Origin of the sequence: Streptomyces albiaxialis (assembly GCF_039530985.1) — a bacterium.
GTDB classification, from domain to species: Bacteria; Actinomycetota; Actinomycetes; order Streptomycetales; family Streptomycetaceae; genus Streptomyces; species Streptomyces albiaxialis.
Map to the genome: position 1 here is coordinate 1 of NZ_BAAAPE010000029.1, position 115,343 is coordinate 115,343.

Here is a 115,343-nt window from a genome sequence, read left to right on the forward strand (position 1 = left end):
AGGAACGGACGCTTCCTTCGAAACCATTTCACCGGTTTCTCCGGGCGCTTCCCTTCGGTGTTTCCAACCTTACCAGAATCTTTTCTCTGCTCTTTCCGAGCCGATTTCGGATTTCCGGCCTACGGTTCCCTCTGGAACGCAGCGCGTCCCGGGTTCCCGTTGCGGTGGAGATGTAAACGTACTGGAGCGGGGCGCCTGGAGGCAAATCGAGGCGCCCCGCTGTCCGTTCGCTCAGACCTCGACGACCACGGGGAGGATCATCGGGCGGCGGCGGTAGGTGTCGGAGACCCACTTGCCCACCGTGCGGCGGACCAACTGCTGGAGCTGGTGGGCCTCGGCGACGCCGTCCTGCGCGGACTTGGCCAGTGCCTCGTCGACCTTCGGCATGACGGCGGCGAACGCCTCGTCGTCGATGCCGGAGCCCCGGGACTGGATGTGGGGACCGCCCACGATCTTGCCGGTGGTGCTGTCGACCACGACGAAGATCGAGATGATGCCCTCGTCGCCGAGGATGCGGCGGTCCTTGAGGGAGGACTCGGTGACGTCGCCGACCGAGAGGCCGTCGACGTAGACGTATCCGGCCTGGACCTTGCCCACGATCTTGGCCTTGCCCTCGACCAGGTCGACGACGACGCCGTCCTCGGCGATGACGATGTTCCCGTGCGGAACGCCCGTCTTGGCGCCGAGTTCGGCGTTGGCGCGCAGATGGCGCCATTCGCCGTGGACCGGCATCAGGTTGCGGGGCTGGCAGATGTTGTAGAAGTACAGCAGCTCGCCGGCAGAGGCGTGTCCGGAGACGTGCACCTTGGCGTTGCCCTTGTGGACGACGTTGGCGCCCCAGCGGGTCAGGCCGTTGATGACGCGGTAGACCGCGTTCTCGTTGCCCGGGATCAGGGACGAGGCCAGGATCACCGTGTCGCCCTGGACGATCCGGATCTGGTGGTCCCTGTTGGCCATGCGGGAGAGGGCCGCCATCGGCTCGCCCTGGGAGCCCGTGCAGACCAGCACGATCTCGTCCTCGGGGAGATCGTCCAGGGTCTTGACGTCCACCACCAGGCCCGCGGGGACCTTGAGGTAGCCGAGGTCCCTGGCGATGCCCATGTTGCGGACCATGGAGCGGCCGACGAAGGCGACGCGGCGGCCGTGCTCGTGCGCGGCGTCCAGGATCTGCTGGATGCGGTGCACATGGCTGGCGAAGCTCGCGACGATGATGCGCTTCTGGGCGCTGGAGAAGACCTGGCGCAGGACGCCGGAGATCTCGCGCTCCGGCGGTACGAAGCCGGGGACCTCGGCGTTCGTCGAGTCGCTCAGCAGCAGGTCGATGCCCTCCTCGCCGAGGCGCGCGAAGGCGCGCAGGTCGGTGAGGCGGCCGTCGAGCGGGAGCTGGTCCATCTTGAAGTCGCCCGTGTGCACGGCCATGCCCGCGGGGGTGCGGATGGCGACGGCGAGGGCGTCGGGGATGGAGTGGTTGACCGAGACGAACTCGCAGTCGAAGGGACCGATGCGTTCGCTGTGGCCTTCCTCGACCTCCAGCGTGTACGGCCGGATGCGGTGCTCCTGGAGCTTGGCCTCGATCAGGGCGAGGGTCAGCTTGGAGCCGATCAGCGGGATGTCCGCCTTCTCGCGGAGAAGGTAGGGGACGCCGCCGATGTGGTCCTCGTGGCCGTGCGTCAGGACGATGCCGTCGATGTCGTCGAGGCGGTCCCTGAGCACGGTGAAGTCGGGCAGGATCAGGTCGATGCCGGGCTGCTCCTCCTCGGGGAAGAGGACGCCGCAGTCGACGATCAGCAGCCTGCCGTCGTACTCGAAGACGGTCATGTTGCGGCCGATCTCGCCGAGACCGCCCAGCGGGGTGACGCGGAGGCCACCCTCCGGGAGCGGCGGCGGAGGGCCGAGCTCGGGATGCGGATGACTCAAAAGACTCTCCTTCACCACGCGCGCCACGCACCCACCGGGGCACGTGGCGCGCGATATTCATGATGCGTACGTCAGGCGTACGTTCGTGCGTGTTGTGTGTGGTCGTGCACTTGCCGGTTCATCCGGCGATATGCAGTTGTGAAGTCTGTGATCTACAGATGTACCCCGCCGTGCGCGAGATCGTGCTTGAGCTGCTCCGTTTCCTCCGGAGAGAGCTCTACCAGCGGCAGCCTGAGCGGGCCGGCCGGGAGTCCCTGGAGGGCGAGGGCGGCCTTGGTCGTGATGACGCCCTGGGTGCGGAACATGCCGGTGAAGACCGGCAGCAGCTTCTGGTGGATCTCGGTCGCCTTCGCGACGTCGCCGCTCAGGTGCGCCTCCAGGAGGGAGCGCAGCTCGGGGGCGACGAGGTGGCCGACCACGGAGACGTAACCGACCGCGCCGACGGAGAGCAGCGGCAGGTTGAGCATGTCGTCGCCGCTGTACCAGGCGAGGCCGCTGGTGGCGATGGCCCAGCTCGCGCGGCCGAGGTCGCCCTTGGCGTCCTTGTTCGCGACGATGCGCGGGTGCTCGGCGAGGCGGACGATCGTCTCGGTGTTGATCGGGACGCCGCTGCGGCCCGGGATGTCGTAGAGCATCACCGGGAGGTCGGTGGCGTCGGCGATGGCGGTGAAGTGCCGGAAGAGGCCTTCCTGCGGGGGCTTGCTGTAGTACGGCGTGACGGCGAGGAGGCCGTGCGCGCCCGCGTCCGCCGCGGCGCGCGCCAGCTCCAGGCTGTGCGCCGTGTCGTTCGTGCCGGCTCCGGCGACGACGTGCGCCCTGTCGCCGACGGCCTCCACTACCGCCCGTACGAGCTGGGCTTTCTCCGCATCGCTCGTGGTCGGGGACTCTCCGGTGGTGCCGTTGACGACAAGGCCGTCGTTACCGGCGTCCACCAGATGGGCAGCGAGCTGCTGCGCGCCGTCGAGGTCGAGAGCGCCGTCCGCAGTGAACGGCGTGACCATCGCGGTCAGGACCCGCCCGAAGGGCGTCTGCGGTGTGGAGGTCGGAGCCATGGGGTCCACGCTACTCGCAGCGCCCCCCGCGACGCTCCCTCGGGGCGGGAAGGTGCCTGTCCGGGGCCGGAAACGGGGATGCCTCCGGGCCCGGCTGACGGGCGAGAGGCCCCGGCACTGCCTGCTCGGGGGTTCAGACAGTGCCGGGACCGTTCATTCAGCCTAGATGAAGTTCTTGAAACGGTGCAATACGGACACCTGCCGGGGAGTCGCCCGCTCGGCACCCCTCCACGCGTGGCCTGACGGGGCCGATGTCCGCTCTTAGCAGCACAAATTGGACTCCGTAGGGAGATACGCCACCCCAGTGTCATTCGTCGCGGCGCCAATTGATATTTTTCACATGGGATCGCCGAGATCGGGCACTCTCCCGCCACTTCGGGCGTTCTCCCTACTAACGACCCAGAACGATCACGACGAACACCCTTCACAGAGCCACTCAGGAGCGTCAGTCATGTTCCGCCGCGGAGAGACAGTTCCGTTCGCCTTCATAGCCGAGGCCGACCGGTTCCGCAGTAACGTCACCCCGCCGCCCAAGCCCCGACGGAGCTTCGGCGAGACGGCGGGGAGTGCCCTCGTGGGGCTGACCATCGTCGCGGGGCTCGTGGGCTCCCTGCTCATCGGCGTGCCCGCGCTCGACCCGGGCTCCCCGGACAACGGCCGGGGCCCCTCGGCCACCGCCGAGCACGGCCGCTGACGGCGGGCGCAACCGGGCCCCCGGGCCCCTGAGACGTCTCGGATGCCTCCCGGGACTGGCCCGGTCCCAGGCGTCTCGATAATCTCCTCGCTCACAGACCATGCCGCGAGCGAGGACGATCCGTGCCCCTGCCCTTTCTGACGGCCGACCGCGAGCCGGGCGCCCCGGCGGCAGCGGCGGCCCCGCTGCCGTACCCCGAGCCCGAGCACTGGCGACGCCCCTACCGGCCCGGCCCCTGGCGGGTCGGCGGAGGGGCGCTGCTGCTCCTGCTCGCCTCGTATCTGCTGTTCTCCGCCATGATCATCGCGCTGGCAGGGGCGCTGCCGAGCGCGGGCGGTGTCGCGGGCGCGGGGCTCCTGGTGATCGCCTTCGCGCTGCGGCTGCTGCGGGCCGGTGTCTGGGTCAGCCCGCGGGGGCTGCGCCACGCGGGGCTGTTCCGTACGACGACGCTGTCCTGGGGCGAGGTCGGCTCCGTGCGCACCACGCAGGGCCCCGTGAAGTGGCTGGGGCTGCCCCGTACGGTCCAGGGCGAGGCCCTGGTGCTCACGCGGGGGCGGGGGGAGGCTCAGGAGTCGGCGGCGCGCGTGCTGCTGACCGACCACAACGCGGACTTCCTCTCGCGCCATGAGGCCTTCGACCGCGCGGCCGACGTCATCGAGGGCTGGGCGGCCGAGTCGCGTCCGTAGTCCGGTCGGCATTCCCGTCCGGGGCCTTGCCGGCAGCCCCGTCCGTGGCCCCCGCCGGTCCGGACGTACGCCCGTCGTGCAGGGCGATGGCGTGCTGCATGGCCTTGCGGGCGCGGGGGGTGTCGCGCGCGTCGTGGTAGGCGACCGCGAGGCGGAACCAGACTCGCCAGTCCCCCGGCTCCGCCTCCGCCTCCTTCTGCCGCCGGGCGAAGACCTCGTCGGCCGAGTCGCGGTCCACGCGGCCCGAGGGCGTCCGCTTCAGCTCGTCCACGGGCAGCCCGCCCTCGGCCTCCAGCTCCCGGGCGAGGCGGCCGGCGCCGCGCGCGAAGCGCGTCGTGTGCCAGAGGAACCAGAGCCCGATGAAGGGCAGGACGAGCACCGCGGCGCCGAGCGCGACGGTGACCGCCGTGCCCTGCTGGATGAGCAGCACGCCCCGGCTGCCGACCATGACGAAGTAGACGACCAGGACGGCGGCCAGGACGAAATAGGTGATCTTTGCGCGCACGCGGTGCTCAGTCCCTCATCAGTCCAGGTCGAGGAAGTGTTCGAGCCCGAAGGTGAGGCCCGGCGTCGCCGGCACCTTGCGGACGCCCAGCAGCACGCCCGGCATGAACGACGAGCGGTGCAGCGAGTCGTGCCGGAGCGTGAAGGTCTCCCCTTCGTCCCCGAACAGCACCTCCTGGTGGGCGACCAGCCCGCGCAGCCGTACGGCGTGCACCGGCACCCCGTCGACGTCGGCTCCGCGCGCGCCCTCCAGCGCCGTGCTGGTCGCGTCGGGCTGGTCCGCGAGCCCGGCCTCCTTACGGGCACCGGCGATGAGCTGTGCCGTCCGTACGGCCGTGCCGCTGGGGGCGTCGGCCTTGTTGGGGTGGTGCAGCTCGACGACCTCGACGGACTCGAAGAAGCGTGCGGCCTTCTGGGCGAACTGCATGGTCAGGACCGCGCCGATGCCGAAGTTCGGGGCGATCAGCACGCCCGTTCCCGGCGAGGCGTCCAGCCAGCCGCGCAGCAGCGACAGCCGCTCCTCGGTCCAGCCGGTGGTGCCGACGACCGTGTGGATGCCGTTGGCGACGCAGAACTCCAGGTTGCCCATGACGGAGTCCGGGTGGGTGAGGTCGACGACGACCTCGGCGCCCGCCTCCGTGAGGGCGTTCCGGGACCCGTCGCGGCCCAGGGCCGCCACCAGCTCCATGTCGTCGGCCGCATCCACGGCCCGTACGGCCTCGGAGCCCATCCGGCCCTTCGCGCCGAGGACGGCTACGCGCTGCTTGCTCATCTCTTGCATTCCTTAGGCAGTGGCTAGGCGACGGCGTCGTCCAGGTGGGACGCCTGCTTGTCGGTCAGCGGGCCGATGACGGAGAGCGAGGGGCGGTGGGAGAGCACCTCGCGGGCGACCTCGCGCACGTCGTCCGGGGTGACGGCCGAGATCTTCGCCAGCATGTCGTCGACCGACATCTGCTCGCCCCAGCACAGCTCGCTCTTGCCGATGCGGTGCATCAGCGCGCCGGTGTCCTCCAGGCCGAGCACCGTCGAGCCGGAGAGCTGGCCGACCGCGCGCCGCACCTCGTCGTCGGTCAGACCGTCGCGGGCGACCTGGTCCAGCTCCTGGCGGCAGATCTTCAGCACGTCCGGCACCTGGCTCGGGCGGCAGCCCGCGTACACCCCGAAGAGGCCGCAGTCGGCGAAGCCCGAGGTGTAGGAGTACGTGCTGTAGGCCAGGCCGCGCTTCTCGCGGATCTCCTGGAAGAGGCGGGAGCTCATGCCGCCGCCGAGGGCCGCGCTGAGGACGCCGAGGGTCCAGCGCCGCTCGTCGTTGCGGGAGACGCCCGGCATGCCCAGCACGATGTGCGCCTGCTCCGTGGAGCGGTCCAGCAGTTCGACGCGTCCGGCCGTGCGTATCGTGCGCGTACCGCCGCGCGGCCCGACCGGCTCGGCGTCCTCCGTACGGGTGAGGGCGCCCGCGCGGTCGAAGGCGGCGCGGACCTGGCGCACGACCGTGGCATGGTCGACGTTGCCCGCGGCGGCGACGACCAGGTGCGTGGGGTCGTAGTGCTTGCGGTAGAAGCGCGCGATGCGGTCGCGGGTGAGGGCGTTGACCGTGTCGACGGTGCCCAGGACGGGGCGGCCGAGCGGGGAGTCGCCGAGCATCGTGCGCGCGAACAGGTCGTGCACGCAGTCGCCCGGGTCGTCCTCGGTCATCGCGATCTCTTCGAGGATCACGCCCCGCTCCGCGTCGACCTCGGACGGGTCGATGACGGAGCCGGTGAGCATGTCGCACACCACGTCGATGGCGAGCGGCAGGTCGGTGTCGAGGACGCGCGCGTAGTAGCAGGTGAACTCCTTCGCGGTGAAGGCGTTCATCTCGCCGCCCACGGCGTCCAGCGCCGCGGAGATGTCCAGGGCGCTGCGCCGCTCGGTGCCCTTGAAGAGCAGGTGTTCCAGGTAGTGGGTGGCGCCGTTGAGCGACGGGGTCTCGTCGCGCGAGCCGACGTGCGCCCAGATGCCGAACGTCGCGGAGCGGACCGTCGGCAGCGTCTCCGTGACGACGCGGAGCCCGCCGGGCAGCACGGTCTTGCGGACGGTGCCGACGCCGTTCTCGCCCTTCAGCAGGGTCTGCGTACGGGCCTTGGTACGGGCGACGGCCCGCCCTGCCGTGGTGGCGGGGCGGGCCGTCGGACGGGACGGGGGTGTCACTTGGCGGACTCGTCCTCGCTCTTGTCGGCGTCCTTGGACTCGGCGCCCCCCGCGGCGGAGCCGCTGTCGGATTCAGCCTCGTCCATGACGGGGATGAGGGAGAGCTTGCCGCGCTGGTCGATCTCGGCGATCTCGACCTGGACCTTCTGGCCGACACCGAGGACGTCCTCGACGTTCTCCACGCGCTTGCCGCCCGCGAGCTTGCGGATCTGCGAGATGTGCAGCAGACCGTCCTTGCCCGGGAGGAGCGAGACGAAGGCGCCGAAGGTGGTCGTCTTCACGACCGTGCCCAGGTAGCGCTCGCCGACCTCGGGCATCGTCGGGTTCGCGATGCCGTTGATCGTGTTGCGGGCGGCCTCGGCGGCCGGGCCGTCGGCGGCACCGATGTAGATGGTGCCGTCGTCCTCGATGGTGATGTCGGCGCCGGTGTCCTCCTGGATCTGGTTGATCATCTTGCCCTTCGGGCCGATGACCTCACCGATCTTGTCCACCGGGATCTTCACGGTGATGATCCGCGGCGCGTTCGGGGACATCTCGTCCGGAACGTCGATCGCCTCGTTCATCACGTCGAGGATGTGCAGGCGCGCGTCGCGGGCCTGCTTCAGCGCGGCGGCCAGCACCGAGGCGGGGATGCCGTCGAGCTTGGTGTCGAGCTGGAGCGCGGTCACGAACTGCTTGGTGCCCGCGACCTTGAAGTCCATGTCGCCGAACGCGTCCTCGGCGCCGAGGATGTCGGTCAGCGTCACATAGTGCGTCTCGCCCTCGATGTCCTGCGAGATCAGGCCCATGGCGATACCGGCGACCGGGGCCTTGAGCGGCACACCGGCGTTCAGCAGCGACATGGTGGAGGCGCAGACCGAGCCCATCGACGTCGAGCCGTTGGAGCCCAGCGCCTCGGAGACCTGGCGGATCGCGTACGGGAACTCCTCGCGCGTCGGCAGCACCGGCACGAGAGCGCGCTCGGCGAGCGCGCCGTGGCCGATCTCGCGGCGCTTCGGGGAGCCGACGCGGCCGGTCTCACCGGTGGAGTACGGCGGGAAGTTGTAGTTGTGCATGTACCGCTTGCGGGTGACCGGCGAGAGCGTGTCGAGCTGCTGCTCCATGCGGAGCATGTTCAGCGTGGTGACGCCCAGGATCTGGGTCTCGCCGCGCTCGAAGAGCGCCGAACCGTGCACCCGCGGGATGGCCTCGACCTCGGCGGCCAGCGTACGGATGTCCGTGACGCCGCGGCCGTCGATGCGCTTCTTCTCCTTGATGACGCGCTCACGGACCAGGGTCTTGGTCAGCGAGCGGTACGCCGCGGAGATCTCCTTCTCGCGGCCCTCGAACTGCGGGAGCAGCTTCTCGGCGGCCAGGCCCTTGACGCGGTCCAGCTCGGACTCGCGCTCCTGCTTGCCCGCGATGGTGAGGGCCTGCGCCAGCTCGTCCTTGACGGCGGCGGTGAGGGCCTCCAGGACGTCGTCCTGGTAGTCCAGGAAGACGGGGAACTCGCCGGTCGGCTTGGCGGCCTTCGCGGCGAGGTCGGCCTGGGCCTTGCACAGCACCTTGATGAAGGGCTTGGCCGCGTCGATACCGGCGGCGACGACCTCCTCGGTCGGCTGCTCGGCGCCGCCCTTGACCAGCTCGATGGTCTTCTCGGTGGCCTCGGCCTCGACCATCATGATCGCGACGTCGCCGTCCTCCAGGACACGGCCGGCGATGACCATGTCGAAGACGGCGTCCTCCAGCTCGGAGTGCGTCGGGAAGGCGACCCACTGGCCCTTGATCAGGGCGACACGGGTGCCGCCGATCGGGCCGGAGAAGGGCAGGCCCGCGAGCTGCGTGGAGCAGGAGGCGGCGTTGATCGCGACCACGTCGTACAGGTGGTCGGGGTTGAGCGCCATGATCGTCTCGACGATCTGGATCTCGTTCCGCAGGCCCTTCTTGAAGGAGGGGCGCAGCGGGCGGTCGATCAGGCGGCACGTGAGGATCGCGTCCTCGGACGGGCGGCCCTCGCGGCGGAAGAAGGAGCCGGGGATCTTACCGGCCGAGTACATCCGCTCCTCGACGTCGACCGTCAGGGGGAAGAAGTCGAGCTGGTCCTTGGGCGTCTTGGACGCCGTGGTGGCCGACAGCACCATCGTGTCGTCGTCCAGGTACGCCACCGCGGAACCGGCGGCCTGCTTGGCGAGGCGGCCGGTCTCGAAGCGGATGGTGCGGGTGCCGAAAGCGCCGTTGTCGATGACGGCCTCGGCGTAGTGGGTCTCGTTCTCCACCAGGAATATCTCCTCGTCCGTGTCCGCTGCCCGTGTGGCGGCGGACCGTCTCAGGCAGAGCGCTCCCAGTGCGGGCCGGTCTTCGATCGAAGCGCCCGGAACATTGATGTCCGGGGGCCACTACCGAGGACCGGCTTCGGGCGGGCACGCCCCTGCCTCGTACTGTTGATGTGTTTTTCCTCGCGGGACAAGCCTACAAAGGCTTGGCCGTCCGCGAGAGGTGTCGCAGCTCAGAAGGGCGCGACGCGCACCGCCGGGGTGACGGTACGTCGAAGGGAGCGGCCCCCGTCACGGGAACCGCTCCCTCCTGCACGTGTCAGCGGGCGCCGGCCGCGCCGCGGCGGATGCCGAGGCGCTCGACCAGGGCGCGGAAGCGCTGGATGTCCTTCTTCGCGAGGTACTGCAGCAGGCGGCGGCGCTGGCCGACCAGCAGCAGCAGACCACGGCGCGAGTGGTGGTCGTGCTTGTGGGTCTTCAGGTGCTCGGTCAGGTCCGAGATCCGACGCGAGAGCAGCGCCACCTGGACCTCGGGGGAGCCGGTGTCACCCTCCTTGGTGGCGAACTCGGTCATGATCTGCTTCTTCGTCGCGGCGTCGAGAGACGACACTCGTACTCCTAGGGTTCAGGCCGCCGAGCGCCCCTGGTCTGCATCACAGGGGATCCTTCGCATACTCGGGAGGCCGGTCCAGGGTAACAGGGCCCGACCGACCGGCTGGACGGTGGCCGGGACGGCGGCTAGCTGGTCAGGCCGCGGGCCGCGGAGTAGACGTCCATCACGGCCAGGCACAGCGGCACCAGCGTGAGCAGCACGAACGTCTCCATGATCTCGGCGAAGCGGCCCCAGAACGGGGTGACGCCCTTGCCGGGGACGGTCAGCCCGATGCCGATGACGAGGGCGGAGGCGAGCGCCAGCGCGGCGGTCAGCCAGACCGTACGGAGCGCGGTGTCGCCCTCGGGGAACCCGGCGGCGAGGCCCACTCCGAGCAGCACCAGGGCGCTGAGACCGGCGACGAGGGCGCAGCTCACCTGGGAGGTGTAGCGGAAGAGGCGGGCGCGCAGCAGCATGGCGATGCCGGTGGCGAGGGCGAGGAGCTGGCCCCAGCCGTTGCCGGAGAAGCCGAGGACGGCGGTCGAGGCGATGACGACGGCCGCGCAGCCGCCGACGAGGCCGACGAGCATCTCGTGGCCCCTGCGGGCCTGGGCCGCGATGCGCTCGGCGTCGATCGGGCCGTGGGTCTCGGGGGCCGCGTCGGGGTCGGCGTCGTAGTCCTCGGTGGCGCTGCGGGTGGTCTCGAAGCCGATGGGCAGCCGCGCGAAGCGGGTGGAGAGGCCGGGCAGGAAGGCGAGGATCCCGACCGCGACGGGCGCGCAGATGGCCGCCGTGTCCAGCGGGGGGATGTCGGACATGATCGCGATGAACGTGACGAGCGTGCCGACGGTGGCCGTGAAGGCGGCGGCGACGAACGGGCCGTCGCCGTGCGGGGTGAGCGCGATGAGCAGGGCCGAGGCGATGAGCACGGCCACGCAGCCGAGCAGGAACTGGAGCCTGCCGATGCCGTGCCCGTCCTCCAGGGGCAGCAGGCCGGAGCCCGCGATCATGATGTGCGGCAGCCCGCCGAGGCCGAGCGCGATGGCGCTGGGCCGGTCGTCGTAGACCCGGGCGCGGACGGCCGCGAGGGCGACGAGCAGCACGCCGGCCGTGGCGGCGAGGACGCCGGACAGGCCGTGCATGTCGTGGCGGACGGGGTCGGAGAACCACAGCACGCACGCCGTCAGCGCCAGCAGCGTGCCGCCGCCGATGAGCCCGGCCGCGCGCATCATGCCGTCGCTCCACAGCTTGCGGTCGCGGGTGACGGCGGTGGCGACGGCGTCGGAGACGTCGTCGAAGACGGCGGGCGGCAGCGACTCGGCGAACGGGCGGAGGCTGAGCACCTCGCCGTCGAGGATGCGCTGCGCGAGCAGGGGGCGCGAGCCGTCGAGGACGGTGCCGTCGCGGCGCACCAGGTGGTAGCCGACGGGGGCGCCCTCGGCGGGGCTCTGGCCCGACAGCCGCAGGATCTCCGGGTAGATGTCGGCGACGGGCACGTCCTCGGGGAGCGCGACGTCGATACGGCTGTCCGGCGCGACGATGGTGACCCGGCAGAAGCCGGTGTCGGCTGCCGCGCCCGACGCTCCGGCGGGGCCGGGGGCACCGCCGGGTCCCGGTCCCGTGCCCGGCCCAGCGGCCGCTGCGGAAGCCGTCGTACTCACCTGTGGGTCCCCCTCGTCCGCCGGTCCGTGACCGGCCGTCCTCGCGCGGTCCGTACGCCGGGCCGGTGCGCCGGGTCCGTACGCCGGTGGCGCGTACGCCGGTGGCGCGTACGCCGGTGGCGCGTACGCCGGTGGCGCGTACGCCGGTGGCCGAACGCCGGTGCCCCTGTACGCCGGTGGCCATACGCCATCGGCCCGCACGCCCGTACATCCGTACGCCCCGGGCGTACACCGCGCGACACCCTACCGCTCCCGGTCAACTCCCGGTGCCACTAGGATCACCAGCCGCGGAAGGGGGCCGCCGCTACGGGGTCGCCGGGGCGGAACATCCCGTTCCAGGGGCGAACTGTCCCGTTCCGCGCCGTACATCACGGGGTTCCGAAGGGCCGGGAGGCCGGGCCCCGCTGAACCGCGAGGGAACGTGAGAGAAAGGGTGCGCACGTGACCCAGATCGTCGTGAAGCGCCCGCCCCGGGCCCTGCCCCCCGAAGTGCCCGACGAGGAACTGCGGCTGGAGCCCCCGCCGGAGCTGCCGCGCAACCAGCAGGAGGGGATGCTGCTCCAGCTCCTGCCGATGCTCGGCATGGGCGGGTCCAGCGTCTACTTCCTGATGCCGGGCATGAACACGCACCCCATGATGAAGATCATGGGTGTGGTGATGCTGGCGTCCACGCTCGCCATGGTCATCGCGATGGCGATCCGCTTCCGCAGGGGCACCCAGGGCGATCTGGCGCAGACCCGCCGCGACTATCTCAAGTACCTCGCGCAGACCCGCCGCAAGGTGCGCAAGACGGCCCTCAAGCAGCGCGACGCGCAGTTCTATCTGCACCCCTCCCCCGACCAGCTCTGGTCGCTGGTCGCCGAGGGCAGCAGGGTGTGGGAACGGCGCCCCTCGGACGGCGACTTCGGGCAGGTGCGGGTGGGGCTGGGCACCCAGCAGCTCGCGACGCCGCTGGTGGCGCCGGAGACCGCGCCGGTGGACGAGCTGGAGCCGCTGACGGCGGGCGCGATGCACCAGTTCCTCAACACGCACGCCACGCTCGACGGCCTGCCGATGGCCCTGTCGCTGCGCGCCTTCTACCACGTGACCCTCAGCGGCGAGCCCGAGTCGGTGTACGCCTCGGCGCGCGCGATGCTCTGCGGGCTGGCCTCGCTCCACTCTCCCGAGGACCTGGTGATCGCCGTCGCCGCGGGCCGGGACGCGTACGCCCGCTGGGAGTGGGCGAAGTGGCTGCCGCACGCGCAGTCCCCCGAGGAGGCGGACGGCGCGGGCACGCGGCGCCTCATCACGCAGGACGCCTTCGAGCTGGAGGCGCTGCTCGCGGCGCGGCTGGAGGGCCGCCCCCGGTTCAACAACGCGGCCGAACCGCTGCTGGAGCAGCCGCACCTGGTGGTCGTCGTGGACGGCACGATGGTGCCGCCCGGCTCGCTGCTGGCCGCGCCCGAGGGGATCCAGGGCGTCACCGTCGTGGAGATCGTCCCCGGCGACATCGGCGCCGCAAGAGGCGGCCTCTCCGTCGTCGTACGGCCACGCGCGCTGCGCCTGGAGTCGGCCGAGGGCCTGGTCTACGACGGCGCGCCCGACCTGCTCTCGTACGAGGCGGCCGAGGCCCTTGCCCGGCAGCTCGCGCCGCTGCGCGCGGGGACCGGCGGGGACGACGACGAGCCGCTGCTCGCCAAGCTGGAGTTCACCGACCTGCTGAGCCTGGGCGACGCCGCCTCGGTCGACGTCGCGCACACCTGGCGTCCGCGCTCGCAGTCGGAGCGGCTGCGGGTGCCGATCGGCGTCGGCGAGGACGGCCAGCCGGTCATGCTGGACCTCAAGGAGGCGGCGCAGGACGGCATGGGCCCGCACGGGCTGTGCGTGGGCGCGACCGGTTCCGGCAAGTCGGAGCTGCTGCGGACGCTGGTGCTCGGCCTGTCGGTGACGCACTCCTCGGAGACGCTGAACTTCGTCCTCGCGGACTTCAAGGGCGGCGCGACGTTCGCGGGGATGGGCCAGATGCCGCACGTCTCCGCGGTGATCACCAACCTCGCGGACGACCTGACGCTGGTCGACCGTATGGGCGACTCGATCAGGGGCGAGCTGAACCGCCGCCAGGAGATGCTGCGCGACGCGGGCAACTACGCGAACATCCACGACTACGAGAAGGCCCGCGCCGCCGGTGCGCCGCTCGACCCGATCCCCTCGCTGGTCCTGGTCATCGACGAGTTCAGCGAACTCCTGACGGCCAAGCCGGACTTCATCGACATGTTCATCCAGATCGGGCGCATCGGCCGTTCGCTGGGCGTGCACCTGCTGCTGGCCTCGCAGCGCCTGGAGGAGGGGCGGTTGCGCGGCCTGGAGACCTATCTGTCGTACCGCGTGGGTCTGCGGACGTTCTCGGCCGGGGAGTCGCGGGCGGCACTGGGCGTGCCGGACGCGTACCACCTGCCCTCGGTGCCGGGATCGGGCTATCTGAAGTTCGGCACGGACGAGATGACGCGGTTCAAGGCCGCCTACGTCTCGGGCGTCTACCGCTCGCCCGACGGCGGCGACCTCCCTCTGACGGGCCCGCTGCCCGCCGACCGCCGCCCCGTGCTGTTCACCGCGGCGCCGGTGCCGGTGCAGCACACGGCGCCGGACCCGGACGGGGTCCCCGAGCCGCGCAGGAGCGCCGACGACGACGCGCTGGCCGACACCGTCCTCGACGTCGTCGTACGGCGGCTGGAGGGACAGGGCACGCCCGCGCACCAGGTGTGGCTGCCGCCGCTGGACAGCGCCTCGCCGCTGGACGAGCTGCTGCCGGGCCTCGCGCCGGTCGAGGGGCGCGGGCTGACCGTGCCGGACTACCCGCGGCTGGGGCAGCTCATGGTGCCGCTCGGCCTGGTCGACAAGCCGTTCGAGCAGCGGCGCGACCCGCTGTACCTCGACTTCTCGGGCGCGGCCGGTCACATGCTGGTCGTGGGCGGCCCGCAGTCGGGCAAGTCCACGCTGCTGCGCACCCTGATCGCCTCGTTCGCGCTCACCCACACCCCGTCCGAAGTGCAGTTCTACGGGCTGGACTTCGGCGGCGGCGGCCTGTCGGCCGTCTCCGGGCTGCCGCACGTGGGCGGCATCGCCTCCCGCCTCGACCCCGAGCGCGTACGGCGTACGGTCGCGGAGGTCTACGGGATCCTGAACCGCCGCGAGGAGTACTTCCGCTCGAACGGCATCGACTCGATCGCCACCTACCGGCGCCGCCGGGCCCGCGGCGAGATCACCGACCAGCCGTGGGGCGACGTCTTCCTCGTCGTCGACGGCTGGGGCAACTTCCGCAACGACTACGAGGCCCTCGACGGCGTCGTCAACGACATCGCGGGCCGCGGCCTGGGCTACGGCATCCACGTCGTCGTCTCCGCGACGCGCAACATGGAGGTGCGCGCCGCGCTCAAGGACCTCCTGATGAACCGCCTGGAGCTGCGGCTCGGCGACACCATGGACTCCGAGCTGAACCGCAAGGTCGCCGCCAACGTGCCCGCCGGGGTGCCCGGGCGCGGCCAGACGGGCGACGCGCTGCACTTCATGACCGGCGTGCCGCGCGTCGACGGCGTCGGCTCCGACCACGAACTCTCCGACGCGACCGCGGAGCTGTGCCGCACGGTCGAGGCGCACTGGCGGGGCGAACGCGCCCCCGAGGTGCGGCTGCTCCCCCGCGAGCTGCCCGCCGAGCGCCTTCCCGGCGGCGGCGACCGCCCGGACCTCGGTGTCGCCTTCGCCATCGACGAGAACAACCTGGAGCCGGTCTTCGTCGACTTCGAGACCGACCCGTTCTTCCTCGTCTTCGGCGAGAGCGAGTCCGGCAAGACGGCGCTGCTGCGGCTGCTCGTCAAGCAGATCACCGAGCGGTACTCGGGTGACGAGGCGAAGATCGTCGTCGGCGACTACCGCCGCTCGCTCCTCGGCGCCATCCCGGACTCCCATCTGCTGGAGTACGCGCCGATGTCCAACACCATGGAGACGCACATGAACGCGCTCCGCGACCTGATGGACCGGCGGACGCCCGCCGCGGACGTCACGCCCCAGCAGTTGCGCGACCGGAGCTGGTGGTCGGGGCCGCAGGTGTTCATCATCGTCGACGACTACGAGCTGGTGTCCACCTCCAGCGGGAACCCGCTGGCGGCGCTGACCGAGCATCTGCCGTTCGCGCGGGACGTCGGGATCCGCTTCGTCATCGCCCGCAGCTCGGCCGGTGCCTCGCGCTCGATGTTCGAGTCGTTCATGACCCGGGTGAAGGAGCTGGGCGCCCAGGGCGTGGTGCTCTCCGGCGACCCGAGCGAGGGCGACATCCTCGGCAACGTCCGTCCCCGCCCGATGCCGCCCGGCCGCGGCTTCTTCGTCTCCCGCAAGCGCGGAACGCCGTTGGTGCAGTTGGGCTGGCTTCCGGACCAGACGTAACGGATGCGAAGACGGCGCTGTGGCATTTCCCTTATGGAATCGCCATGGAGTTGACATGCTCTCAGTTGCTAGCCTCCCCTCGGAGGTGCGATCAGCGTGATGAAGTGCGGTAGAACCGGGCTAATTCCACTGAATCGCAGGAATCCGACGAACGGGACGGGGCCCGCACGGCGCACCCGCCTAGCTCTGCGCAACGAGGAGAAGTAGCGATGCGGAAGCAAAGCGCCGCCATGTGGACCGCCGGGGCGCTCACGGGGGCACTGCTCCTCGGGGCCTGCGGCGGTGGCGGGGGCGGCGAGGACAAGGGCGGCGGCGCGAAGGGCGAGATCGCCGGCGCCGACAAGGCGTCCAAGTCCGCGTCGCCTTCGGCCTCCTCGGACAAGATCAAGCGTCCGGAGATCAAGCTGGCCCCCGACGCGGAGAACGTCTTCGAGAAGACGGAGACGGGCGACCCGGCGAAGGACGCGGTGCTGGCGGACAACCAGCGCCGCATCAACTCCATCGACCAGGTCATCACGCGGCGCAAGAACCTTGAGGCGATGAAGTTCTACGCGAGGGGTTCGCTCCTGGTGGAGAACATGAAGTACGCCAAGGGCTACCTCGACGGGGGCATCAGTTGGGCGGGGAAGACCCGCTTCTACAACCAGAAGGTCGAACTGGACGGCAAGAGCACGGCGCAGGTCTCGTACTGCATCGACGAGAGCAAGTCGCGGACGAAGGTCACGAAGACCGGGAAGCTGAAGCCGAACAACGGCGGGGACAAGAACTACGTCCTCGACACCGTGCAGTTGAAGCGCAACAAGCAGGGCGTCTGGCAAGGCGTAAACGGGGAATCGGAGCCGGGAGGCAAGAAATGCCCACACTGAGAAGAGCTGTCTGTCTGGCAACACTCTGTTCACTGGCCCTGGCTCCAACGGTCGGCCCCGCCTTCGCGGGCCCGACGGATCCGCCCGGCGGCAGGGGCTCGGGATCCGGCAGGACCGCTACCGAGGGCGGCGGCGGGAACCAGCGGGTCGAAGCCGGTGCCTCGCGCGTCCAGAAGATCATCGTCGACGGCGCCAAGGGCGGTCAGACCGGGACTCCTGAAGCCGCCAACTTCGACCCGCCTCCCTGCTGGTACGAGCCGACCATGACGCCCAAGGAACTCAAGAAGTTCATGAAGGCGTTCGAGCCCAAGAAGCGCAAGAAGAAGAAGCCCACCCCGCTCCAACCGGTCGACGCGGGCGAGATGGCCACGGCTCTGGAAAAGCAGGCCCAGAACATCGTGGGCAACTACTACCAGACGGACAAGTACAAGAACTACAACTTGGACAAGCAGGGCGAGGGCATGTTCTGGGAAGGGGTGCAGAACCCCGACATGAAGGACGACCCCAAGTCCCTGGAATGCCAGGAGCACGCGATCTGGGTTCCCGAGGGCGAGAAGCCCGACGTGCCGAACCCCGTGACTCCGAAGGTGCTCGCGGAGTACGCGTACGGGTCGCTGCCCATCCCCGACACCGACATCGAGATCAACCCCAAGGGCAAGCAGACCGTCAACCTCAAGTCCTGGGTGTGGCTCGACAAGGCGAAGTTCAAGCCGGTGAAGGTCCGCGCCGAGCTGAACGTACCCGGCCTGGACATCTGGGCCGAGACCACCGCCGAGCCCAAGTCCCTGACGTTGGAGCCCGGTACGGACGACGCCGAGACGTTCCCGGCGTCCGGCAAGTGCGAGATCAAGAACGGCCGGATCGGTGAGCCGTACAAGAAGGGCTCGAAGGACGCCACGCCTCCGTGCGGCCTCAACTACCTGCGGTCCACCGACGGCCGGGGCCCGTTCCCGCTGAAGGCCACGCTCACCTGGGAGATCTCCTGGGAGGGCTCGGACGGCACCGGCGGCGACCTGCCCGACGGCTCCTACGGGGACACCCAGGACGTGACCGTCAAGGAGATCCAGGCGATCGTCCGCGACTGACCGTCCACGGCTGACGCGTTCCCTCCCAAGGCCACAGCCTGCGCCCCCTTCGGGGCGTAGGCTGACAGGCCGCACAGCACGAAGGGAGCGTCCGCCGATGGGAACGCAGCAGGAGAAGGAAGAGCTGTACGCGAGGGACATCTCCGACGCCGTCTGGGAGAGCGCTCCGGGCGGGCCCCAGGACGAGAAGGTCGAGATCGCCCACCTCGCGGACGGCGCCGTCGCGATGCGCAACTCCAAGGAGCCCGACGTCGTGCTGCGGTACACGGCGGCCGAGTGGGAGGCCTTCGTCCTCGGGGCGCGCGACGGCGAGTTCGACCTGGAGCCGATGCGGCACAACGGAGGGATCGCGGCCGAGCAGGAGTGACCCGTTCGGTCATTCCTGAGATCACGGTTGCCAGATCACGGTCCTCAGATCACGGGCATCGCCGTGAGGGTGCTTCCGTGCAGGACGAAGACCCGGTTCCCGGCGGCTGCCAGATGCCAGTCGCCGCCGGTCCCCTGGCTGTAGGGCCAGGCTTCCTGCCCCGCGCGGGCGTCGGCCGCCACGACGCCCTGCGTCCCGGCGTCCTTCTCCGCGTCCTTCGCGAACCACACCGTGTGCCCCTGTACGGCCGGGGCCGCGCCGCGCGGAAGCTCCCCCGAGATGCTCTGCCCCAGGGCCCACTTCTCCCCGCCGTCCGTGCGGGAGCGGGCCTTGAGGAAGGCGCCGTCCACGGCGTACAGGACGTTCCCGGCCACCGCCGGTGCGCCCCATCCGGTCTCCGCGTCAGCGCGGTGCCCCCACTTCCGCTTTCCTCCGGCCAGCGTGAGGGCGGTCAGCTCGCGGCCCCCGAGGTACACCGTCCCTCCGTGCACGGCGGGCGCGAGCGCCACGGCCCCCTTCTCGGGAGCGCCGCGCCGTACGGGCCCCCAGGCGGTGTCCCCCGTACGGGTGTCGATTCCGGCGACCCTGCCGTCCGTTCCGCACACGACGAGCCTGCCGCTGCCGACCGCCGCCCTGCCGGGCCGGTCGGCCGACATCCGTACGGGCGCGGGCACGGTCCAGCGGGGCTTACGGGACGAGGTGTCGACGGCGCTCAGTTCGCCGTCGGACGTCACGAGGTACACCGCCGTGGAGTCGGCGGCCAGCAGCGCGGCGGCGCGGGCTGACACGGCCCAACGGCGCTTCCCGTCCTTCACGTTCATCGCGAGGAGCTGCCCGTCGCCGGTGGCGGCGAAGAGGGCCTCGGCCCCGTTCCTGTCCCGTACGGGCGCGACAAGGCCGGCGTCGGCCTTGACCGCGGGCGACTTCCAGCGCCGTCTGCCGGTGCGTACGTCGTAAGCGTGCAGCCGGCCGTCCGGTCCGGCGACCACGACGAGGTCCCGTACGGGAAGCGGGGCCGGGGAGTTCTCGTCGGCCGCCTCGACCGGGCCCCACAGGGGGTCGGGCGCACTGCCCTGCTCGTACGCGGAGGCCGACAGCGCCTTGGCGTCCCACGGCGCGCGTCCGTCGTCCCCCCGGTCCCCGTCGCCCTTGCCGTCCGTGTCCTCCCCGGCCAGCAGCCAGGCGGCCGTGCCGCCGCCCACCGCGAGCACGGCCCCGCCCGCGACGAGGCCGGTGAGCAGCCGCCGCCGGGAGGGGCGTGCCGCTGCCGCGTCGCGGGACGGGTCGCTCTCCCGTTCGGGCAGCGCCGCCAGGCGCACGGCCTCGCGCTCCCGCGCGGCGATGTCCTCGGCCAGCGGGCCCGTGGTCCAGACCCGTTCGGCGCCGGGCTGCGGCGCGAGCGCGGTGGCGAGCTGAACGGGCGTGGGCCGCTCCGCCGGGTCCTTGGCGAGGCAGGGCGCGACGAAGGCACGCAGGTCGGGCGGCAGGCCCTCCAGCCGCGGTTCGCCGTGCACCACCTCGTACTGCACGGCGGCGACGTGGTCCCCCGTGAACGCCCGCTGCCCCGTCGCCGCGTACGCCAGCACGGCGCCGAACGCGAACACGTCGGCGGCCGGGCCGACGCGCCACCCGAGCACCTGTTCGGGCGGGCCGTAGCCCGGGGTGACGGGCACTTGTCCTGTGGTGGTGAGGGTCAGGCCGTGCTCGGGCCGGGCGATCCCGAAGTCGATCACGCGGGGGCCCGCCGAAGTGAGCACGATGTTCGGCGGCTTGAGGTCGCGGTGGACGAGCCCGGCGGCGTGCACGTCCTGGAGCGTGCGCGCGAGCGCCGCGCCGAGCGCCCGTACGCCCGCCGCGTCGAAGGGGCCGAACCGCGCGACGGCGTCGTCCAGCGTCGGCCCCGCGAGGAACTCCGTGGCGATCCAGGGCTGACCGCCCGCGTGCGGCCCGCCCGGCTCGGTCCTGGCGTCCAGGACCCGCGCCACGCCGGTGCCGCGCACGGCTCGCGCCGTGAGGGCCTCGCGGACGAACCGCTGGGCGAGGTTCGGGTCGTGGGCCAGCTCGGACCGCAGCACCTTCAGCGCCGCCGGACCGCCCGAACCGTCCCGCCCCAGATAGACCTTGCCCATGCCCCCGCTGCCCAGCACGCCGATGAGGCGGTAGGGGCCGAGGCGGAGGGGGTCGCCGGTGCCGAGCGGTTTCACGGTGGGGCTCCTCGGGAGGGGGTTCGTGGCTTTGTGAGAGGGCGGCTCGCAGGACTGCGGCGCTACTGGAGCGGCAGTCCGACCAGGTGTGACGTGCCGACCGCGATGAGGCGTCCACCGCGCTCATGGGCGCGCAGCACCACGCTGTCGCTGTCGCCCGGCCCCTGGTACGTCCACAGCTCGCGGCGCCGCTTCGGATCGAGGGCCCGTACCCACTGCGTTCCGGTGCCGGACACGTAGAGCAGTTCCCGTCCCATGACGACCTCCGCCGTCCCCGGGTCGACGCCGGTGATCCAGTCGGTCTTCATTTCCCAGCGCAGCTTCCCGCTGCGCCGGTCCAGTGCGACGAGCCCGGTGTCGCGCTCCAGGACGTACAGGAGGTCGCCGTCCACCGCGGGAGCGCCGTATCGCCACTTTCCTTCGCCCTCGCCAGAGTCCTTGCGGTCCTCGCCGAAGGTCCAGGCGACCTTTCCGTCCGCGACCCGGATGGCGACCAAGAGGCGGTCGCCGACGAAGAGGTACGGCCCGCTGTGGGCCCGTACCGCCGCCTCCACGTTCTTGAGTCCGGGCCGGTCGGGGAAGTGGAGCTTCCATTTTTTGCGTCCGGTACGTGCGTCCACGGCCAGCAGCGTCGTCTGGTCGCCGAAGACGAGCATGCCGCCCGCGCGGGTCGCGGTCGCGCCGAGAACGCCTTCCCTGCGCCATGTGACCTTCCCCGAACGGGAGTCCACGGCGAGCCATTCCTCCCGCTGCTCCTTCTTTCCCCTCCTGCCCTTCTTCCGGGCCTTCTCGCTCCTGCCGCTCAGGTAGAGCAGGCCGTCACCGGCCCCCACGAGTTCGGCGTCGCCGGTCAGGCCGAGCTTCGTGAAGTCCGTGATGGCGGGTTCGCGGAAGGAGCACGTCTTCGGGTCGACCTCGAACACCCGCCCGAGGTTGGCGGCATACAGCTTGCCGTCCTGTGTGAAGACCTCCCGGAACTCGTCCAGTTCCGAGGTGGTCCCGCTCCGCTTCCCGCTGCGCGCCTCGACCGTGCCGAGTCCGCTGTTCGCCGCGTACGTGACGTAACCGCCCAGGGTGACCACGTTGTTGCGCGTCAGGCCCGCGACCCTGAGCTTCCACTTCTCCTTCGGCGCGCCGCCCGGGGCCGTGGGGGCCGCCTTCGGGCCGTCGGGCTTCTTCGCGGGCGTACCGCCGTCGTCGTCGGGGCCCAGCGCGAGCCAGGCACCGCCACCGGCGGCGGCCAGGGCGACGGCACCGCCGCCGAGCAGCAGCGCGCGTCGGCGCGGCACCGTACGGGCCCCGGCTGTACCGGCGGTACCGGTGGGGCCGGGCTCGCCCGGGCCGGTCTCGGGGAGCGGCGGGGGCAACCGCTGGTACTCGATGTCCCAGACGGCCTCGCCCCGCCGCAGGATCTCCGCGTGCAGCGCGCCGGGGAGCCGGGCGGCGAACGGGGCGGCGCCGTCCCCGTCCAGCAGGCTCCGCAGCTCGCCCGTGCCGGGCCGCGCCGCGGGGTCCTTGTCCAGACACCGCAGCAGCACTCCCGCCAAGTCCGCCGGAACGCCGGACAGATCGGGTTCCGCGTACCGCACCCGGTACAGCAGATCGGCCGCCTGTCCGCCGCCGAACGGGCCGTGCCCCGAAGCGGCGAAGACCAGCACGCCCGCCAGCGCGAACACATCACCGGCGGGCGGATGTTCGGCCCCCGTCGCCTGTTCAGGCGACATGAACGCGGGCGTGCCCGCCGCGGCGCCCGTACGTGTCAGCCGGTCGTCCCCCTCCGCCCGTGCGATCCCGAAGTCGATCACCTTGGGGCCGGTGGCGGTCACCAGGATGTTCGACGGCTTGAGGTCCCGGTGCACCACGCCGGTGCCGTGCAACTGCGCCAGGGCCTCGCACAGCCCCGCCCCCAGCGCCCGTACCGCGTCCTCCGGGAGCGGCCCGCAGAGCCCCACCGCCTCGTCCAGCGGCGGCCCCAGCACGTACTCCGTCGCCAGCCACGGCACCTCCGCCAGCGGATCGGCGTCGAGCACACGCGCACCGTGCCGGTCGCCGATCACGCGTGCCGCGTCCGTCTCCAGCCGGAAGCGCGTACGGAAATCGGTCCGCTCCGCGAACTCCGCGTGCATCGTCTTCAGCGCCACGGTCCGCCCGCGCCGCGAACGCCCGAGATACACCGTGCCCATGCCGCCGCTGCCCAGCCGGGCCACCAGGACGAACGGTCCCAGGCGCTGCGGGTCGTCGTGTGTGAGAGGGAAGGCCATGACGTCTCAGTCCACCGGGAGTGCGTAGAGGGCGGTCGGGGTGGTGACGAAGACCATGCCGGGCGTCTGTCCCACAACGGCGCCGGGGGCCTGGCCGAAGGCCTCGTCGGAGGAGGGAGGCCCGACGCCCTCGACGGCGACGGCGGCGAAGCGCCACAGCAGCTCGCCGTCCCCGGTACCGAACGCGACGACGCCCTCCGAGGAGGAGAGCAGCAGGACCTTGCCGGAGGCGCTCACCTCCATCGCGGACCGCCTGGTCAGCCCGAGGCCGATGAGCATGGGCGCGCCGGGCCACCGTCGGCGCCACTTCGTACGGCCGTCGCGGAGGTCGACGGCGTACGTCGTCTCGTCCCGGTCGAGGAAGTAGAGCGTTCCGTCCCGTACGGCGCTGGGCGCGCTCGCGTAGCCCCGCACCTCGGTCTTCCAGCGGACGGCGCCGGTGCGGACGCTTCTCGCCTCCACATGCCCCTCCTCGTCACCGGAGAGCAGCAGGCCGCCGGGGGCGAGCCTGTTCAGCCGGTTGGAGTCCTGCCCGACGCCGCGGTACGTCCGTTGCCACTGCTTCTTGCCGTCGCGTACGCCGAGGGCGAGATAGGAGGGGGCATCCCCGGGCGATTCGAGACTGTCGTCGGGGATCAGCACGGACCCGCCCTCCACCACTGGGCCCGCGTCCCTGTTCTCCCGCTCGGTGAAGGAGGCGAACTCCTGAGGGATCTTCCGGCGCCACAGCTCCTCGCGGTCACGGAGCCGGTAGGCCACGACCTTGGTCGACCCCTCATCGGTCTCCAGGTCGTCCCAGCGCCGGACGAGGAAGTAGACCGTGCCGTCGTGGACGTCCAGGATCGAGTCGAGGGTGTGCCCGGCCCCGGCGCCGTACTTCTCCTCCGTCCACTTCACCTGTCCGGTACGGGCACTGACGAGCGAGAAGGCGCTCTCCTGCCGCATCAGCAGCCGGCCGCCGCCCAGATGGACCGGTGGATCGTCGAGGATCATGTCGTCCCTGGACCACAGCCGCTTGCCAGTGGCGAGGTCGAGCCCGACCGGGCCGCCGCCCTGCGTGGTGAGCACGGCCCGGCGCCGCCCGGCGGGGACGAAGGACTCCACCTGTTCGCCGCCCTCGGTCGCGTGGCGCCACAGCGGCGCGGGAGGCGCCCCGCGCACGGCCAGCGGATCGCGCGGCGGCGCGGGGTCGGGCCGGGTCGCCCGCCAGCCGGTGACGGCGCCCGCGCCGACCCCCACTCCGAGGGTGGCGTAGACGGCGCCCGCCAGCAGCGCGCGGCGGGCCGGGGAGCGCCGCCGCGGGGCCGGCCTGGTCTCCGTGCCGCCGGATGCGGGGTCCGACGGGGGCGGAGGGGACGGTGAGGCCGGTGCCGGTGCCGGTGCCTGCGCCGGTGCCTGCGCCGGTGCCGGTGCCTGCGCCGGTGCCGGTGCCGGAGGATGGCCCGGCTGTGCGGGAACGTACGCGGGCGAGGGCGCCGCCGAACCATGTCGGTCGGCCTGGGCTTCGAGCGCCCGTACGACGGCGGCGGGCAGCTCCATGCCGCCCGGCGGCGGCGTGCCCTGAGGCGCGAGCTCCGCGAGGAGCGCGTCCGCCTGGGGGCGCGCGGCCGGGTCCTGCGCGAGGCACGCGGTGAGCACCCGGCGCAGGCTCTCGGGGAGCCGGTGGGCGGCAGGGGCACGTACGCCCGTCGCGGCGTAGGCCAGCACGGAGCCGAACGCGTACACGTCGCCGAGGGGTTGCGGGCTGTCCCCCGCGCGCTGCTCCGGCGGCAGGCTCTCGGGCGCGACGCCGGGCACGGTGTGCCGTGCCGTGCCGCCGGGAGAGGCGGCGCGGACGAGCCCGAAGCCGGTGAGCACCGGTCCGGTCGGGGTCAGCAGCACGGTCTCGGGCGAGATCCCGGCGTGCGCCAGGCCGTTGCGGTGCGCGTCGAGGAGCGTCTCGGCGAGGGCCGCGCCCAACGCCCGTACCGTCTCCTCCGGCAGCGGGCCGCCGTGCGCGGCGAGCGCGGCGGGGAGGGGGAGCGCGGGCCCGCACGCGTACGCGACCCACGGGACGGGCGACTCCGGCGGCGCGACGTGCGCGACGGACGCCGCGCAACGGCCGTTCAGCCGCCGCGACTTCCCCGCCTCCGCCCAGAAGCGCAGCCGGTAGCCCTCGTCGTCCGCCTCCTGCCCCGTCGGCACGGCCATCAGCACCGCGGGCCGCCCGGTCGTGTGGTCGCGGGCGAGGAGATGGCGCACGCCGCCGGTCTCCCCGAGGTGCGGGTCCAGTGCCTCGGCGACGCCGTAACGGTCGAGCTGGCGTGGAAGTGCGCCCAGCGGGGCTCGCATGCTCTCCTCTTCTCGGGTCTGATCGGGCGTGTCCGTCCGGGCTTCCTCGGGCTACGTCGGGGCTTCCCTACGTCAGGGGCAGGAGGTACGCGTCCCTACCGCCCACGACGAGGGCCGACGCGTCCGTCATGGCGACCTCGTGACGAGGGAGCGCGCCGCGCTTGCCCGGCCCGACCTGGGTGAAGCGCCACAGCGCGGTGCCCTCTTTCGCCTCGTAGGCGGCGACCTCGGAGTTGCTGACGGCGAGCAGGGTGCGGCCGGAGGGGCTGACGACGGTGACCGGCGGGCCCGTCAACTGCGGGGTGTTGCCGTACGCGAAGCGGGGCTTGGCGGCCCATTTCTCCTTGCCGTTCCGCACATCCAGGGCACGCACGATGTACAGGCTGTCGCTGACGAACACGGTGTCCCCGTGCACGACGGGCCCGCCGAAGAACGGCCGGGTGGGCGGGCCTTCGTAGATCTCTTCCGACTCGGGCGCGCGCAAGTCCCACTGAGGCTCGCCGCCCGCGCGCTGCGACTCGTAGGCCTTCAGCCGGGTCTCGGCGGCGACGAGCAGCGTTCCGTCCTCGGACATCGTCGCCTGTGCCCGGGCGACGAACGCGTCGCCGTACGTGCGCGACCACTGCCGCTCGCCCGAGCGCCGGGAGTAGGCCGTCACCCTGATGCTCCGGCGGCCGGGGCCCGGCGAGCGTACGACCAGGGTGTCGGGGAGCAGGTGCCCCCCGGTGTCCTTGGACATCCCGTCGGGCGCGGGCTCGCTCCAGAGCCGACGGCGGTGCGCCGCGTCGTACGCGACGATCCGGCCCTCCCCGTCGAAGAACCACACCGTGCCGCCGTCCACCCCCAGCACCTGCGCCCGAGGGGCCTCCACCTTCCAACGTGTCTTCCCCGTACGGGCGTCGAGCGCCGACATCGCCGCGCCGGGGACGAGGACCAGGCCGCCCTCCGCGAGCCGGAGGGGCCCGGACGGGCGCAGGTCCTCGCGCCGCCAGGCCTCGTGGCCCGTGGCGAGGTCCAGGCCGATGACGGTGGATCCGCCCTGGACCACGGCCATGCGGCGGCCCCAGAGCAGGGGTTCGTGGCGGGGCGCCGAGGGGAGGTCCAGCCGGGTGTGCCAGCGCGGATTCGGAGGCGCTCCGGTGAGCCTCTTACGGGAGCGGCGCTTCACGGCGTAGCGCTGTGCCGCCGTCGGCTCGGGCGGGTCCTCGGCGGTCGCCGCCCACGCGGCCGTACCGCCGAGTGCGAGGCCCGCGGTCCCCGCCGCCAGTCCGGTGACCAGTGCCCGTCGGGAGGGGCGGTGCGCGCCGCTGCCCGACAGGGTCAGGGTGCCGTCCGTCACGGCGGCGGGCTCGGCCACCGGTACGACCGGGGCGACGGCCTCCTCTTCGGGGAGCTCGGCGTCCAGCACGTCGGCGGCTTGGACGGCCAGGGCCGCGCTCACCCCGTGCGGCAACCAGCCGGGCAGCAGGGCGGTCTCCGCCCTGCTCGTCTGCTGGTCGAGGACCGTGCCGTCCAGCACGGTCGCGACCGGGGAGGGCTCGGCCTTCGCCTGCCCGTCGAGCAGACGGTCCACGAGTGCGGAGGCGACGGGCCGTTCGGCCGGATCGGAGGCGAGGCAGGCGCGGAGCACGTCCCGCAGCCCTTCCGGCACTTCGTCGGGCGTCGCTCCCGTACGGCCGGTCGCGGCATAGGCGAGCACCGCGCCGAGGGCGTGGACGTCGCCGAGCGGGCGGGGGCGGCCCCCGGCGGCCTGTTCGGGCGGCAGGAACTCGGAGGCGAGTTCCGGGGACCCGGTGCGTGGCCGCCCTTCGGGCGCGGCGACACGTACGACCCCGAAGCCCGTCAGGCGCGGGCCGCTCGCGGTCAGCAGCACCGTACGCGGCGACAGCCCCGCGTGCGTCAGTCCGAGGGCGTGCAGTCGGGCGACGGCCTCGGCGAGGGCCGCACCGCACAGCCGTACGACCCGCTCGGGCAGCGGCCCCGAGTGGGCCGCCAGGGCGTCGGAAAGCGGCAGCGCTGGCGCGAAGCGCGTGGCGTACCAGGGAGTGCTCTCGGTGGGCCCCGCGATGTCGGAGACGGGGGCGAGCCACGGCACGCGGCTCTCGTGCGCCCTACGGGCCTGCTCGGCCTCCGCGAGAAAGGCGGCCGAGGCGGCCTGCCCGCGCAGCGGGGCGGTGACCACGACGGTACGGGCACCGTCCGTGGACTTGGCGAGGAAGCGCCGCTCGCCCCAGGGAAGCCCGTCGTTCTCGTCGTCCAGCCGGAACAGCGGCGCGTACGGGCCGAGGCGGCGGGGGTCGTCGTGGCGGAGGGGGTGCATGCTCTCTCTCAGGGAGCGAGGGACAGGACACACTCCGAAGAGGCGACAGGACAGCTCGCGCGCTGTCCCGCCGCCTCACGGTGTCCTTGGGCGGCGGACCGACGGATCTGGCCGTGCCGCTCCTACCGCCTGGCGAACATGTCGTCCAGGTCGAACAGGCCGGCGGCCTTCTTGTCGGTGGCCCGGTAATCGCCGCTCGCCATCCTGACCGCACCCGCGATACTCGTGAGGCGCTTCTCCAGGTCGTCGGCCTTGGCGTTCCACATTTTCTGGACCCGGAGGTAGTTCTCGTTCGACATACCGTCCCAGCCGTCGCAGATCTTCTTCACGACGCCCATGACCTTCTCCAGGTCCGCGCGGAGTTCCCGCGCCTCCCGGTCGAGGGCGTCCGCTGCGGCATCCAGGCTGGCGTATGTGACTTTGAGGTGATCGCCGTGATCTCCCGCCATCGAAACTCCTTCATCGTGACGTGCGTTTCCCGACTCCGCGCGCCGGGCGGAATCGGCACTGCGTGCTCCTGCCGACCGCCTGACTGCTACAGGCCGTAGAGCTTCGACTCCTGGATGCTTCCCGCCCGGCCTTCCGCCACGGACTGGCGCGTGGAATCGGTCACGAGATCATCGCCCTGGAGCCGCTTCAGCTCGTCGAAGATGCGCTGGTCGTTGCCCGAGCCGTACTTGCTCGTGCCCTGCACACCGTCCGTGAAAGCGGAAAGAATGCGGTTGAGGGCAGCCAGGTCGATCTTCAGGCCCTCCTGGACCTTGTCGAACGCGCCTCGGCCGATTCCCCGCCACTGACCCTCAAGGTTGTCGATCATGATGTCGAGCTTCTGCATACGGGACCTGACCGACCCCATCATCAGGTCCAGCTCGTCATCCAGCTTCAGAAGTGCTGAATGGCTTAGCTCCTGGCCCTGCCCACCGCCACCGCCTTCAGCCATGGCTACCTCCTCTACGAGTTGACGAGCACGAAGCGCTCGCCGTCCGGTTCATTCCCTACGCGCCCGCACCCAGGCGAACGCGCCCCCGCTGAGAACGATCACCAGCGCGACCGCTCCGAGCGAAATCCACAACACGTTGCTGTTGTCGCCATCCGAACTGGAGTCTGCCACCTTCACCTTGTCAGGGGCATCGTCTTTGTCGGACTCCTTGCCCGGTGAACCCTTGCTCTCCGACCGGGAATTGATGGTCTTTTCCCCCGTAAGCGGACTGATGTCCGGATCGCCGGGATCGCCTTTTCCTTCCAGGAGATTGATCCGGGGCCGCACCCCGCCGTACCCGAGGTACTTGCTGCGCCCCTTGCCCTTGTTGGTCCCACTGGCCGTCTTGATGAGCACCCTCAGCACTTGATTTGCCGTCCAGTCGGGGTGCTTGGACCAGAGGAGGGCGGCGGCGCCGGAGGCGATGGCAGTGGCGGCACTCGTTCCGCCATCTCCCTTGACGCAGTATTTCTTCTTCTTGCCGTCGCACCAGACGGGGACATCGAGGCCCGGTCCCGCAAGAGTCACGTCACGGCCGTGGGTCGAGAAGTCCGCGACCTTTCCGGACTCGCCCATCGCGGCGATGCCCGCGACCTCGGGGAAGGCGGCCGGGTATTCCCGGAAGTTCCCGCCCTTCCCCTCATTTCCGGTGCCCGCGAGAACCAGCTTCCCTTTGCTGACCGCGTAGTCGATTGCCCTTCGTGTCGGCGCGTCGGCCCCGCCCCCGAGGGACACGTTGATGATCTTGGCGTCGCTCTCGGCGGCAGCCCGGATGGTCTCGCCCATGAAGAACACCGCGTTGCTCCCGGAGCCCCCCACGCCCGTCTTGAAGGACACAATCTTCGCCTTCGGCGCGATCCCCTTGACCGAACCCTCCGCGCCGGTTCCGGCGATGAGTTGGGCCATCGACGTCCCGTGACCGCTGTCGTCCCTCATCTCGTCACCGGGGCCGCCCGACAGGTCCTTCCCCGGAAGCACCTGTCCGCGCAGAGAGGGGATCGAGGAGTCCACGCCGGAGTCGACGACGGCGACCTTGACGCCCTCGCCCTGGGTGACCTTCCACATCTCCTCGGCCTTCATCTGGTCGAGGTACCACTGCTGGGACTGGATGTCGTCGGCCGCCGCCACCGAGGGCGCCAGGCAGGCGGACCACACCCCGACAGCCGCCGTCGCCGCGAGGAGACGGCGCCATCGGGGGCGCGAGGTCCGTGAGTTCTGTGCCGTCATCGCTCTCATCCGGGCTACTCGATCACCGGCGGCACGCTGCCGCGCCGTCCGTTCGTCCAGGTCTCCTCGTCCTCCGTCAGGTAGTCGGGGCGAGGCGGCCCCTCCCTGCGGTCCCGTTCCCTCGGCTGCGCGCCGGAGACCAGACCGGAGCCGCCGGGCGTGAACTGCCGTGAGCCGCGCCCCTGTCCGGGCGTACCGCTCCGGGGCGTGCCCACGATGCCGCCCGGCGCCGAGGCGATCCTCCGGCCGGACGCGCCGCGCGTTCCGCCCGCGCCCATTCCGGCGGCTCCGGCTCCCATGGCCCCCATCGGCATCATGCCCATCGGGCCGCGCGCAGAGGTGCCGTTCTGGCCGCCCGGAGTGCCGCTGGGGGTGCCGCCGACGATGCCGCCCGGCTGCGAGGCACGCGTCGCGCCGCCGGGACCGCGACCGCCCGTGGTCCCCTGACCGGCGCCCGGACCCATCGGGGCGTACGGCATGCCCATCATCGGCGGACGGTTCGTGGGCCCGGTCCCGCCGCCGCCACCGGCGAGGCCCGGCCCCGTCGGCACGGAACGGCCAGGAGGGCCGACCGTCCTGCCCTGGGACGTCGTCGGCGGCGTCACCGGCATCGGCGCGATCGGGCCCCTGCCCAGTGGGCCTGGCTGCGAGATGGGCGGCCCGGACGGCACCACGGGCCCTGGCCCGTTCGGAGTCGGGCCGGGCATCGACGGGTTGGCTGTCGGCGGCGGACTGCTGGGCGTGACCGGGTCGATGGTGCTCGTCGGCGGCACGTTCACGCTGTCGATGTCCGTGCCGACCCGGGACGCGGGAGCCGAGGCTCCAATCTCTGAGGGATCCAGCCTGTTCAGCGGGTCCTGGACGGTCCCCGTCGGAGGAAGGTCGGTCACGTCCGGACGGCCGCCTCCGGCGACTCCACCCGACACCTCCTGCGGTCCCACTCGCCCGGCGGGCGTGACGCCACCATCGCCCCCCGGAGATCCTCCGGTGATGGCAGAGGGCGTGCCGCCCTGCCCGACGGGGGAACCACCGGACGTCGTCGCACTCGGCCCCCCACCCCCATCTGGAGCCCCTGGACGAATGTCCCCACCCGGCAACCCCGAGAACGTCGGCTTGTCCGCCTCCGCCTTGCGGATGTTGTCCAGCGAGATCGCGTAGTACGAGCCGAGCTTGTTCAGGTGCTGGATGGCTTCCTGGCGGTCCCGTTCCGCGGCGATGCCCTCCGGGGAGTCCGGATGCACGGCGCGAGGGGCGAACGTGCTCGGCGTGGTGCCGCCGCCGTTGTTCAGCAGCGGGGTGTCGCCGCTGCCCGTCAGCTTGCCGTTGCCGTCCAGCGAGGGCGCCTTGCCGCTGCCCGTCAGCAGCGGGGCGGGCATCTGGGGGTTTCCGGGGACGCGTGCGGGGGCGGGGATGTCGTTGACGGTGAGGACTTCGCTCCGCTTCGGCATGTAGGTCTGGACCATGAGCAGGCCGCAGCCCGCCGCGTTGAGTTCCGCGCCGACCGTCCCGGCGTACGTGCTCAGCTTCTCGGTGTCCGCACGCAGCTTCCGGCCCCAGCGGGCGAACGACCCCTTGCCGTCGCCGTCCCAGTCGACCTCCTCGAAGTAGGTCTTCAGCTCCTCCTCGGCCTTCTTGATGGCGCGGCCCGCTTCCCACAGGGCGTCGCCCACATCGATCAGGTCCGACGGGATCGAGCTCTGCACCAGGTCGACCATGTCGTTGAGCCGGGCGGTCTCGAAGTCCGTGCGCTCACCGGCGGAGCCGCGCGGGGCCTGGGGCGCCCGCTCCTTCGGGGGGTCGACGTAGCACTGCGTCGTGATGGTGCCGTACTGCTTCGGGATCCCGGGGGAATCGGGCCACTCTTCCGACGAGTACCCCTTGCCGGTGTACGGGTCGCCTTCGCTCTTCTTGCCCTTGTCGGCCATCGGTCCTCCCGCCTGCTCGCCCGTGCGGGCGGTCACAGTCCGCCCTTGTCGCCGTCGTTCTCGGCCTTGCCCTCGCCCTTCGGTTCGCCCTTGGGTTCACCCTTCGGAGCGTCCTCGGGACCGCCGACACCCCGCATCAGCTCGTCCGCGCGGGCCTGGATCCGCTCGTACCGCTCCTTCTCGTCCTGCTCCAGCGAGTCGTAGCCGTTATCCGCGATCTTCACCGCGATGGCGAGGCCGTCGATCTGTTCGCGGAGGGCCTTCGAGAGGGCGGTGAGGGTGTCGTGGACCTCGTTGTACTTCTGGAAGAGGGCGTCGGCCTCCAGGAACGGCAGGTTGTCGCCGCTCAGCGAGCGCCGGGTCATCCTGCGGGCGGCGGCCACCTTGTGCTGGGCTCCGGGCGACTCGTCGAGCTCCTTGAGCACACCGTCGATGTGCTTCTTGAGCCGTTTGAGCGCGCCGGCCCCGCGCTTGAGGTCCGCCGAGGAACCAGAAGGCACCCCGCCAGGCATGCCCGGCTCCGCCATGTAGATCTCCCCGTTCGCCGCTGCTGTCCCGTTCGGCCGATCCACTCTGTGTCGTGTCCGCGTCGCACGCGGTGCAACATCTCACTCTAGCCACACCATACGACTGTTCCAACTGCAAATCAGCGGGGTGGAATTGCTCACCCCTCCGTCGTCCGCCGACGGCGCCGGTCACGCAGCACGACCGTGCTGCCGATGACCGCGGCGACCGCCGTGCCGCCCCCCACAAGGACGTAGGTTCCGATTCTTTCGTTCCGTTCCTGCTCGGTCTCGCCCAACTGGAGCTTGGCGGGGGTCGGTTCCTCCCCCTTCGCGACACCCTCGCGGGCAACCGGCTTGTCGATGGCCCGCTCGTCCTCGGTGAGGGCGCGGACGGGGTCGACGACGCCCCAGCCGACGAGGCGGTCGTGGCCCGCGATCGAGCGTTCTGCGGTCTGCTCGATCTGGGCGACGACCTGGTGCTGCTTCCACTCGGGGTGCTTGGCGCGCAGCAGCGCCGCCACGCCCGCCACGTACGGGGCGGAGAAGCTCGTGCCGTTGTCGGCGCAGTGGCCGCCGCCGGGGACGGTCGAGATCATGTCGACGCCGGGCGCCGCGACGTCCACGAACTCGCCGGACTGGGAGAACGGCGCACGCTCGTTGTTGCGGTCCGAGGAGGCCACGGCGAGGACGCCCGGGTACGAGGCGGGGTAGGTCTTCTTCACGTTGCCGCCGAGGCCGTCGTTGCCCGCCGAGGCGACCACGACGACGTCCTTTTCGAGCGCCCGGTCGACTGCCTGCTTGAGCGCCGACTCGGGACGCAGGGCCTGGGCGGTGTCCTGGGAGATGTTGATCACGTCGGCCTTGGCCTCGACCGCGTAGTCGATGGAGCGGGCGAGGGTCTCGGCCGTGCCGCTGCCGTTCTCGTCGTTCTGCTGGATGGGGATCACCGTGGACTGGGGCGCCAGGCCGACGAAGCCCGTGCCGGAGGCGGGGCGGGCGGCGATGATCCCGGCGACCTTGGTGCCGTGGCCGACCCGGTCCGTCGTGCCCTTGGAGCTGCCCCGCGGCGTCTTGTTGCCGAACTTGTCCTTCTTCGGCTTCTCCGGAAGGAAGTTCCTGCCCATCTGGGCGTCTACGGCGTCCGTGAGCTGTCTGTTCTTGATGTCCACGCCCGTGTCTATGACGGCCACCCGCACGCCCCGCCCGTACCGCGTGCCCTGCCACAACTCGTCGAGCAGCACACGCTGGAGCGCCCAGGGCCGCCCCTTGTAGTCCTTGTTGGGAAAGCTGCACTGCGTGCTCGTGTCGGCGGCCGCGGGCGTTGCGGTCGTGACGGCCGTCGCGCCGAGGGTGGCGCCCATGACCAGGGCGGCGGCGCACAGGCGCGCGACACGGCACGGCGTACGCGTTCGCGCCCTCGCCCTCGCCCGCGCCCGTTCAGGAACCGTCGACGGCATCGGCATGCTCGTCCCCCCTGTCCTCAGGAGCCCTGCGGCTGCTTGGCGCTGCCCGTCGACAGGCGCGGGCCCGTCGGCAGGAACTCGGACCACGCGGCCGGTACGGGCGTGGGCTTGATGCCCTCGTAGCCGAGCCGCCGCTGGGCGTTCTGGCCCTCCTGCTCCTCCCGGCCGGACCGGGCCTTCCCGGAGCCGGGGTCGCCCTTCTCGGTGTCGTTCGTGCCCTGCGTCGCGTAGCGCAGGCCCGTGTCGGTCACCAGGAAGACACCGCCGTCCTTGGCGTTCTCGCCCTTCACCTGACGGAAGAGCTGGCCCGTGCCCGGGGTGACGTACGCGCTGGTGGCGCCGGAGGGGAGCTGCGCGGGGAAGGTCTCGCCCGCCCAGGTGCTGAGCGTCGTCTTCCCCGTACGGCCGTCGACGCCGCGCAGCACGTTGCAGACCGTGTCCCGGCCGCCCTTCGCGGCGGACGGCCGTGCCTCGTTGACCGGCTCTCCCTTGGCCGTCGGCCACTTGAGGTCCTCGCCGAAGCCGATGCCGGACGGGGTGAAGCTGCCCGCGCTGACCTCCATCGCCTTGCCGTTCTGCTTGAGGACGTCCCTTCCGGGCGGGTTGAGCAGCAGGTGGGCCATGAAGTCGGTCACCGGGTGCACCCCGGAACGCAGGACCACGTAGTGCTGGCTGCCGGCGCCGGACGAGGCACGCAGCACCGTGCCGACGCGGTTCGCCCCCGGCGCCAGGCCGTCCTGTCCGGCGGGCTCGCCGACCGTGCCGCGCAGGCGGGGGAAGTCGATCACGTCGGTGTCGCCGTCCAGGGTCGCGAGCCACTGCCGGGAGACGCGCTGGGGCTTGCGGTTCTCCACGATGAGGCGCAGCAGCAGCTCGTTCTCCGCGAGCCGGTACTTACGCCCCTTCTTGTCCACCACGTACAGCTTGTCGTCCGGCCCCTTTACGTAGAGGAGCTCGCCCCCACGCAGCCGGTTGCGGCCCTCGACCCGGTGCTCGTCGCGCTCTGCGAGGACGAACGCGGACTTCTGCACGGCACGCCCGCCCTGGCTGGGGCGTTCGCAGACGGCCCAGCGCTTCCTCTTGGCCGCCTCCTCGGGCGCGGGGAGGCGGTCGGGCGCGTAGGGGATGCCCAAGGTGGCGCCGTGCGGTATGTCGCCCTTGTCGAGCACCTTCTCGTCGACCTTGACGACCTCGCCCTGGCCCGGGTCCAGCAGCAGCTTGGCCGAGGCGAGGTTGAGCACGGGATGGAGCTGGACCTTCTTGCCCGTCTTCAGGACGACGTAACGGGTGGTCGACTCGCTGCCGATGATGACCTTCGCCTCCGGCTCGTCCCACCCCTCGGGCGCCTTGGGCTTGAACATCCCCCAGGCGCCGAAGCCCGCGAGGATCAGCACCCCGATGATGATTCCGGGCAGGATGCCGCGCAGCGGACGGGGCGCGCCCTCCTCGGTACCTGTGGGCGAAGGTTGGAGGAATGCCGCAACCAGACGTTTCTTCGCGAAGGTGTAGGCATTCAGCTCGTCCCGCCGTGACGCCATAAGTGACCGCTTCTCCCCTGCCTCGCCTCTGACGGCCCGTCGCGCGCTCCGTACGGTCCGCCGTCGCGCCTCCGGGCCGGCCCGCACCGCTCTCCCGTACGCGCGGCGGGCACGGGAGCCCCGCCGCCGCTGCCGGTTGTCGGACCGGGCCCCTACTATGCCGGTTGGGGATCGCGTCGCGCCGCTCAGGTATCGTGATCGCCCGCCCAACACCCCTGACAGGTGGGGTGATTTCGGACATGAGGGGGCCTGCGGGGATGGGATCTGCGACGCGCACCCAGGGTGCCGCGGGGCGGCGGGGCCCCGGTGGCGCCCCGCGCGGCGCCGGCGCTCCCGGGCGCCCCGGAAGCCCGCGCCGGGCAGGCCCCGCGGCGGGCCCCGGAGCGGGCGGCCGACCGTCCGCCAGGCCCCGGCCACCCGTCTCGGCGACGCTGCGCACGGCCTCGCGGGCGAGCGGCCTCGGACCGTTCCAGTTGCAACAACTCGTGCTGCTGGAGCTGGCGCTCGCCGTCCTCGTCGTCGCCGCGGCCATCGACGAGCTGCTCCTCGTGCCCGCCGTCGTGATCGCCGCGCCGCTGGCCGTCGCCGGGCTGATCCGCCGCCGTCAGCGGTCCGTCCGCGACTGGGCGGCGACACTCCTCGCGCTGCGCGCCCGCACGCGCGAGGCCGCCCGGCCGCTGTCCCCCGCGATGGTGGTGAACGCGGCGGGAGAGCGCCTCGACCCGGGGTTCCTCCCCCTGGTGGAGAGCGCCCCCGGGCTGCGTACGTACGGATATGTCGACAAGCACCAGCGCACCGTCGGCATGCTCGGCGACGGCACGTTCCTGACCGCGCTGGTCTCCGTGGACGCGACGGCGGCGGGACCGCTGCGGCCGGTGTCCGGCGCCCGCCCGCTGCCCCTGGACCTGGTGCACGGCGCGCTGGACGTGGACGGGATAGCCCTGGAGTCCGTGCAGGTGGTGCAGCAGACACAGCCCGCGCCCGCGCCGCACCTCCCGGAACAGTCGGTGGCCAGGCGGAGTTACGGGCCGCTGCAGGAGCAGACCGGGGCGCCCGCCCTGCGGCTGACCTGGGTCGCCCTGAAGCTGGACCCGGAGCTGTGCCCGGAGGCCGTCGAGGCGCGCGGCGGCGGCCTGGAGGGCGCCCAGCGCTGCCTGGTGCGCGCGGCCGACCACCTGGCGAGCCGCCTCACCGGGGCGGGCTTCCGCGCCCGGGTGCTCGACGAGGAGGGGGTGATCTCCGCCCTCGCGACCTCCGCGTGCCTCAATCCGGTGGCGACGGCCCGCGCGAGCAGGCCCGACGCGATGCCCGCCCGCCGCACCGCCGAGACGTCCCGCGTCTGGCGCTGCGACGACCGCTGGCACACAACGTACGCGGTGAGCCGCTGGCCCGAGCTGGGCGGCACCGCCGCGCCGCTGCCGCGCCTGGTGGCGCTGCTGACCTCGGCACCGGCCTTCACCAGCACATTCAGCCTCACCCTGGGCCGTTCGACCCGGCGCGGCGCGGCGACGGTCACCGGGCACGTCCGGCTCACCGGGCGTTCGGACACCGAGCTGATCGCCGCGCGCCGCCATCTGGAGCACGCGTCCCGCGCCGCCCGGCTCGGCCTGGTCCGCCTCGACCGCGAGCAACTGCCGGGCGCCCTGGCCTCGCTGCCGCTGGGAGGGGTGCGCTGATGGCGGGCGGAGTGCGCCGCATGGCGGGCCTGACGGGCCCGCGCCGGTCCGGGCACACCGTCGCGGCCGACCAGTTGGCCGCCATGGCGCTGCCGCTGGGCGACGACGGGGTGGTGCTCGGCTCCGACGCGGAGGGCCACCCCCGGCTGGCGGGCCTCGTGCGCCCCGAGCCGTACGAGGTTGTGCTCGTCGGCGGGCTCTGGACCGCGCAGGTGCTCGCCCTGCGGCTGGCCGGTACGGGCGCGCGGGTCGCGATCGAGACGGGCCGCGCCCAGGTCTGGACGCACCTGGTGCAGGCGGCAGGGGCCGGCCAGGAGTGCCTCGCGCTGTACGACGTGGGGCGCGTGCCCCGCCTCAACCCCAGCGTCAGCAGCCCCGTCGTCGTCGTGCGCGACTGCGGCATCCGTCCCCCGCGCGGCCGGGTCACCTCGGCACCCTGGCAGTCCGTCCTGACGCTGCTGCCGTACTTCGGCCCGACCACGCCCCGGCTGCTCCGCCAGGCCTCGCTGGTGGGGGTGCAGCGCATCTCGCCCGAGGAGGCCCAGCAGATAGGCCGCCTGATGCAGATCCCCGAGCGGGACGTGGCTGCGCTGCCCACACTCGGCGACGGCGTGACCCTGTGGTGCACGCGACGCGACCGGCAGTACGCGTTCACACAGCCGACGGACGCGGAGTCGGGACTGCTCGGCAGCGCGCGGCGGCTCGACTGACGACCGGAACGCCCCACCCCGTTCCGGGCCCGCCCACCGCCCCGCAACTTCATCCCGTACATCCGCTTGTGCGGACAGCGGGTGGGGATGGATGGTTCGGTCGGAGAGGGGTGGTTCCCTCCCATTGGCGGGACCGGACCGCCCTGCCGTAACGGGAGTTGCCTTGATTAGGCTGGGCTGACGCGCGAGGGCGGGCGCGGACGCAAACCGGGGTGTACGACCACGCAGGAGGCATTGTGAGCAGCGATCGGGACGAGATCCGCTTCGGGGGGAGCCTGCCCGGCACCGATCGGCTCGACGCGGACACCGACTCCGAGCAGGAAGTGGAGTCGACGGGCCAGTTCACCATCGACTACACCCCGCCGGCCTGGTACACGCAGGATGCGGGCAGCCAGCCCGAGGGCACGCCCGTCAGCGCCCCCTCGGGCGGCGCGGGTGCGATGCCGTCGATGCCGTCGTCGATGCCCCCGATGCCGGGCGCGCCCGCCGGTGACGCGGAACCGCCGGTCCCCGAGGACGACTTCGCGCTGGGCAACGGCGCCGCGCCGCGCGCATGGGACGCCGGGGCGGCAGCGCGCGGACCGCAGCCGGACGCCGCGCCTCCCGCGTTCCCGTCGCTGAAGCCGCTCACGGACCCGCCCGCGCCTGCGCCGACGACGACTCCGGTGCCGGAGCTGGAGCCGGAGGCCGAGGTCACGGTCGAGCCCGAGGTCGAGGTCGAGGTCGAACCTGAGCCCGAGCCCGAGGTCCAGCCCGAGCCCGAGGTCCAGCCCGAGCCCGAGGTCCAGGTCGTGCAGGAGACGGCCGCGCCGGAACCTTTCGCGCCCGAGGCCGAGAGGGAGATCGCGGACGAGCCCCTCGCCGAGGCCGCCGCAGAGGCCGCGCCTGAGACGCCCGTACGGGAGCCCGGGACGACCTCGTTCCCTCTGGCACCACCCCTTCCGCCGACGTTCGCGCCCGCGCAGCCCGCCATGGAGACCGAGGCCCCGGAGGAGGAGACGGCAGCGGAATCTCCGGCTCCGGTCGAGCCGCCCGAGGCCGAGGACGACGCGCGCCCGGATGAGGACGCGGAGGTGGAGGTGGCCGTGGCAACGGCCCCCGAGCCAGAGGTCGAGCCCGTGTCCGAGGTCGAGCCCGAGTCTGAGCCCGAGGCCGAGGCCGTACCCGAGTCCGAGGTCGAGGTCGAATCCGAGCCCGAGGAGGCGCCCGCCGCCCCCGTGGCCGAGCCCGTGGCGCCTGAAGTCCCCATCAACACCGGGGACATCGGGGACAGCGCCACCATGCGCTTCTCTGCCGCCGCGATGCGCCGCGAGCTGCGCGAACGCAGGGCCGCCGAGGCCGCGGCCGAGGAGTTGGAGCGCGGAGAGGAGCCCGAGGAGAGCGAGGAGTCCCCGGCCACCGCGGGCTCCGCGGCCGACGGTTCCGCGCCCGCCACCGAGGACGAGCCCTGGGACGCCCTTCCCCCGGCCGTCTGGCAGCCCGAGGCCGATACGGCCGAGCCGTCGTCGGCGCAGGATGCCGGAACGCCCGTCGAGGACGAGCCCCAGGACTCACCGCCCGAACTCGCCGAGCCCGCTGACGAACCTCGCGACGCCGTGCCGCCGCACCCCCTGACCCCGGCGCCGCCGCAGCAGGCCGGGCCGTGGCCCGGCTCCCCCGCCCCGGCCGCCGCCGACGCCACGAACGGCACGGACGGCAAGGGAACGGGCGGACTGCCGCCGCTTCCCCCGGACTTCCAGCCCGCGGCCACCCCGCCGCAGGGCACCCCGTGGCCCGCCTCGCCCCCGGCAGCGGAGACGGCGGGCGCCCCGGACACGACGCCCCCCGGCACTCTGCCGCCCGCCCAGTCGGCACCGCCCGTACCGCCGCAGCCGACACAACCGGCACAGTCGGCACAACCCACCCAGGCGGCACCGGCCCAGGACCAGCAAGTGCCCCCTCCCGCGCAGGCACCCGCGCCCGCGCCCGGGGGTGGTTACGGCTATCCGCAGCAGACCGGGCAGCCCTCCGCCGCCCCGTACGCGATGCCGCAGCAGGCCGCTCCCGGCCCCTACCCCGGCCGCCCCACAAGCCAGCCCAACCCCGCGCAGCCCCAGCAACAGCCCGCGCAGCCCCAGCCGCACCAGCCCCAGCAGCACCAGCAGCACCAGCCCCAACAGCCCGCGCTGCCGCAGCCCGTTCAGCAGCCGCTGCCCCAACCGCAGCCCCAGGCCCCGGCCCCGGCCCCGCAGCAGCAGCCCCAACCCCCGGCACAGCCTCAGGCCCAGCCTCACGCGCAGCCCCCGGTCCAGCCGCAACCGCAGGCCCAGGCCCAGCCCCCGGCGGCACAGCCCCCGGCGGCGCAGCCTCCGATGGCGCAGCCCCTGGACCCGCGGCGGCAGGACCAGGCCGGGTCTCCGCTCGGGTACACAGCCGCGGTCGAGCTGTCCTCCGACCGGCTGATCAACAGCAAGAAGAAGCCGCGCCCCCACGACCGCAACCGGAGCCCGCGCTTCCGGTTCGGCGGCAAGAAGGAGGAGGCCGAGCGCCAGCGCAAGCTCGACCTCATCCGTACACCCGTGCTGTCCTGCTACCGGATAGCGGTGATCAGCCTCAAGGGCGGCGTCGGCAAGACGACGACCACCACGGCACTCGGCTCCACGCTCGCCACCGAGCGCCAGGACAAGGTCATCGCCATCGACGCGAACCCGGACGCGGGCACGCTCGGCCGCCGCGTGCGCCGCGAGACCGGGGCGACCATCCGCGACCTGGTCACGGCGATCCCGTACCTCAACAGCTACATGGACATCCGGAGGTTCACCTCCCAGGCGTCCTCGGGGCTGGAGATCCTGGCGAACGACGTCGACCCCGCGATCTCGACCACGTTCAACGACGACGACTACCGGCGCGTGATCGACGTCCTCGGCAAGCAGTACCCGATCATCCTCACCGACTCGGGCACCGGCCTGCTCTACTCCGCGATGCGCGGAGTGCTGGACCTCGCCGACCAGTTGATCATCATCTCGACCCCGTCCGTGGACGGTGCGAGCAGCGCGAGCACGACGCTCGACTGGCTCGCGGCGCACGGGTACGGCGACCTCGTCCAGCGCAGCATCACCGTCATCTCCGGCGTCCGCGAGACGGGGAAGATGATCAAGGTCGAGGACATCGTGGCGCACTTCGAGACGCGCTGCCGCGGCGTGGTGACCATCCCCTTCGACGAGCACCTCTCGGCGGGCGCCGAGCTGGATCTCGGCCTGATGCGGCCCAAGACCCGCGAGGCCTATTTCGACCTGTCGGCGCTCATCGCCGAGGACTTCGCGCGCGCCCAGCGCGAGCAGGGCCTGTGGACGGCCGACGGCAATCCGCCACCGCAGTTGGCGCCGCCGCTCCCGGGCCAGTCGCAGCAGTCCCCCCAACTCCCGCCGGGAGCGCAGCCCTACCCCCAGTCCTCACAGCAGCCGTACGCGCCGTACGCGCAGCCTCCCCAGCCGCAGCAGCCCCAGCCGGGCGCGGGCTGGCAGCCGCAGCCGCCGCACCAGAGCTAGGCGCCGGGACACGACGGAGGGCCCGCTCCACTGAGGTGGAACGGGCCCTCCGCGCACGCCTCAACGCATCGGCTCGGCATCAACTCCGCGTCAGCTCACGCGCCCTGTCGACGTCCTGCGTCATCCGCTCCAGCAGCCCTTCCAGCGTGTCGAACTTCTCCTGGCCGCGGATGAACTCCAGGAAGTCCACCGCGACATGCAGTCCGTACAGGTCGAGCCCCACGCGGTCGATCGCGTACGCCTCCACCGTGCGTACCGTGCCCTCGAACTGCGGGTTGGTGCCCACGGAGATCGCGGCGGGCATCCGCTCGCCGTCGGCCGTCAGCCAGCCCGCGTAGACGCCGTCGGCGGGGACAGCGGTGTGCGGCAGCGTTTCGACGTTCGCGGTGGGGAAGCCGAGTTCGCGCCCGCGCTGCGCGCCGCGCACCACCACGCCCTCGACCCGGTGCGGGCGCCCCAGCACCCCGGCGGCGCCGCGCATGTCCCCGTCGGCGACGAGCCGTCGGGCGAGCGTCGAGGAGTACGGCACGGCGTCGGGCGCGTCACCGGCGCACAGGTCGACGACCACGACCTCGAAGTCGTACGTCCGGCCCAGCTCGGCGAGGGTGGCCACATCGCCCGCGGCACGGTGCCCGAAGCGGAACGTGGGGCCCTCCACGACCGCGCACGCCTGCAACCTGTCCACCAGCACCTTCACGGCGAAGTCGGCCGGGGACAGCTCCGAGAACTCCGGGGTGAAGGGCAGCACCAGCATGGCGTCCACGCCCAGCTCCGCCATCAGCTCCGCACGGCGGTGATGCGGGGCGAGCAGCGGCGGGTGGCTCCCCGGCCGCACGACCTCGCTCGGATGCGGGTCGAAGGTGACGGCGACCGACGGCACGCCCAGCTCGCGCGCCCGCTCCACCGCCCGGCCCAGGATCCGCTGGTGTCCGCGGTGGACCCCGTCGTACGAGCCGATGGTGACGACGCTGCGCCCCCAGCCCTCGGGAATGTCCTCCAAGCCACGCCAGCGCTGCACGTCCGCTCCTCGTCGATGTCCGGTGTCGGTGTCGAAGCCCATGACCGGCGAGGTTTCTCGCCGGTCCAAGGGTGCCATGCCGTACGGACCGGATCGCCCGCCGCCCCACACCCCCTCCCCCGCAACACCCGCGCCCCCACGCCTATGCCCGGCCCCCGTTCTCAATGCGTCATGCGTCCCTAGGCCTCTACGTCCCTATGTCCCTACGTCCCCTCCGCCAGCGTCTCGCACATGTGCTGGGCGCTCGGCCCTATCACCGCCGCCCACGCGTCGGGGGCGTCCGCGACCCAGGCGCGCAGGGCGACAGCGAAGCCCGGCAGCTCGCGGGCCAGCTCCACGAGGGCGCGGTCGAAGCTCGCCGCGCCCCGCGGCGTACGGGCCATCGCCAGCCCGATGCGCCGCACCGTCTCGCCGTCCCCCTCCCCGCCCCCACAACCGGCCCCGCCCTCGGGCTCCCGTCCGCGCCGCGCCACCGCGCCCAGGGCCGCGTCGAGGACGCGCGGGTCGCTCTCCCTCGCCAGCAGCAGGTCGAGCAGTTCGTCGCGCAGCGCGCCCTCGCCCGCGCCGAGCGCGCGGGCCAGGCTCGACCGGAACACCGTCGTCCCGCGGTCCAGCAGCTCCGCGACGAACGGCCGCAGCACGGCCCGCGCCGACGGTCCGTGCGCCAGCCGCCGCCGGACGAACCCGGCGACGGGCCCGCGTGCCTCGTCCGGGCTGCGCTCCGCGTACTCGCGCACGAGCAGCGTGGCGCGCCGCGCCAGCGCGGGCGTACGCACCTCGGCGAGCGCCCGCACCGCGCGCGCCCGCGCGACGCTCCCCGCGGGGGACGACGCGGGGTCGGCCAGCAGCGTGTGGAAGGCCGAGAGGACCGGCTCGGGATGGGTGGCGAGCGCCGTGCCCAGCGCGCTCGCCAGCTCCGGTTCGCCGGTCTCCGCGAACCGGCCCAGCGCCGCGTCGACGTAGCGCGAACGGCTCCCGGGATCGCGTACGAGCAGCGCCAGCGCGGGCCCGTGCAGCGAGCAGTCGCCGGGGTGCCGCAGCAGCGCGAGGGCCGTGTACCGCAACAGTTCCCGGTCGGCCTCCGTACGGGCGCGGACGGCGACCCGTACCGCGTATGTCGCGGCGGCGACCCGGCGCTCGACCCGGTCGTCGTGCGCCCACCTGTCGACGGCGCGGCACAGTGCCGACGGCTCGTCGTGCACCAGCTCGGCGAGCAGCTCGTCCGCGCGCGGGTGCGCGGCGCCCACCAGTGCCTCGACGAGATCGTCGACGGCGTGCCGCCGGTGGGTGTGCAGCAGCGCCTGCGCGGCGGTGGCGACGGTCGGCGCGAGGCGTTCGGGCCGGGTGCCGGGCCGACGCGGCAGGGCCCGCAGATCGCTGAACCAGTCGCACAGCAGCGGCTGCACGGTGCGCGGCTCGGCGACGAGCAGTTCGCCGAGCACGTCGAGGAACCTGTCGCCCTCCCCGTACGGGCTGTCCGCGGGCAGCAGGAGCCGCAGCAGTTCGGCCTTCGCGCGGGTGCCCAGCGGCAGCCGCCGCCAGAACCAGGGCCCGAAGCCGTGGCCGAGCGGCCCGTCGGCGAAGCCCTCGCCGCCCGTATCCGCCGCCAGCTCGGCGATCCGTTCCGCCAGCGCGCGCAGCACCCCCGCGTACGGGCGCGCGTCGGGCACGCGCAGCAGCGTCTCCCCCAGCAGATGCGCGGCCCACCACGCGGCGTCCCCGCCCGTCGTCCCGGCGCCCCCCGTATCCCCCACGCCGCCCGCATCGCCCGCGGCCAGCGCGTCGACCAGCGGGCGCAGCCTGGACGCCAGCGCGCCCGGCCCGTCCCTGCGCCCGCACAGCAGCAGGGACTGGACGACGGGGCCGATGCGGTGCCGGGGCACGGGAACGGCCACGGGCTGCTCGTCCCTGCGGTGCACCAGCGTGTCCAGCGCCGCGTCCAGCTCCAGGTGGCGGCCCTGCAGCCAGTCCGCGAACTCCTCGTCCGCGAACCGGTATCCCTCCCCCGCCGGTACGAGCACGCCCTCCCCCAGCACGGCGGACGCCCATCCGCCGCCCCAGGGGAAGATCTCCTCGAACGACCTGCGGTCCAGCCCGCCCTGCCCCGGCCCCAGGCAGCGCCGGGCCGCCTCGTGGAGCTGGCCCGCGACGCGCGCCGCCAGCCGCCGGACCTCGCCCGCCGCCGGAACGGGCCGCTCGCCCGCCGCGAGCCGCACCGCGATGCGCAGGCACACGAGGTCGAGGTGGGCGGAGAGGATCTCGGCCCGCGCCGGCAGCCCCTCCGCCACCGGCCCCTCGGCCCTCCGCCCGCCCTGCCGCGGCACCCGGGGCGCGCGGGCCGCGTCGGGCGCCTGTGCCGCGCGCACCTCCGACAGCATCCGCAACGCGAGCGGATGCCCGGCGTCGGCGTCGGAGAGCGCTCCCTCCGGCAGCCCGTACCCGGCACGCGCGCGGGCGGCCTGCCGCGGCGGCAGGTCACCGAGGCGTACACACGGGGGCAGCGCGGCGCCGCCCTGCCCGGGGCCCGTGGGCCCGGCCACCCCGCGCGCGACCGGCACCCGCGCTCCGCCCGCACGCGCCGCTTCCGTACGCGCTCCGCCCGCACGGGCCTCGTCCGTACGCACGCCGCCGCTCCACGCCGCGCCCCGGGGGACGTACAGCATGTCGCGGGGGAAGAGGGCCCCCGCCTGCTCCCAGTACTCGGGCCTGCACGCCACCGCCATGCGTGCCCCCGAGGCGCGCAGCCAACTCGACGTGCCGACCGTCCACTGCCGCAGCCCGTGGGCGAGCTGGGGCGGCATCTCCTCGGGGGCGTCGAGCAGGACGAGCAGCGGGCGCCGCGCGTCACGGGCCAGCCGCGCGACGACGTCCGGATTGGCACCGCGGGGCCCGACCGCGTCCCCGGCGGCTCCGGCGGGCCCGGCGTCTCCGTCGTCCCCGGCGGCCCCCGCGGCGCCCGCCGCTCCCGCGGCCCCGTGCGAGGCGGCGACGATCCGCGCGGCCTGGTCCAGCGCCCGTCCGACGGCCTCCCGTACGCTGCCGTCCCCGGACCGCAGGTCCGCGCCGCGCAGCCAGACCGTCGGCTCGGGCGCGGCCCCGAGCGCCCGCCGCGCCGCGAAGGCGGCCAGCTCCGTCGTACGGCCGGTGCCCGGGTCGCCGACGAGCCCGGCGACCGAGGCGCCGGAGTCCGCGAACTCCGTGAACTCCGCGGCGATCTCCGGACGCGCCACCGCGTGCCCGCACCGCTCGACGGCCCGGCCCACCGAGGTGGCCGTGAGCTGGAGCGCGCCCGCGAGATTGAGGTCGGGCCCGAAGCCGGGGACGCCCGCGCCGTTGCGGCGCAGCAGTACGCCGAGGGGCCCCTCGGGTGCCAGCACGCCCGCCGCGTAGAGCGGCACGGCGTATCCCGCGACGCGGCCCGGCACATGCAGCGCGGTGCCGAGGACGCCGAGGACCGCGCCGGTCGCGACGTCCAGCACGGGCGTGCCCGAGGCGCGCATGCTGAGCCGGAGCTGCACGCAGGCCGCCTCCGGGAGCGCGAGCTCCAGCACCTGTTCCAGGGGGTGGAAGCGGTCGGTGGAGGTGTAGGTGGCGCTGACCGCGCCGTTCAGCCGGGCCGTGATCCCGCCGCAGACGCCGAGGACGACCTCGGTGCCCTCGGTGCGCGGCCGTTCGGCCCCGATGACCAGGGGCGCGACCCCCAGCCCCGTGGTACGGATCAACGCGAGGTCCCACTCGGGCAGCGGCGTGATGTCGCCGCTCTCCGCGAGGAACGTACGGTCACCGGGCGCGTGCACGACGACGCGGCTGAGTGCGTCGACTGCCTCGTGGCTGGTGACCAGGGTGCCGAGGTCGTCGGCCATGAATCCGGTGCCCCGCGGCCGCCCCGCAAGGTCGCAGATCCGCACCGGCGCGGGCTCTCCACGCTCCGCAGACATCGCCGAACCTCCCCGCTGGCACGCCCCGCTCCCCGACCGTAGAGCGGAGTTGATCAGCGGCGACAGGTCGCGGAACGAACGCGCCCCCGTCCGCGCCCATGATTCACTCCGAGCGCCTGCCCGTTGGGGTGAAACAGAGTCTCCGAGTGGATATAGAGACATGGGGATCAGGAGGGGGATCGTGGGGCGGGCGCCGACGGTGTGCCGGCGCCCGCCCCACGATGGGGAATCCGACTGGCCCCGGAAGGGGCCTCAGACGAAGACGGCGAGGCTCTTCGCCCGCCCCTTCGCCTCCTCGACCAGCGCGACGAACCGGTCGCCCGGCCCGAAGACCGCCACAGGCCCGGAGCCCCGGTCGCGGTCGGCAGGCATCCTCAACTGGGCCCCGTTGCCGATCAGCCGGGCCTGCTCCTCGTCGACGTCCCAGCGCGGGAACGCCGCGGCGGCGGCCTCCCCCAGCGGGAGCAGCGGAAGCGGCTCCTCCTTGTCGACATGTGCCTGAAGCTCTTCGAGCGTGTGCGCCCCGTCCAGCCCGTACGGCCCCACACGGGTGCGGCGCAGCGCCGTCAGGTGCCCGCCGGTGCCGAGCCCGGCGCCCAGATCGCGCGCCAGCGCCCGTACGTACGTGCCCGAGGAGCACACCACCGAGACCAGGAGGTCGGTGACGGGCGTGCCGTCCTCGGCGGTGTCCTCGCGCATCTCCAGGACCTGGAAGGAGGAGACGGTGACGGGGCGGGGCGGCAGTTCGACGTCCTCGCCCTCGCGCACGCGCGCGTAGGCCCTCTTGCCGTCCACCTTCACCGCGCTCACCTTCGACGGGACCTGCATCAGGTCCCCGGTGAGCTTGGCGACGCCCGCGTCCACCGCCTCACGGGCGAGCCCCGAGGCACCGGCCGAGGCGGTGAACTCGCCCTCGGCGTCCTCGGTGACGGTGTCCTGCCCGAGCCGCACGGACGCGACGTACTGCTTGTCGGTCAGCGCGAGGTGGCCGAGCAGCCGGGTCGCCTTCTCGGTGCCGATGACGAGCACACCGGTCGCCATCGGGTCCAGCGTCCCCGCGTGCCCCACACGACGCGTACGGGCCATGCCGCGCAGCTTGGCCACGACGTCGTGCGAGGTGAACCCGGCGGGCTTGTCGACGACGAGGAGCCCGCCGGGGCCGTTGTCTCTCTTGCGTGCCACCGGCTCAGACGTCCCCGTCCTCGTCCTCTTCGCCCGCCTCTCCGGGCTTGCGGTACGGGTCGGCCTCTCCCGCGTAGGACGCGCCGGAGGAGGCCTTGCGGACCTCCTCGTCGGCCGCCTTGGCGCGGGCGAGCGCCTCGTCGATCGTCTTCGCGTTCTCCGGGAGCGCGTCCGCCACGAAGGTGAGGCTGGGCGTGTGCTTCACGCCCGCCGCGGCGCCGACGGCCGAGCGGAGCACGCCCTTGGCGCTCTCCAGGCCGGCCGCGGCCGCCTTGCGGTCCTCCTCGTCGCCGTAGACCGTGTAGAAGACCGTGGCCTCCCGCAGGTCGCCGGTGACCCTGGTGTCCGTGACGGTCACATGTGTGCCGAGCCGCGGGTCCTTGATGCCCCGGTGCAGCTTCTCCGCGACCACCTCACGGATGAGGTCCGCGAGCTTCTTAGCCCGAGCGTTGTCGGCCACTGGTCCGTCTCCTTGCTGATGCTTATGCGTCGTCATCGGTGTGGAACCGCCTGCGTACGGACAGCAGCTCCACCTCTGGCCGCGCGGCGACGAGCCGCTCGCAGCGGTCCAGCACTTCGGTGAGGTGCCCCGCGTCCCCGGAGACCGCCGCGAGGCCGATACCGGCCCTGCGGTAGAGGTCCTGATCGCCGGTCTCCGCGACGCTCACCGCGTACTTGCGGTGCAGCTCGGCGACGATCGGGCGGACGACGGAGCGCTTCTCCTTCAGCGACCGTACGTCGCCGAGGAGCAGATCGAAGGACAGAGTCCCTACGTACATACGGTGCGGGTACAGCCACCCGGGGGGCGTGAGAGGTGCGTGCGGGTCACTCGAACCGTACACGCAACGGCCGGGGCCGATCGACGGAAATAAGTCTCCGCCGACCGGCCCCGGCACCGAGTTACCGGATCAGTCGCGCCGCTGTGTCAGCCGCGCGGCTTTTCCCGCATCTCGTAGGTCGCGATGATGTCGTCGACCTTGATGTCGTTGAAGGAACCGAGGTTGATACCGCCCTCGAAGCCCTCGCGGATCTCGGTGACATCGTCCTTGAAGCGGCGCAGGCCCTCGATGTTGAGGTTCTCCGCCACGACCTTGCCGTCGCGCACGAGGCGTGCCTTGGTGTTCCTCTTGACCTCGCCGGAGCGGATCATGACACCGGCGATGTTGCCCAGCTTGGAGGAGCGGAAGACCTCGCGGATCTCGGCGGTGCCGAGCTCCACCTCCTCGTACTCCGGCTTGAGCATGCCCTTCAGGGCCGCCTCGATCTCCTCGATGACCTGGTAGATCACCGAGTAGTAGCGGACGTCGACGCCCTCGCGCTCGGCCATCTGCGTCGCGCGCCCCTCGGCGCGGACGTTGAAGCCGATCACGATCGCGTCGGAGCCGGTCGCCAGGTCGATGTCGGTCTCGGTGACCGCACCCACACCGCGGTGCAGGATGCGCAGGTCCACCTCTTCGCCGACGTCGAGCTGGAGCAGCGAGGACTCCAGGGCCTCGACCGAACCGGACGCGTCGCCCTTGATGATGAGGTTGAGCTGCTGCACCTCGCCCGCCTTGAGCACCTTGTCCAGGTCCTCCAGCGAGACGCGGCGGGTCCGCTTGGCGAAGGCGGCGTTGCGCTCGCGGGCGGCGCGCTTCTCGGCGATCTGACGGGCCGTACGGTCCTCGTCGACCACCAGGAAGTTGTCGCCCGCGCCCGGGACGTTGGTGAGACCGAGCACCAGGACGGGGGTCGAGGGACCCGCCTCCTTGATGTTCTCTCCCTTGTCGTCGAGCATCGCGCGGACCCTGCCGTAGGCGTCGCCCACGACCATGGTCTCGCCGACCTTGAGCGTGCCGCGCTGGACCAGCACGGTCGCCACGGCGCCGCGGCCGCGGTCGAGGTGGGCCTCGATCGCGATGCCCTGCGCGTCCTGGTCGGGGTTGGCCCGCAGGTCGAGCGAGGCGTCCGCGGTCAGGACCACGGCCTCCAGCAGCTCCTCGATGTTCAGCCCCTGGCGCGCGGAGATGTCGACGAACATCGTGTCGCCGCCGTACTCCTCGGCCACCAGGCCGTACTCGGTGAGCTGGCCGCGCACCTTGGTCGGGTCGGCGCCCTCGACGTCGATCTTGTTGACCGCGACGACGATCGGGACCTCGGCCGCCTTGGCGTGGTTCAGCGCCTCGACGGTCTGCGGCATCACGCCGTCGTTCGCCGCGACCACGAGGATCGCGATGTCCGTCGACTTGGCACCGCGCGCACGCATGGCGGTGAACGCCTCGTGACCCGGGGTGTCGATGAAGGTGATCTTGCGCTCTTCGCCGTTCACCTCGGTCGACGCCTGGTAGGCACCGATGTGCTGGGTGATGCCGCCGGCCTCGCCCTCGATGACGTTCGTCTTCCGGATGGCGTCCAGAAGGCGCGTCTTACCGTGGTCGACGTGACCCATGACGGTCACCACCGGGGGACGCGCGGCCAGGTTCTCCTCGCCGCCCTCGTCCTCGCCGAACTCGATGTCGAAGGACTCGAGCAGCTCGCGGTCCTCCTCCTCGGGGCTGACGATCTGAACCGTGTAGTTCATCTCGTCGCCGAGGAGCTGGAGCGTCTCGTCGGAGACCGACTGGGTCGCTGTGACCATCTCGCCCAGGTTGAACATCACCTGGACCAGCGACGCCGGGTTGGCGTTGATCTTCTCCGCGAAGTCCGTCAGCGAGGCACCACGCGACAGCCGGACGGTCTCGCCCTTGCCGCGCGGCAGCATCACGCCGCCGACCGACGGCGCCTGCATCTGCTCGTACTCCTGGCGCCTCTGCCGCTTCGACTTGCGGCCGCGACGGGCCGGTCCGCCGGGACGGCCGAAGGCGCCCTGCGTGCCACCGCGGCCACCGGGACCGCCGGGACGGCCGGCGAAGCCCGGACGGCCACCGCCGCCGGGACGGCCGCCGAAGCCGCCGCCACCGCCCGGACGGCCACCGCCGCCCGGACCGCCGCCGCCACCGGGACGGCCGCCGAAGCCGCCGCCACCGCCCGGACGGCCACCGCCGCCGGGACGACCGCCGCCGCCACCGGGGCCACCGCGGCCGGGACCGCCGCCACCGGGACGCGGGCCCGCGGCGGGACGCTGCGGCATCATGCCCGGGTTCGGGCGGTTGCCACCGCCGCCGCCCGGACGCGGGCCGCCCTGCGGGGCCTGCGGACGCGGCATGTTGCCCGGGGTGGCGCGACCGCCGCCCGGGGCCTGCGGACGCGGGCCGCCGCCCTGCGCACCGCCGCCGGGACCCTGGCCCGGCTTGGGCGCGCCCGGCTTCGGGGCGCCCGGCTTGGGGGCACCGCCCGGACGGGGCGCCTGCGGGCGCGCCATGCCGGTGGAACCACCCGACGTGAAGGGGTTGTTGCCCGGACGCGGACCCGAGGGGCGCGCACCCGGCTTGGGGCCCTGACCGCCCGGCTTCGGGCCGCGCTGGCCCTCACCGCGACCGCCCTGACCCTGACCGCCCTGACCGCCCTGGCCACCCGGCTTGGGGGCCTGGCCCGGCTTCGGCGCCTGGCCCGGCTTCGGGGCACCCGGACGCGGGGCCTGCTGCTGCGCGGGCGGCGCGGTGAACTCCGGCTTCGCCGGGGTCACGGGCTGCGCGGGGCTCGGCTTGGCAGGGGTCGCCGGGGCCTTCGGGCCCGGCTTCGGGGCACCCGGAGCGGGCGCCTCGGATGTCGTGCCCTCGTCGGCCGCCGGCGTGACCGGGGCCTCGGGGCTCTTCGGGGCGCCCGGCTTGGGGGCACCCGGCTTGGGAGCCGCGCTCGCACCCGGCTTGGGTGCGGTCGGCGCGGCGGGCTTCGCGGCGGCCTGCTGGGGCGCCGCGGGCTTCGCTGCGGACTTCTTCTTGGCGCCGTTGGCACCAGAGCCCGCGTCGAACGCGTCAGTCAGTTTGCGGACTACCGGCGCCTCGATCGTCGAGGACGCCGAACGGACGAATTCACCAAGTTCTTGGAGCTTGGCCATGACGACCTTGCTCTCTACCCCAAGCTCCTTGGCGAGCTCGTATACCCGGACCTTAGCCACTTCGCTCCTTACGGCCCGGGGGATCGTCCGCCGGACCTTCGCTACTTATGCATGGGCGTACTCATCGCGTACTCATCGAGTGCTCATCGCAATCTCGACCTACTTCCAACTCGCGAGGTACCACTCCCGCACGGCGGTCCCGTGCGGGCCTGTCTTACGGTGCTGCCTGATCGGCCTGCTCCATCCGTTCCACGTGCTCGCGCAGATCCGCGATGTCGAACGGACCCGGACCCCGGAAGGCCCTGTTGAACGCCCGGCGGCGGACGGCCTGCTCCAGGCAGGCCGAGACGGGATGCAGATACGCACCCCGGCCGGGCAGCGTACCGCGAAGATCGGGGATACAGCTTCCCCCGGTCAGCACCACACGCAACAGACCGCGTTTGTCCGAGCGCTCCCGGCAACCCACACATGTTCGCTGAGGGCACGCCCTGGCGCGCGTCCGGCCAGACACTTCTTAAGTCTACCTCCCCGAAGCGCCCGACCCCTTGGGGGGTAAGGGCGTCGTTACTCTCCCGAGTCCTGCGGCGCCGCCGCGGGCCCCGGGGCTCAGCCCTGCTCGGCCGCGCGGTCCCGCGCCGGGCCCGGCTCCGGGGCACCGCCGTCGGCCGTGTCCGGGCGGATGTCGATGCGCCAGCCGGTCAGCCGGGCGGCGAGACGGGCGTTCTGCCCCTCTTTGCCGATGGCGAGCGAGAGCTGGTAGTCCGGCACGGTCACCCGGGCCGAGCGGGCGGCGAGGTCCACGATCTCGACCTTGCTGACCCGGGCCGGGGAGAGTGCGTTGGCCACCAGCTCCGCCGGGTCCTCGGACCAGTCGACGATGTCGATCTTCTCGCCGTGCAGCTCCGCCATGACGTTGCGCACACGGCCGCCCATCGGGCCGATGCAGGCGCCCTTCGCGTTGAGCCCCGAGCGCGTGGAGCGTACGGCGATCTTGGTGCGGTGACCGGCCTCACGGGCGATGGCCGAGATCTCGACCGAGCCGTCCGCGATCTCCGGGACCTCCAGCTCGAAGAGCTTCTTCACCAGGTTCGGGTGGGTGCGCGAGAGCGTCACGGACGGGCCGCGCACGCCCTTGGCGACCCGCACCACATAGGTACGCAGGCGCGTCCCGTGTGCGTAGTCCTCACCCGGCACCTGCTCCTGCGGGGGGAGGATCGCCTCCAGTTTGCCGATGTCGACCAGCACGCTCTTGGGGTCCTTGCCCTGCTGCACGACGCCCGCGACGACATCGCCCTCGCGCCCGGCGTACTCGCCGAAGGTGACCTCCTCCTCGGCGTCCCGCAGCCGCTGGAGGATGACCTGCTTCGCGGTCGTCGCGGCGATCCGGCCGAAGCCCGACGGGGTGTCGTCGAACTCGCGGGGCTCGGCGCCCTCCTCCAGGTCGTCCGCGCTCTCCTTGGCCCAGACCGTGACGTGGCCCGTCTTCTGGTTCAGCTCCACCCGGGCGTCGCGCCTGCTGCCGTCGGTGCGGTGGTACGCGATGAGGAGAGCCGACTCGATCGCCTCGACCAGCAGATCGAGGGAGATCTCCTTCTCCCGCACCAGCCCTCGCAGGGCACTCATATCGATGTCCACGGCTACGCCTCCTCCTGGCTCTCGTCGTCTGCGGCCGCGGACTTCTGCTGCGCTTTTTCAGCGGCCTTGCGATTGAACTCGATCTCCACGCGCGCCTTCTCGATCTCGCCGAAGGCGAGGCGGCGCTCCGTGGGCTTGCGTCCCTTGACGCCCGGCACTTCCAGGTCGACGCCCTCGTCGTCCACGCCGGTGATACGGGCGGTCAGCTCGCCGCCCCCGGCCTCCTCGGTCAGCCGGGCCTTGATCAGCCGCCCGACGGCGCGGCGGTAGTGCCGCTGCTCGGTCAGGGGGCGGTCGGCGCCGGGAGAGGTGACCTCCAGCACATACGGGGAGCCGCCCATGGCGTCGGTCTCGTCCAGCACACCGGACAGCTCCCGGCTCAGCTCCGCGCAGGCGTCGAGCTGGACCCCGTCGTCAGCGTCCACGACGACACGCAGAACGCGCCGCTTTCCCGCCGGGGTCACCTCGATCTCTTCGAGATCGAACCCCCTCTTGCTGACAAGCGGTTCCAGCAGTCCGCGCAGCCTCTCGCTCTGGGTGGTGCTCATCCGGGTGACTCCTCGGCCGCGTGTGCTGTTGTAGGGGGCCTGTGACGGGGGCGTGTCGCCGCCCAAGCCTATCGTCTGTGGCGCGCTGCGCCGACCCGGCGGGGACAGCCGGGATGTGTGGGACGTCCGGGTACGCATGGGGCGTGGCGGGGTGGCCGACGGAACGGTGGGAGCGCGCACGGGTACGCTCGCGTGGCGGTGATCACCGCCACGCGACGCTCATATGTACGGGCGAGGCCCTCGGCCGGGCCCCTAGCCAGGGAGTGCACCATGCCGCTCACGCCGTCCACGCTCGCCGCGGGCCTGCGCCGGCGGTCCCTTCTGGCCGGGGCCCTGAGCACCGCCGGACTCGGAACCTCCGCCCTCGTCGCGGGCTGCACCGGGGACTCCGGCGGGACCACCGACGCCGAGCACACGGCGGCCGTACGCCGCGCGCGGCTGCGGGCCGCGCGCGAGAGCGAGGCGCTGCTCGCGCGCTACGACGGCACGGCCGCCGCCCACACCGCGCTCGCCGCGCGGCTGAGGCCCCTGCGGGACGCCGTGGCGCGGCACGCGGAGACGCTCCGCGCGGGCGCCTCCGAGGACGCCTCGCGCTCGCCCTCCGGTTCGCCCCCGGGCTCCGCCTCCCCCGGCTCGCCGCGCCCGTCGGCGACGCCCAGCCCCTCGGGCCGGGACGCGGAGAAGGCGCCGGACAAGGCGGCCGTGCCCGGCGACGAGAAGGAGGCGCTGCGCGCGCTGGCCGGCGCCGAACGGCGGCTGGCCGACTCCCGTACGAAGGCGCTCGCCGAGGCCCCGCCCGAGCTGGCCCGGCTCCTCGCCTCGATCGCCGCCGCGGACGCCGCGCACGCCTGGCTCCTCGACGAGGAGAAGCCCGGGGACGAGAAGGACGGCAGGAACGGGGACGAGGGATGAAGCAGCTCGACGCGGTCCAGGCCGCGCTGCGCGCCGAGCACGCGACCGTCTACGGCTACGGGGTCGTCGGCGGACGCGTCGACGAGGACCGCAAGCAGGAGGCCCGCGAGGCGTACGACGCGCACCGCGCGCGCCGGGACGCCCTCCGCCGCGCCGTGCGCGACCTCGGCGGCGAGCCCGAACCGGCCGCCGCGGCCTACGCCTTGCCCTTCGCCGTCCCCGACGGCGCCGCCGCCGTGCGGCTCGCCGCCGAGCTGGAGGACCGGCTCGCGGGGGTGTACGCCGACCTGGTGCGGGCAAGCGAGGGAACGCGGCGGCGGGACGCCGCGGGGGCGCTGCGCGAGGCCGCCATCCGGTCGACGCGCTGGAAGGGAAGCGGCGTAGCCTTCCCTGGGCTCCCCGAGCTCGGCGCCTCCGAGGCGGCGCCGCCCGCCCCGTCGGGGTCGCCCTCCGGCGCGCCCTCGGCCTCACCGAGCGGCACGGGCGCCCCGGACACGCTCTGACCCTTCCCTCGAAAGGCCCGTCCAGGAATGGCTTCCGCACTGCCTCTCGATCCGCCGCAGCGGCTCGTACGCGCCCTGGAGGCGCAGCCCGACGCGGGGGCGGTCACGACGGCCGACGCCTGGCTGGCAGGGCTCTCCGGGCTCGTGCGGCGCTGGCTGGAGAGGTGGGAGCTGACGGCCGAGCGCGTGGTCTCCCCCGGCGGCCGCAGCAGCGTGGTGGTGCTGGTCCGGCAGGCCGACGGCACCCCGGCGGCGCTGAAACTGGTCGCGCCCGACGGCGCGCCCGTACGCGAACGGGCCCTGCGCGAGAGCACGGCCCTGACCCGCTGGCACGGGCTGTGCGCGGTCCGGCTCGTACGGGCCGAACCGGAGGAGGGCGTGCTGCTGCTGGAGCGGCTGCACGGCGAGGTGTCGCTGCGCTCCCTGCCGGAGGCGAAGGCCACGCTGGAGGCGCTGTCGATCGTACGGCGCCTGTGGGTGCCCGCCGGGCCGGACGACATGGCGGACGGCACGGTGTTCGAGACCGTCGCCGCGCACACTGGGCGCGAGGCGGCGCTGATGCGCGCGGCCGCGCCCGAGGAGGTACGGCCGCTGGTGGACGCGGCGCTGGAGGCCCGCGCCGAGCTGCTGGCGAACGAGCCGGAGGACGGCGAACGGGTGCTGCTGCACGGCGACTTCCGGCAGGGCGCCGTCCTCGGCGGGGGCGAGCGCGCGCCGTGGCTCGCCGTCGGACCCGACCCGCTGGTGGGCGAGCCCGCCTACGATCTGGCGCGGCTCGCCCGCGACCGGCTGCACGACCTGATGGCGTCCAGCGGCGCCGCGTCCTCCTCGCGGCGCCGCGTCCACAAGCTCGCCGACTCGCTCGACGTCGACCGCGACCGGGTACGGGGCTGGACCCTGTACCGGGCGGTCGAGTCGGGCGTGCGCAACCTCGCCTGCGGGAACCGCGAGGACGGCGAAATGCTCCTCGACTTCGCGACCTGGCTCTAGGCCTGCCCGGCACGGGGCCGGGCAGGCCTACGACTCCTCGGCGTACGCCTTCAGCCTGGTGATCGCCTCGTCCAGGGGGAGCTCTTCCTTCTCGCCCGTGCGGCGGTCCTTCAGCTCGTAGAGGCCGTCCTTGATGCCGCGGCCCGCGACGAGGATCTTGGGGACGCCGATCAGCTCCGCGTCGGTGAACTTCACGCCCGGGGAGACCCCCGCGCGGTCGTCCACGAGGACGCGGAGGCCCGCGGCGCCCAGCTTCTCGGCGGCGTCGAGGGCGGCCTCGGTCTGGGCGGCCTTGCCCGCGGCGACGATGTGCACGTCGGCCGGGGCGATCTCGCGGGGCCAGCACAGGCCCTGCTCGTCGGCGTGCTGCTCGGCCAGCGCGGCGACCGCGCGGGAGACGCCGATGCCGTAGGAGCCCATGGTGACGCGGACCGGCTTGCCGTTCTGGCCGAGGACGTCGAGCTCGAAGGCCTCGGCGTACTTGCGGCCGAGCTGGAAGATGTGGCCGATCTCGATCGCGCGGTCCAGCTCGATGCCCTCGCCGCAGTTCGGGCAGGGGTCGCCGGGCTCGACCACGACGACGTCGAGGTACTGGTCGACCTCGAAGTCCCGGCCGCACACGACGTTCTTCGCGTGCTTGCCGTCCTCGTTGGCCCCCGTGATCCAGGAGGTGCCCGGCGCGACGCGGGGGTCGGCGAGATAGCGGAACGCCTTGCCCGCCATGCCGTCCTGCGGGCCGATGTAGCCCCGTACGAGGTCGTCGCGGCCGACGAAGTCCTCGGCGGTGACCAGCTCGACCTCGGCCGGGGCGAGGATCTCCGCCAGCTTGCCCATGTCGACCTCGCGGTCGCCGGGGACGCCGACGGCGGTGATCTCGCCGTCGACCTTCACCAGCAGGTTCTTCAGCGTGGCCGAGGCCGGGACGCCCAGGTGTGCGGCGAGGGTCTCGATGGTGGGGGTGTCCGGGGTGTCGAGCTTCTCGACGGCCGGGTGGCCCTCGGTCGGGGAGGGCGCGACGGTGACGGAGACGGCCTCGGTGTTGGCCGCGTATCCGCAGGCGGCGCACTGTGCGAAGGTGTCCTCGCCCGCGGGGGCCGGGGCCAGGAACTCCTCGGAGGCCGAGCCGCCCATCGCGCCGGAGATCGCCGAGACGATGCGGAAGTCGAGGCCGAGACGGCGGAAGATCTTCTGGTACGCCTCGCGGTGCAGCTTGTAGGACTCCTCCAGCGCCTCGTCGGAGACGTCGAAGCTGTACGAGTCCTTCATCGTGAACTCGCGGCCGCGCAGGATCCCGGCGCGGGGGCGGGCCTCGTCCCGGTACTTCGTCTGGATCTGGTACAGGATCACGGGCAGGTCCTTGTAGGACGTGCACTGGTCCTTGACCGTCTGGGTGAAGATCTCCTCGTGCGTGGGCCCGAGGAGGTATTCGCCGCCCTTGCGGTCCTTGAGGCGGAAGAGGAGGTCGCCGTACTCCTCGTAGCGCCCCGAGACCTCGTAGGGCTCCTTGGGGAGGAGGGCCGGGAGGAGGACTTCCTGGCCGCCGATGGCGTCCATCTCCTCGCGCACGACCCGCGTGACGTTCTCCAGCACCTGCTTGCCGAGCGGCAGCCAGGTCCAGATCCCGGCGGCGGCACGGCGCACGTATCCGGCGCGGACGAGCAGCTTGTGGTTGAGCGTCTCCGCGTCCGCCGGGTCGTCCCGCAGCGTCTTCAGCATCGACCGGGACAAGCGCTGGACACGGGCTGCCATGGGGTACTCCTGCTCGGGGCCTGGAAAGGGAGAGATGAGTACGGAGCCTATCGGCCCGCGCCCGCCGCACGGAAATGCGTTCCGCTCAGCTCCTCGGCAGCGGCAGCCAGGCCCCCATCACCGCGTACGGGTTCGGCGCACTCGGGAACATGACCCTGCGCGCCAGGTCCTGGTAGCCCAGGCTGCGGTAGAGGGCGCGGGCCGGGCTGTCGGTGTCGATGGCGGAGAGCAGCGAGCGGGGTTCGGCGGCGCCGTCGGTGAGCGTCGTGATGAGGGAACGTCCCAGCCCGCGGTGCTGGAAGGCGGGGTGGACGTGCAGCTCGGTGATGACGAAGGAGTCGCTCAGCCAGGCGTCGTGCCCCTCCTGGCGCAGATAGGGGTGGACGACGGTGGACCACCACTGCGTGCGGTCGTTGGGCATCCCGTAGACGAAGCCGACGAGGCGGCCGCCCTCCAGTGTGGCGCCGAGGGCGCGGGCGCCGGGCGAGGTCATGTGGCGCTGCACGATGTGCCTGCGGACGCCGATCTCGTCGTCGGTGAGGCCGAAGGCGACCGCCTGCACCGCGAGGGCGTCGTCCACGCGGGCGGCGAGGTCGAGCGGGCCGATGACCGGCTTCCGTGGGTCCGGGGGCGGCCCCCCGGATGTATGCAGCATGGCCGGGAGGCTACTTCCTCCGCCCCTCTGGGCACAGCACGTCAGAACAGCACACTCATGAACGCCCCCACCTCGCGGAAGCCGACGCGGCGGTAGGCGGCGCGGGCGGGGGTGTTGTAGTCGTTCACGTAGAGGCTCACGACGGGGGCGATGTCGCGCAGCGCGTACCCGATCACGGCGGCCATCCCGGTCTCGGAGAGGCCTTCGCCGCGCCGCTCGGGGGCCACCCAGACACCCTGGATCTGGCAGGCGAGGGGGGTGGCGGCGCCGATCTCGGCCTTGAAGACGACCTGGCCGTCCTCGATGCGCGCGAACGAGCGTCCGGAGCCGACGAGTTCCGCGACGCGCGCCTGGTAGACCAGCCCGCCGTCCCCGGCGAGCGGCGAGACGCCGACCTCCTCGGTGAACATCGCGACGCACGCGGGCAGCACGATGTCCATCTCGTTCTTGGCGATACGGCGCACGTACGGGTCGGGCTCGATGCCGGACGGCATGTGCTCGGTGACCATCAGCGGCTGGTTGCGCCGGACCTCGCGGGCCGGGCCCCAGTGCGGTTCGAGGTACGCCCAGAGCGCGGCCGTCGGCCCGGCGGGGCCGACGATCGACGAGCAGCGCCGGCCCTGGCGCCGGGCGCGCTCGGCGAAGGCGCGGACGGCCTCGGGTCCGGCGCAGAGCGGGACGAGATTGGCGCCCGCGTAGCACAGGGCCTCCAGGCGCCCGTCGACGTACCAGCCCCACATCTCGCCGCCGAGCCGCCAGGGGTCGAGGCCGGAGGCCTGGACGCGCGAGGCCACGAAGGCGTTGTTGACGGGCTCGCGCCGCAGCACGGCGAGCACCTCGTCGAGCTCAGCCGGCTCGACGACCCGGGTGGAGGTGGTGGTCAACAAGGTGTCGGTGCCTCACCGTGCGGTCCAGGGGAGAGAAGGAACGATCTCTCGCACTGTACCTCCGGGCGCGGCGGCTTGGCGCGGCGTCGGTGGCGGCGTCGGCGGTGGGCGGTGGCGGCGCGGGCGGTGGGGTCAGCCGGCGGTGGTGACGACGGGTTCGCCGGAGGCGACGCCGTCCTTCTCCATCTGTTCGGCGATCTTCATGGCCTCGTCGATGAGGGTCTCGACGATCTTGGATTCGGGGACGGTCTTGATGACCTCGCCCTTGACGAAGATCTGGCCCTTGCCGTTGCCGGAGGCGACGCCCAGGTCGGCCTCGCGGGCCTCGCCCGGGCCGTTGACGACGCAGCCCATCACGGCCACGCGCAGCGGGACCTCCATGCCCTCCAGGCCCGCGGTGACCTCGTCGGCCAGCTTGTAGACATCCACCTGGGCGCGGCCGCAGGAGGGGCAGGAGACGATCTCCAGGCGGCGCTGGCGCAGCCCGAGGGACTCCAGGATCTGGATGCCGACCTTGCACTCCTCGGCCGGGGGCGCGGACAGCGAGACGCGGATGGTGTCGCCGATGCCCTCGGACAGCAGCGCGCCGAAGGCCACGGCGGACTTGATGGTGCCCTGGAAGGCGGGTCCGGCCTCGGTCACGCCCAGGTGCAGCGGATAGTCGCACTGGGCGGCGAGCTGCCGGTAGGCGTTGACCATCACGACCGGGTCGTTGTGCTTGACGGAGATCTTGAGGTCGCGGAAGCCGTGCTCCTCGAAGAGGGAGGCCTCCCACAGCGCGGACTCGGCCAGCGCCTCGGGGGTGGCCTTGCCGTACTTCTGCAGGAGCCGCTTGTCCAGGGATCCGGCGTTGACCCCGATACGGATGGGGGTGCCGTGGTCCTGGGCCGCGCGGGCGATCTCCTTGACCTGGTCGTCGAACTTCTTGATGTTGCCGGGGTTGACCCGCACCGCCGCGCAGCCCGCCTCGATGGCGGCGAAGACGTACTTGGGCTGGAAGTGGATGTCGGCGATCACCGGGATCTGGGACTTCTTCGCGATCACCGGGAGCGCGTCCGCGTCGTCCTGCGTGGGACACGCCACCCGCACGATCTGGCAGCCCGAGGCGGTCAGCTCGGCGATCTGCTGCAGCGTCGGGCCGATGTCGGAGGTACGGGTGGTCGTCATCGACTGCACGGACACCGGCGCGTCACCGCCGACCGCCACCGGGCCCACATGGATCTTCCGGCTGACCCTCCGGTCGGCGAGCTTGGCCGGAACATCCGGCATTCCGAGCGAAATCGCTGTCATCAGCGTGCAACCCCAACGGTGTCGTTCAGTCCCGGGTTCGACGGGCTCCAGGCCACCGAGATTACGGCACCGTCGCACCTCGGGGCACATCGATCCCCGCCGACTACGGGAAAGGGTGACGCCCCGCACCGTAAACGTGCGGGGCGCAACCGGACGAGCCGCACGCCAGGGGCCGTGCGCCTATCCCGCGAGTCTCACGGGATTCACCACGTCGGCCACCAGGACGAGCAGGGTGAAGCAGAGGAAGATCCCCGCCACGACATACGCCACGGGCATGAGCTTCGCTACGTCGAACGGGCCGGGGTCGGGCCGCCGGAAGACCTTGGCGAACATCCGCCGTACGGACTCCCACAGCGCGCCGGCGATGTGTCCGCCGTCCAGCGGGAGCAGCGGCAGCATGTTGAACAGGAACAGCGACAGGTTGAACCCGGCGACCAGGAAGAGCATCGTCGCGACGCGCTGGCTGGCGGGGATGTCGAGGGAGACGACCTCGCCGCCGACCCGGGCGGCGCCGACCACGCCCATCGGGGAGTCCTGCTTGCGCTCGCCCCCGTCGAAGGCCGCGTTCCACAGGTCGGGCACCTTGCCGGGCAGGTCGATGAGGGCCTGCACGCCGTGCTCCATCATGTCGCCCATGCGGTCCACGGCCTGCGGGAAGTCCTGCTTCACGATGCCGCTGGCCGGGGTGAAGCCGAGGAAGCCCGCCGTGACGTACTCGTCGGGGACGTAGGACCCGTTCCCGTCGGACTTGGCGACCTTGTTCTCGATGAGGTTCGCGTGCAGCGTCCTCGTCTCGCCGTCCCGCTCGACGGTGAGGGTGGCGGGGCCCGTGGTGTCGCGGATGTGCTGCTGGAGGGCGCCCCAGTCCTCGACCTTGCGGCCGTCGAAGGAGACGATCTTGTCGCCGGGCCGCAGTCCCGCGGCCTTCGCCGGGGAGTCCTTGGCGTCGCCGGGGCACTTGTCGGACTGCGCCGAGGCGGGGATCACACACTTGGAGACGGACGACACGGTCGTCGTCTGGGTGTTCACACCGAACGTCATCAGGACCGTCAGGAAGATCACGACGGCCAGGATCAGGTTCATGAACGGCCCGGCGAACATCACGATCACGCGCTTCCACGGCTTGCGCGTGTAGAGCATCCGGTGCTCGTCGCCCGGCTTCAGCTCCTCGTATGCCGCCGCGCGCGCGTCCTCGATCATGCCGCGGAACGGCGAGGTCGAGCGCTTCCTTATGGCACCGTCGTCGCCGGGCGGGAACATGCCGATCATCCGGATGTAGCCGCCGAGGGGGATCGCCTTGATGCCGTACTCGGTCTCGCCCTTGTGCTTCGACCAGATCGTCGGTCCGAAGCCGACCATGAACTGCGGCACGCGCACGCCGAACATCTTGGCGGTGGAGAAGTGCCCCAGCTCGTGCCAGGCGATGGAGAAGAGCAGGCCGACGACGAAGACGACTATGCCGAGGATGGTCATGAACGTCGTCATGCGCGGGCCTCCGCTGTCTGCGCTGTGTGCGCCTTCTGCGCCAGTTCACGGGCGCGCCGCCGCGCCCAGGTCTCGGCTTCGAGGACATCGGACAGCGTGAGCCCGGTTCCGTCCGGGGTGCCGTGCTCCTCGACCACAGCCGCCACCGTATCCACGATGCCGGTGAACGGCAGCCTCCCCGTGAGAAAGGCCTCGACGCACTCCTCGTTCGCCGCGTTGAAGACCGCGGGGGCCGTGCCGCCGAGGGCGCCCACGTGGCAGGCGAGGGGGACGGAGGGGAACGCCTCCTCGTCCAGCGGGTAGAAGTCCCAGGACATCGCCTCGGTCCAGGAGAAGACGGGCCCCGCGTCGGGCACCCGTTCGGGCCAGCCGATGCCGAGCGCGATCGGCAGCCGCATGTCCGGGGGGCCGCACTGGGCGAGCGTGGAACCGTCCGTGAACTCCACCATCGAGTGGACGGCCGACTGCGGATGGACCACGACCTGGATGCGGTCGAACGGAATGTCGTACAGCAGATGGGCCTCGATGACCTCCAGGCCCTTGTTCACCAGCGTCGCCGAGTTGATCGTGATGACCGGGCCCATGTCCCAGGTGGGGTGGGCCAGCGCGTCCTGGGGGGTGACCTCGGCCAGCTCCGCGCGCGTACGGCCGCGGAACGGGCCGCCCGAGGCGGTGACGAGAAGCTTCCGCACCTCGCCCCGCGTACCCCCCATCAGCGCCTGGAAGAGCGCCGAGTGCTCCGAGTCGACGGGCACGATCTGGCCGGGGGCCGCGAGCTCCTTGACCAGGGGGCCGCCGACGATCAGCGACTCCTTGTTGGCCAGGGCCAGCGCTCTGCCCGCCTTCAGCGCCGCGAGGGTGGGCGCGAGGCCGATGGAGCCGGTGATGCCGTTGAGCACCGTGTGGCACGGGGAGGCGGCCAGTTCGGTGGCCGCGTCGGGGCCCGCCAGCACCTCGGGCAGGGTCTCCCCCGGCCCGTACGCGGCACGCAGCGCCGCGCGCAGCTCCCCCGCCTTGTCCTCGCGGGCCACGGCGACGGTCGCCACGCGCAGTTGGCGCGCCTGCTCGGCCATCAGCTCCACGCGCCCGCCCGCGGCCGAGAGTCCGGTGACCCGGAAGCGGTCCGGGTTGCTCCGCACCACGTCCACGGCCTGGGTGCCGATCGAGCCGGTGGAGCCCAGGATCACGATGTCTCGGGGCGCACCGGCGGCGGGGGCGGCAGCGGCGGGGAAGCGCAGGTGCGGGTCAGCCAGGGAGTCGGTCATCCCCCCATTGTGTCCGCTCGCCGGAGCGGGCGGACAGCGAGGAGGCCCCCGAGGGGCCGCGCCCGTACGCGCGTACGATCGCGGCCCTCCGGTCCGGTGTCCGGGTCAGCGGATCGGGCGGTGCACGTTCTCCTTCGCGGACGGGCCAGGGGCGGCCTCGGCGATCCAGGGGCCCTCGGTCGAGGGGTCGGTGATGCCCTGCTCCAGCCAGGTGTAGGAGCCGTCGAGGACCTCGCGGACGACCTTGTGGTCGAGGTCGTCGGTGTTGTTCCACAGCCGTCCGAACAGTTCCTCGACGCGCAGCCGGGACTGGCGGCAGAAGGCGTCGGCCAGTTGGTGCGCGGCCTGCCCGTCGCTCCCCTCGGCCCGCAGCTTCTCCGCCCGTACGCAGGCGGCGCTCATGGCGAAGAGTTCGGCGCCGATGTCCACGATCCGGCCGAGGAAGCCCTGCTTGGTCTCCATCCGGCCCTGCCAGCGCGACATCGCGTAGAAGGTCGAACGGGCGAGCTTGCGCGCTGTCCGCTCCACGTAGCGCAGGTGGGGCGCGAGGGTGCCGAACTCGGCGTACGTGCGCGGGAGCTGGCCAGGGCCCGCGACGAGCTTGGGGAGCCACTTCGCGTAGAACGTGCCCGCCGCGACGGCGGCCTTGCGCTTGTCGGCGAGGGTCTTGTCCGGGTCGATGAGGTCCCCGGCTACGGACAGGTGCGCGTCCACGGCCTCGCGGGCGATCAGCAGGTGCATGATCTCGGTCGAGCCCTCGAAGATCCGGTTGATGCGCAGGTCGCGCAGGACCTGCTCGGCGGGCACGCCGCGCTCGCCGCGCGCCGCGAGGGACTCGGCCGTCTCGAAGCCCCGGCCGCCGCGGATCTGCACCAGTTCGTCGGCCATCAGCCAGGCCATCTCGCTGCCGTAGAGCTTGGCGAGGGCCGCCTCGATACGGATGTCGTTGCGGTCCTCGTCGGCCATCTGGGAGGAGAGGTCGAGGACGGCCTCCAGCGCGAAGGTCGTGGCGGCGATGAACGCGATCTTGCTGCCGACGGCCTCGTGCTTCGCGACGGGCCTGCCCCACTGGACCCGGGCCTCGGACCACTCGCGGGCGATCTTCAGGCACCACTTCCCCGCGCCGACGCAGGTGGCGGGGAGGGAGAGCCGCCCGGTGTTGAGCGTGGTGAGGGCGATCTTCAGGCCCGCGCCCTCGGGGCCGATCCTGTTGGCGGCCGGGACGCGGACCCGGTGGAAGCGGGTGACGCCGTTCTCCAGGCCCCGGAGGCCCATGAACGCGTTGCGGTTCTCGACCGTGACGCCCTCGGCGTTCCCCTCGACGACGAACGCGGTGATGCCGCCCCTGTGCCCCTCGGCCTTGCGCTCCTCGCTCTTGGGCACGCGTGCCATGACGACGAGCAGATCGGCCACGACGCCGTTGGTGGTCCACAGCTTCACGCCGTCCAGCACGTAGTCGTCCCCGTCCGGCACGGCGGTGGTGGCCAGCCGGGCGGGGTCGGAGCCGACGTCCGGCTCGGTGAGGAGGAACGCGGAGATGTCCGTACGGGCACAGCGCGGCAGGAACGCGTCCTTCTGCTCCTGGGTGCCGAAGAGCTTCACGGGCTGCGGCACGCCGATCGACTGATGCGCGGAGAGGAGGGCGCCCACGGCGGGGCTCGCGGAGCTGACCAGGGCGAGCGCCTTGTTGTAGTAGACCTGGGTGAGGCCCAGGCCGCCGTGCTCGGTGCCGACCTTCATGCCGAGCGCGCCGAGGTCCTTGAGGCCGTTCAGCACCTCGTCGGGGATGCGCGCGTCCCGCTCGATGAGGGCGCCGTCGACCTTGGCCTCCACGAACTCCCTGAGTCGGGCCAGGAACTCCTCGCCGCGCTCGACGTCCTCGGGCGGGGGCTCGGGGTGCGGGTGGATGAGGTCGAGGCGGAAGCGGCCCAGGAAGAGTTCCTTGGCGAAGCTCGGCTTGCGCCAGTCCTTCTCACGCGCTGCCTCGGCCACTTCACGTGCTTCGCGCTCGGAGACGGTCATCTCGCTCACCTCGCGGCGATCTGGGAGGGGTCGGCTACCGACGGGTGCTACTCGGTCGTATGTACCCGATTCATCCGGTGCGTACCAGACGCCGCGCACGGTTCGGTTCACGCGAGCCCCCGCCCCGCACGTCAGCCCCCGGCTCCCCCGGGGGCCTGTCCGCCCGGGGTGACCAGGCCCGATTCGTACGCGAGGACGACGGCCTGCGCGCGGCTGCCGAGGTCGAGTTTGGCCATGGCCCGGTTGAGGTGGGTCTTGACGGTGGACTCGCTGATGACGAGTTCCCCGGCGATCTCCGGGTTCGACAGCCCGCCCGCGACGAGCCGGAGCACGTCGGTCTCCCGGGACGTGAGCGCGCCGAGCGCCTCCGGGGCCCGCGTCTCCGGCTCCGCGCGCGGGGCGTACGCCTCGATCAGGCGGCGGGTGACGGCCGGCGAGAAGAGCGTGTCGCCCTCGGCGACGGCGGCGATGGCGGTGAGCAGCCGCTGTGGCCCGGTGTCCTTGAGCAGGAAGCCGCAGGCCCCGGCGCGCAGCGCCGCGTACACGTACTCGTCGAGGTCGAAGGTGGTCAGCACGAGGATGCGGGGGCTCGGCTCGGTGACCGACTCCAGGATGCGCTCGGTGGCGGTGATGCCGCTGGTGCCGGGCATCCGGATGTCCATCAGGACGACGTCGGGCCGGTGTTCGACGGCCAGCCGTACCGCCTCGTCCCCGTCGCACGCCTCGCCGACGACCTCCATCCCGGGGGCCGCGCGGAGCAGCGCGGCGACTCCGGCGCGGATGAGCACCTGATCGTCGACGACGAGCACCCTGATCGGCACCGCAGTGTCTCCCTCAGCCCGTAATGCCCGTGATACCCGTCATGGCCGTGATACCCGTGATACCCGTACGCCTGGTGGTGTCAGACGGGGAGGGTGAGCCGTACCTCGTATCCGCCGCCCGCCCGGGGGCCCGCGCTCACCCGGCCCCCGTAGATCCTTGCGCGCTCGCGCATCCCAATCAAGCCGTGGCCGCCCGAGGGCACGGGCTGGTCGGTGCCCCGGCCGTCGTCGGTGACCGTGACGACGAGTTCGCGGGGCCGGTGCTCGACCGCGACGCGGGCGCGCGCGGGGTAGGCGTGCTTGAGGACGTTGGTGAGCGCCTCCTGCACCACGCGGTACGCGCACTGGTCGAGGCCGGGCGGCGGCGCGTGCGGCTCGCCGGTCACGGTGACCTCGACGGGGACGCCCGCGGCCCGTACGCGCTCGGCGAGTTCGGGCAGCCGGTCGAGGCCGGGCGCGGGCACGAACTCGGCCTGTTCGCCGTGCGGGGCGCCCACCAGGCTGTCCCCGTCCTCCACGCGCAGCACGGCGAGCAGGCGGCGCAGTTCGACCAGGGCCTCGCCGGAGGTGTCGGCGATGGTGCCGAGCGCGCCGCGCGCCGTCTCGGGATCGGAGCCGAACACGTAGTCGGCGAGCCCGGCCTGGACGGAGATCACGGACATGTGGTGGGCGACCACGTCGTGCAGTTCGCGGGCGATACGGACGCGTTCCTCGGCCACGGCGCGGCGCTCGGCACCGGCGCGCTCGCGGCGCAACTGCTCGGCCAGCTCCGCGAGCTGGACGTTGCGCCGTGCCGCCTTGCGGGCGAGATGGCCGAACCCGCAGATGACCGCGGCGTAGACGACGCTCTGGCCGAGCACCGTGGCCCAGGAGCTCTCCTCGCCCGTGGTGCCCGCGAAGTTCCACACCGCCGCGAGCAGCAGCGCGCAGCCGATCGCCTCGCGCAGCGGGCGCAGCGACGCGACCGTGTAGAGCGCGAGGAGCGGGCCGAGGGTGTTGACCACCGGCCAGTAGTCGAGGGCCACGTAGCCGGTCCACAGCGCGAGCGTGCCCAGGCACAGCGGCAGGGGCGCGCGCCGCCGGAAGGCCAGCGGCAGATTGACGGCGCAGGTCAGCAGCGTGCCGCGGGTGTCGGCCCCGGACCAGCCCGCGGGCACCCGGTCGTGGCTGAGGGAGAGGCTGATCGCGGTGATGCCGAGCGCGATGGCGAGATCGTAGGCCCAGGACGGGACCTTCTCGGCCCGGCGGCGCAGTTCTCGCCACCCCGTTACGCTCCGCATCGGCGCAGCGTAACCGGAGTGTCCCCGGCCCAACATCCACCCGGTGGCTGCCTGCTGAGGGGTGCGACTACCGCGCGGGTACGAGCCGGCGCCGGGAACTACCGCAGAAGGACAGCGTCCGTTTCCACCCGTGCGGTGACGACCGGGAGGCCCCCGCTCGCGTAGCTTCTGTTCCGGGAAGAGCGCCGCGCCCCGGGGGAACGGGGGGACGAGGCCCGGTTCGGGGGAGACGGGCGGACGGAGCCCCGGGCGCGGCGCTGTTCGCCGCCGTCTACGCGGGGACGACCCGGAAGTGCGTCGTCAGGCGCCGCTCGTCGTCGTAGACGTGGAAGGCCAGCATCGGCGGCAGCTCGTAGTCGATCGGGCCGCCGCTCTCGCCCTCCCACGGCATCTTCAGGGTGGAGACGACCCCGGGCGCCGCGACCAGGGGCAGCCCCGCGAAGGTGGTGACCGCCGGGGTGTGGCTGTGCCCGCACAGCAGCGCGGCCACGTGCGGGTGCCGTCCGACGACCTCCGCGAGCCGGTCCTCCCCGAACTGCCGGATGGGATCGACGTACTGGCCGTGCAGCGCTACGGGCGGGTGGTGGAAGCAGACGAACGCCGGCTGGTCGTGGGGCGCGGCGGCGAGCGTCTGGTCGAGCCAGCGCAGCGTCGCGTCGTCGAGATAGCCGTCGCCCCTGCCGGGCACGCTGGAGTCGCACATGGCGAAGGTCGCGCCGATGAGCTGGTGGACCTGGTTGACCGGGGAGGTGTCGGCGGCGTCCCCGCCGAGCAGCGCGGCGCGGTAGGGGCCGCGCGCGTCGTGGTTGCCGGGGCAGATCAGCGGCAGATGGCCGTGGTCGGCGAAGAGCTTGGCGGCGGCCGCGTACTCGTCGCGGGTGCCGTGGTCGGCGATGTCGCCGGTCAGCAGGACGGCGTCGAGCGTGCCGGGGAGCCGGTCGAGGTAGCGCAGCACACGCTCGGCGCGCTCGTACGCGCGAGCGCCCTCGTCGTTCCGGTCCTGTCCCAGGTGAATGTCGCTGACGTGCGCGAAGGCGAACATGCCGGTTGCTGCTCCTCATCCGATCCGTGAAAGGGGCGTTCCCCTGACCGGACAACTCTGGCGGGCCCCTTCCGGGTGCCCGCCAGAGAGTCAACTCCGATCAAAAAGAGCCAGAGTTCTTAGAGTTCGAGACCGGTCAGGACCATCACACGCTCGTATGTGTAGTCCTCCATGGCGAACTGGACGCCCTCGCGGCCCACTCCGGACTCCTTGACGCCGCCGTACGGCATCTGGTCGGCGCGGTACGAGGGGACGTCGCCGACGACGACACCGCCCACCTCCAAGGCGCGGTGCGCGCGGAACGCGGTCTGCACGTCGTGCGTGAACAGGCCCGCCTGGAGGCCGTACTTCGACTCGTTGACCGCGGCGAAGGCTTCCTTCTCCCCGTCGACCTTGGTGAAGGACATGACCGGGCCGAAGACCTCCTCGCAGCCGATCTGGGTGTCGGCCGGGACGTCGGCCAGCACGGTCGGCGCGACGGTCGCGCCCTCGCGCTTGCCGCCGGTGAGGAGCGTGGCGCCGCGCGAGACGGCCTCCTCGATCCAGGACTCGACGCGCTTGGCCGCGTCCTCGCTGACCAGCGGGCCGACGTCGGTGGCGCTGTCGGACGGGTCACCGGTGGTGAGGGCCTCGACGGCGGCGACGACCTTGGGGACGAGCCGGTCGTAGACCGACGCGTCGGCGATGACGCGCTGCACGGAGATGCAGGACTGGCCCGCCTGGTAGTTCGAGAAGGTCGCGATGCGCTGCGCGGCCCAGTCGAGGTCGGCCTCCGAGGAGTAGTCGGCGAGCACCACGGCCGCGCCGTTGCCCCCCAGCTCCAGCGTGACGCGCTTACGGGGCGCGGAGTCGAGGATCGACCAGCCGACCGGCGCCGAGCCGGTGAAGGAGATGATCGGCAGCCGCTCGTCCTGGACGAGGCCCGGCATCTGGTCGTTCGGCACCGGCAGCACCGACCAGGAACCGGCGGGAAGGTCCGTCTCCGCCAGCAGCTCGCCCAGCAGCAGCCCGGAGAGCGGGGTCGCGGGCGCGGGCTTGAGGATGATCGGCGTGCCGACGGCGATGGCCGGGGCGACCTTGTGCGCGCACAGGTTCAGCGGGAAGTTGAACGGCGCGATGCCGAGCACCGGCCCGTACGGGAAGCGGCGCGTGTACGCGAGACGGCCCGTGCCGCCCGCGTCCGAGTCCAGCCGCTGGGCCGTGCCGCCGTTGAAGCGGCGGGCCTCCTCGGCCGCCCACCGGAAGACGGAGACGCACCGGCCGACCTCGCCGCGGGCCCACTTCATGGGCTTGCCGTTCTCGGCGGAGATGAGCTGGGCGATCTCCTCGGTGCGCTCGACGAGCCGGGACACGACGTGGTCCAGCGCGGCCGCGCGGACGTGCGCCGGGGTGGCCGCGAACTCGTCGGCCACGGCCGCGGCGGCCGCCACGGCCTCCTCGACCTGATCGCCCGTGGGAATGCTGACGGTGCCGACAGTGCGGCCGTCCCAGGGCGAGGTGACATCGAGCGTGCTGTCGCCGGTGGCCTCGCGGCCGGCGAGCCAGAACGCGTGAGGGGAAGTCGCTGTCGTCACTGCGGATCGCCCTTCCGGTTGGCTGGGAACGCTGCGGGAGCGCTGGAGGTACGGGGCGCGGGGCACGGGGCCCCACGGGCTCCACCGTAGGGCGTAGCGAGGCTCACACCTCTTGTCCGACGCGGCGCACTCATACGCGGTGACGCTACGGTTTGGCCCTTTGCGCACGCCGCCCGGAGCGACGCAGGGCCCTCCGGGATTGACTCATTGCTCCCTTGACCCGCCCATGTCACGCCCCGACGATGACGGCGCGCAAGCCGCACAAGCGCACACCCCCCTGCCCGTCGCAGGCGCACAGCCCCCTGCGTCGCAGGCGTACAACCCCCCTGCCCGTCGCACTGGACACCCCAGGAGACGCGATGAGTTCACACACCCCCTTACGCTCCCGCCGCAGGCGCAGAACCCTGGCAGCGGCGGCGGCGTGCTGCGCCCTCGCCCTGGCCGTACCGCTGACCGCACAGGCCACGGCCGCACCCGACCCCGGCTCTTCCGCGGACGCGGACACGGACACGGCGTCCGCGCCGTCCGGGGACACGGCCGCCGAGCGCAGCTACCGGATCGACGGCGTCGACACCCGGAGCGAACGCAGCGCCCTCGCGGCCACCGGCGTCTCGCTGGACGCCGTACAGGACCACTCCGTCGTCATCACCGCCGACGCCGCGGGCCTGCGCAAGGTCGAGGCCCTCGGCCACGACGTCACGGCACTGCCCGCTCCCCCGAAACGCACCGGCAAGGACGGCACCCCGCGCCCCAAGGACTTCCCGCCGTCCGACTCGAACTACCACAACTACGCCGAGGCGACGAAGGCCGTGAACGACTACGTCGCCAAGTACCCCTCGATCATGAAGAAGCAGGTCATCGGCAAGAGCCACCAGGGCCGCGACATCGTCGCCCTCAAGATCAGCGACAACGCGGGCCAGGACGAGGCCGAGCCCGAGGTCATGTTCACCCACCACCAGCACGCCCGCGAGCACCTCACCGTCGAGATGGCGCTCTACACGATCGGCGAACTGGGCGCGAAGTACGGCTCCGACAGCCGCGTCACCAAGATGGTGAACGAGCGCGAGCTGTGGGTCATCCCCGACGTCAACCCGGACGGCGGCGAGTACGACATCGCCACCGGCAGTTACCGGAGCTGGCGCAAGAACCGTCAGCCCAACCCCGGTTCGTCCCAGGTCGGCACCGACCTGAACCGCAACTGGGCGTACAAGTGGGGCTGCTGCGGCGGGTCCAGCGGCAGCCCGGGCAGCGAGACGTACCGCGGGCCGTCCGCCGAGTCCTCGCCCGAGGTCCGCGTGGTGCGCGACTTCACCAACAGCCGCGTGGTCGGCGGCAAGCAGCAGATCACCGCGCACATCGACTTCCACACCTACTCGGAGCTGGTGCTCTGGCCGTACGGCTACACGTACAACGACACGGCCGAGGGCCTCACCAAGGACGACCGCGACGCGTTCGCAACCGTCGGCACGAACATGGCGCGCAGCAACGGCTACAAGCCCCAGCAGTCCAGCGACCTCTACGTCACGGACGGCAGCGTCAACGACTGGATGTGGGGGAAGCACAAGATCTTCTCCTACACCTTCGAGATGTACCCCGGCTCGGCCGGTGGCGGCGGCTTCTACCCGCCGGACGAGGTCATCCCGAGGGAGACGTCCCGCAACCGCGAAGCGGTGCTGCTGTTGCTGGAGAACGCCGACTGCATGTACCGCTCGATCGGCAAGGAGGAGCAGTACTGCAAGGCGTGACGGCCGGTGCCGGGCTGATCAGCTCGTCGCCTTGAGCGCGAGCCACAGCTCCATCCGTACGTCCGGGTCGTCCAGCGACCGTCCGAGGATCTCCTCGACGCGCCGCATCCGGTAACGCAGCGTATGCCGGTGGACGCCCAGCTCGGCGGCGGCCGCGTCCCACTGGCCGTGCCGCGAGAGCCAGGCGCGCAGGGAGGCGACCAGATCGCCCCGCCCGTTCGCGTCGTGCTCGCGCAGCGCGCGCAGCAGCCCGTCGGCGAACGCGCGCACCGCCTCGTCGGCGAGCAGGGGCAGCACGGAACCGGCGGCCACGTCCTCGTGCTCGACGAGGGGGACGCCGCGCCGCCGGGCCACGGACAGCGCCTGGTCCGCCTGCTTGAAGGCGACGGAGACGGCCGGGAGCCCGGCGGGCGCCGAGACGCCGACCGCCAGCACCTGGTCGCCTCCGTGCCCGCCGGGTCCGCCGGGCCTGCCCGACGTACCGGAGGCACCGGAGCCGCCGGAGCGCTGGGCGACTCCGGCCGCCTGCGCAGCGGCCTGCGCGGACGCGGCGGCGAACTCGGCACAGGCCGCCACGGCCGCGCCCCCGTCCGCGGCCAGCACGAGCAGCCGCCCGCCGTCGGGCACGACCAGGACGGCCTCCCCGTTGCGCGCGGCGGCGGTCTCGATCGCGTCGGCCAGCTCCTCCAGGGGCCACGGCACGGCACTGGGGTGCGGCGCGTCCGCGGGGTCGGGCTGCGGCCCGGTCCCGGAGCCGACGACGATGCCGGAGGCGGCCTCGCCGGTGCGTACGGACCGCGCGGGGGCGGGGGCAGAGGCCGAGGCGGGGTAGCCGTCGAGTGGAGCGGGGGGTGAGGGAGAGGACGGTGAGGACGGGGAGGACACGGTCGCCGAGGCGGTGACGGTGACGACGGGCGCCTCGCCCCGCGCGGCCCCGCTACCGGGCCCGGTGCCCGCTCCGGCACCGGCCGGCCCGGGGGCTCCCGCCCTGCTACGGGCGGCCGCGGCGCCCCTGGCCAGCCGCGCGGCCGTACCGGAGGCGGGCTGGGCGGCGATCACCCGCATCGGCACGTCCAGCAGGCCGCCGTAGAGCCGTCCCGCCACGGCGCGGGCGTGGTCGGCCTCGCCCGCGAGCAGCATCCGCAGCACCGCGGCGCCGAGCCGCTGCTCGGCCTCCTGGAGGGCGCGGGAACGCTCCATCGTCAGCGTGAGCAGCGCGATCGCCGAGTGCACCGCGTACCGCTCGGCGGTGCCCAGCGGCGCGGCGGTGCCGACGGCCAGCACGGCCTTCGCCCGGCGCCCGCTGCCCACCGACTGCAGCTCGACCCGGTCGTCGCCGCCGTCCGACTCGCTCACCACGGCGCTCGCGGGCGCGGGCCGGTCCCGCAGTCGCTCGGCGTCGCCGATGAAACGGGCGGCGCGGCGCACGGCCCAGGCGGGCGCGGTGGCGACGACGGCGCCCGAGACGTCGTAGAGCGCCGCCCAGCCGTCGATCTGGGAGGCGAGGCGGGCCAGCAGGGCCGCGGGGCCCTCGCGGGAGAGCGCGGCGCGCGTCATCTCGCGCTGGGCCTCGAACCCGGCGGTCACCGCCCGGTACTGCTCCGCCGCGATATCGGCCGACACGGCCTTGCTGATCGCGATGAAGGGGGTGCGCCGCGGCACCTCCAGCAGCGGCATGTCCGCGCCCTTGCAGGCGTCGACGAGCGCCTCGGGCACGCCCTCGTAGTTCACCCCGGCGGCGAAGCCGAGGCCCACCACGCCCTTTTCGGCGAGGCGGCGCACGTAGGTCCGCATGGCCTCGGGATCCCGCGCGTCGAGCTTGAGCCCGGTGAAGAGGATCAGCTCGCCACCGTCCATGTACGGCGTCGGATCGGCCAGCTCGCTGGCGTGTGCCCAGCGCACGGGCGTGTCCAGCCGGTCATGCCCCGCGAGCACGGCGAGCCGGAGTGCGGAGTGCTGAACGAGCGTGGCAAGAGTCGGTGGCATAACGCACCTCACCGTACAGGCGTCCGCCCAAATTCGGTCATTCGGTCATTCGGCCGTACCTTCTCGATGGTCCCCCTGGTCCCCTGGTCACTCCCCCAGCTTGGTCAGGATCGGCGGCGTGCGCTCGCCGCGCACGGTGGTGAAGGAGAGCACGGCGTGCTCGGGCCGCAGCTCGTTCGCCAGGTCGGAGGCGGACCAGCGCTCCCGCTGCTCGCTGCGCACGGTCACGGACTCGGCCGTCACGTACTTGCCCGTGGCCAGCCGCCGCACGGCGTGCAGCACGCGCGTGACGGGCTCGTCGGAGACGAGCTGGCGGTTGGTGACCGTACGTGTCTCGACCCACTCGGTGCCCCACACCTCGGCGAACCGCTCAGCGTCCCACGGAGTGACCCCCGAGCACACCATCCGGCAGCCGACCGCGCCCAGCAGCGGGCCCCGCAACGGCTCCGGCACGTCGTCCAGCGCGCGGAGGGTCAGCAGGACGCCCGCGTGGCCCGAGCGGAGGCGCTGCAGGCCGCGCAGCGCCTGTGGGGTGATGGTCTGCGTGGCGTCGTCGAGGACGAGGCAGGCGAAGAGCGACTGGTCGCCGCGCGAGACGGCGCACTCGGTGAACTGCGCCAGCAGCAGCCGCGCCAGGACCCGGGACGCCTCGGCGTGCGCGTGCTCGGGCAGGTCGATCCGGACGCGCAGGGGGTGCTCCATGGCGCGCGGCGAGAACGGCCGCCGCACCCCCTCCCCCGGTCCCTCCGACTTCTCCGGCGCCATCCCCTCGGGCCGGAAGAACCCGGCGAACGCCGGCCGGTCGAGCAGCGCTATCCGGTCCGCGAGCAGCGCGGGCACCTCGCCCGTACGCCCCGACTGCCGCTCGTACGCGTCCAGCTCGCGCAACTGCGCCGCCTGTCCCGCCTCGCGCAGAGCGGCCCGCAGCGCGTCGAAGGCGGGCGCCCCGTCCAGCAGCTCGCGCAGCTCGGGAACGGCCGGGAAGCGCCCGTGCACCGCGGCGAACGGCCCGATGAGCTGCGCCAGGCACGTCGCCGCGCGCCTGCTGTCGCCGCCGGGCAGGCTGCTCACCAGGTCGCCGACCAGCGCCTCGGCGAGCATTCCGGCGGCCTCGTCGGGGTCGGTGGTGCCGCCGTACAGATCCAGGTCGTACTCCGAGCCGGGGCGGCCGAGCCGGATCACCACGTCGAAGCACTCGTCCGGCGCGAGCTGTCTGCCGCCCGCGCTGACGGCCAGCACGGCGGCCTGTCCGGCGAGCGCCTGCAGGCACAGGGACTCCACGACGGGCCGGGCGAGCTTGCTGGTCTTGCCGGTGCCGGGCGGTCCCACGGCCAGCGCCGAGGTGCCGAGCACGGACGGATCGAGCGCGACGCCCACGCCCCGGTACTCGTGCGGATTGCGCTCCTCGTCAGCCGCGGTGCCGATGCGGACCTGCCGCAACGACAGGTCGTGCCGCGCCGCCCGCAGGGGCAGATCGCGCTCGCCCGAGGGGTGCAGACAGGCGGCGGCACCCTTCGCGAGCACGTTGTCCGTGAACGCCGTGAGCCGGTTCGGCCGGGCCCGCACGGACTGCCAGGCCCGCTGGATCCGCGCGTGGTCGACGTCCGTCATCCGCCCGCCCCGCAGCTCGGCGGCCAGCCGGTCAGCGGCGTCCCCGGCGCCCCCGCCCCGCAACTCGGGCCACTCGACGGGGTCGGCGTGGGGCGGAGGCTCGGGCACGGGCTGCTGCGGCGCCTCGTACAACGGGGCCTTCTTCGCCGACGCTCCTCCGCGCAGCACCCGGCCCTTCACCCTGCGGAACACCTCGTCCCAGTGACCGACCCTGGCGAATATCCCGGCGATGATGCCGAGCACCATCGCGTAGTACACGTAACTGAGCACGGCGAAGCCGAACGTGCCGCCCCAGGAGTCGGGCGTGAACAGGTCGAGCGGCCAGAGCCAGTAGCCCCCCAGATAGCCGTTCCACAGCAGGCTCCAGACCAGCCAGCCGATCAGGAACGAGACGATCGCGCCGCTGATCAACTGCCGGGCCGGCGTCCGCTCCGGGTCCTCCGGCGGCCGCGGCCGGTACCCGCAGCGCCAGATCCCCGGCCCCGCCTCCGGGCGCGGCATCCGCAGCCAATCGGCGAGCGGCGGACGGGACGAGGGGGCCGTGCCGGGCATGGGCGGCGCCGACTCCAGGGGCGCCGGGCCCACGGATGCCGGGCCGGGGCCGGGACCCGTGCCCTGCTGCCCGGGCTGCCCGGTGTCGCGCGGAGCCTCGCGGGGCGGCGGCGGGGTGGCCGGACGTGGGGGCGCGGGTTGCGGCGCGGAGTCGCGGGGCCCCTGGTCTCCGGGCGCCATGGGGCCCTCGTGCCATGTGCCGCCGGAGTCGTGCGCGCCGCCCGTTCCCTGCTTCCTGTGGGGAAGCCCCATGTCCATGTGCCGCCTCTGCTCCCTGACGCCCCGAAGCGCTGGCCTGCTGGTGCCGCCAGTGCCCTCTTGTGCCCAATCTAGCTGCTGACCACGACACTTGAACCATGGTCTCGGCCCGGGACCGAGGCGCCGGGCGGCCACGACGGTGCTCACGTCGCCTCCGTGCCTATATCCGTGACGGCCAACACGCGCGTCACACTTCTCCGCCGCGGTGCATGTGTCGCCGCCCCGGCTGCCCCTAGCCTGCGAAGAGCGAGACGACCCCCCTTTCTCCCGAGGAGTGCGCTATGACCGCAATGACTGATCTGACCGGAGGTCCCGCTCTTCCCCAGGAGCGCCGCGTCGTCACCGCGATCCCCGGGCCCAAGTCGCAGGAGCTGATGGCCCGCAAGCAGGCCGCAGTGGCGAACGGGATCGGGACCGTGATGCCCGTCTTCGCACGCCGCGCGGGCGGCGGGGTCCTGGAGGACGTGGACGGCAACTCGTTCATCGACTTCGGCTCCGGCATCGCCGTCACCTCCGTCGGGAACAGCGCCGAGGCCGTGGTCCGCCGCGCCACCCAGCAGCTCCAGGACTACACGCACACCTGTGTGATGGTGACGCCGTACGAGCCCTACGTACAGGTCTGTGAGGAGCTGGCCAGGGTCACCCCCGGTGACCACGAGAAGAAGAGCGCGCTCTTCAACTCCGGCGCCGAGGCCGTCGAGAACGCCGTCAAGATCGCCCGCACCCACACCGGCCGCCAGGCCGTCGTGGTCTTCGACCACGGCTACCACGGGCGCACGAACCTCACGATGGCGCTCACCTCCAAGAACATGCCGTACAAGCACGGCTTCGGTCCGTTCGCCCCCGAGGTCTACCGCGTCCCGGTCGCCTACCCCTACCGCTGGCTCACCGGTCCCGAGAACTGCGCCGAGGAGGCCGCGGCCCAGGCCATCGACCAGATCTCCAAGCAGGTCGGCGCGGAGAACGTCGCGGCGATCGTAATCGAACCGGTCCTGGGCGAGGGCGGGTTCATCGTCCCGGCGCGCGGCTTCCTGCCGCGCATCGCGCAGTTCGCCAAGGACAACGGCATCGTCTTCGTCGCGGACGAGATCCAGTCCGGCTTCTGCCGCACCGGCCAGTGGTTCGCCTGCGAGGACGAGGGCATCGTCCCCGACCTCATCACCACCGCCAAGGGCATCGCGGGCGGCATGCCGCTGGCGGCCGTCACCGGCCGCGCCGAGATCATGGACTCCGCCCACAGCGGCGGCCTGGGCGGCACCTACGGCGGCAACCCCGTCGCCTGCGCCGCCGCCCTCGGCTCCATCGAGACGATGCGCGAGCAGGACCTTCCCGCGAAGGCCCGCCGCATCGAGGAGGTCATGAAGCCGCGGCTGGAGAAGCTCGCCGGGCAGTACGACGTCATCGGCGACGTCCGCGGGCGGGGCGCGATGCTCGCGATCGAGCTGGTGCGCCCGGGCGGCAAGGACCCCAACCCGGAGGCCACCGCAGCCCTCGCCAAGCTGTGCCACCAGAACGGCCTGCTCGTCCTCACCACCGGCACCTACGGGAACGTCATGCGCTTCCTGCCCCCGCTGGTCATCGGCGAGGACCTGCTGAACGAGGGCCTGGACATCCTGGAAGAGGCCCTCGGCCAGCTCTGACGGGGCGGACGCGGGTGGGAGCGGTCCCGGTGAAGAATGTGTGCGGGGCCAATGTCCGGGACGTGATCCGCCTGCCCCGGTCCGCCCTCCTGCCGTACGGTTTCTGCAATTGCCTGGCGGTGTGGGGGAACTCCTCCGCACCACCGGCCCGAGCAGGTCTCTCCCCAAGACAGGCTCGGTCGTGCCCTTGCGCACGCTCCTCACCGATCGGATGAACCGCTTGTCCCAACCCCCCCGGGGCCCGCGGAACGCCGATCGCCTCGGCCGCCCCGGAACTCTCCCCCCTGTTCCGGGGCGGCCGACCTCATGGCCGCTCCTCACCCTCGCCACCCTCCTCCTTCTCACCGCTCTCTCCGTCCTGACCTGGCAGGTCCTCACGGACGGCCCCCTGCGCGCTGCCGACGAACGCCTCGGCGACACGCTCCGCGACGGCGCCCCGCCCACCTGGGCCGCCGAACTCCTCGCCGACCTCGGCAACATGACCGTCGCCCCTTCCCTGCTCCTCGCCGCCATGGCCTACGCGGTGCTCCGCACCCGCCGCTGGTGGCCCGCACTCTGCTACTCCCTGGCGCTGGCCCTCGTACCCGCCGTGGTCTCCACCCTCAAGGCATGGACGGACCGGCCCGGCCCGCTGGGCGGCACCGGCTACTTCCCGTCCGGCCACGCGGCCACGGCCGCCGTCGCCTTCGGGGCCGCCGCCCTGCTCATCACCCACGCGCCCTCCCTGAACGGTCCCCGCGACCGAACTTCGGGCGAAGGGGAGGGCGGGGGCATAGGCGAGGCGGAAGGTGCGGGGGAAGGCGGGGACGGGGCCCTGGCCCGGCCTTGGTCGGCCCGCTGGGCCTTGGGCCGGGCCCGGGCGGCCTGGCTGCTCACGGCGGCCGTGCTCACCCTGGCCAACGGGCTGGGCCTGGTGTGGCGCGGCTATCACTGGCCCCTCGACGTCCTGGCGAGCTGGTGCCTCAGCGTGCTGCTGTTGCTGTGGACAGCCCGTGCAGCAGCCGTCCGTCCCGAACCTCCGCTATCCGGTCGGCGGAGGCGAGCTGTGCGTGATCGTGAGTGACGAGCAGCGTCGCCGTCCTCCGCTGCCGGGTCAGCTCCGTCAGCAGCGCCACCACGGCGGCCCCTCTCTCGTGGTCCAGCGCGCTGGTGGGCTCGTCCACCAGCAGCACCGTCGGATCGTTCATCAACGCCCGCGCGATGTTGACCCGCTGGCGCTGTCCTCCCGAGAGCTGATGCGGCCGGCGGCGCGCCTGAGCTGACAGCCCCACCGCGTCGAGCAGCTCCTCCGCGCGGTCGCGTGCCGCCCTCGTGCCGCGCCCGGCGAGGTGCGCCATCGCCTGCAACTGCTCACGAGCGGTCAGCGACGTCAGCAGGTTCGGCTGCTGGAAGACCATGCCGATCGCCCGCCGTCGCAGAGTCGTCAGCTCACGACGGCCCGCACCCGCCGTGTCCGTACCGTCGACCACGACCCTGCCGCTGTCGGGTCTGATCAGGGTCGCGGCCACGGCCAGCAGGCTCGACTTCCCCGAGCCCGAGGGCCCCACCAACGCGGTCACCGTCCCCCTCTCCGCCTCCAGACTCACCCCGTCGAGCGCCGTCACGCGCCCGTCGCCGTCGGGATAGGTGAGCGTCACCCCGGCGAGAGACAGCGGCACGGCAGACGAAGAAGACGACCAAATCGACGAGGACACAGGTGAAGAGGTGGGTGGGGTGGTCGGGCTGGTCATCGTGCGCTCCCCAGGGCGGTCAGCGGGTCTACGGCGGTGATACGGCGGATGGCGAGCGCGGCTCCGGCCACGCCCAGGGCGATCAGCACGGCGGCGGGTATCAGCACCGTCCGGGCGTCGAGCACGAACGGCACCGCTCCCGAGACCCCCGCTCCGACCCCCGCGGCTATTCCCGTGCCGGCCGCGGTGCCCAGGGCGAGCAGCACCGCGGCCTGGCCGAGGGCGTCCCGCAGGAGATACGGGGTGGAGGCACCGAGCGCCTTCAGCACGGCCACGTCGGCGCTCCGCTGGATCGTCCACACGGTGAAGAAGGCGCCGATGACCAGTGCGGAGATGGCGAACAGGAATCCCCGCATGAGCTGCAGCGAACCGTTCTCCGATGTGTACGAACCGATGGCCGACAGCGCGTCGTCCCGTGAGACCGTGTCGGTGCCCAGCCGGGCGTCGGTCACGGCGATCCGCTCCCCGCCTCCTCCGGCGCGCAGCGCCACCACGGTGGCGTGCTCCCCCCTCGGGGCATCCCGGCCGTCGCCGAGGCGCTGCCAGTCCGCGAGGCTCGTCCAGATCACCGGCGTGTGGCTGAACGAGGCGTCTCCTCTCACCGCGGCCACGGTGAGGCGCCGGCCGGCGACGGTGACCCGCGCGCCCGGTCCGTCCGCGCCCAGCTCTTCGGCCGCTGCCTCGGAGAGGATCACACGGCCGCGCTCCAGCAGGCCGCTGTCCGGGCCTATCCCGGAGTGCGCGCGGACTCCGAAAGCGGACACGGCGGTGCTGCGCTCGCCGGACTCGGCTCGCGTGGTCGTGATGCCTATGGGCTCCGCGCTCTCGACCCCCGGCGCCTTCGCCCACCCGCGCCATTGACGCTCCGTGACCGTCGAGTCCGAGAAGGAGCGGTCCTGACCGTCCGGTGGAGCGGCGAAGGCGATCCGGTCGGCGGGCAGGCCCGTGATCGCCGAGACGTTCTCCCTGCCGAGGCCCGCCGTGAGGCCGGACAGCAGCCCGACGAGCGTCGTGATCAGCACGATCACGACTCCCATCAGGGCGAACCGCCCCTTCGCGAATCGCAGGTCTCTCCAGGCGACGAACATCGTGTGCCAGTGCCTTTCTTCAAGTGCTCGGATCATTCGGATGATGAGGAAGGGGCTCGGAGACCGCTCACGGCACCGCTCCCGGATTCGCGACTCCACGATCCGCCGCGGGCGAGGTCTGGCACATCGCGCCGAGGATGGCCTTCCTGGATCCGAAAGGCGGTGTCGCCGGTCAACCTTTTGATTGATGCCGGGCTCCCGCCCCCGCCCTACGCTGGAATGACTGTGAACCACCTGTCGCTCGCCCCCGTCCTCCGAATCCTCACGTGGTGCCTGCACCTGCTCGTGGCAGGGCTGCTGGCCCTCTCCGCAGGCCGCGCCGTCGTGGACGGCGGGCCCCGACCCTCCGCCGTGATCACCGCGTCCGTGGTCATGGCCGCCGTCTACGCCGCCGGCCCCCTGCTCCGGATAGCGGGACGAGCGCTGCCGGCGACCGTCGCGTGGCTGGCCTGCCTCGGCGCCGCGTGGCTGACGCTGCTCGCGCTGACGCCGGACAGCGTGTGGCTGGCGTTCCCGCTGTACTTCCTGGCACTACACCTGCTGCCGCGCCGCGCGGGCCTCGCCACGGTTGTCGTGACAGCGCTGGTCGCGGTGGCGGCGTACGCACTGCATCACCAGGGGTTCACGCTCGCGGCCCTCATCGGCCCGCTGCTCGGCGCCGCCGTGGCCGTGGCGACCGCGCGAGGGTTCCAGGCGCTCTACGAGGAGAGTGAGGAGCGGCGGCAGCTCATCCAGCAGCTCACCACGGCTCGCGCCGACCTGGAGGTGGCGGGACGTACGGCGGGGATGATGGCCGAGCGCGAGCGGCTGGCCCGCGAGATCCACGACACCCTCGCGCAGGGCCTCTCCAGCATCCAGCTCCTCCTCGCGGCGGCCGAACGCGCGCTCGCCACCCCGTCCGGCACCGAGCAACCCGGCGCCGACCAGCCGGATACACCGACGAGCGCCGACCCCACCCGTCGCCCCGGCACCAGTCCCCGTCCCGGTACCAGCACCAGCACCAGCACCAGCACCGAACTCGACACCAGTTCCGGCCCCGCCCCCACCTCCGGTGAACAAGCCACCGACCAGGCTGATCCGGGCCCAGCCGCCCCTGCCCCGGCACCAACCGCACCGTTCGCGACGACCCGCGCCTCGGCCACCGCAACGCCCTCAACTCCGACCAGGGCGACTCCGGCCACGTCCCCGACCCCGAGTTCGTCCACCACAGCGACCACCAAGCCGCCCGCGACCGCAACCGCGAGCGCGAGGGCGATCACGACCGCCGCGCGCTACGTAGCTCAGGCCCGTCGCGCCGCGCAGGACAATCTGGCGGAGGCCCGGCGCTTCGTGCACGCGCTCGTTCCGCCCGATCTTGAGGGGGAAGGCGCCTCGCTGCACGCGGCGGTGGAGCGGCTGTGCGACACCACGACCGTGCGGCACGGGCTGCCGGTCCGCTTCCATCTGTCGGGCACGCCCAGCCCGCTCCCCTCTCCGTACGAGGTGGCGATCCTGCGGGTCGCGCAGTCCGCGCTGGCGAACGCCGTGGCGCACTCCGAGGCCAGCACCGTCGAGGTCACCCTCAGCTACATGGACGATCAGCTCGCCCTCGATGTGGTCGACGACGGCGTCGGGTTCGTTCCCGACGCGATCCCCGGTGCCGAGCCGGGCAGGGGCGGCTTCGGGCTCGCGGCCATGCGGGCCCGCGCCCGCGGGCTCGGCGGCACGCTCAGTGTCGAGTCGGCGCCGGGGCACGGCACGGCCGTCGCGGTTCAGCTTCCCGCGTCGTACGCGGAGTCAGTCGCGTTCCCCGCGTCCCTGGGGTATCGCCCATGACCGAAGAGCCCACCGCGCAGGAGCCCGCGAAGGAACCCGCGAAGGAACCAACACGGAAACCGACACAGGAACCGACGCAGGTGTCCATCCAGGAATCAACGCAGGAGCCCGCCTACGAACCAGCGCAGGATCCGGCGCAGGAGCCGACGCACAAGACCAGGGCACCCCGGGAATCCAGGGAGCCCGGCCGGCACCGGCCCGCGCAGGACGACGGCACCGCCCAACCGCCGCCCGCCCCCATCCGCCTGCTGCTCGCCGACGACCATCCGGTCGTGCGGGCGGGGCTGCGCGCCGTGCTGGAAGGGGAGCCCGACTTCCGTATCGCGGCCGAGGCCGCGACGGCTGAGCGTGCGGTCGAGGTCGCGGCGGAGGGCGGGTTCGACGTGGTGCTGATGGACCTCCAGTTCGGGTCGGGGATGAACGGGTCGCAGGCGACCGCCGCCATCACCGCGCTGCCGGACCCGCCTCGTGTGCTGGTGGTGACGACGTACGGGTCCGACGCGGACACCCTGCCCGCCATCGAGGCGGGCGCGACGGGCTATCTCCTCAAGGACGCGCCTCCGGAGGAGCTGGCGGCGGCGGTGCGCGCGGCGGCGGTCGGGCGTTCGACGCTGGCACCGGCCGTCGCGGACCGGCTGATGGACCGCATGCGGGCGCCCTCGGTGTCCCTCAGCCGCCGCGAGACAGAGGTCCTCGGGCTGGTCGCGGACGGGCTGACGAACGGGGAGATCAGCCGCCGCCTGCACCTGAGTCAGGCGACGGTGAAGTCCCATCTCGTGCACATCTACACCAAGTTGGAGGTCGATTCCCGTACGGCGGCTGTCGCCGTCGCCACCGATCGGGGCCTGATCCGCCGCTGACCGGGCCCCGCTCAGCCCCGCCGAGACCCGGCCTCGTCGTCGGCCTCGCCATCGGTCTCTCCACCGGCCTCGCCATCGGCACCCGTCATCGGTCCCGTTCTCCGTCCCCCCTCGGCCCGGCCCCATCACGTCCCGTTCCCGGCCCCGCGTCCGGTCCCGTTCCCGGCCCCGCGTCGGGCCCCCCGTCCGGGCCCAGCGCGGCGATTCGGGCCGCCGCCTCGTGCATCGCGAGTTCCAGGAGCACCGGGTCGTTGAGCGTGCCCTTGCCGTCCGGAGGAACGATCCAGCGCGTGCCGCCGGTGACCCGTCCCGGGTACGGCACGACGATCCAAGTGCCGTGTCCCGCGCACCGGATGCCCGTGCCGAGCCAGCGACTCGCGGTGCCCGGCGGTACGAAGAAGCCGAACCGGGCGTCCCCGAAGTCCGCGAGGACCGGGCCCGGCCTGTCGAGGCAGCGGGTCAGGACGTCCAGCGCCGGATGCCCCAGCTCGGCGCTGACGATCAGGACATCCCAGAGCCGCCCTGCCGGGAGCAGGGTCACCCCCAGCGGGTTGCGTTCCCACTCCCATCGGCAGGCTTCCGGGTCCGGGGCCGCTGAAGCGAGCCATTCGACCGCTCCTTTGACCCCCGCAGTGCCGCTCATGCTTCTGCCTTCCTGTCTTCCTGCGTGGCACGTCGTGCGCCATTGGTGAGACAGGGGTCCGGCAGAATCCTTACGCCACTTCCCGGAATTTTTTTGGGACGGGTCGGGACGGGCTAGCTGTCGAAGCCCATTCCGGCCCGGTCCATGGCCCGGAGCCAGAGGTTCCGGCGCCCGCCCCGCGCATCCGAACGCGCCAGCGCCCACTGCGTGATACCGATCCCCGCCCAGCGCACGGGCTCGGGCGGGAACGGCAGCGGCTTCTTGCGCACCATCTCCAGCGCCGTGCGCTCCGTGCGCGCGCCGTCGAGCAGGTCGAGCATCACCTCGGCGCCGAAGCGCGTGGCGCCGACGCCGAGTCCGGTGTAGCCCGCCGCGTAGCTGACGCGTCCTTCCATCGCCGTGCCGAAGAACGGCGAGAAGCGCGAGCAGGTGTCGATGACGCCGCCCCAGCGGTGGGTGAAGCGGAGCCCTTCGAGCTGCGGGAAGCAGCGGAAGAAATGCCGGGACAGCTTCCGGAACGTCTCCGGGCGCTGCTCGTACTCGCGCGCGATGCGGCTGCCGTAGTGGTAGAGCACGTCGTAACCGCCCCACAGGATGCGGTTGTCGGCGGTGATGCGGAAGTAGTGGAAGTGGTTGGCGCTGTCGCTGAGGCCCTGGCGGTTCTTCCAGCCGACGGCCGCGAGCTGTCCCTCGCTGAGGGGTTCGGTCATCAGCGCGTAGTCGTAGACGGGCACGATGTACGGCCGTACGCGCCGCACCAGCGAGGGGAACGCGTTGGTGCCCAGGGCGATGTGGCGGGCGCGGACCCTGCCGTACGGGGTGCGTACGGCCACCTCCGCGCCGCGCGCGCCCAGCCGGGTCGCCGGGGTGTGCTCGTAGATCCGTACGCCCGCCTCCTCGCAGGCCCGCTTGAGGCCCCAGGCCAGCCGTGCCGGGTTGACCATGGCGACGCCCCTGCGGTCCCAGAGCCCGGCGAGGAAGGTCGGGGAGTCGGCCTCGGCGCGTACGGCGTCGCGGTCGAGGAGCGTGACGCCCTCGTCGAGGCCGAGGGCGCGGGTCTGTTCGGCGATCTCCTCCAGTTCGCCGACCTGGTGGGGTTCGGTGGCGACGGCGATCTCGCCCGTCCGTTCGAAGTCGCAGTCGATGCCGTAGCGGGCGACGGTCTCCTCGATGGCGTCGAGGTTGCGCAGGCCCAGCTCCTCCAGGGTGGTGATCTCGTCCGGCCAGCGGGTGAGCCCGTTGGGGAAGCCGTGGGTCAGGGAGGCGGCGCAGAATCCGCCGTTCCGGCCGGAGGCCGCCCAGCCGACCTCCTCTCCCTCGATGAGCACCACGTCGCGCGCGGGGTCGCGCTCCTTGGCGAGCAGCGCGGTCCACAGGCCGCTGTAGCCGCCGCCGACGACGAGAAGATCGCACTGTTCGCCGCCGACGAGCGCGGAGTGCGGGCGGGGCCTGCGGTCGGGCTCGTCCAGCCAGAAGACGGCGGGCTCGGCGTCGGCGAGCGCCCGCAGCGCCCTCGCGTCGGCCCCGCCGGCGCCTCCGGGCCCGGCCTTGCCTGCGGACCCGGCAGCACCTGCGGATCCGGCCGCCTTGCCCGCGGACCCGGCAGCACCTGCGGATCCGTCCCTGTTCACGGCATCGCCCATGGCTATCGGCTCCTCTTCCGGCGGTTCGCGGTGATCTGGCCACCCAGCACGATCGCGACGGCGATCACGAACATCGCCGTACCGATCACGTTCACCTGGACGGGGACGCCGCGCTGCGCGGCGCCCCAGACGAACATCGGGAAGGTGACCGTCGAAGGACCGGCGTTGAACTGGGTGATGATGAAGTCGTCGAAGGACAGTGCGAAGCTCAGCATCGCACCCGCCGCGATGCCAGGCGCCGCGAGCGGGAGTGTGACGCGCCAGAAGGTCTGCACGGGTCCCGCGTAGAGGTCCCGCGCCGCCTCCTCCAGCCGGGGGTCCATGCTCATGACCCGCGCCTTGACTGCGACCACGACAAAGCTCAGGCAGAACATGACATGGGCGATCAGAATCGTGGTGAATCCGAAGTCGACGCGCATGTTGAGGAACAGCGTGCCGAGCGACGCGGCCATGACGACCTCGGGCATGGCCATCGGCAGGAAGATCAGCCCGTTGGCCGTGCCGCGCACCCGGAAGCGGTAGCGGGCGAGCGCGAAGGCCGCGAACGTGCCGAAGGCGGTGGCGATCAGCGTCGCCAGTACGGCGATGCGCAGGCTCAGTCCGAGCGAACCGCACATGTCGGCGACGCCGCAGGGGTCGGTCCAGGCGTCCGTGGAGAACGCGCGCCACTGGTAGTTGAAGCGCCCCGACGGCTGGTTGAACGAGAAGAGCATCACGACGAGGTTGGGCAGCAGCAGATACGCCAGCGCCGCGCAGCCCGCGAGGACGACGGCGTTGCGGCGCAGCCACCGCAAAGGGCTGAGTGTCATCAGACCAGCTCCTCCGTTCCCGCCCGGCGCATGTAGACGCTGACGACGATCAGGATGAGTGCCATGAGCAGGAAGGACATGGCCGCCGCCGTGGGGTAGTCGAGGACGTTCAGGAACTGCTTCTGGATCGCGTTGCCGATCATCTGCTCGTTGGGCGAGCCCAGGAGCTGGGCGTTGATGTAGTCACCGGAGGCGGGGATGAACGTGAGCAGCGTGCCGGCGACCACACCGGGGAGGGAGAGCGGGAACGTCACCTTCCGGAACGTCGTCGAGGGCGTGGCGTACAGGTCGCGGGACGCCTCGTGGAGCGAGGCGTCGATGCGCTCCAGCGAGCTGTAGAGCGGCAGGATCATGAACGGCAGGAAGTTGTAGGTCAGCCCGCACACCACGGCGAGCGGCGTGGCCAGCACCCGTTCGCTGCCGGTGAGGCCCAGCCAGCTCGTCACGTCGAGCACGTGCAGCGCGTCGAGGGCGCCGACGACCGGGCCGCCGTCGGACAGGATCGTCTTCCAGGCGAGGGTGCGGATGAGGAAGCTGGTGAAGAAGGGCGCGATGACCATGACCAGCAGCACGTTCCGCCAGCGCCCGGCGCGGAACGCGATCATGTACGCCAGCGGGTAGCCGATGAGCAGGCAGAGCACGGTGGCGGTGGCCGCGTAGAGGAACGAGCGGAGGAAGTGTTCGCCGTATGTGCCGAGGGCGTCCGTGTAGTTGGAGAACTGCCAGGTGACGCGGAAGCCCTCCTCCAGCGAGCCGCTCTGCACCGAGGTGGACGCCTGGTAGAAGAGCGGGGCGACGAAGAAGACGGCGAGCCAGAGCCCGGCGGGCAGGAGCAGCCAGTACGGGGTCAGCCTGCGGCGGGGGCGGCGCGGCTCCCCGGCGGGGGCGTCGGACGGACCCGTTCCGGTGCCCGGCGTTCCGGAACCGGGCGCCACGGGGGCGACCGCGGTCATACGGCCTCCTCCCCCGCCGTCGCGTCCTGGGAGGCGTCCAGCGCGAAGCTGTGCGACGGCTGCCAGTGCAGGACGACCTCCGCGCCGGGCGCGAGGCGGGTGTCGCGCTCCACGTTCTGTTCGTAGACCGTGAGTTCGGGGCAGGCCGGGGTGTCGATCACGTACTGGAGGGAGACGCCGAGGTAGCTGGCGTCACGTATGCGGCCCGTGAGGCGGTTGCGGCCCTCGGGGACGCCGCCCGCGTCCTCCTTGTGGGTGAGGGAGATCTTCTCGGGGCGCACGCCCACCAGCACCCGGTCGCCCGTACCGGCGCCCTCGGCGGCGCAGCGTGCCGCGGGGAGGCGGAGGGTGCCGTCGGCGCCGGGGGCCTTGACCTGGAGTTCGTCGGCTTCGGCGTCGACGGTGGTGATCTCGGCCTCGATGAGGTTGGAGGTGCCGAGGAAGTTGGCGACGAAGGTGGAGCGCGGATTCTCGTACAGCTCCGCGGGTTCGCCGAGCTGTTCGACCCGCCCGCCGTACATGACCGCGACCCGGTCGGCCATGGTCATGGCCTCCTCCTGGTCGTGCGTGACGTGCACGAAGGTGATGCCGACCTCGGTCTGGATGCGCTTGAGTTCGAGCTGCATCTGACGGCGCAGCTTGAGGTCGAGCGCGCCCAGCGGTTCGTCGAGGAGCAGCACGCGGGGCCGGTTGATCAGCGCGCGGGCGAGGGCGACGCGCTGCTGCTGGCCGCCGGAGAGCTGCGCGGGCTTGCGGCGGGCGAGCTCGCCGAGCTGGACGAGGTCCAGCATCTCCTCGACCTGCTTCTTCACGGACTTGACGCCGCGGCGGCGCAGTCCGAAGGCGACGTTCTCCTGGATGTCCAGGTGCGGGAAGAGCGCGTAGTTCTGGAAGACGGTGTTGACGGGGCGCTTGTGGGGCGGGAGGCGGGTGATGTCCTCCTCGCCGAGAAGGATCCGCCCCGCCGTGGGTTCCTCCAGCCCGGCGATCATGCGCAGGGTGGTGGTCTTGCCGCATCCGGAGGCGCCGAGCAGCGCGAAGAACGAGCCCTCGGGGATGGTGAGGTCGAGCGGGTGTACGGCGGTGAAGTCGCCGAAGGTCTTGCTGAGGCCGGACAGCGTGATGGTCATGGCCGTTCCTCCCGGGCGTCCTGGGCCGCTCAGGCCCCGATGAGCTTGGCGAACTTGTCCTCGTACCGGGCCTCTTCCTTGGCGTTCATCGGCCGGAAGTTCCTGCCCTTCTTGATCATCTCCTCGTCGGGGAAGAGGAGCGGGTCGGCGGCCAGATCGGAGTCGATCTTCTTCATCTCGTCCTGGGCGCCGACGACCGGGCAGATGTAGTTGACCCAGGCGGCCAGTTCGGCGGCGACCTTGGGCTGGTAGTAGTAGTCGATCAGCGCCTCGGCGTTGTCCTGGTGGCGGGCCTCGGCGGGGACAAGGAGATCGTCGGTGCCGAAGAGATAGCCCCGCTCGGGAACGGCGAACTCGACGTCTTCGTTGTCCATCTTGAGCTGCACGATGTCCCCGGCCCAGGCCAGGCAGGCGGCGATGTCGCCGGAGTTCAGCTCGTCCATGTAGTCGTTGCCGCTGAAGCGGCGGAGCTGTTTGCGGTCGACGGCCTTCTGGATGCGGGCGATGGCGGCGTCGAAGTCGTCGTTGTGGAACTTCATCGAGTCGACGCCCATGTCGAGCATGGTCAGCCCGATGGTGTCGGTCATTTCGGTGAGCATGGAGATGCGGCCCTTGAGGGACTCGTCCTCCAGGAGCTGCCGGACGCTGGTGACCTTCTTCCCCTTGGTCGCCTTCTTGTTGTAGGCGACGACGCAGGCGGTGCCCGCCCACGGATAGCTGAACTGGCGGCCGGGGTCGTGCGCGGCGGCGCGGAAGCGGTCCTCCAGATTGGTGACCGCGTGCGGCAGGTTCGCGGGGTCGAGGCGCTGGGCCCAGCCCTGGCGGATCATGCGGCCCGCCATCCAGTCGGAGAGACAGACCAGGTCGCGCCCGGTCTCCTGGCCCGCGGCGAGCTGCGGCTTGATCTTGCCGTAGAACTCGTTGTTGTCGTTGACGTCCTCGACGTACTTGACCTCGATGCCGCTGCGGCGCTCGAAGCGGTCGAGCGTGGGGCGCTTCTTCTTGTCCTTCTCGTCGACGTCGATGTAGAGCGGCCAGTTGGCGAAGTTGAGGGTCCGCTCCTTCTTGGAGTCGTCGGGGGTGTCGTCCTCGGCCTCGCCCCCTTTGCTGCCCTCGGCGGGCGGGATACCGCAGGCGGCCAGGGCGGCGCCGCCCGCGGCGAGTGCGCCGGCGTGCAGCAGCCTGCGCCGGGACATCGCGGCCCGGCCGGTCGTCAGGCTCCGTTCCCACGCCTTGCGGACGGGATCCGGCATGCCTTCGTAGAGATCCATGGAACTGCCTTCCTGGGGAGGGGGACAGGGAAGGAGTGGGGGGCGGCAGTGGGACCTGGGCCTGAGAAGTGGCCGCGTACACGGGCACGCACGCGGGCACGCATGTACGCCCGGCGAAGGGGCGTACGTGCGGGCGTACGCGCGCCCTCACGCTTCCGTCAGCCGAAGACCGTGCGGTGCCAGGGCTTGCGCGCGGCGCCCGTCGTGTCCGACATCACGTGCTTGATCTGCGTGTACTCCTCGAAGGAGTACACGGACATGTCCTTGCCGTAGCCGGAGGCCTTGTAGCCGCCGTGCGGCATCTCGCTGATGATCGGGATGTGGTCGTTGATCCATACGCAGCCCGCCTGGATCTCGCGCGCGGCCCGGCCCGTGCGGAAGACGTCCCGGCTCCAGGCCGAGGCGGCGAGCCCGTAGGGGGTGTCGTTGGCGAGCGCGATGCCCTCGTCGTCGGAGTCGAACGGCAGCACGGCCAGCACGGGCCCGAAGACCTCGTTCTGGACGATCTCGCTGTCCTGCGGCGCGTCGGTGATCAGCGTCGGCAGGTAGTACGCGCCCTTGGCCAGGTCGCCGCCGGGGGCCGCGCCGCCGGTGACGACGGTGGCGTACGCGCGGGCCCGGTCGACGAAGCCCGCGACCCGGTCGCGCTGGGCGTGCGAGATGAGCGGCCCCAGGTCGGTGCCGTCCGCGAACGGGTCGCCGACGCGCACACCGTTCATCAGGTCGGCGACAGCGGCGACGAACGCCTCGTAGAGCGGGCGCTGGACGTACGCCCGGGTCGCCGCGGTGCAGTCCTGGCCGGAGTTGATCAGCGCGCCCGCGACGGCGCCGTGCGCCGCGGCCTCCAGGTCGGCGTCGTCGAAGACGACGAACGGGGCCTTGCCGCCCAGCTCCAGATGGAGCCGCTTGACCGTGGACGTGGCGATCTCGGCGACGCGCTTGCCGACGGCTGTCGAGCCGGTGAAGGAGGTCATGGCGACGCCGGGGTGGCCGACGAGGGCCTCGCCCGCCTCCTGCCCGGCGCCGGTGACGATATTGACGACCCCGTCGGGGATCCCGGCCTCGCGGGCGGCGTCGGCGAACATCAGCGCGGTGAAGGGCGTCAGCTCGGACGGCTTCAGCACGATGGTGTTGCCCGCGGCGACGGCCGGGAGGATCTTCCAGGCGGCCATCTGGAGCGGGTAGTTCCAGGGGGCGATGGAGCCGATGACGCCGAGCGGCTCGCGCCGTACGTACGAGGTGTGCTCGCCGCTGTACTCGGCGGCGGCCACGCCGGGGAGCTGGCGCGCGGCGCCCGCGAAGAAGGCGACGTTGTCGAACGAGCCGGGGACGTCGAACTCGGCCGACAGCTTCAGCGGCTTGCCGCACTGGAGCGACTCCGCGTAGACGAACTCGCCGGTCAGCTCGCGCAGCCGCGCGGCCCAGCGGTGCATCGCGTCGGAGCGGTCGGCCGGCGTCGCGCCCGCCCACGCGGGGAAGGCCTCGCTCGCGGCCCCGACGGCACGGTCCACATCGGCCGCGCCCGCCAGCTCGTAGGAGTGGACGCGCTCGCCCGTGGCGGGATCGACGACCGCGTGGGGACTCCCCGAGCCGCCCGGCACGAGTCTGCCCGCGACGTACTGGGCACCTGCCGCGAACCGGTCGGACACATCGAAGCGCTGAACCATCGAGGACTCCTGCCTGTCACGTGCCCGGAGAACGGGCATACGTGGCGCGGATCGCTGTTGGCGAACGATCCTGGCAGGAGGTGACCGTTCCAACAAGGGATTCCGTCGTTGCCTTTTGGTTACGCCACGGAATCAACACTCGACCGGGGGCGCGTTCACCGGTTCAGCACCCGCGTGGCCACCACGCCGCGCGCATCGTAGGAATCCGGGTCGGAGCCGCCGCCCGGGCCCGGCTCGTCGGGGTCGTCCGAGGCGCTCGCCAGCGCCACGGCCAGCAGGACGCTGACGGTCACGGACAGGCACAGGCCGACGATCCCCATCACGAAGCCCGACGACGCCTGACCGCGTCCGCCCAGCTCACCGCGGCGCACCCGGCGCCGCGCGCCGACGCCCAGGCAGAGCGCGACCACCGAGGTGATCACCCCGAGCGGGGCGCCCCAGCAGCTCACGGCCAGCACCAGCGAGATGATGCCGAGCACCATCGCCGCGGTGGACATCCCGGTCGGCAGGGGCGGCCCCTGCCATCCGTACCCGTACCCCGACCCGTAGCCGCTGGAAGGCGGGACCGTCCCGTTCATCTGGGAGGACGTCCCGTAGGGCTGCTGCCCGGCAGCGCCGTACGCCCCGTATCCGTAAGGCCCGTGGGAGCCGTGTGGCCCGTAGGAACTGTGTGGCCCGTGGGGACCATGACTCCCGTTCGGCCCGTGCGGCCCGTACGACCCCGGGGATCCATGGGGCCCATGGGGACCTTGGGGGCCGTACGCGGACCCGTAGGGCCCCGTGACGCCCGCTCCGTCCGGTGCGGGCGGTATGGGCGGCGGTATCTCGTCGTCGGGCTGCCCCGACCCCGCGCCGTCTCGCATCGCGTCCCCTCTCGTCCCCCTCCGCACACTCCCTCACCATGCTATTCGCCTGCTCAGACTGCGGGCCTACGATGATCCGGTCCCTACCGAGCCGGAGGCATCCTTGTCCGATCTCACCGCCTTTATCGCCGGACTGCCCAAGGCGGAGCTGCATGTGCACCACGTCGGCTCCGCCTCGCCCCGCATCGTCGCCGAACTCGCCGCCAGGCACCCTGGCTCGAAGGTCCCCGCCGATCCCGAGGCCCTGGCCGACTACTTCACGTTCACCGATTTCGCGCACTTCGTCCAGGTGTACCTCTCGGTGGTCGACCTCATCCGTGACGCCGAGGACGTGCGTCTCCTCACGTACGGCGTCGCCGAGGACATGGCACGGCAGAACATCCGCTACGCGGAGCTGACCGTCACCCCCTACAGCTCGACCTCGCGCGGCATCCCCGACGGCGCCTTCCTGGAGGCCATCGAGGACGCGCGGACCACCGCCGAGCGCGACCTGGGCGTCGTGCTGCGCTGGACCTTCGACATCCCCGGCGAGGCGGGGCTCGCGGCGGCCGAGGAGACCGCGCGGATCGCGACCGAGATGGGCCCCGACGGGCTGGTCTCCTTCGGCCTGGGCGGGCCCGAGATCGGCGTGCCGCGCCCGCAGTTCAAGCCGTACTTCGACCGCGCGCTCGCCGCCGGGCTGCACAGCGTGCCGCACGCGGGCGAGACCACGGGCCCCGGCACGGTCTGGGACGCGCTCACCTCGCTGCGCGCCGAGCGCATCGGCCACGGCACCAGCGCGGCGCAGGATCCCCGGCTGCTGGAGCACCTGGCGGAGCGGGGGATTCCGCTGGAGGTGTGCCCGACGTCCAACATCGCCACGCGCGCCGTCGAGGACCTCGACAGCCACCCGATAGGGGAGATGGTGAAGGCGGGCGTGCTCGTCACCGTCAACAGCGACGACCCGCCCATGTTCGGCACCGACCTCAACGCCGAGTACGGCATCGCCGCGCGGCTGCTGGGCCTGGACGCGCCGGGCGTCGCGGACCTCGCGAAGAACGCCGTACGGGCCTCGTTCCTGGACGCGGCGGGCAAGACCCGGCTGAACGAGGAGATCGACGCCTACCTCGCCGGCTGGCAGCGGCGGGAGCCGTGAGCGCCGGGCGGCGCGCGGTCACGGCCGTCGCGCACCGGGGCGCGCCCTACCGGGCGCGGGAGAACACCCTCGCCTCGTTCCGCGCCGCCGTGGCGGCGGGCGCGGACGCGGTGGAGCTGGACGTACGGCTGACCCGGGACCGCGTCCCCGTCGTGCTGCACGACCGCACCCTGAACCGGCTGTGGGGGCACGACGTGGCGGTCGCCGACGTGACCGCCGAACGGCTCGCCACGCTCACCGGGGACGTGCCTTCCCTCGCCGAGGCGCTGGAGGCCACAGGACCGGTCCGCACCATGATCGACCTCCCCGACCCGACGGCCGCGGCGCCCACGGTCGCGGCCGTACGGGAGGCGGGCGCGGGCGACCGGGTCTACTACTGCGGGGATCCCGGGGCGCTGCGCCTCGTACGGGCCGCCGATCCCGGCGCGGAGCTGGCGCTGACCTGGAACCGGGCGGCGCCCGTACGGCCGACGCTGCTGGACGCGCTGCGTCCCCGGTGGCTGAACTACGGCTTCGGGCTGCTCACCCCGCCCCTCGTCGAACGGGCGCACGCCGACGGCTATCTGGTGTCGGCGTGGACGGCCGACAGCGCGCGGACGATGCGGCGCCTCGCGGCGCTGGGCGCGGACTCGATCACCACGAACCACATCGACCGGATGCTCAGCGTCTTCGGACGGGTGAACGGCGCGAGGGTGGCCCCCTAAGGGCCGTCCCCCGGCGTCACCCCGGGGCGTGGCCGTACGGGAGGAGGATCCGTTTTCTCACTCCCCCGCGAAATGGTGGAGGAAGTTCGTCACGCCAACTTCCTCCACAGGAGCGTCCCTTGAACGACCGCCCGAGCAGCCGTCCCGCAGGTGCCGACCATGCCAGCCGTGCCAGCTATGACGGCCGTACCGGCCGTGCCGATCGCGCGTGCCGGAACCGCCGTGCCCGCCTGCGCGGCCTGACCGTGGCCACCTCTCTGGTGGCGTCCCTGGCCGTCGCGTCCCCGCTTGCGCTGGCGAGCCCTCCGGCGCCCGCTCCGGCGGACGCGGACGTACGGGCCCGGACCGCCGCCGCGACGGACGCTCCCGACCCGAAGGCGCTGCGTGCGGCCCTCGCCGGACTGCCCGACGACGACACGACCGCGGCGCTCGTACGGGTGGGCGGTACGGGCGGCACCTGGCGCGGTTCCGCCGGGGTCGCCGACGTGCGCACCGGGCGCGACGCGCTGCCGCACGGCCGTTTCCGCGCGGGCAGCACGACCAAGGTCTTCACGGCCGCCGTCGTCCTCCAGCTCGCCGCCGAGCGCCGCGTCGCGCTCGACGCGCCCGTCGCCCGCTACCTGCCGGACCTGCTGCCCGAGCGGTACGCGAAGGTCACCGTAGGGCAGCTCCTGAACCACACCAGCGGCATCCCCGCCGCCGATATACCGGCCGGCGATTTCGAGGAGCTGTACGCGCACCGTTTCGAGACGGTCGCACCGCGCGCCCTGGTCGCCTCGGCCACGGCGAAGAAGCCCGAGTTCCGTCCCGGCACCCGGCAGCACTACCTGAACATCAACTACACCGTGCTGGGCTTCCTGGTCGAGAAGCTCACGCACACCTCCTACGAGGAGGCCGTCAGCGCGCGCGTCCTGCGCCCCCTGGGCCTGCGCCAGACCTCGCTGCCCGGCCACGACCCGCGCCTGACGGGGCCGCACAACAGGGGCTACCAGCGCGTCCCCGCCAAGGACGGCGGCACGCGGCTGCTGGACGTCACCGAGTGGAATTCATCGGCCAGTTGGGCGGCGGGCGACCTCATCTCCACCACGGCCGATCTGGAGCGCTTCCTGCACGCCCTCTTCCGCGGCGACGTGGTGCCGTCCTCGACGCTGCGGAACATGTTCACCGTTCCGGACGTGCCGATGTACGACCCCGAGCCGGGGGACGGCGAAAAGCCCCAGCCTGCCGCGTACAGCATGGGCCTGACCCGCACGACCCTTCCCGACGGGACGGATGTGTGGGGCAAGTCCGGCGGGCGGTACGGCTACAACACCCTGATGGCCGCCCGCCGCGACCTGTCCCGCACCCTCGTCTACTCGGTCAACGCGACCGACGCGAAGGGAGAGGACCTCAACCCGACGGCCCAGCGGATCGTTCAGGCGGCGATGGGCTGACCGTACGGCCAGAGGACACACCCTCGGAAACCGCGTCCCCGTACGCGGCGGTCCCGTGCCGGTACGGCCGTGTCGTCACCAGCACGACCAGTCCGGCGCCGACGACCACCGCGCCGGACAGCAGCGTGAGGTAGTCGTCGTACCAGGCGGCCTCCGGGGTGCGCGGCCAGACCATGTTCACCATGGCCGCGACCCCGTACACCAGGGCCGCGGCGTTCACCGCCAGCCCCCAGCGGCCCAGGGTGAAGCTTCCGGAAGGGCGCCACCCCTTGAGGCGGGCGCGCAGGGCGGCGAGGACGACCATCTGGAAGCCCAGGTAGATGCCGAGCACCGCGAAGGAGATGATCTTCGTGGTGGCGTCCTCGGAGACCCGCGAGGCGAGCACCACCAGCGCGGGCACCACGGCCGCCACGCCCAGCGCGTAGGGAGGGACGCCCTGGCGGCGCGAGATGCGCGAGAGGCGGCCGCTGCCGGGGAGCATGCGGTCCCTGGCGTAGGAGTAGAGCAGCCTGCTGGCGGCGGCCTGGAGGCTGAGCGCGCACGAGAGGAACGAGATCAGCACGATCCCGAGCACCACCCGCGCGCCCCAGGTGCCGAAGGCCGCGCCCAGCACGCCCGAGACGGGGTCGGCGTCCTCGCCGGAGACGACGGCGCCGATGTCGGGCACGGAGAGCACCAGGGCGAGACAGACGAACGTCGCCGCCGCGCCGCCCACGTAGATCGTCATCCGCATGGCGCGCGGGATGCGCGCGCCCGCGCGCGGCACTTCCTCGGCGACGTCGCCGCACGCCTCGAAGCCGTAGTACTGGAAGACGCCGATCAGGCTGGCCGCAAGGAACGCGCCGAGGTACGAGCCGCCGTGCGCCGCCGAGGTGCCAGCGCCGTCGAAGAGGACGCCGAGGTCCTGGTGGCGTTCGGTGAGCAGCAGCCAGCCTCCTACGGCCAGCGCGCCCAGGATCTCCGTGGTGAAGCCGATGATGGCGGCCAGGCCGAGCAGCCTGGTGCCGCCCGAGTTGAGGAGCGTGGCCAGCGCGATCATCCCGAGGGCGCACAGGACAGTGGTGCCGGTGGAGGGTTCGAGGTCGAGCAGCGCGGCGAGGTAGGGCCCGGAGCCGTAGGTGACGCTCGCGATGGTGACGAGCAGCGCCACGGCGTACACCCAGCCGGTCAGCCACGCCCATTTGCGCCCCCACAGTCTGCGCGCCCAGGGATAGAGACCGCCCGCGACGGGGTACTGGGAGACGATCTCGCCGAAGACGAGTGCCACCAGGAGCTGTCCGACGCCGACGACGAGCAGGCTCCAGATCATCGGGGGCCCGCCCGCCGCCAGGGACGACGCGAACAGCGTGTAGATACCGACGACGGGCGACAGATACGTGAAGCCCAGCGAGAAGTTCGCCCACAGGCTCATCTCGCGCCGGAACTCGGAGGTATAGCCGAGCGCGGCGAGCTGCGCCTCGTCCTGGGTGAGCGGCGTCCCGCTCACGGCTCGGGATCGCCGATCTCGTCGAGGATCTCCTGCCCGGAGACGACCGTGTGCGCCCAGTGCCGGTGCATCCAGGCGAGGTGGTCGGCCCGTCCGGCCGCGATGCGCAGGGTGTCCCAGTTGGGGAAGAGCTGCTGTGCGACGTGGACGGTCATCAGCGCGGGATCGACCTCGAAGACGTGCTCGAAGCGCTCGACGGTCACCTCGCTGACCCGGCGGGCCGGGGGCGGGGTGTGCTCGTCGGCGTAGCGGTAACCGCCGCGCGCGGCGCCGCCGTCGCCGGCATCCGGGGTGCCGCCGTCGCCGCTCATGACGTGCCCTCCCCTTCCGACTCCGCCGGATAGGCGCGGTCCAGGCCGTACTTGCCGGGGTTCATGACGTTGTTCGGGTCGAGGGTCCGCTTGATGTCGAGCATCACGTCGTAGCCGCCGCCGAGTTCGAGGGGGACGAGATCGACCTCGCCCTCGCGGCAGGAGCCGTGGCAGGCGCTGATGGAGCCCCCGTGGCGCAGCGCGACGGCCGCGATCTCGCGCTTGGCGTCGACCCAGGCGGCCCACGTCTCGTCGTCCAGTCGCTGCTCCCAGATGCCGATGTCGATCTCGGTGAGGTAGTCGACGCCGGTGGACGCGCTGGTGTAGCAGAACATGCCCCAGTCGTCGAAGACGTCGTACCGCTCGCGGAGCCTGTCGACGATGGCGTGCCATTCGCGCCGTACGGCGGGCAGTTCGGTGTGGTTGATCGCGGCGTCCTCGCAGTGCCAGCTCATCGGCGCGACCTGCCCGCTACGGGTCCGTCCGTGCAGGGGCGTGGCATAGCGGTCGTGACGGGCGGCCCAGTCGCCCTGGGATATCTCGTCGCCGAGGTATCTCGCCCCCGCATCCCTGGCGACGCGCATGAGGCGCTTGGCGCCCGCCCGTACCTCGTCCTCGTTCCCGTACGCGACGGCGCACACGAGGGCCCGTACGTCCTTGGGCTGCGGGATGTACGCCTCGTCGTCGCGGCGCAGGTAGTCGACCTTCCACTCGTCGAAGAGGACGGCGCCCGCGAACGTGGCGACCCCGGCCTGGGCCAGCTCGCGCACGCACCGGTGCGCGTCGTCGTAGTCGGCGAAGGCCCAGAAGGGCGAGAACTCGGCCTCGGGCTTGGGGAAGAGCTTCAGGGTGGCCTCGGTGGCGATGCCGAGGGTGCCCTGGTGCCCCATGAACAGGTGCTTGAGCTGGTAGCCGCTGGAGCTCTTGGAGACCTTGCGGCCACCGCCGTCCCCCACCCGGATGAGGCGGCCCGTGGGGAGCACGATGTCGAAGCTGAGAACGAGGTCGCGGGTGTGCCCGTAGCGCGAACCGACCAGGGACCAGCCGCTGGTGCCGATCCGCCCTCCGACCAGGGAGCAGGGGTAGGAGGCGGGGTCGTCGGGATAGATCAGCCCGTACGGCCCCAGCACCTCGTTGAGCTTGAGCATGCTGACGCCCGCGCCGACGGTGCAGGTGCGGTTGTCGGTGTCGATCTCCGTGACCGCGTCGAGCCGTTTGACGTCGACGACGATGCCGCGCCGCATGGGCACGGCGCCGTCGGTGAGACCTGTGCCGCCGTCTCGGGGCACGAGGGGGACGCGGTAGGCGTTGGCGATCCGTACGACCTCGGCGACCTCGTCGGCGGTGCCGGGGAGCACCACGAGGTCGGGAACGCGCTGGGACCAGCGGTGCACGGGGAACGGCGCGGGGACGCGGGCACGGCTGAACCTCGCGGTCCTGGACGTGAGGACGTGCGCGCCGCCCAGGACGTCGGTCAGCTCGGCCAGCACGCGGTCCGAGAGGTGCGGCGCGAGGCCGCTCAGCGGCGTGGTGGTGCTCATGCCCCGCCCTCCGTTCCCGGGCGCTTGACCGAGCGATCGGCGGAGTGCTCGTCGGTGCGCTCTACGGGGCGCTCGACGGGCAGGCCGAGGGACTCGGCGAGCAGTTCGTGGATGTCGACGACGTCGATGTCCCGTGCCTGCCCGGCCTCGGCCAGCGGGCGTTCGGACCAGGGGCACGCGGAGACGAGCGTGTCCACCTCCAGCGCGGCGGCCTTCTCGACGCGGCTCTCGCTGATCCTCGCCGTCAGCTCGGGTTTCTCGACGGGCAGCCCTCCCCCGCCGCCGGAGCAGTACGACCACTGGGTCACCCGGTCGACGTCGCGGAACGTGAGTCCGGGGATGGACCGGAGCACCGTGCGGGGCTCCTCCCAGATGCCCTTGCGCTTGTTGAGGCGGCAGGGGTCGTGGTAGGTCACGGTCTTCTCGACGGGCACGGAGGGCGTGAGGGTGCCGTCCTCGATGAGCCGGGCGAGCAGTTCGACGACGAGGACGATCTCGATGTCGAAGTCCTCGCCGAAGTAGGCCGGGTAGTCCTCCGTGAAGGTGATGTAGTCGTGCGGGTCGAGGACGAGCACCCGGCGCACGCCGCTCGCGCGCCAGTCGGCCAGGTTGTGCTCGGCGAAGCGCCGCGACTGCTCCACGTACCCCATCTCGGCCGCGGGCCCGCCGCAGCACCACTGCTCGCGCATCAGCCCGAACTCGTATCCGGCGTGCTTCAGGACGCGGGCGACGGCGCGCGGCAGGGAGGTGCGGGAGAACGCGGCCTCGCAGTCGACGAACAGGATGGTCTCCCCGCCGACGGGGAGGTCGAGTCCCGCCGCCCAGTCGGCGACGTTCTCCTGGCTGACGGGCGTGCCGTTCAGCACGGGCTCGTGCCGGCGCTCGTCGGTGAGCTGGTTCCAGCGCTGGTACCCGGGCTGGTGGACGCCGTGGTCGACGGCCAGGGCCCGCATCTTCTTGACGAGGTCGACGGTGCGGGTGCGGAAGCGGTAGAAGTCGCCGGTGAACAGGGTGTTGGGACAGCGCAGTTCGCAGGCGCCGCACTGGGTGCAGTTGACGTAGTCCTCGGCGACGTCCTCGACGGACAGTTCGCCCTGTTCCATCGCGACGACGTTGGCGTGGAAGGCCGTCGGGGTCCACGACTCGTTCCGCGTGACCTGCATGACGGGACAGACCTCCCGGCAGAACTTGTGCCCGGAGGAGAAGCAGTTGTAGGCCGCGTTCCGCCAGTCGGCGATGAACTCCGCGGCCTGGGGGGACGGATGCTGGGGGGACGGATGAGGGTGCTCGGTCTCAGACATGAGGGCTCCTCGCGGCGTCCGAATGGCCGATAACATATGACTTCATAGTTCAATGGGCAAGGGAGTGTGCGGCGTTGAATGACGGCGACGGCGACGGCAGGGGCAGCGGCGGGGCACGGCGGGGTGAGGCGGGGGACGGCGCCGCGCGGCACCTGGTCTTCGCGCCGCTCCGGACGGGCGGCCGCGCCGACGAGGTGGCGCGCCGCATCAGCGAGGCGGTCGGCCTGGGCCTCATAGCGGACGGGGAGCAGCTCCCCAGCGAACTGGCCCTGTCGGGCGCGCTGAACGTCTCGACGGTGACCCTCCGCGAGGCCCTCTCCGTGCTGCGCCACAAGGGCCTCGTGGAGACCCGCAGGGGCCGGGGCGGGGGAAGTTTTGTCCGCGCGCCTGTTGACCCGTCGGTGGAGCGTCTGCGGACCCTGTTGCGGGACACCGGCGCGCACGAGCTGCGGGAGATCGGCGACATGCAGCTCGCGGTGAGCGGGACGGCCGCCAGGCTGGCCGCCTCGCGCGCGTCGGAGAGCCAGCTCGCACGGCTGCGCGGGCTGGTCGGTCAGCTCGCCGCCGCACGCACGGCGGGCGAACGCAGGAGGGCAGACGGACGGTTCCACATCGAGATCGCGGCCGCCGCCCAGTCGGCGCGTCTGACGCGGCAGGAGATCGACCTGCAGAGCGAGATCGGGGAGCTGCTGTGGATCCCCTTCGGCGAGGCGGTGGCGCACACGGACGCCGTCGAGCAGCACCGTTCGATCCTCGCGGCCGTCGAGGAGGGCGACGGGGACCTCGCGCGGGAGCGCGGCGAGGCCCATGTGGAGAGCGGCGTCACCCGGCTGATCGAGTTCCATCTCCAGCTCGCCGCGCGGCCGGGCACCGAACGGCCGGACACAGAACGTAGGGGGACCGACGATGGCTGACCGTACCGCTCACGCCCCGCGCGACCGTACGGCCGCGGCACGCGCCGCCTTCGTGGAGGTGCTGCGCGAGATCTTCGACGGGGTCGCCGTCCTGGGCGGCCTGGCCGGGGCGCTGCACAGCGGCGCCGCGGCGGAGGGCAGGGCACCCGCCTCCGGCGAGCTGGCCGCCCTCCGGCCGACCGTGCTGGCCCGGCTGGCCGCGCCCGGCGGGATCCTGGCGGGCACGGGCGTGATCGCCGCGCCGGACGTGCTCGCGGACCGTTCCCGCTGGCTGGAATGGTGGCGCCTGCCGCACGACCGCAAGGGCGAACCGTCGCCCCTCTCGGTGGACCTCGATCCGTACAGCGTGGGCGGTTACGAGTATCCCGCGGCGGAATGGTTCGAGATTCCGCGCCGTACGGGCCAGAAAGCGGTGGTCGGTCCGTACGTCGATTACGCGGGGACCGACGAGTACATCCTGACGTTCGCCGCGCCGGTGCTCAGCGAGGCGGGGTTCTTCGGCGTCGCCGCCGCCGATGTCCGGGCCACCGATCTGGAACGGGCGGCCCTGCCGCTGCTCCACGCGACGGGCCCCGGCACGCTCCTGGTCAATCCCTCGGGCCGTGTGCTGGCCTCCAACACGCCGGCGGTGGTGGCCGGTTCGCTGGCGCCTCCGGGGCACCCGGCGGGCGACGCGCTGCCCTCCGGCGAGGTGTGGCGCGAGTGCGCGGGCCTGCCCTGGAGGCTGCTCGGCGCGGAGTGACCCGGCCGGTACGGCTCAGGACTGGTAGGGGTTCTGCGGAGGCTGCGGCTGCTGCGGCTGCTGCGGCTGCTGCTGGGCGAAGGGATTGCCGGACGGCGCGCCCTGCTGGGGCTGCTGCATGCCCTGCGGCGCCCCGCCGCCCTGGGCGAGGAGCTGCTCGGCGTTCTCCTTGGAGACCTCGCTCGCTGCCCCGCAGAACGTGCACTGGAGCGAGTGCTTCGCGGGTGCGATCGGGAAGAGCGGGATGAAGAAGAGGGAGAACTTGGTGACCCTCTTGCGCAGCGCGTGCGCGGACGGGTTGCCGCAGAATCCGCAGAGCAGGTTCAGCATCGCGAGCTGCAGCGTCTTGCTGCTGGTGCCGAAGATGATCACGGCGGCTCCCTTCCCGAGTGCGTACGGTGCGTCGGTGCGTCCGTACCGCGGCCGTGACGCCAGCCAACCATCCGGCGGGTGCGGGGCGTAAGGCGGAGCGTGTAACAGCCCTGCCCCAACACCCCGCACCCGGACGGTCACGCGCGCGGACGCCCGTACTGCAGCACGGTCATCACGTACTACAGCGCGGTCATCACGTGCTTCACACGCGTGTAGTCCTCCAGCCCGTACATGGACAGGTCCTTGCCGTACCCGGACTTCTTGAAGCCGCCGTGGGGCATCTCGGCGACGAGCGGGATGTGGGTGTTGATCCACACGCAGCCGAAGTCGAGGGCCCTGGACAGCCGCATGGCCGTGCCGTGGTCCGTCGTCCACACGGAGGACGCGAGGGCGTAGTCGACGTCGTTGGCCCACTCGACGGCCTGTGCCTCGTCGGTGAACTTCTGGACGGTGATGACGGGGCCGAAGACCTCGTTCTGGATGATCTCGTCGTCCTGCTTGAGCCCGGAGACGACGGTCGGCGCGTAGAAGTACCCCTTGTCCCCGACGCGCTCGCCGCCCGCCTCGACCTTGGCGTGGGCGGGGAGGCGGTCGATGAAGCCGGCGACCTTCTCCAGGTGGGTCGGGTTGTTCAGCGCTCCGTACGCGCAGTCCGGGTCGCTCAGGTCGCCCGTCTTGACCTCGGCGGCGGCCTTGGCGAGGGCGGTGACGAACTCCTCGTACACGCCCTCCTGGACGAGCACGCGCGTGGCGGCCGTGCAGTCCTGTCCGGCGTTGAAGAAGCCGCCGTCCCGGATGCCCTCGACGGCGGCGGGGATGTCCGCGTCGTCGAAGACCACGCAGGGGGCCTTGCCGCCCAGCTCCAGGTGGACCCGCTTGAGGTCCTTGGCGCCGCTGCCCGCGACCTCCATGCCCGCGCGCACGGAGCCGGTGATGGAGGCCATGGCGGGGGTCTTGTGCTCGACCATGAGGCGGCCGGTGTCGCGGTCGCCGCACACGACGTTGAAGACGCCCTTGGGGAGGATCTCGCCCATGACCTCGGCCAGGAAGACCGTGGAGGCGGGGGTGGTGTCGGAGGGCTTGATGACGACCGTGTTGCCCGCCGCCAGCGCGGGGGCGAACTTCCATACGGCCATCATCGCCGGGTAGTTCCACGGGGCGACCTGGGCGCACACGCCGATCGGCTCGCGGCGCACGAAGGAGGTGAGGCCCTCCATGTACTCGCCGGCGGACTTGCCGTCCAGCATGCGCGCGGCACCCGCGAAGAAGCGGATCTGGTCGAGCATCATCGGCAGCTCCTCCTGCCGGGTCAGCTCCAGCGGCTTGCCGCAGTTCTCGCACTCGGCGGCCAGCAGCTCGTCCGCGCGGGCCTCGATGGCGTCCGCGATCTTCAGGATGGCCATCTGGCGGGTGGCGGGGGTGGCGTCGCGCCAGGCCGGGAAGGCGGCCTCGGCGGCGGCCATGGCGGCGTCCACGTCCGCCGCGCCGGAGAGCGGCGCGGTGGCGTACGCCTCGCCCGTCGCCGGGTTGACCACCTCGGTGGTCCGGCCGTCAGCGGCGTCCCTGAACTCCCCGTCGATGTAGTTGCGCAGCCGACGCAGCTCGGTGGTCACTTCGCACCCCTCCTGCTCCGTTGTCCAATGGGCGAGACCGCCACCCTAACCGGCCGGACAACGCTTTCGATACACCCACACCTCCAGAACAACGGATTCAGTTCCGAATGGCGTCTATCACTGCGGATTACATTGATTACGGGTTGCAGGACAGTGGATGTCTCATGCACAGTGGCAGACGTGGCTCGCGACTCGAAGAAGACCAACGGCTCCCGGTCCCTGGACGACGTGTCCCTGGCGATCATCGAACAGCTCCAGGAGGACGGCAGGAGGCCGTACGCCGCGATCGGCAAGGCCGTCGGCCTGTCGGAGGCGGCCGTGCGGCAGCGCGTCCAGAAGCTCCAGGAGCAGGGCGTCATGCAGATCGTCGCCGTGACCGATCCGCTGACCGTCGGCTTCATGCGCCAGGCGATGCTCGGCATCACCGTCGACGGTGACGTCGAGCCGGTCGCCGACGCGCTCGCGGAGCTCGAAGAGGTCGACTACGTCGTGATCGCGGCGGGCTCGTTCGACCTCCTCGTCGAGATCGTGTGCCAGGACGACGAGCACCTGCTCGAACTCATCAACAAGCGCATCCGGTCCCTGCCCGGCGTGCGCTCCACCGAGAGTTTCGTCTACCTCAAGCTGCGCAAGCAGACCTACACATGGGGAACGCGATAACAGTGAGCCCAGAAAACCACTCCGGCCCGACCTCCCAGGACCTCTCCGACTCCGCACGCGACCACCTGTGGATGCACTTCACCCGCATGTCGTCGTACGACAAGGCGCCGGTCCCGACCATCGCCCGCGGCGAGGGCGCGTACATCTTCGACACGAACGGCAAGCGGTACCTCGACGGTCTCGCCGGCCTCTTCGTCGTCCAGGCCGGTCACGGACGCGCCGAGCTGGCCGAGGCCGCCAACAAGCAGGCGCAGGACCTCGCGTTCTTCCCGATCTGGTCCTACGCCCACCCCAAAGCCGTCGAGCTGGCCGAGCGGCTCGCGCAGCACGCCCCGGGCGACCTGAACAAGGTCTTCTTCACCACCGGCGGCGGCGAGGCCGTGGAGACCGCCTGGAAGCTCGCCAAGCAGTACCACAAGCTCACCGGCAACCCCCTCAAGCACAAGGTGATCTCCCGCGCCGTCGCCTACCACGGCACGCCGCAGGGCGCTCTGTCCATCACCGGGCTGCCCGCGCTCAAGGCGCCCTTCGAGCCGCTGGTGCCCGGCGCGCACAAGGTGCCCAACACCAACATCTACCGGGCGCCGATCCACGGCGACGACCCCGAGGCGTTCGGCCGCTGGGCCGCCGACCAGATCGAGCAGCAGATCCTCTTCGAGGGTCCCGAGACGGTCGCCGCGGTCTTCCTGGAGCCCGTGCAGAACGCGGGCGGCTGCTTCCCGCCGCCGCCCGGCTACTTCCAGCGGGTGCGCGAGATCTGCGACCAGTACGACGTGCTGCTCGTCTCCGACGAGGTCATCTGCGCGTTCGGCCGGCTGGGCACGATGTTCGCCTGCGACAAGTTCGGCTATGTGCCGGACATCATCACCTGCGCCAAGGGCATGACCTCCGGGTACTCGCCCATAGGGGCCGCGATCATCTCCGACCGGCTCGCCGAGCCCTTCTGGAAGGGCGACAACACCTTCCTGCACGGCTACACCTTCGGCGGCCACCCGGTCTCCTCGGCGGTCGCGCTCGCCAACCTCGACATCTTCGAGCGCGAGGGCCTCAACCAGCACGTGCTCGACAACGAGACGGCGTTCTTCGACACCCTCAAGAAGCTGCACGACCTGCCGATCGTCGGGGACGTGCGGGGCAACGGGTTCTTCTACGGGATCGAGCTCGTCAAGGACAAGGCGACCAAGGAGACGTTCACCGAGGAGGAGTCCGAACGGGTGCTCTACGGCTTCCTCTCGAAGGCGCTCTTCGAGGCGGGCCTCTACTGCCGCGCGGACGACCGGGGTGACCCCGTCGTGCAGCTCGCGCCCCCGCTCATCGCGGGCCAGGAGGTCTTCGACGAGGCCGAGCAGATCCTCCGCTCCGTCCTGACGGAGGCCTGGACCAAGCTGTAACGGTTCTCCCTAAGGGGTACCTCCGCTCCGTACCGCACGGGCGGCTCAGTGACCGCTGTGCCCTCCCCTCGTTCACCCAACAGGGGGACGGGCACATCGGCGCACGAACAAGCGGAGGTATCCCCCATGGCCGCCCCACCCGACAACGAGGTGCTCTGGGCACGCGAACTGCACTACGGCTACGGCGACTCGCCCGCCCTCCAAGGCGTCTCCCTCGGCGTCCGGGAGGGCGGGATCCTCGCCGTCACCGGGGCGCGCGGCAGCGGCAAGAGCACGCTGCTGCGCTGCCTGTCCGGGCAGGCCGTGCCCTCCTCCGGCGAGGTCTGGTTCGACGGCGTGCCCGTGCACACCCTGGGCCCCGCCTCGCGCGAACGGCTCCGGCTGGACCGCTTCGGCTGGATCGACAGCAGCCCCCGTCTCGTCCCCGAGCTGACGGCGTGGGAGAACGCGGCGCTGCCCCTCCTGCTGCGCGGCGACGGGCACCGCGCGGCGCGCACGGCCGCCCGTGAATGGCTCGACCGTCTCGACGTCGGCGGCTGCGCCCGCAGGCGCCCCGCCGTGCTCTCGCAGGCCCAGCGGCAGCGGGTGGCCGTGGCCCGCGCGCTGGTCCACTCCCCCGACGTGCTCTTCGCGGACGAGCCGACCGCGCCGCTGCACCAGCCGGACCGGGCGCAGGTGCTGCGCACCCTGAGCGCGGCGGCCCGTTCGCACGGCATCACCGTGGTCCTGGCGACCCACGACCTGACGGTGACCGCGCAGGACCTCACCACGGACGAGGCGGGCGCGACGCTCGCCGACCGCGCCGTCACCCTGGCCGACGGCCGCCGGGTGACCACGCGGCCCGCGCACGGCCAGGAAGCGGAGGGCCAGTCGGCGTGCTCGCTCTCCGTCTAGCCCGCGGCGCGCGCCCGTTCGCGCTGCTGCGCAGGCTCCCGCTCCTTGCCGCCTCCGCGGGCGTCAGCGCGCTGCTGCTGGCCACGCTCGCCCACGCCCACACCCACCGCGGCCACACCGCCGAGTCCGCCGCACGGCTGCTGTGGTGCCTGGTTCCGCTGGCCGTCACGGCGGGCCTGGCCGGGGCGCTGGCCCGTACGGACACCAGCGGCACGACCCGTGGCGCGCTGGACGCGGCGGGGCTGGGGGCCGCGCGGCTGCCGCTGCTGGCCGCCGCCTCTGCGGCGCTCACCGCCGCGCTGGGCAGCGTCCTGGTGCTGCTCACGGTCACGCTCCCCCGCGAGGATCCGCGCGGGCCCGTGCTGCCCGGTACGGCCGTACGGCTGCCGGCGCCCTCCGAACCGCTGCCCCTGCCCGCGGGGGTGACGCTGCTGTGCGTCGTGCCGCTGGCGGCGGCGCTGGCCGCGGCGTGGGCGACCCGGCCCGGCCGGGAGCCGCGCACGGTCACCGCGCGTTTCGAGGGCGGCGCGGAGAGCGAGAGCGGCCCGGCGCACGTCCCCGGGCCCCGCGCCTCCCTGCTGGGCGGCTGTCTGCTGGCGTCCTGCGGGGCGGCGCTCGGGGTCACCGTCTCGCCGCCCGGCGGCTGGGCGCTGGCCGCGCTCGGCCTGGTGGCGGCGGGCCCCGGCCTGGTGCACGTCACGGGACGGCTGCTGGCCGCCGGGCGCCCGGGCGCCGTACGGCTGCTGGCGGGGCGCGGGCTCCAGCGCGAAGCGCCGCGTGTGGGGCGCCCGTTGGGCGTGCTGTGCGCCGTCGCCTCGGCGGGGCTGGCGGCGGCCTGGGCGCACGGCTCGGCGGCCGGGCGTACCGCCCTGCCGGGCCTCCCCGGGCTGCCGGGCCCGCCGGGCGCGCTGACGGCGCTGGGCGCCGCGGTGGTGCTGTGCTGCGTGGCGGTCGGCGCCCTGACGTCCCTGGCCGGGGTACGGGCGTCCCGCGCGCACGGCACGGCCGTGCTGGCGGGGCTGGGCGCGCCGCGCGCGCTGCTGCGGAGGGTCGCACTGGCGCGCGCCGGGACGCTGCTGTGCGCCCTCGCACTCCTCGTCTGGGTGATGGCGCGCCTGGCACCGCTGCCTGTCGGCTGATGACGGGCGGTGGACCGGTTCGGGGCGCCTGGGTCAACACCCCCTTACCGCACGTAGTGAAACACGTACCCTGTGGCAGGAGACCGTGGATCGGGCCAGGAGGGCGGTAGACGTGCCATTCAGGTTCAGCGGGCGGCGGAGCGGGCAGCTCCCCGCGGAGGTCACCAGTTTCGTGGGGCGCGCGACGGAGCTGGAGGAGCTGCGCCGCATGCTCGGCACCGCCCGGCTGGTCACGCTCACCGGGCCCGGCGGGGTCGGCAAGACCCGTCTCGCCCTCCAGACGGCCCGCTCGCGCCACACCGCGTATCCGGACGGGGTGCGGCTCGTCGAGCTGTCCGGCCTGAAGGATCCCGAGCTGCTGCCGCACACGGTCGCCTCCGCGCTGGACCTGCCCGAGCAGGCCGCGCGGCCGCAGATCGACGCGGTGGTGGAGTATCTCGCCGACCGTGAGCTGCTGCTGATCCTGGACACCTGCGAGCACGTGCTCGACGCGTGCGCGCTGCTGGCCGATCTGCTGCTGCCGGAGGCCCCGGGGCTGACGGTGCTCGCGACGAGCAGACAGCCCCTGGACGTGCCGGGCGAGCACGTGCTGTCCGTTCCGCCGCTGCCCTGCGCCGAGGCGGACGCGCCCGCCTCCGGTGCCGCGCGGCGCGAGGCGCGGCCCGGGGACGCGCTGACGCTGTTCGCCGAGCGCGCCGCGGCGGTCGTCCCGGGCTTCACGCTGACGGAGGCGAACAGGGCGTCGGCGATGGCGCTCTGCCGCCGCCTGGACGGCATTCCGCTGGCGATCGAGCTGGCGGCGGTGCGGCTGCGCGCGCTGCCGCTGGACGAGTTGGCGGAGCGGCTGGGCGACACGTTCGCGCTGCTGGCAGGCGGGCGGCTGACGACGCTGAGCCGCCATCAGACGCTGCGCACCACCATCGGCTGGAGCCACGAGCTGTGCACGCCGCCCGAACGGCTGCTGTGGGCGCGGCTGTCGGTGTTCTCCGGCGCCTTCGACCTGGACGCCGTCGAGCAGATCTGCACGGACTCCGAGCTTCCCGCGGGCGAGGTCGTGCAGCATCTGATCAGTCTTGTCGACAAGTCGGTCGTTCTCCGTATCGAGCAGGACGGTCAGACCCGCTACCGGCTGCTGGACACCATCCGTGAGTACGGTGCCGAGTGGCTGGAGTCGATCGGCGAGACGGAGGCCTGCCGGGACCGTCTGGTCGCGCACTGCCACCGCCGCCTGCGCCACTTCGAGGAACACTTCGCCACGGACGAGCAGTTGCCGCTCCACCTGGCCCTGGCCGCCGACCGCGACAATCTGCGGGCCGCGCTGGAGTACGCGGTCGCCGGAGCGGAGGACGGCAGGGGCAGAGGTGTCCGTACGGGCGGCGCGGCGGGGTCCGGACCGCCGGGCCCCCTGGCGCTCACCGCGTCCATGTGGACGTACTGGGCGTGCGGCGGCCTCCTCACCGAGGCGCGGTACTGGATGGACAAGGCGCTCACCCTCACCCCCCGCTCCCCCGGGACCGCCTCCGACCGGGCCAAGACTCTCACCTGGTACGGGCTGTTCAGCATCATGCAGGGCTCCTGGGAGGCGGCGCTCGCCCCGCTGCGGGAGGCGCACGAGCTGGCGGTGGAGCTGGACGACCCGCTGCTGACCGCCTGGGCTGTCGGCTTCGAGGGAGCCGCCCGCAACTACGGCGGGGAGCACGATCTGGCCCTGACCATGACCGACGAGGCCGTCGCCTTCCTGAGCCGGACCGGTGACCGGCTGACCCGCGTGATGGCCTGCTACGCGAAGGGCTTCGCCTACGCTCTCGCGGCCCGCCCCGACGAGGCGGTGGCCGCCTCCGAGGAGGGCCTGCGCCTGCTGGGCCCGGCCAGCAAGGAGCACTGGAACCAGGGCTATCTGTATCTGGTCAAGGGGTTCGGGCACATCCTGCGCGGCGAGCGCGACGCGTGCGCCGCCGCCGCGCGCCGCGCCCTCACCCTCAAGGGCGAGCTGGGCGACGTCGTCGGTGTCGCCTACAGCCTCAGTCTCCTGGCGTGGGTCGCGCAGCAGCAGGGCCGCCACCGCCGCGCGGCCTGGCTGTACGGGGCGATGATGACGCAGTGGCACGCGGCCGGGGACTCCACGTTCGGCGGTATCGCCACCCTCCAGCTCCTGTGCGACTCGGTGGCCGAGGCCGTCCGCGAAGGCCTCGGCGACGACGTGTTCACCCGTACGGTCCGGCAGGGCGGCCGGCTCACCCTGGAGCAGGCGGTCCTGTTCGGTTCGGACGACGCGGACAGCCTGACGGCCGTGCCCCGCCAGCCGGGCGAGGACGGGCCGCGCCGGGCCGTCCGGCCGGGCCGTACGGACGGGCGGGACGGCCAGGACAGCCGCACCGGCACGGCGGCCCTCACCCGCCGCGAGCGGGAGGTGGCCGGACTCGTCGCGGAGGGCCTGTCGAACAGGGAGATCGCCGAGCGGCTGGTGGTCTCCAAACGGACGGCCGACGCGCACATCGAGCACATCCTGTCCAAGCTGGGCTTCTCCTCACGGGCACAGATCGCCGCGCTCCTCGACGAGCAGCCCGCGCGCACCGAGTCGGGCACTCCCACCGGCCATACCTAGGACCTGTCCGGACGGGTCCGGGGATTTCCGTATACCTACGTCCGCCATGACCGATGCCGGGACACCACGCGCGGGACGACGCTGGGCACTCGTCGGAACTCGTTGTGCGGAGGCGGCAGTGTTCATGGCAGGCATCTTCGACCGCGAGGACGGGGCACCACAGAGCGACAGCCCTGATCTCGTCGGCCGGAGCTGGGAGTCCGCCGAACTGTCCCGGCTGCTGAAACGGTCACGACTGGTGACCGTGGTCGGCCTGGGCGGCGTCGGCAAGAGCGCGCTGGTCGCGGAGGCGGCCCACCGGACGGCGCGGAGCGGCGCCACGGTCGTGGCCGTCGACATGTCCGGCCTGGGCAGCACCGAGCAGATGTTCCAGGCCCTCGCCCGTACGGCGGGCGAGCAGGAGATGCTGCTGGTCATCGACAACTGCGAGCACCTGCTCGCCCCTTCGGCCAGCGGGCTGGGCCAGCTCCTGGCCCTCTCCTCGGGCGTGAGAGCCCTGGTGACGTCGCGGCGCAGACTCGGCACCGAGGGCGAGAGGGTGCTGCCGATGGGGCCGCTGCGGCTGGAGGACGCGGTGGAGCTGCTGGCGCTGCGCGCCGGACAGCTCGGCGTGACCCTGGGCTCCAGCGAGGAGGACAAGATCACGGCGGGCCGGATCTGCCTGCGGCTGGACTGCCTTCCCCTCGCGATCGGCCTGGCGGCGGGCCAGCTCACCTCGCACACCCCCCGCGAGCTGCTGGTGCGGCTGTCCGAGGGCGGCTCGTCGCTCGGCCTGTCCGGCGACGGCGCCGAGGTGCCCGGGAGGCACCGCACGCTGCGCCACTGCCACGGCTGGAGCCACGAGCTGTGCCGGGCGCAGGAGCGGCTGCTGTGGGCGCGGCTGAGCGCGTTCGGCGGCACGTTCACGCGCGTCGCGGCGGAGAAGGTGTGCGCGGACGAGCAGTTGTCGCCCGAGTCGATCCGGCTGGCCCTGGACGGGCTCACGTCGCAGGGGCTGCTGGCGCGGGTGAACGGCCGCACCGAACTGCTGCGGATGCCGCGCACGGTGCAGGACTACGGCTCGGAGTGGCTGGCCCGTCTCGGCGAGGAGACCCGGCTGCTGGAGCGCGTCCTGCTGTGGTCACGCGGACGGACGGGGAGCCCTCACGTACGGAAGCCCTCACGGGCGTACGGGCGTACGGGCGTACGGGCGTACGGGCGTACGGGCGTACGGGCGTACGGGGAGCGTCTCAGGCGGCGAGCGGGACCACGTCGCGCGGGTCGAAGACCGCGCCGACCTCGTCGCCCTCCTCCGGCGCGTCCCGCAGGGTGCAGGCGGCCTCCAGGGGCGGCCCGTCCCCGTCGCCGGGGCGGAGCAGCACGGTCACGGACGACCCGTTGCCGCCGCGGAAGCTGCGGGCCTCGACCGTGCACCGCAGGCCCTCCTCGGGGGCGGCGAGGCGGACGCCGGTGGGCCGGACCAGCACCCGGTCGGCGTCCTCGGGCGTGCCCGCGGGGACGGGCAGCTTGCCCCAGGGCGTGTCGGCGACCTCGCCGCGCACGGTGGCGGGCACCACGTTGTCGAAGCCGAGGAAGCGGGCGACGAACTCCGAGGCGGGCCGCTGCCACACCTCCAGGGGCGGCCCGGACTGGGCGACGCGGCCCTCGCTCATGACGACGACGCGGTCGGCGAGCGCGAACGCCTCGCCCTGGTCGTGGGTGACGGCCAGCACGGTGGTGCCCAGGCGGTGGAAGAGGCCGCGCAGTTCGACGACGAGCCGTTCGCGCAGGCTGCGGTCGAGCTGCCCCAGCGGTTCGTCCAGCATCAGCAGCCGGGGCTGCGGGGCGAGCGCCCGCGCGAGCGCGACCCGCTGCTGCTCACCCCCGGAGAGCGCGGCGACGGCCCTGCGCTGGGCGCCGGGGAGCCCGACGAGGTCGAGGAGTTCGGCCACCCGGTCCTCGGCCTCGCGCCTGTCCGTACGGCGCATCCGCAGCCCGAAGGCGACGTTGCCGCCGACGTCGTGCTGGGGGAAGAGCTGGTGGTCCTGGAACATCAGGCCCACGCCCCGCTTGTGGGGCGGCACGCCGCGCTGGTCGTTCCCGGAGAGGAGCACCCGTCCGGCGTCGGCGTCCTGGAGCCCGGCGACGACCCGCAGCAGGGTGGACTTGCCGCTGCCGCTCGGGCCCAGCACGCACACGGTGTGGTGTTCCTCGACGTCCAGGCCGACCGCGTCCAGCGCCACGCGGTCGCCGAAGCGGACGGTGACGCCGTCCAGTCGCAGCATCTAGAACTCCCCTGGGCTGTCGGTACGGACGCGTTCGAGCGCGAGCAGCGTGCCCGCGCACACGAGCATCAGGACGGTGCTCAGCGCCATCGCCTGCCCGTAGTACATCTCCCCGGGGCGTCCCAGGAGGCGGGCGACGGCGACGGGCAGGGTCGGCGCGTCGGGGCGGGCGATGAACACGGTCGCGCCGAACTCGCCCAGCGACACGGCGAACGCGAAGCCCGCCGCGACCAACAGCGCCCGCCGCACGAGCGGCAGGTCCACCTCGCGCCAGGCCCGCAGCGGGGAGGCGCCGAGCACGGCGGCGGCCTCGCGCAGCCGTACGTCCACGGCGCGCAGCACGGGCAGCATGGTCCGTACGACGAACGGCACCCCGACCAGCGCCTGCGCGAGGGGGACGAGGATCCAGGACTCGCGCAGGTCCAGCGGCGGCTCGTCCAGGGCGATGAGGAACCCGAATCCGACGGTGACGGCGGAGGTTCCCAGCGGCAGCATCAGCAGCGCGTCGAACCCGCGCACGAGCCGTCCCGCGCGCCGTGTCAGCGCGGCGGCGGCCAGGCCGCCGACGACGAGCGCGATGAGCGTCGCGACGGCCGCGTAGGCGAGGGAGTTTCCGATGGCGGCGGCGGGCGCGACGACGAACGTGGCGCTGTCCGACTCGGCGCCCAGGGCGCGGAAGAACGCCAGCCCGTACCCGTCCGGACCGTTGAACGCCCGTTCGACGAGGACGGCGAGGGGCGCGAGGACGAGCAGCAGTGTCAGCCCCAGCACGGACCACAGCGCGGCCCACTGGGACGGCCCGCGCGGGCGCCGCGCGGTGGTCTGCGCCGGCACGAGGCTGAGCGTCGTCTCCCGCTTCCGCAGCGACCAGGCGTGCACGGCCAGCAGCGCGGCGACGGACGCGAACTGGAGGAGGGTGAGGACGGCGGCCGTCGGCAGGTCGAGGAGGGTGACGGTCTGCCGGTAGATCTCCACCTCCAGCGTGGTGAAGCGGGGCCCGCCGAGGACCTGGATGACGCCGAAGCTGGTGAACGTGAACAGGAAGACGATCAGCGCGGCGGCGGCCAGCGACGGCGCCAGCGCGGGCAGCGTGACCCGCCGCCAGGCGGCGAACCGCCCGGCGCCCAGCACCCGCGCCGCCTCCTCCTGGCGGGGGTCGAGCTGCGCCCACAGCCCGCCGACGGTGCGCAGCACGACGGCGTAGTTGAGGAACACATGCGCGAGGAGGATCGCCCACACGCTCGTGTCCATTCGCACCCCGAACCACTCGTCCAGGGCGCCCCCGCGTCCGGCGAGGGCGAGGAACGCCGAGCCGACCACGACGGTCGGCAGGACGAACGGGACCGTCATCACGGCCCGCAGCAGTCCCTTGCCGGGGAAGTCGAGCCGCGCGAACACGTACGCGCCGGGCAGCGCCAGCGCGAGGGTGAGCCCGGTGGAGGCCAGCGCCTGCCACAGCGTGAACCACAGCACGTGCAGCACGTCGGGGTCGGTGAGGACCTCCCCCACGCGGGCGGTGTGCCAGCGTCCTCCCTCGCGCAGCCCCCGTCCGACGATCGCGGCGACGGGCCACGCGAAGAGCACCGCGAAGAACACGGTGGGCACGGCCATCAGCCCGAGCCGCGTCCAGGTGCCGCGGGCGTTCCTCCGGGGCCGGGCGGCGGCTTCGCGGCTCACTTCACGACGAGCGAGGTCCATGTCTTGATCCACTGCTCACGGTTCTCGGCGATCCGGTCCGGGGCCATGGTGGCGGGGTCGTCGATCTTCTCGCCGTACTTGGTGAACAGCTCCGGCAGCGCCGCGTCCTTCCGGACGGGGTTGACGAACATCTGGAGCGGCATGTCCTCCTGGAACTCCTTGCTGACCAGGAAGTCCAGCAGGGCCTTGCCGCCCTTGGCGTTCTCGGCGCCCTTCAGCAGCCCGGCGAACTCGGTCTGCCTAAAGCAGGTGTCCTTGGCGATGCCGGTCGGCGCCTGCTTCGGCTGCGGCTTCTTGCCGAGGACCTCGACGGGCGGGCTGGAGGCGTAGGAGACGACGAGGGGGCGGTCGCCCTTGCCCTTGCCGTCGCGGGAGCCGCTGAAGCGGTCGCCGTAGGCCTGCTCCCAACTGTCGACGACCTCGACGCCGTTGGCGCGGAGCTTCTTCCAGTAGCCCTGCCAGCCCTTGTCGCCGTACTTGTCGGCGGTGGCGAGGAGGAAGCCGAGGCCGGGCGAGGAGCTGGCGACGTTCTCGGTGACGAGCAGGTTCTTGTACTTGGGCTCGATCAGGTCGTCGAGGGTGCGCGGCGGCGCGAGCTTCTTCCGCTCGAACCAGGCGCGGTCGTAGTTCACGCAGATGTCGCCCGTGTCGACGGGGGTCACGCGGTGCTTGTCCGCGTCGAGCTGGTGCTCCTGGGGCACCTTGTCGAGCCCCTTCGCCTCGTAGGGCGCGAAGACGCCCTTGTCGAGCGGGCGGGACAGCAGGGTGTTGTCCACGCCGAAAAGGACATCACCTTGCGGATGGTCCTTGTTGAGGACGGCCTGGCTGACGGCCGAACCGGCGTCGCCGCCGCGCAGGACCTTCACCTTGTAGCCGGTCTTCTCCGTGAAGTCCTTGAGGACCTTCTTGGAGGCGGCGAAGGAGTCGTGGGTGACCAGCGTGACGGTCTTGGAGTCGCTCCCGCCGCCCGAGCCGCCGCAGCCGGCGGCGACGAGGGCGAGGGTGAGGACGGCGGTCGTGGCGGCAGCGGCGCGCCGCGCGTGCTTGTTCATCGTGTGCATCGACTTCCTACCCGGCATGACCCGGGCGAGGTTCGAGGGTCTGCGGCGCCGTACGCGATGCTGTGTCCCGCGCACGGACGGCCGCACTCTCAGC

General features: G+C 72.5%; 88 protein-coding genes. 27 read left to right on the top strand and 61 right to left on the bottom strand.

All coding sequences use genetic code 11. From position 1 onward, the window contains the following. Positions 1 to 231 precede the first annotated feature (231 nt). Positions 232 to 1,917: a ribonuclease J gene (locus ABD343_RS39055; protein WP_344535477.1), complete on the bottom strand. Its 1,686-nt coding sequence runs from the start codon at positions 1,915 to 1,917 to the stop codon at positions 232 to 234. Between the two features lie 152 nt (positions 1,918 to 2,069). Beyond that, entirely contained in the window at positions 2,070 to 2,969 is a 900-nt protein-coding gene (gene dapA, locus ABD343_RS39060; RefSeq protein WP_344535479.1) for a 4-hydroxy-tetrahydrodipicolinate synthase, read from the bottom strand. Positions 2,970 to 3,420: 451 nt separating this feature from the next. On the opposite strand from dapA, the gene ABD343_RS39065 reads away from it, so the two are divergent. Beyond that, complete coding sequence (locus ABD343_RS39065) at positions 3,421 to 3,663, top strand: hypothetical protein (RefSeq protein WP_344535481.1); 243 nt, start codon at positions 3,421 to 3,423, stop codon at positions 3,661 to 3,663. Positions 3,664 to 3,785: 122 nt separating this feature from the next. After that, positions 3,786 to 4,349 (top strand): hypothetical protein, encoded by a 564-nt coding sequence (locus ABD343_RS39070; protein ID WP_344535483.1) that lies wholly within the window; start codon positions 3,786 to 3,788, stop codon positions 4,347 to 4,349. Here ABD343_RS39070 and ABD343_RS39075 read toward each other — a convergent pair. The 6 genes from ABD343_RS39075 to eccD all read right to left on the bottom strand — a co-directional run bounded on the left by ABD343_RS39075 (position 4,315) and on the right by eccD (position 11,548). Next, the gene (locus tag ABD343_RS39075) at positions 4,315 to 4,854 is read right to left on the bottom strand and encodes a tetratricopeptide repeat protein (RefSeq protein WP_344535484.1); all 540 of its coding nucleotides are present in this window, start codon (positions 4,852 to 4,854) and stop codon (positions 4,315 to 4,317) included. The two genes, ABD343_RS39070 and ABD343_RS39075, sit on opposite strands and share 35 nt — an antisense overlap. An 18-nt stretch (positions 4,855 to 4,872) precedes the next feature. Further along, the gene (dapB, locus tag ABD343_RS39080) at positions 4,873 to 5,625 is read right to left on the bottom strand and encodes a 4-hydroxy-tetrahydrodipicolinate reductase (RefSeq protein ID WP_344535485.1); all 753 of its coding nucleotides are present in this window, start codon (positions 5,623 to 5,625) and stop codon (positions 4,873 to 4,875) included. A 23-nt stretch (positions 5,626 to 5,648) separates the two neighbouring features. After that, the gene (locus ABD343_RS39085; protein WP_344535486.1) at positions 5,649 to 7,043 is read right to left on the bottom strand and encodes a M16 family metallopeptidase; all 1,395 of its coding nucleotides are present in this window, start codon (positions 7,041 to 7,043) and stop codon (positions 5,649 to 5,651) included. Then, on the bottom strand, positions 7,040 to 9,298 hold the full coding sequence (locus tag ABD343_RS39090; protein ID WP_344535487.1) for a polyribonucleotide nucleotidyltransferase: 2,259 nt from the start codon (positions 9,296 to 9,298) through the stop codon (positions 7,040 to 7,042). The genes ABD343_RS39085 and ABD343_RS39090 overlap by 4 nt, the downstream gene beginning before the upstream one ends. A gap of 316 nt (positions 9,299 to 9,614) precedes the next feature. Further along, positions 9,615 to 9,905 carry a 30S ribosomal protein S15 gene (gene rpsO, locus ABD343_RS39095; protein WP_079166964.1) on the bottom strand — a complete coding sequence of 97 codons (291 nt, stop codon included), beginning with the start codon at positions 9,903 to 9,905 and terminating at the stop codon, positions 9,615 to 9,617. A 128-nt stretch (positions 9,906 to 10,033) separates the two neighbouring features. Further along, entirely contained in the window at positions 10,034 to 11,548 is a 1,515-nt protein-coding gene (gene eccD, locus ABD343_RS39100) for a type VII secretion integral membrane protein EccD (RefSeq protein ID WP_425578376.1), read from the bottom strand. Between the two features lie 441 nt (positions 11,549 to 11,989). Here eccD and eccCa point away from each other — a divergent pair, with 441 nt between their 5' ends. The 4 genes from eccCa (at position 11,990) to ABD343_RS39120 (ending at position 18,282) form a co-directional block, all read left to right on the top strand. Then, on the top strand, positions 11,990 to 15,964 hold the full coding sequence (gene eccCa, locus ABD343_RS39105) for a type VII secretion protein EccCa (RefSeq protein ID WP_344535490.1): 3,975 nt from the start codon (positions 11,990 to 11,992) through the stop codon (positions 15,962 to 15,964). Between the two features lie 209 nt (positions 15,965 to 16,173). Next, positions 16,174 to 16,830, top strand: coding sequence for a hypothetical protein (locus ABD343_RS39110; RefSeq protein WP_344535491.1), 657 nt, complete (start codon positions 16,174 to 16,176; stop codon positions 16,828 to 16,830). Next, the gene (locus tag ABD343_RS39115) at positions 16,818 to 17,915 is read left to right on the top strand and encodes a hypothetical protein (protein ID WP_344535492.1); all 1,098 of its coding nucleotides are present in this window, start codon (positions 16,818 to 16,820) and stop codon (positions 17,913 to 17,915) included. Before ABD343_RS39110 ends, ABD343_RS39115 begins: the two co-directional genes overlap by 13 nt. Positions 17,916 to 18,012: 97 nt before the next feature. Further along, a complete protein-coding gene (locus tag ABD343_RS39120) occupies positions 18,013 to 18,282 on the top strand; it encodes a DUF397 domain-containing protein (RefSeq protein ID WP_344535494.1) in 270 nt (89 codons plus the stop codon). A gap of 44 nt (positions 18,283 to 18,326) precedes the next feature. Here the strand turns inward: ABD343_RS39120 and ABD343_RS39125 are convergent, their stop codons facing one another. From ABD343_RS39125 to eccB, 11 genes are all read right to left on the bottom strand, one after another. Continuing rightward, the gene (locus ABD343_RS39125; RefSeq protein WP_344535496.1) at positions 18,327 to 20,486 is read right to left on the bottom strand and encodes a serine/threonine-protein kinase; all 2,160 of its coding nucleotides are present in this window, start codon (positions 20,484 to 20,486) and stop codon (positions 18,327 to 18,329) included. A 62-nt stretch (positions 20,487 to 20,548) separates the two neighbouring features. Continuing rightward, positions 20,549 to 22,747, bottom strand: a complete 2,199-nt coding sequence (locus ABD343_RS39130) for a protein kinase domain-containing protein (protein WP_344535497.1) — start codon at positions 22,745 to 22,747, stop codon at positions 20,549 to 20,551. A gap of 6 nt (positions 22,748 to 22,753) precedes the next feature. Continuing rightward, positions 22,754 to 25,078 (bottom strand): outer membrane protein assembly factor BamB family protein, encoded by a 2,325-nt coding sequence (locus tag ABD343_RS39135; RefSeq protein ID WP_344535499.1) that lies wholly within the window; start codon positions 25,076 to 25,078, stop codon positions 22,754 to 22,756. Positions 25,079 to 25,145: 67 nt separating this feature from the next. Beyond that, complete coding sequence (locus ABD343_RS39140) at positions 25,146 to 27,398, bottom strand: outer membrane protein assembly factor BamB family protein (protein ID WP_344535500.1); 2,253 nt, start codon at positions 27,396 to 27,398, stop codon at positions 25,146 to 25,148. A 122-nt stretch (positions 27,399 to 27,520) separates the two neighbouring features. Beyond that, positions 27,521 to 27,847 carry a WXG100 family type VII secretion target gene (locus ABD343_RS39145; RefSeq protein WP_344535502.1) on the bottom strand — a complete coding sequence of 109 codons (327 nt, stop codon included), beginning with the start codon at positions 27,845 to 27,847 and terminating at the stop codon, positions 27,521 to 27,523. An 86-nt stretch (positions 27,848 to 27,933) separates the two neighbouring features. Continuing rightward, positions 27,934 to 28,338 carry a hypothetical protein gene (locus tag ABD343_RS39150; RefSeq protein WP_344535504.1) on the bottom strand — a complete coding sequence of 135 codons (405 nt, stop codon included), beginning with the start codon at positions 28,336 to 28,338 and terminating at the stop codon, positions 27,934 to 27,936. Positions 28,339 to 28,386: 48 nt separating this feature from the next. Then, a complete protein-coding gene (locus ABD343_RS39155; RefSeq protein WP_344535505.1) occupies positions 28,387 to 29,505 on the bottom strand; it encodes a S8 family serine peptidase in 1,119 nt (372 codons plus the stop codon). 113 nt (positions 29,506 to 29,618) lie between these two features. After that, positions 29,619 to 31,565 carry a hypothetical protein gene (locus tag ABD343_RS39160; RefSeq protein WP_344535506.1) on the bottom strand — a complete coding sequence of 649 codons (1,947 nt, stop codon included), beginning with the start codon at positions 31,563 to 31,565 and terminating at the stop codon, positions 29,619 to 29,621. Beyond that, positions 31,562 to 32,041, bottom strand: coding sequence for a hypothetical protein (locus tag ABD343_RS39165; RefSeq protein WP_344535508.1), 480 nt, complete (start codon positions 32,039 to 32,041; stop codon positions 31,562 to 31,564). The genes ABD343_RS39160 and ABD343_RS39165 overlap by 4 nt, the downstream gene beginning before the upstream one ends. A gap of 152 nt (positions 32,042 to 32,193) precedes the next feature. Next, positions 32,194 to 33,396, bottom strand: a complete 1,203-nt coding sequence (mycP, locus tag ABD343_RS39170) for a type VII secretion-associated serine protease mycosin (RefSeq protein ID WP_344535510.1) — start codon at positions 33,394 to 33,396, stop codon at positions 32,194 to 32,196. A gap of 119 nt (positions 33,397 to 33,515) precedes the next feature. Further along, positions 33,516 to 35,036: a type VII secretion protein EccB gene (eccB, locus tag ABD343_RS39175; RefSeq protein WP_344535512.1), complete on the bottom strand. Its 1,521-nt coding sequence runs from the start codon at positions 35,034 to 35,036 to the stop codon at positions 33,516 to 33,518. Between the two features lie 257 nt (positions 35,037 to 35,293). Between eccB and eccE the strand changes: the two genes are divergently transcribed. The 3 genes from eccE (at position 35,294) to ABD343_RS39190 (ending at position 40,949) form a co-directional block, all read left to right on the top strand. After that, on the top strand, positions 35,294 to 36,712 hold the full coding sequence (gene eccE / locus ABD343_RS39180) for a type VII secretion protein EccE (RefSeq protein WP_344535513.1): 1,419 nt from the start codon (positions 35,294 to 35,296) through the stop codon (positions 36,710 to 36,712). After that, entirely contained in the window at positions 36,712 to 37,422 is a 711-nt protein-coding gene (locus ABD343_RS39185) for a hypothetical protein (RefSeq protein WP_344535515.1), read from the top strand. The genes eccE and ABD343_RS39185 overlap by 1 nt, the downstream gene beginning before the upstream one ends. A gap of 236 nt (positions 37,423 to 37,658) precedes the next feature. Further along, positions 37,659 to 40,949: an SCO5717 family growth-regulating ATPase gene (locus ABD343_RS39190; RefSeq protein WP_344535516.1), complete on the top strand. Its 3,291-nt coding sequence runs from the start codon at positions 37,659 to 37,661 to the stop codon at positions 40,947 to 40,949. A gap of 79 nt (positions 40,950 to 41,028) precedes the next feature. Here ABD343_RS39190 and ABD343_RS39195 read toward each other — a convergent pair whose 3' ends face one another. The 9 genes from ABD343_RS39195 to rimP all read right to left on the bottom strand — a co-directional run bounded on the left by ABD343_RS39195 (position 41,029) and on the right by rimP (position 53,246). After that, a complete protein-coding gene (locus ABD343_RS39195) occupies positions 41,029 to 41,967 on the bottom strand; it encodes a bifunctional riboflavin kinase/FAD synthetase (RefSeq protein ID WP_344535518.1) in 939 nt (312 codons plus the stop codon). Between the two features lie 203 nt (positions 41,968 to 42,170). Continuing rightward, the gene (locus ABD343_RS39200) at positions 42,171 to 45,905 is read right to left on the bottom strand and encodes a trypsin-like peptidase domain-containing protein (protein WP_344535520.1); all 3,735 of its coding nucleotides are present in this window, start codon (positions 45,903 to 45,905) and stop codon (positions 42,171 to 42,173) included. 252 nt (positions 45,906 to 46,157) lie between these two features. Beyond that, the gene (truB, locus tag ABD343_RS39205) at positions 46,158 to 47,087 is read right to left on the bottom strand and encodes a tRNA pseudouridine(55) synthase TruB (protein WP_344535521.1); all 930 of its coding nucleotides are present in this window, start codon (positions 47,085 to 47,087) and stop codon (positions 46,158 to 46,160) included. Positions 47,088 to 47,091: 4 nt separating this feature from the next. Further along, positions 47,092 to 47,547, bottom strand: coding sequence for a 30S ribosome-binding factor RbfA (rbfA, locus tag ABD343_RS39210; RefSeq protein ID WP_344535522.1), 456 nt, complete (start codon positions 47,545 to 47,547; stop codon positions 47,092 to 47,094). 22 nt (positions 47,548 to 47,569) lie between these two features. Continuing rightward, positions 47,570 to 47,866: a DUF503 domain-containing protein gene (locus tag ABD343_RS39215; RefSeq protein WP_344535524.1), complete on the bottom strand. Its 297-nt coding sequence runs from the start codon at positions 47,864 to 47,866 to the stop codon at positions 47,570 to 47,572. Positions 47,867 to 48,012: 146 nt separating this feature from the next. Further along, a complete protein-coding gene (gene infB / locus ABD343_RS39220; RefSeq protein ID WP_344535525.1) occupies positions 48,013 to 51,123 on the bottom strand; it encodes a translation initiation factor IF-2 in 3,111 nt (1,036 codons plus the stop codon). A 154-nt stretch (positions 51,124 to 51,277) separates the two neighbouring features. Beyond that, entirely contained in the window at positions 51,278 to 51,574 is a 297-nt protein-coding gene (locus ABD343_RS39225; protein ID WP_344535527.1) for a YlxR family protein, read from the bottom strand. Between the two features lie 95 nt (positions 51,575 to 51,669). After that, on the bottom strand, positions 51,670 to 52,698 hold the full coding sequence (nusA, locus tag ABD343_RS39230) for a transcription termination factor NusA (protein ID WP_344535528.1): 1,029 nt from the start codon (positions 52,696 to 52,698) through the stop codon (positions 51,670 to 51,672). 2 nt (positions 52,699 to 52,700) lie between these two features. Further along, positions 52,701 to 53,246: a ribosome maturation factor RimP gene (rimP, locus tag ABD343_RS39235; RefSeq protein WP_344535529.1), complete on the bottom strand. Its 546-nt coding sequence runs from the start codon at positions 53,244 to 53,246 to the stop codon at positions 52,701 to 52,703. Positions 53,247 to 53,516: 270 nt separating this feature from the next. Here rimP and ABD343_RS39240 point away from each other — a divergent pair, with 270 nt between their 5' ends. The 3 genes from ABD343_RS39240 to ABD343_RS39250 are packed head-to-tail and all read left to right on the top strand — an operon-like array spanning position 53,517 to position 55,651. Further along, the gene (locus tag ABD343_RS39240; RefSeq protein WP_344535531.1) at positions 53,517 to 54,158 is read left to right on the top strand and encodes a hypothetical protein; all 642 of its coding nucleotides are present in this window, start codon (positions 53,517 to 53,519) and stop codon (positions 54,156 to 54,158) included. Beyond that, a complete protein-coding gene (locus ABD343_RS39245) occupies positions 54,155 to 54,661 on the top strand; it encodes a ferritin-like domain-containing protein (protein ID WP_344535532.1) in 507 nt (168 codons plus the stop codon). The genes ABD343_RS39240 and ABD343_RS39245 overlap by 4 nt, the downstream gene beginning before the upstream one ends. A gap of 27 nt (positions 54,662 to 54,688) precedes the next feature. Continuing rightward, a complete protein-coding gene (locus ABD343_RS39250; RefSeq protein WP_344535534.1) occupies positions 54,689 to 55,651 on the top strand; it encodes an aminoglycoside phosphotransferase family protein in 963 nt (320 codons plus the stop codon). 27 nt (positions 55,652 to 55,678) lie between these two features. Here ABD343_RS39250 and ABD343_RS39255 read toward each other — a convergent pair whose 3' ends face one another. From ABD343_RS39255 to ABD343_RS39305, 11 genes are all read right to left on the bottom strand, one after another. Continuing rightward, complete coding sequence (locus tag ABD343_RS39255; RefSeq protein ID WP_344535536.1) at positions 55,679 to 57,400, bottom strand: proline--tRNA ligase; 1,722 nt, start codon at positions 57,398 to 57,400, stop codon at positions 55,679 to 55,681. Positions 57,401 to 57,485: 85 nt separating this feature from the next. Further along, positions 57,486 to 58,055, bottom strand: a complete 570-nt coding sequence (locus ABD343_RS39260) for a GNAT family N-acetyltransferase (protein WP_344535537.1) — start codon at positions 58,053 to 58,055, stop codon at positions 57,486 to 57,488. A 41-nt stretch (positions 58,056 to 58,096) separates the two neighbouring features. Continuing rightward, on the bottom strand, positions 58,097 to 58,942 hold the full coding sequence (locus tag ABD343_RS39265) for a GNAT family N-acetyltransferase (protein WP_344535538.1): 846 nt from the start codon (positions 58,940 to 58,942) through the stop codon (positions 58,097 to 58,099). A 132-nt stretch (positions 58,943 to 59,074) separates the two neighbouring features. Beyond that, positions 59,075 to 60,232, bottom strand: coding sequence for a flavodoxin-dependent (E)-4-hydroxy-3-methylbut-2-enyl-diphosphate synthase (ispG, locus tag ABD343_RS39270; protein ID WP_344535539.1), 1,158 nt, complete (start codon positions 60,230 to 60,232; stop codon positions 59,075 to 59,077). Between the two features lie 180 nt (positions 60,233 to 60,412). Continuing rightward, a complete protein-coding gene (locus tag ABD343_RS39275) occupies positions 60,413 to 61,717 on the bottom strand; it encodes a M50 family metallopeptidase (protein ID WP_344535541.1) in 1,305 nt (434 codons plus the stop codon). Further along, positions 61,714 to 62,982: a 1-deoxy-D-xylulose-5-phosphate reductoisomerase gene (dxr, locus tag ABD343_RS39280; RefSeq protein ID WP_344535543.1), complete on the bottom strand. Its 1,269-nt coding sequence runs from the start codon at positions 62,980 to 62,982 to the stop codon at positions 61,714 to 61,716. Before dxr ends, ABD343_RS39275 begins: the two co-directional genes overlap by 4 nt. A 105-nt stretch (positions 62,983 to 63,087) precedes the next feature. Next, entirely contained in the window at positions 63,088 to 65,004 is a 1,917-nt protein-coding gene (locus ABD343_RS39285) for an acyl-CoA dehydrogenase family protein (RefSeq protein WP_344535544.1), read from the bottom strand. Positions 65,005 to 65,135: 131 nt separating this feature from the next. Further along, positions 65,136 to 65,825 carry a response regulator gene (locus tag ABD343_RS39290; RefSeq protein WP_344535545.1) on the bottom strand — a complete coding sequence of 230 codons (690 nt, stop codon included), beginning with the start codon at positions 65,823 to 65,825 and terminating at the stop codon, positions 65,136 to 65,138. Between the two features lie 80 nt (positions 65,826 to 65,905). Next, positions 65,906 to 67,105, bottom strand: a complete 1,200-nt coding sequence (locus ABD343_RS39295; RefSeq protein WP_344535546.1) for a sensor histidine kinase — start codon at positions 67,103 to 67,105, stop codon at positions 65,906 to 65,908. Between the two features lie 271 nt (positions 67,106 to 67,376). After that, positions 67,377 to 68,147 (bottom strand): metallophosphoesterase, encoded by a 771-nt coding sequence (locus tag ABD343_RS39300; protein WP_344535548.1) that lies wholly within the window; start codon positions 68,145 to 68,147, stop codon positions 67,377 to 67,379. Between the two features lie 119 nt (positions 68,148 to 68,266). Further along, positions 68,267 to 69,721 carry an aldehyde dehydrogenase family protein gene (locus ABD343_RS39305; protein ID WP_344535550.1) on the bottom strand — a complete coding sequence of 485 codons (1,455 nt, stop codon included), beginning with the start codon at positions 69,719 to 69,721 and terminating at the stop codon, positions 68,267 to 68,269. 359 nt (positions 69,722 to 70,080) lie between these two features. On the opposite strand from ABD343_RS39305, the gene ABD343_RS39310 reads away from it, so the two are divergent. After that, positions 70,081 to 71,466 (top strand): M14 family metallopeptidase, encoded by a 1,386-nt coding sequence (locus ABD343_RS39310; RefSeq protein ID WP_344535551.1) that lies wholly within the window; start codon positions 70,081 to 70,083, stop codon positions 71,464 to 71,466. Between the two features lie 18 nt (positions 71,467 to 71,484). Here the strand turns inward: ABD343_RS39310 and ABD343_RS39315 are convergent, their stop codons facing one another. Both ABD343_RS39315 and ABD343_RS39320 read right to left on the bottom strand, forming a co-directional pair. Then, positions 71,485 to 73,452: a PucR family transcriptional regulator ligand-binding domain-containing protein gene (locus ABD343_RS39315; RefSeq protein WP_344535553.1), complete on the bottom strand. Its 1,968-nt coding sequence runs from the start codon at positions 73,450 to 73,452 to the stop codon at positions 71,485 to 71,487. 87 nt (positions 73,453 to 73,539) lie between these two features. Beyond that, positions 73,540 to 75,795, bottom strand: a complete 2,256-nt coding sequence (locus ABD343_RS39320; protein ID WP_425578379.1) for an ATP-binding protein — start codon at positions 75,793 to 75,795, stop codon at positions 73,540 to 73,542. 368 nt (positions 75,796 to 76,163) lie between these two features. Here ABD343_RS39320 and gabT point away from each other — a divergent pair, with 368 nt between their 5' ends. Both gabT and ABD343_RS39330 read left to right on the top strand, forming a co-directional pair. After that, the gene (gene gabT, locus ABD343_RS39325) at positions 76,164 to 77,513 is read left to right on the top strand and encodes a 4-aminobutyrate--2-oxoglutarate transaminase (RefSeq protein ID WP_344535629.1); all 1,350 of its coding nucleotides are present in this window, start codon (positions 76,164 to 76,166) and stop codon (positions 77,511 to 77,513) included. Between the two features lie 220 nt (positions 77,514 to 77,733). Then, the gene (locus tag ABD343_RS39330) at positions 77,734 to 78,576 is read left to right on the top strand and encodes a phosphatase PAP2 family protein (protein WP_344535556.1); all 843 of its coding nucleotides are present in this window, start codon (positions 77,734 to 77,736) and stop codon (positions 78,574 to 78,576) included. Here ABD343_RS39330 and ABD343_RS39335 read toward each other — a convergent pair. Both ABD343_RS39335 and ABD343_RS39340 read right to left on the bottom strand, forming a co-directional pair. Then, entirely contained in the window at positions 78,476 to 79,171 is a 696-nt protein-coding gene (locus ABD343_RS39335; protein WP_344535557.1) for an ABC transporter ATP-binding protein, read from the bottom strand. The two genes, ABD343_RS39330 and ABD343_RS39335, sit on opposite strands and share 101 nt — an antisense overlap. 68 nt (positions 79,172 to 79,239) lie before the next feature. Further along, a complete protein-coding gene (locus ABD343_RS39340) occupies positions 79,240 to 80,331 on the bottom strand; it encodes an ABC transporter permease (RefSeq protein WP_344535630.1) in 1,092 nt (363 codons plus the stop codon). Positions 80,332 to 80,550: 219 nt separating this feature from the next. Here ABD343_RS39340 and ABD343_RS39345 point away from each other — a divergent pair, with 219 nt between their 5' ends. Beyond that, complete coding sequence (locus ABD343_RS39345; protein WP_344535558.1) at positions 80,551 to 82,146, top strand: ATP-binding protein; 1,596 nt, start codon at positions 80,551 to 80,553, stop codon at positions 82,144 to 82,146. A 239-nt stretch (positions 82,147 to 82,385) separates the two neighbouring features. Then, positions 82,386 to 83,006 (top strand): response regulator, encoded by a 621-nt coding sequence (locus ABD343_RS39350; protein ID WP_344535632.1) that lies wholly within the window; start codon positions 82,386 to 82,388, stop codon positions 83,004 to 83,006. Between the two features lie 85 nt (positions 83,007 to 83,091). On the opposite strand, the gene ABD343_RS39355 is transcribed toward ABD343_RS39350, so the two are convergent. The 8 genes from ABD343_RS39355 to ABD343_RS39390 all read right to left on the bottom strand — a co-directional run bounded on the left by ABD343_RS39355 (position 83,092) and on the right by ABD343_RS39390 (position 91,700). Beyond that, positions 83,092 to 83,649, bottom strand: coding sequence for a hypothetical protein (locus tag ABD343_RS39355; protein ID WP_344535559.1), 558 nt, complete (start codon positions 83,647 to 83,649; stop codon positions 83,092 to 83,094). Positions 83,650 to 83,762: 113 nt separating this feature from the next. Further along, positions 83,763 to 85,292 carry an NAD(P)/FAD-dependent oxidoreductase gene (locus tag ABD343_RS39360; RefSeq protein WP_344535560.1) on the bottom strand — a complete coding sequence of 510 codons (1,530 nt, stop codon included), beginning with the start codon at positions 85,290 to 85,292 and terminating at the stop codon, positions 83,763 to 83,765. A gap of 2 nt (positions 85,293 to 85,294) precedes the next feature. Next, positions 85,295 to 86,101, bottom strand: a complete 807-nt coding sequence (locus ABD343_RS39365; RefSeq protein WP_344535562.1) for an ABC transporter permease — start codon at positions 86,099 to 86,101, stop codon at positions 85,295 to 85,297. Then, positions 86,101 to 87,054, bottom strand: coding sequence for an ABC transporter permease (locus ABD343_RS39370; protein WP_344535563.1), 954 nt, complete (start codon positions 87,052 to 87,054; stop codon positions 86,101 to 86,103). The genes ABD343_RS39365 and ABD343_RS39370 overlap by 1 nt, the downstream gene beginning before the upstream one ends. Further along, the gene (locus ABD343_RS39375; protein WP_344535564.1) at positions 87,051 to 88,184 is read right to left on the bottom strand and encodes an ABC transporter ATP-binding protein; all 1,134 of its coding nucleotides are present in this window, start codon (positions 88,182 to 88,184) and stop codon (positions 87,051 to 87,053) included. Before ABD343_RS39375 ends, ABD343_RS39370 begins: the two co-directional genes overlap by 4 nt. 29 nt (positions 88,185 to 88,213) lie before the next feature. Continuing rightward, a complete protein-coding gene (locus ABD343_RS39380; protein ID WP_344535566.1) occupies positions 88,214 to 89,455 on the bottom strand; it encodes an ABC transporter substrate-binding protein in 1,242 nt (413 codons plus the stop codon). Positions 89,456 to 89,613: 158 nt separating this feature from the next. Continuing rightward, a complete protein-coding gene (locus tag ABD343_RS39385; protein WP_344535567.1) occupies positions 89,614 to 91,122 on the bottom strand; it encodes a gamma-aminobutyraldehyde dehydrogenase in 1,509 nt (502 codons plus the stop codon). 155 nt (positions 91,123 to 91,277) lie between these two features. Then, complete coding sequence (locus tag ABD343_RS39390; protein ID WP_344535569.1) at positions 91,278 to 91,700, bottom strand: DUF4190 domain-containing protein; 423 nt, start codon at positions 91,698 to 91,700, stop codon at positions 91,278 to 91,280. A gap of 388 nt (positions 91,701 to 92,088) precedes the next feature. Here ABD343_RS39390 and ABD343_RS39395 point away from each other — a divergent pair, with 388 nt between their 5' ends. The 3 genes from ABD343_RS39395 to ABD343_RS39405 all read left to right on the top strand — a co-directional run bounded on the left by ABD343_RS39395 (position 92,089) and on the right by ABD343_RS39405 (position 95,257). Beyond that, entirely contained in the window at positions 92,089 to 93,120 is a 1,032-nt protein-coding gene (locus tag ABD343_RS39395; RefSeq protein ID WP_344535570.1) for an adenosine deaminase, read from the top strand. After that, positions 93,117 to 93,824: a glycerophosphodiester phosphodiesterase gene (locus tag ABD343_RS39400; protein WP_344535572.1), complete on the top strand. Its 708-nt coding sequence runs from the start codon at positions 93,117 to 93,119 to the stop codon at positions 93,822 to 93,824. Before ABD343_RS39395 ends, ABD343_RS39400 begins: the two co-directional genes overlap by 4 nt. 230 nt (positions 93,825 to 94,054) lie before the next feature. Beyond that, complete coding sequence (locus ABD343_RS39405) at positions 94,055 to 95,257, top strand: serine hydrolase domain-containing protein (RefSeq protein WP_425578380.1); 1,203 nt, start codon at positions 94,055 to 94,057, stop codon at positions 95,255 to 95,257. Here the strand turns inward: ABD343_RS39405 and ABD343_RS39410 are convergent. The 4 genes from ABD343_RS39410 to ABD343_RS39425 are packed head-to-tail and all read right to left on the bottom strand — an operon-like array spanning position 95,214 to position 99,896. Beyond that, the gene (locus tag ABD343_RS39410; protein WP_344535574.1) at positions 95,214 to 96,743 is read right to left on the bottom strand and encodes an APC family permease; all 1,530 of its coding nucleotides are present in this window, start codon (positions 96,741 to 96,743) and stop codon (positions 95,214 to 95,216) included. The genes ABD343_RS39405 and ABD343_RS39410 overlap by 44 nt on opposite strands. Continuing rightward, the gene (locus ABD343_RS39415) at positions 96,740 to 97,054 is read right to left on the bottom strand and encodes a hypothetical protein (RefSeq protein WP_344535576.1); all 315 of its coding nucleotides are present in this window, start codon (positions 97,052 to 97,054) and stop codon (positions 96,740 to 96,742) included. Before ABD343_RS39415 ends, ABD343_RS39410 begins: the two co-directional genes overlap by 4 nt. Beyond that, complete coding sequence (locus ABD343_RS39420; RefSeq protein WP_344535578.1) at positions 97,051 to 98,595, bottom strand: FAD-binding oxidoreductase; 1,545 nt, start codon at positions 98,593 to 98,595, stop codon at positions 97,051 to 97,053. The genes ABD343_RS39415 and ABD343_RS39420 overlap by 4 nt, the downstream gene beginning before the upstream one ends. Continuing rightward, on the bottom strand, positions 98,592 to 99,896 hold the full coding sequence (locus tag ABD343_RS39425) for a (Fe-S)-binding protein (RefSeq protein WP_344535579.1): 1,305 nt from the start codon (positions 99,894 to 99,896) through the stop codon (positions 98,592 to 98,594). Before ABD343_RS39425 ends, ABD343_RS39420 begins: the two co-directional genes overlap by 4 nt. 74 nt (positions 99,897 to 99,970) lie before the next feature. Between ABD343_RS39425 and ABD343_RS39430 the strand changes: the two genes are divergently transcribed. Together ABD343_RS39430 and ABD343_RS39435 are read left to right on the top strand one after the other, a co-directional pair. Then, on the top strand, positions 99,971 to 100,810 hold the full coding sequence (locus ABD343_RS39430; protein ID WP_344535580.1) for a FadR/GntR family transcriptional regulator: 840 nt from the start codon (positions 99,971 to 99,973) through the stop codon (positions 100,808 to 100,810). Beyond that, entirely contained in the window at positions 100,803 to 101,552 is a 750-nt protein-coding gene (locus ABD343_RS39435; protein ID WP_344535581.1) for a cache domain-containing protein, read from the top strand. The genes ABD343_RS39430 and ABD343_RS39435 overlap by 8 nt, the downstream gene beginning before the upstream one ends. A 15-nt stretch (positions 101,553 to 101,567) precedes the next feature. Here ABD343_RS39435 and ABD343_RS39440 read toward each other — a convergent pair whose 3' ends face one another. Together ABD343_RS39440 and ABD343_RS39445 are read right to left on the bottom strand one after the other, a co-directional pair. Further along, on the bottom strand, positions 101,568 to 101,924 hold the full coding sequence (locus tag ABD343_RS39440; protein WP_344535582.1) for a zinc-ribbon domain-containing protein: 357 nt from the start codon (positions 101,922 to 101,924) through the stop codon (positions 101,568 to 101,570). A 179-nt stretch (positions 101,925 to 102,103) separates the two neighbouring features. Continuing rightward, complete coding sequence (locus ABD343_RS39445; protein WP_344535584.1) at positions 102,104 to 103,537, bottom strand: gamma-aminobutyraldehyde dehydrogenase; 1,434 nt, start codon at positions 103,535 to 103,537, stop codon at positions 102,104 to 102,106. Between the two features lie 171 nt (positions 103,538 to 103,708). On the opposite strand from ABD343_RS39445, the gene ABD343_RS39450 reads away from it, so the two are divergent. The 5 genes from ABD343_RS39450 (at position 103,709) to ABD343_RS39470 (ending at position 110,226) form a co-directional block, all read left to right on the top strand. After that, entirely contained in the window at positions 103,709 to 104,197 is a 489-nt protein-coding gene (locus tag ABD343_RS39450; RefSeq protein WP_344535585.1) for an Lrp/AsnC family transcriptional regulator, read from the top strand. Next, entirely contained in the window at positions 104,182 to 105,588 is a 1,407-nt protein-coding gene (locus ABD343_RS39455; protein ID WP_344535587.1) for an aspartate aminotransferase family protein, read from the top strand. Before ABD343_RS39450 ends, ABD343_RS39455 begins: the two co-directional genes overlap by 16 nt. 126 nt (positions 105,589 to 105,714) lie before the next feature. Then, positions 105,715 to 106,482, top strand: a complete 768-nt coding sequence (locus ABD343_RS39460) for an ABC transporter ATP-binding protein (protein WP_344535588.1) — start codon at positions 105,715 to 105,717, stop codon at positions 106,480 to 106,482. Further along, positions 106,464 to 107,621, top strand: a complete 1,158-nt coding sequence (locus tag ABD343_RS39465; RefSeq protein ID WP_344535590.1) for a hypothetical protein — start codon at positions 106,464 to 106,466, stop codon at positions 107,619 to 107,621. Before ABD343_RS39460 ends, ABD343_RS39465 begins: the two co-directional genes overlap by 19 nt. Positions 107,622 to 107,733: 112 nt before the next feature. Beyond that, entirely contained in the window at positions 107,734 to 110,226 is a 2,493-nt protein-coding gene (locus tag ABD343_RS39470; RefSeq protein ID WP_344535591.1) for a helix-turn-helix transcriptional regulator, read from the top strand. A 229-nt stretch (positions 110,227 to 110,455) separates the two neighbouring features. Here the strand turns inward: ABD343_RS39470 and ABD343_RS39475 are convergent, their stop codons facing one another. The 4 genes from ABD343_RS39475 to ABD343_RS39490 form a co-directional block, all read right to left on the bottom strand. Further along, positions 110,456 to 110,659, bottom strand: a complete 204-nt coding sequence (locus ABD343_RS39475) for a hypothetical protein (protein ID WP_344535593.1) — start codon at positions 110,657 to 110,659, stop codon at positions 110,456 to 110,458. Between the two features lie 796 nt (positions 110,660 to 111,455). Then, entirely contained in the window at positions 111,456 to 112,490 is a 1,035-nt protein-coding gene (locus tag ABD343_RS39480) for an ABC transporter ATP-binding protein (RefSeq protein WP_344535594.1), read from the bottom strand. Beyond that, the gene (locus ABD343_RS39485; protein WP_344535596.1) at positions 112,491 to 114,188 is read right to left on the bottom strand and encodes an ABC transporter permease; all 1,698 of its coding nucleotides are present in this window, start codon (positions 114,186 to 114,188) and stop codon (positions 112,491 to 112,493) included. Continuing rightward, on the bottom strand, positions 114,164 to 115,240 hold the full coding sequence (locus ABD343_RS39490; protein ID WP_344535633.1) for a thiamine ABC transporter substrate-binding protein: 1,077 nt from the start codon (positions 115,238 to 115,240) through the stop codon (positions 114,164 to 114,166). The genes ABD343_RS39485 and ABD343_RS39490 overlap by 25 nt, the downstream gene beginning before the upstream one ends. Positions 115,241 to 115,343 lie beyond the last annotated feature (103 nt).

Bases quoted from the DNA above. Each gene is read 5' to 3' on its own strand.
- dapA (WP_344535479.1), bottom strand. From the start codon at position 2,969: ATGGCTCCGACCTCCACACCGCAGACGCCCTTCGGGCGGGTCCTGACC.
- ABD343_RS39065 (WP_344535481.1), top strand. From the start codon at position 3,421: ATGTTCCGCCGCGGAGAGACAGTTCCGTTCGCCTTCATAGCCGAGGCC.
- dapB (WP_344535485.1), bottom strand. From the start codon at position 5,625: ATGAGCAAGCAGCGCGTAGCCGTCCTCGGCGCGAAGGGCCGGATGGGC.
- ABD343_RS39110 (WP_344535491.1), top strand. From the start codon at position 16,174: ATGCGGAAGCAAAGCGCCGCCATGTGGACCGCCGGGGCGCTCACGGGG.
- ABD343_RS39115 (WP_344535492.1), top strand. From the start codon at position 16,818: ATGCCCACACTGAGAAGAGCTGTCTGTCTGGCAACACTCTGTTCACTG.
- ABD343_RS39120 (WP_344535494.1), top strand. From the start codon at position 18,013: ATGGGAACGCAGCAGGAGAAGGAAGAGCTGTACGCGAGGGACATCTCC.
- ABD343_RS39130 (WP_344535497.1), bottom strand. From the start codon at position 22,747: ATGGCCTTCCCTCTCACACACGACGACCCGCAGCGCCTGGGACCGTTC.
- ABD343_RS39135 (WP_344535499.1), bottom strand. From the start codon at position 25,078: ATGCGAGCCCCGCTGGGCGCACTTCCACGCCAGCTCGACCGTTACGGC.
- ABD343_RS39140 (WP_344535500.1), bottom strand. From the start codon at position 27,398: ATGCACCCCCTCCGCCACGACGACCCCCGCCGCCTCGGCCCGTACGCG.
- ABD343_RS39145 (WP_344535502.1), bottom strand. From the start codon at position 27,847: ATGGCGGGAGATCACGGCGATCACCTCAAAGTCACATACGCCAGCCTG.
- ABD343_RS39150 (WP_344535504.1), bottom strand. From the start codon at position 28,338: ATGGCTGAAGGCGGTGGCGGTGGGCAGGGCCAGGAGCTAAGCCATTCA.
- ABD343_RS39165 (WP_344535508.1), bottom strand. From the start codon at position 32,041: ATGCCTGGCGGGGTGCCTTCTGGTTCCTCGGCGGACCTCAAGCGCGGG.
- mycP (WP_344535510.1), bottom strand. From the start codon at position 33,396: ATGGGCGCCACCCTCGGCGCGACGGCCGTCACGACCGCAACGCCCGCG.
- eccB (WP_344535512.1), bottom strand. From the start codon at position 35,036: ATGGCGTCACGGCGGGACGAGCTGAATGCCTACACCTTCGCGAAGAAA.
- eccE (WP_344535513.1), top strand. From the start codon at position 35,294: ATGGGATCTGCGACGCGCACCCAGGGTGCCGCGGGGCGGCGGGGCCCC.
- ABD343_RS39185 (WP_344535515.1), top strand. From the start codon at position 36,712: ATGGCGGGCGGAGTGCGCCGCATGGCGGGCCTGACGGGCCCGCGCCGG.
- ABD343_RS39200 (WP_344535520.1), bottom strand. From the start codon at position 45,905: ATGTCTGCGGAGCGTGGAGAGCCCGCGCCGGTGCGGATCTGCGACCTT.
- ABD343_RS39215 (WP_344535524.1), bottom strand. From the start codon at position 47,866: ATGTACGTAGGGACTCTGTCCTTCGATCTGCTCCTCGGCGACGTACGG.
- rimP (WP_344535529.1), bottom strand. From the start codon at position 53,246: ATGAGCACCACCCAGAGCGAGAGGCTGCGCGGACTGCTGGAACCGCTT.
- ABD343_RS39240 (WP_344535531.1), top strand. From the start codon at position 53,517: ATGCCGCTCACGCCGTCCACGCTCGCCGCGGGCCTGCGCCGGCGGTCC.
- ABD343_RS39245 (WP_344535532.1), top strand. From the start codon at position 54,155: ATGAAGCAGCTCGACGCGGTCCAGGCCGCGCTGCGCGCCGAGCACGCG.
- ABD343_RS39250 (WP_344535534.1), top strand. From the start codon at position 54,689: ATGGCTTCCGCACTGCCTCTCGATCCGCCGCAGCGGCTCGTACGCGCC.
- ABD343_RS39255 (WP_344535536.1), bottom strand. From the start codon at position 57,400: ATGGCAGCCCGTGTCCAGCGCTTGTCCCGGTCGATGCTGAAGACGCTG.
- ABD343_RS39260 (WP_344535537.1), bottom strand. From the start codon at position 58,055: ATGCTGCATACATCCGGGGGGCCGCCCCCGGACCCACGGAAGCCGGTC.
- ispG (WP_344535539.1), bottom strand. From the start codon at position 60,232: ATGACAGCGATTTCGCTCGGAATGCCGGATGTTCCGGCCAAGCTCGCC.
- ABD343_RS39275 (WP_344535541.1), bottom strand. From the start codon at position 61,717: ATGACGACGTTCATGACCATCCTCGGCATAGTCGTCTTCGTCGTCGGC.
- dxr (WP_344535543.1), bottom strand. From the start codon at position 62,982: ATGACCGACTCCCTGGCTGACCCGCACCTGCGCTTCCCCGCCGCTGCC.
- ABD343_RS39285 (WP_344535544.1), bottom strand. From the start codon at position 65,004: ATGACCGTCTCCGAGCGCGAAGCACGTGAAGTGGCCGAGGCAGCGCGT.
- ABD343_RS39295 (WP_344535546.1), bottom strand. From the start codon at position 67,105: ATGCGGAGCGTAACGGGGTGGCGAGAACTGCGCCGCCGGGCCGAGAAG.
- ABD343_RS39300 (WP_344535548.1), bottom strand. From the start codon at position 68,147: ATGTTCGCCTTCGCGCACGTCAGCGACATTCACCTGGGACAGGACCGG.
- ABD343_RS39310 (WP_344535551.1), top strand. From the start codon at position 70,081: ATGAGTTCACACACCCCCTTACGCTCCCGCCGCAGGCGCAGAACCCTG.
- ABD343_RS39315 (WP_344535553.1), bottom strand. From the start codon at position 73,452: ATGCCACCGACTCTTGCCACGCTCGTTCAGCACTCCGCACTCCGGCTC.
- ABD343_RS39320 (WP_425578379.1), bottom strand. From the start codon at position 75,795: ATGGCGCCCGGAGACCAGGGGCCCCGCGACTCCGCGCCGCAACCCGCG.
- gabT (WP_344535629.1), top strand. From the start codon at position 76,164: ATGACTGATCTGACCGGAGGTCCCGCTCTTCCCCAGGAGCGCCGCGTC.
- ABD343_RS39340 (WP_344535630.1), bottom strand. From the start codon at position 80,331: ATGTTCGTCGCCTGGAGAGACCTGCGATTCGCGAAGGGGCGGTTCGCC.
- ABD343_RS39345 (WP_344535558.1), top strand. From the start codon at position 80,551: ATGACTGTGAACCACCTGTCGCTCGCCCCCGTCCTCCGAATCCTCACG.
- ABD343_RS39355 (WP_344535559.1), bottom strand. From the start codon at position 83,649: ATGAGCGGCACTGCGGGGGTCAAAGGAGCGGTCGAATGGCTCGCTTCA.
- ABD343_RS39360 (WP_344535560.1), bottom strand. From the start codon at position 85,292: ATGGGCGATGCCGTGAACAGGGACGGATCCGCAGGTGCTGCCGGGTCC.
- ABD343_RS39365 (WP_344535562.1), bottom strand. From the start codon at position 86,101: ATGACACTCAGCCCTTTGCGGTGGCTGCGCCGCAACGCCGTCGTCCTC.
- ABD343_RS39370 (WP_344535563.1), bottom strand. From the start codon at position 87,054: ATGACCGCGGTCGCCCCCGTGGCGCCCGGTTCCGGAACGCCGGGCACC.
- ABD343_RS39375 (WP_344535564.1), bottom strand. From the start codon at position 88,184: ATGACCATCACGCTGTCCGGCCTCAGCAAGACCTTCGGCGACTTCACC.
- ABD343_RS39380 (WP_344535566.1), bottom strand. From the start codon at position 89,455: ATGGATCTCTACGAAGGCATGCCGGATCCCGTCCGCAAGGCGTGGGAA.
- ABD343_RS39385 (WP_344535567.1), bottom strand. From the start codon at position 91,122: ATGGTTCAGCGCTTCGATGTGTCCGACCGGTTCGCGGCAGGTGCCCAG.
- ABD343_RS39390 (WP_344535569.1), bottom strand. From the start codon at position 91,700: ATGAACGGGACGGTCCCGCCTTCCAGCGGCTACGGGTCGGGGTACGGG.
- ABD343_RS39415 (WP_344535576.1), bottom strand. From the start codon at position 97,054: ATGAGCGGCGACGGCGGCACCCCGGATGCCGGCGACGGCGGCGCCGCG.
- ABD343_RS39420 (WP_344535578.1), bottom strand. From the start codon at position 98,595: ATGAGCACCACCACGCCGCTGAGCGGCCTCGCGCCGCACCTCTCGGAC.
- ABD343_RS39425 (WP_344535579.1), bottom strand. From the start codon at position 99,896: ATGTCTGAGACCGAGCACCCTCATCCGTCCCCCCAGCATCCGTCCCCC.
- ABD343_RS39435 (WP_344535581.1), top strand. From the start codon at position 100,803: ATGGCTGACCGTACCGCTCACGCCCCGCGCGACCGTACGGCCGCGGCA.
- ABD343_RS39455 (WP_344535587.1), top strand. From the start codon at position 104,182: ATGGGGAACGCGATAACAGTGAGCCCAGAAAACCACTCCGGCCCGACC.
- ABD343_RS39460 (WP_344535588.1), top strand. From the start codon at position 105,715: ATGGCCGCCCCACCCGACAACGAGGTGCTCTGGGCACGCGAACTGCAC.
- ABD343_RS39480 (WP_344535594.1), bottom strand. From the start codon at position 112,490: ATGCTGCGACTGGACGGCGTCACCGTCCGCTTCGGCGACCGCGTGGCG.
- ABD343_RS39485 (WP_344535596.1), bottom strand. From the start codon at position 114,188: ATGGACCTCGCTCGTCGTGAAGTGAGCCGCGAAGCCGCCGCCCGGCCC.
- ABD343_RS39490 (WP_344535633.1), bottom strand. From the start codon at position 115,240: ATGAACAAGCACGCGCGGCGCGCCGCTGCCGCCACGACCGCCGTCCTC.